Here is a 115343-nt window from a genome sequence, read left to right as displayed (position 1 = left end):
TAGTCGTTGCCGGTGAAACGGCGGATGTGCCGGCTGTCGACGAGCCGCTGCACCCGGTCCATCGCCCGGTGCGCGTCGTCGGCCCCGAAGGCGGCGATGTCCGCGCCGTCGGCGAGCATCAGCAGGCCGATCGCCTCGTCCAGCCCGGCGAAGAGGGTGACCCGGCCCTTGAGGTCGGGGGCCCAGAGGTCCGCGGTGGTCCTGATCTCCCGGCCGAGTTCCTTGCGGTTGTACGCGATGCCGGTGATCCCGGACTGCCAGGGCACGCTGTGCGCCCGCCCGGGGTCGAAGCCGGGGTGGGCCAGCTGCGGGTCGAGGTGCTCGGCGACGTTCGGCATCGCCGTCCGGTCCAGGGCCTGCACCCAGCCGAGCGAGACGTAGCGCCCGGCCATCCAGTCGCTGACCACCATCAGGTCCCGGCCGGGATCGCTGCCCTGGGTGAGCACCGGGCCCATCTTGCCGAAGAACTCGTCGTTGTCGTTGATGTCCTCGGTGTACGTCACCGAGATGCCGGTCTCCTCGCTGAACGCGTCGAGGGTGGGCCGGCCGCCGGTGTCCTCGTCGACGTCGATGTACTGCGTCCAGTTGGAGAAGGCGAGCGCCTGGTCCTGCGTGGAGCGGTCGTCGCCGGCGCGTCGTGCCTCGGGCACGTACGCGGCGGGGATTCCGCAGCCGGCCAGGGCGCCGGCGCCGAGCAGTCCGGCACTGCCCAGGACGGCGCGGCGGGTGAGCGTGGAGCGCATGTGAGGGTCTCCCGGACATGAGTCGGCCCCGGGCAGGGCGTTGCCCGGGGCCGTACCGATGGGTCCTGATGGTTGCTTGCGGCGTTCCTGGTGCGAGGTGGGTCGGTGCGCGGGTCGGTCAGACGGTGTGCGCGTCGGTCAGCGACAGCACCTCGTCGAGGACGGCGAGGCCGCTCTTGGCCTCCTCCTCGGTGACGGTGCACGGCGGGACCACGTGGAAGCGGTTCATGTTGACGAAGGGCCACAGGCCGCGCTGCTTGCAGGCGGCGGCCAGCTCGGCCATCGGCGCGTTGGCGGCGCCGGCCGCGTTGTAGGGCACCAGCGGCTCGCGGGTCTCGCGGTTCTTCACCAGGTCGAGCGCCCAGAACACGCCGAGGCCGCGGACCTCGCCGATCGAGGGGTGGCGCTCGGCCAGCTCGCGCAGGCCCGGGCCGAGCACGTCCTCGCCGATCCGCTTGGCGTTCTCCACGATGCCCTCCTCGGCCATCGCGTTGATGGTCGCCACGGCGGAGGCGCAGGCGAGCGGGTGGCCGGAGTAGGTGAGCCCGCCGGGGAACGGCCGCTCCGCGAAGGTGGCCGCGATGGCGGGGCTGATCGCCACGCCGCCCAGCGGCACGTAGCCGGAGTTGACGCCCTTGGCGAAGGTCAGCAGGTCGGGGACGACGTCCCAGTTGTCGGCGGCGAACCACTCCCCGGTGCGGCCGAACCCGGCCATCACCTCGTCCAGGATGAAGACGATCCCGTAGCGGTCGCAGATCTCGCGGACGCCCGCCAGGTAGCCGGCCGGCGGGACGAGGACGCCAGCGGTGCCGACCACCGTCTCCAGGATGACCGCCGCGACGGTGTGCGGGCCCTCGAAGGCGATGGTCTCCTCCAGGTGCGCCAGTGCGCGCTCGCACTCCTGCGCCTCGTTCTCGGAGTGGAACGGGGAGCGGTAGGCGTACGGGCCCCAGAAGTGCACGATGCCGGAGACGCCGGTCTCGTTGGCCCAGCGGCGCGGGTCGCCGGTGAGGGCGATCGCGTTGGCCGTGGCGCCGTGGTACGAGCGGTAGGTCGACATGACCTTCTGCCGGCCGGTGTGCAGCCGGGCCATCCGGATGGCGTTCTCCACGGCCTCGGCGCCGCCGTTGGTGAAGAAGATCTTGTCCAGGTCGCCGGGGGTGCGCTCGGCGATCAGCCGGGCGGCCTCGCTGCGCGACTCGACGGCGAAGCCCGGCGCGATGGTGCAGAGCTTGGCGGCCTGCTCCTGGATCGCGGCGACCACCTTGGGGTGCTGGTGCCCGATGTTGGTGTTCACCAGCTGGGAGGAGAAGTCGAGGTAGCGGTTGCCCTCGTAGTCCCAGAAGTACGAGCCCTCGGCCCCGGCCACCGCGAGGGGGTCGATCAGTGCCTGGGCGGACCACGAGTGGAAGACGTGCGCGCGGTCGGCGGCCTTGACTGCCTGCCCGGCGGCTGAGTCAGCGGTGGGGATGCTCATGCCGCAAGCCTAGGGAAACAGCCGCCTGACATGCAGGTGCATCTTGTCAGGCGGTCGGCGCGTCGGCCGACAGGCTGACAGGCCGGAGGCCCGGACCGTGCACGGTCCGGGCCTCCGGGTGGAACTCGGGCGGCCTGGGGAGGCCTGCGAGACCGGGTGGGGTCGGATCGCGGTCGTTCCGCGTCCGACGGTCCCGACCCGCTGGATCGCGGTCATTCTGCGTCCGACGGTCCCGACCCGCTAGATCGCGGTCATGACGTGCTTGACGCGGGTGTAGTCCTCGAAGCCGTAGGAGGAGAGGTCCTTGCCGTAACCGGACTTCTTGAAGCCGCCGTGCGGCATCTCGGCGACCAGCGGGATGTGGGTGTTGATCCACACGCAGCCGAAGTCCAGCCGGCGCGACATCCGCATGGCGCGGGCGTGGTCCTTCGTCCAGACCGAGGAGGCCAGCGCGAACTCCACCCCGTTGGCGTAGTCGACGGCCTGGTCCTCGTCGGAGAACTTCTGCACGGTGATGACCGGGCCGAAGACCTCGTTCTGGATGATCTCGTCGTCCTGGTTCAGGCCGGAGACCACGGTCGGGGCGTAGAAGTAGCCGGCCTCGCCGACCCGGTGGCCGCCGGACTCGACCTTGGCGTGGGCGGGCAGCCGCTCGATGAAGCCGGACACCTGCTTCAGCTGGTTGGCGTTGTTCAGCGGGCCGTAGAGCACGTCCTCGTCGTCGACGCCGCCGGTCTTGGTCTCGGCGGCGGCCTTGGCGAGGGCCTCCACGAAGGCGTCGTGGATGGACTCGTGCACCAGCACGCGGGTGGCGGCGGTGCAGTCCTGGCCGGCGTTGAAGAAGCCCGCGACCGAGATGCCCTCGACGGCCTCCGGGATGTCGGCGTCCTCGAAGACCACGACCGGGGCCTTGCCGCCCAGCTCCAGGTGGACGCGCTTGACGTCCTTGGAGGCCGACTCGGCGACCTGGATGCCGGCGCGGACGGAGCCGGTGATGGAGGCCATCGCCGGGGTGCGGTGCTCGACCATCAGACGGCCGGACTCGCGGTCGCCGCAGATCACGTTGAAGATCCCGGCGGGGAGCTCCAGGTCCTTCAGGATGCCGCCGATGATCTCGGCGAGCAGCACGGTGGAGGCCGGCGTGGTGTCGGAGGGCTTCAGCACCACGGTGTTGCCCGCGGCGATGGCCGGCGCGAACTTCCACACGGCCATCATCATCGGGTAGTTCCACGGCGCGACCTGGGCGCAGACGCCGACCGGCTCGCGGCGCACGATCGAGGTCATGCCGTCCATGTACTCGCCCGCGGCCTTGCCCTCCAGCAGGCGGGCGGCACCGGCGAAGAAGCGGATCTGGTCGGCCATCGGGCCGATCTCCTCGGACCTGGTCAGCCCGCGGGGCTTGCCGGTGTTGCGACACTCGGCGTCCACCAGCTCGTCGGCGCGCTCCTCGACCGCGTCGGCGATCTTCAGCAGCAGCTTCTGCCGGGTGCTCGGGGTGGCGTCGCGCCAGATCGGGAAGGCCGCGGCGGCGGAGGCCATCGCGGCGTCCACGTCGGCCGCACCGGACAGCGGGGAGGTGGCGTAGACCTCGCCCGTGGTGGGGTCGACGATCTCCAGCGTGCGGCCGTCCGCCGCATCGACGAACTCACCGTTGATGTAGTTGCGCAGCGTACGAAGGTCGCTCACGGGTCTCTCCTCGGTCTGGGCCTGCGGCGTTGCAGAATCCGGCGCAATGGTACGTCGGCGCCGAGTGGCCGGGTCGGGTTCGGCGCGGTCCACTCGAAGGATGCGCCCGGCTCCGCGGAGGGGCGCGTGTACAGGCACCAGGCTAACCGCTGGACTGTCGTTCTCGACAGGCTCACACGAAAACAGCGATGAAATCCGTATGCGTTTTCCAGGACTGCAACGAAATCAGCAGCTCACTCGCTTGCGATCGCGCAGCCGATCAGGCACAGTGGCGACGTGGCCAACCGCGACCGGAACGCCAGCGTTCCACTCGACTCCGCCTCCAAGGCGATCATCGAGCAGCTGCAGGAGGACGGGCGGCGCCCGTACGCCGCCATCGGCAAGGCCGTGGGCCTGTCGGAGGCGGCCGTGCGCCAGCGCGTCCAGAAGCTGCTCGACCAAGGCGTGATGCAGATCGTCGCCGTCACCGACCCCCTCACTGTCGGCTTCACCCGGCAGGCCATGGTCGGGATCAACGTCGAGGGGGACATCGAAGCCGTCGCGGACGCGCTGGCCGCCCTCGACGAGGTCGACTACGTGGTCTGCACCGCCGGCTCGTTCGACCTGCTGGCCGAACTGGTCTGCGAGGACGACGAGCACCTGCTCGAACTGATCAACAAGCGCATCCGCTCGCTTCCCGGCGTGCGGAGCACCGAGAGCTTCGTTTATCTGAAGCTCCGGAAACAGACCTACACCTGGGGCACCCGATGAGCGCCGACCCGGCACAGAAGGACCTTTCGAAGACCGCCTACGACCACCTGTGGATGCACTTCACCCGCATGTCGTCGTACGAGAACTCCCCCGTGCCGACGATCGTCAAGGGCGAGGGCACCTACGTCTGGGACGACAAGGGCAAGAAGTACCTGGACGGGCTCGCCGGCCTGTTCGTCGTCCAGGCCGGCCACGGCCGCGAGGAGCTGGCCGAGGCCGCCGCCAAGCAGGCCAAGGAGCTGGCCTTCTTCCCGGTGTGGAGCTACGCCCACCCGAAGGCCGTGGAACTCGCCGAGCGCCTGGCCAACTACGCCCCGGGCGACCTCAACAAGGTCTTCTTCTCCACCGGTGGCGGCGAGGCCGTCGAGACCGCCTGGAAGCTGGCCAAGCAGTACTTCAAGCTGACCGGCAAGCCGACCAAGTACAAGGTCATCTCGCGCGCCGTCGCGTACCACGGGACCCCGCAGGGCGCCCTGTCCATCACCGGCCTGCCGGGCCTGAAGGCGCCGTTCGAGCCGCTGGTGCCGGGCACCCACAAGGCCCCGAACACCAACATCTACCGCGCCCCCGCCTTCCTGGAGCGCGACGGCGTGGTCGACCCCGAGGCCTACGGCCGCTGGTGCGCCGACGAGATCGAGGTCGCGATCCTCAACGAGGGTGCCGACACCGTCGCCGCCGTCTTCGTCGAGCCGGTGCAGAACGCCGGCGGCTGCTTCCCGCCGCCGCCCGGGTACTTCGCCCGCCTGCGCGAGATCTGCGACCGCCACGACGTGCTGCTCGTCTCGGACGAGGTCATCTGCGCCTTCGGCCGCCTGGGCACCATGTTCGGCGCCGACAAGTTCGGCTACCAGCCCGACATGATCACCTGTGCCAAGGGCATGACCTCGGGCTACTCCCCGATCGGCGCCACGATCATCTCGGACCGCCTCGCCGAGCCGTTCTACAAGGGTGACAACACCTTCCTGCACGGCTACACCTTCGGCGGCCACCCGGTCTCCTCCGCGGTGGCGCTGGCCAACCTCGACATCTTCGAGCGCGAGGGCCTGAACCAGCACGTCCTGGACAACGAGGCGAACTTCCTCGGCACCCTGGACAAGCTGCGCGACCTCCCGATCGTCGGCGACGTGCGCGGCAACGGGTACTTCTACGGCATCGAGCTGGTCAAGGACAAGGTCACCAAGGAGTCGTTCAACGACGACGAGGTCGAGCGCGTGCTCTACGGCTTCCTCTCGAAGGCGCTCTTCGACAACGGCCTGTACTGCCGTGCCGACGACCGTGGCGACCCGGTCATCCAGCTGGCCCCGCCGCTGATCTCCGACCAGTCGACCTTCGACGAGATCGAGCAGATCCTGCGGGTCAGCCTCACCGACGCGTGGGCCAAGATCTAGTACCTCCTTCCCCACCCTCCGCCGCAGGGCGGCCCGGCAGCTCGCCGGGCCGCCCTGCGGCGTTTCCCTGAGGGCGGACACGCCGTGTTCGTCCGCATTTCGACCCGTTCGGACCCGTGTGCCGCAACCTCTTCGTGTCCTTGTCGTTCTAATCTGACGACTGTCATATCGCGATGAATCACGTTCTGGACCGGCGGAGGAGTTTCATGTCAGCGGCCCCGCCTGACAACGACGTGCTGTGGGCCCGAGGGATCGTCAAGTCCCACCACGGCACTCCCGCGCTGCGCGGCGTCTCACTGGGCGTCCAGGTCGGCGAGGTGCTAGCCGTCACCGGCCCCCGGGGATCCGGCAAGAGCACCCTGCTCGGCTGCCTCTCCGCCCTCCTGCCGGTCGACGAGGGGGAGGTCTGGTTCAACAGCTCCCCCGTGCACACCCTCGGCCGCACCGGCCGTGCCCGGCTGCGCCGCGACCGCTTCGGCTTCGTCGGCTCGCAGCCGCACCTGGTACCGGAACTGACGGCCCGGGAGAACGTCGCGCTGCCCCTGCTGCTGGCCGGCGCCGGCAACAAGGCCGCCTACACGGCCGCCGACGAATGGCTGGAGCGGCTCGACATCGCCGACACCCGCCGGCTGCGGCCCGAACGCCTCGTGCAGAGCCAGCGGCAGCGGATCGCGGTCGCCCGCGCCCTCGCCCCGCTGCCGTCCGTCGTCTTCGCCGACGACCCCACAGCGCCGCTGCACCGCGAGGCCGCCGACCAGGTCCTACGGATACTGTCCAGCGCCGCCCGCTCGCACCAGCTCACCCTCGTCCTGGCCACCCACGACCCCGAACTCGCCCGGTACGCGGACCGCTCCGTCGCGCTGGCCGACGGGCGTCTGACCCCGTCCGCCGCGCCCGTGCCCGGCACCGGGCCCGTCGCGATCGCCGCCGGCACCGGCTCGTCGGCCGTCCCGGCCACCCCCCGGTAGCGCTGAAAGAGTCCTCGTGTTCTATCTCCGCCTCGCCCGGGGCTACCGGGCACCGGACCTCGGCCGCTGGCTGCTCACCGCCGTCGCCGGCGCCATGGTCGCGGCCTTCCTGCTGCGTGCCCTCGGGCGGGCCATGAGCGACCCGCTGGGCAGCGGCGGAGCCGTCACCCGGCTGCTCTGGTGCCTGCCGCCGCTCGCCGCGGTCGCCTGGTTCGCAGCCGTCGCCGCCCGCGCCGTACCCGGCCAGCGCCCCGAACGGATCACCGGCCTGATCGCCGCCGGCGCCGGCCCCGCCAGGATCCGCGCCCTGATCGCCGGCGAGACCGCCCTGGCCGGCGCCATCGGCAGCGCGCTGACCCTGCTGCTCTTCCTGATCCTGCGCAACGACATCGCCGGCGCCGCACTGGCCCCCGAACTCGGCATGGGCGTGGAACTGCCGCCCGCCGCCCCCGTCACCCTGCTCGTCCTGGTCCCGCTGGTCGCCGGCCTGGCCGCCGCGGCCGCCGTCCCGGTGCCGGACACCCTGCCCGGCAGCAGCCCCCGGCCGGGCCCCCACGGCTTCCACCCGCTGCGCCTCGCCCTGCCCACCGGCCTGACCGTCACCGGCATCGCCCTGGAGCTGTACGGACTGCGCCCCGGCGCCGCCGAGGACGGCCGCCCCGTCCGGCTGCCGGCCGGGCTCGGCACCAGCAGCCTCGCCGCGCTCGGCGGCTGGGCCCTCACCGCACTCGGCCTGGCCCTGCTCACCGGGCCCCTGCTCTCCTGGGCCGGACGTCTGCTGGTCGTCGCCCGGCCGACCCCGCTGCGGCTGCTCGCCGGACGCGGCCTGACCGCCGAGGCCCGCCGGCTGGGCCCGCCGCTCGCGGTGCTCGCGCTGACCCTCGCGGTCGTGCTGACCGTGGTCCGGTACTGGGTGCAGGCACCGGGCACCGCCGACATCCTGCCCGCCGTCGAGGCCGGCCTGCTGGTCGGCTGCGCGGTCGCGGCGGTGCTCACCAGGCTCGCCGAGATCCGGTCCGCCCGCCGGGACATCACCGAGACCCTGCTCGGGCTCGGCACCCCGCCCCGGCTGCTGTACGGCGCCGTCGCCATACGCACCCTCACCGCGGGGACGGTCCTGCTGCTCACCGGCGGGCTCACCGCCCTGCTGGGCGCCGCCGTGCTGGCCTGAGCGGCGAGCGGGCCCCGGCGCCGGCTCGAAGGAGCCGACCGGGCAGGGCAGCACCGTCCCGACGCACGAACGCCCGGGCGGACCGTGAAGGTCCGCCCGGGCGTTTCGCCGTCGAGCGGGTCAGCCGGCCGCCGCCAGCTGGCCGCAGGCGCCGTCGATCTCCTGGCCGCGGGTGTCCCGGACCGTGGTCGGCACCCCGTGCGACTGCAGGACCCGGACGAACTCGCGCTCGTCCTCCGGGCGGGAGGCCGTCCACTTCGAACCCGGCGTCGGGTTCAGCGGGATCAGGTTGACGTGCACCCGGTGCTTCTTGATCAGCCGGCCCAGCAGGTCGGCGCGCCACGCCTGGTCGTTGATGTCCTTGATCAGCGCGTACTCGATGGAGATCCGGCGGCCCGACTTCTCGGCGTAGTTCCACGCTGCGTCCAGCACCTCGGCGACCTTCCAGCGGGTGTTCACCGGGACGAGCTCGTCACGCAGCTCGTCGTCCGGGGCGTGCAGGGAGAGCGCCAGACGCACGCTCAGCTCCTCGTCCGCCAGCCGGTTCATGGCGGGGACCAGACCGACCGTCGAGACCGTGATGCCGCGCTGGGACATCCCGAAGCCGTCCGGCGCGGGGTCGGTGAGGCGGCGGATCGACTTCAGGACCCGGTTGAAGTTGGCGAGCGGCTCGCCCATGCCCATGAACACCACGTTGGACAGTCGCGCCTCGCCGCCCGGGATCTCCCCGGCCTTCAGCGCGCGCATGCCGGCGGCGATCTGCTCGACGATCTCGGCGGTCGACAGGTTGCGGGTCAGGCCGGCCTGGCCGGTCGCGCAGAACGGGCAGTTCATGCCGCAGCCGGCCTGCGAGCTGATGCACATGGTGACCCGGTCCGGGTAGCGCATCAGCACCGACTCGACGAGCGTGCCGTCGAACAGCTTCCACAACGTCTTGCGCGTGGTGTCGTCGTCGCACGAGACGTGGCGCACGACCGACATCAGCTCGGGCAGCAGCGCCTCGGTCAGCTTCTCGCGGCTGGCCGCGGGGATGTCCGTCCACTCGCCCGGGTCGTTGGACATCCGGCCGAAGTAGTGGTTGGACAGCTGCTTGGCGCGGAACGGCTGCTCGCCCAGCTCGGCGACGGCCTCCTTGCGCTCGGCGGGGCTGAGATCGGCGAGGTGTCGCGGGGGCTTGGCGCCACGCGGCGCGACAAAGGTCAGTTCTCCGGGTGCAGGCATGGTTGTTCAAGTGTCGCAGATGGCGGCGAGTGCCCTCCGCCGACAGCCGGTGCCCTTCCCGCACGGGCCTCCGGGGCCCCCTCCGGACACGTCGCGAGCCCGACTCGGCCCGGGCACCGGACATGCCGCGGGCCCCGGGCGGCCGACGCCCGAGGCCCATGACAGGAGGTGTACGCCGGTCAGCTGCCGACGAAGGCCGCCAGCAGCAGCCAGACCACCGGAGCGGTCGGCAGGAGCGAGTCCAACCGGTCCATGATGCCGCCGTGGCCCGGCAGCAGCGTGCCCATGTCCTTGATGCCCAGATCACGCTTGATCATCGACTCGCCGAGGTCCCCGAGGGTCGCGGTGACAGCCGCGCAGCCGCCCAGGATCAGGCCCTGCCACCAGCTGCCGTCGTCGATGATCAGCTGCATCAGCAGCGCGCCCGCCAGCATCGACAGCGCGACGCCGCCGGCCAGGCCCTCGCGGGTCTTGCCGGGGCTGATCGTCGGCGCGAGCTTGGTCCGGCCGAACTTGTACCCCACCGCGTAGGCGCCGGTGTCGCTGCAGACGGTGACGATCAGGAAGAGCACGATCCGCTGCGGGCCGTCGTCCGCCGCCAGCATCATCGCGACGAAGGTCGCCAGGAAGGGCACGTAGAAGGCGGTGAAGATGCCGGCCGTGACGTCGCGGAGGTAGTTCTCCGGCGGCGCGGCCATCCGCCACACCATCACCGCGAGACCGGTGAGCGCGAGCGACGCGGCCGCCCACTCCACCCCCGCCCAGTAGCCCGTGGAGAGCATCGCGACGCTGCCCGCGACCAGCGGGACGAGCGGCGCCTTGATCTCCTTGCGCTCGGTCAGCCGGCTGGACAGCTCCCACACGCCGACCACGACGGCCGCCATCACGACGAACAGGAAGAGCGCCTTCACGACGAACAGCGAGGCGATGATCACCGCGCCGAGGCCGACCCCGACGCCTATCGCGGCCTGCAGGTTACGGCCGCCGCGCTGCTTGCGAGGCTGTGGGTCGGGCTGGGCCACTGGTGTCTCCTGCCCTGGGTAGGACGGCACGGGGTGGTGCTGCGCGGAATGGTGCTGCGCCGGGTGGTGCTGTGCGGTGTGCTCCTGCCCCGGGTGCTGCTGCGGCGAGGGCTGACCCTGCTGCGGGTGCTGCGGGTGCTGCGGGTACGGCTGGTACGGCGACGGGTCACCCTGCGGCGGGTGCTGGGGGTGCGGCGGCTGCTGCTGCAGATGCGGCTGCGGCTGCGGCTGCGGCTGCCCGGCGTACGGGCCGCTCGCGCCCGACCCGCCGTCGGACGGCTGGGCGGGCTCCGGCCTTCGGTGCGCCGCCCGCTGCGGCTCGGAGTGCCGCGGCCCGGACGGCTGCTGCGCCGGGCCGTCGAGCAGGCCGGTTATCGGTGGCAGGACCACCGTCTCCTCGACCGAGGGCAGCCCGGACACCGGCTGCTCGTCGCGGAACAGCGGGCCGCTGAGGCGGCCCGGCACGCGCGTCTGCTGCTGCTCCTGGTGCTGACCGTGCCCCTGGACGGGACCGTCGGCGACGCCCGCCGGCCGGTACGGCTCGGGCGGAGTCACCCGGGGGTTCTCCTGGCCGGAGCCGTCCTGGACTGGGGGCATGAACTGAGTCTGCGCCGCATCGTCGCCCCAGTACACCGGGGACTGCTGCGAGTGACCCATTTGGTGCTGGTCACCCGCAGCAGACGACGGCGCGGCGGGGTACGGCGGCAGGTACTGCTGGTCGGATGAGCCCCAGTAGCCAGGGGCGTCAGGGGCGTCGTTCATCAGACTTCGAGCAGCTCGGCTTCCTTGTGCTTCAGCAGCTCGTCGACCTGCGCGACGAAACGCGCGGTGAGGTCGTCCAGCTCCTTCTCGGCGCGGCGGCCCTCGTCCTCGCCGTGCTCGCCGTCCTTCACCAGCTTGTCGATGGTGTCCTTGGCCTTGCGGCGCACGGAACGGATGGAGACCTTGGCGTCCTCGCCCTTGCCGCGCGCGACCTTGATGTACTCCTTGCGGCGCTCCTCCGTCAGCTGCGGGAACGACACCCGGATGATGGAGCCGTCGTTCGACGGGTTGACGCCCAGGTCCGAGTCGCGGATCGCGGTCTCGATGTTGCGCAGGGCGGTCTTGTCGAACGGCGTGATGATCGCCATCCGCGGCTCCGGCACGGCGAACGAGGCGAGCTGGTTGATCGGCGTCAGGGCGCCGTAGTAGTCCGCCACGATCTTGGCGAACATCGCCGGGTGGGCCCGGCCGGTGCGGATGGCGCCGAAGTCGTCCTTGGCGACGGCGACGGCCTTCTCCATCTTCTCCTCAGCTTCGAGGAGGGTCTCTTCGATCACGGTCTGCTCCCTGTCCGGTGTGCCTTGATGCCGTACTGATGTCCCGCCGGGCCCGTCACGCTCCGGGCCGGCGGCTTGCTGCTGCGGCCGACGTGCAGGCTGCTCAGGCCCGGACGGAATCCTGGCTGATGAGCGTGCCGATCTTCTCACTCTTCACCGCGCGAGCGATATTGCCCTCGGCCAGCAGCTCGAAGACCAGCATCGGCAGGTTGTTGTCCTTGCACAGCGTGATCGCGGTGAGGTCCGCGACCTTGAGGTCGCGCGCGATGACCTCGGAGTACTCCAGGGCGTCGAACTTGACCGCCTCCGGGTTGGTCCGCGGGTCGGCGTCGTAGACGCCGTCCACACCGTTCTTGCCCATCAGCAGCACCTCGGCGTGGATCTCCAGCGCGCGCTGGACCGCCGTGGTGTCGGTCGAGAAGTACGGCATGCCCATGCCTGCACCGAAGATCACCACGCGGCCCTTCTCCAGGTGCCGGACGGCGCGCAGCGGCAGGTACGGCTCGGCGACCTGGCCCATCGTGATGGCGGTCTGGACCCGGGTCTCGATGCCTTCCTTGATCAGGAAGTCCTGGAGGGCGAGGCAGTTCATCACGGTGCCGAGCATGCCCATGTAGTCGGAACGGGCCCGGTCCATGCCGCGGACCTGGAGTTCGGCGCCGCGGAAGAAGTTGCCACCACCGATCACCACCGCGACCTCGGTACCGGCGCGGACCACCGTGGCGATCTCACGGGCGATCGCGTGCACGACGTCCGGGTCGACGCCGAGGCCGCCGCCACCGGCGAACGCCTCACCGGACAGCTTGAGCAGAACCCGGCGGCGCCGGACTTCCTGCGCGGTCTCCTGCGTCTCCTGCATGGACTTCTCCTTCTACACCTGCTGATTCACAGGCCCGGGCGTGCGGGTTCCCGACCTGCGCGTACACGCGAGGAGGCCACTGCCGCGGGAACCGGTACGGTGTCCTGCACGGCAATGGCCTCCTCGTCGTTCATGGTGCCGACGTGCCCCCTGGGGGTGCGGAGAGCCCGATCGGCGCGTTCCTTCCCGTCCCGGTCAGTGGACGGGGGTGGTTCCTACCCTATGCGGGCCGGAACCTCCGTGGAACGTGGCTCAGGCGCCGACGCGGAAGCGCGCGAAACGCTTGAGGGCGACGCCGTTCTCCTCGAGAACCTTGGCGACGGACTTCTTGTTGTCCTTCGCGAAGGCCTGCTCCAGGACGGAGTTCTCCTTGACGAAGCCGGTGACGCGACCCTCGACGATCTTCGGCAGGGCGGCCTCGGGCTTGCCCTCCTCGCGAGCGGTGGCCTCGGCGACGCGGCGCTCGTTCTCGATGTCCTCGGCCGGGATGTCCTCGCGGGAGAGGTACTTCGGCGCGAAGGCGGCGATGTGCTGCGCGACGTCCTTGGCGACGACCGCGTTCTCCTTGTCGAGCTCGACGAGGACGCCGACGGCCGGCGGGAGGTCGGGGCTGGTCTTGTGCAGGTAGACCGCGACGTAGCCGTCACCGTCGAACTGCGCGAAGCGACGGAAGACGATCTTCTCGCCCAGGCTCGCGTTGGCCTCGTCCACGAACTGCTGGACGGTCTTGCCGGCCTCGATCTCGGAAGCCAGGGCGGCCTCCAGGTCGGCCGGGGCGGTGGCGGCGACGTGGGCGGCGATCGCGTCGGCGACCTCGACGAACTTGTCACCCTTGGCGACGAAGTCGGTCTCGCAGTTCAGCTCGACCAGCACGCCGGACTTGTTGCCCTCGGCGATGACGGCGGCGACGGCGCCGTTGGAAGCGTCACGGCCCTCGCGCTTGGCAACGCCCTTCTGGCCCTTGATGCGGAGCTGCTCGACGGCCTTCTGGACGTCGCCGTCGGCCTCGACGAGAGCGTTCTTGCAGTCCAGCATGCCGGCGCCGGTGAGCTCACGGAGCTTCTTGACGTCCGCGGCGGTGTAGTTCGCCATGGTGTGAATCTCTTCTCGCGTCTCGCGTGTCTGCGTGGGGTTGTACCGGGGCTGATGGTTCAGCCCCGGCACGGGAGAGAGGGGCACCTACCGGTGTCGTACCGGCGGGTGCCCCTCGCCCTTAGGTACGTCAGGCCTGCTCGGCCTCGGCGGCCGGAGCCTCGGTGGCCGCAGCCTCGGTGACCTCGGCGGCGGGAGCCTCAGCCTCGACGGCGACCTCGGCGGCCTCGGCGACCGGGGCCTCCTCGGCCTTCTTCTCGCCCTCGATGAGGTCCTTCTCCCAGTCGGCCAGCGGCTGGTCGGCGCCCGGCTCGGCCTTGACGTCGCCCTTCGCAACACCGGCGCGGGCCTTGAGGCCCTCGGCGACGGCGTCGGCGATCACGCGGGTCAGCAGCGTGACGGAGCGGATCGCGTCGTCGTTGCCCGGGATCTTGTAGTCGACCTCGTCGGGGTCGCAGTTGGTGTCGAGGATGGCGACGACCGGGATGTTGAGCTTCCGGGCCTCGCCGACCGCGATGTGCTCCTTCTTGGTGTCGACGATCCAGACAGCGCTGGGAACGCGCTGCATGTCACGGATACCGCCAAGGGTCTTCTCGAGCTTGGTGTGCTCGCGCTCGAGGACCAGGAGCTCCTTCTTGGTGAGACCGGAGCCGGCCACGTCCGAGAAGTCGATCTCGCCGAGCTCCTTCATCCGCTGAAGGCGCTTGTAGACCGTCTGGAAGTTGGTCAGCATGCCGCCGAGCCAGCGCTGGTTCACGTAGGGCATGCCCACGCGGGTGGCCTGCTCGGCGATGGCCTCCTGGGCCTGCTTCTTGGTGCCGACGAAGAGGACGCTGCCGCCGTGGGCAACCGTCTCCTTGACGAACTCGAAGGCGCGGTCGATGTAGTTCAGCGACTGCAGCAGGTCGATGATGTAGATGCCGTTGCGCTCCGTGAAGATGAAGCGCTTCATCTTCGGGTTCCAACGACGGGTCTGGTGACCGAAGTGGACGCCGCTCTCCAGCAGCTCCCGCATCGTGACGACGGCCATGGCCGTGCTCCTCGGTGTTACGCCCGGCGCTGGCGTTTCCGCGGTTGCCGGGTCGGGCTCGGTTTTGTCCGCGACGGCCAGGTGACCGCCACGCCTGACGCCCCGAACGTGCCGAGCCGCTGCGGCCTGGGCGGTCGGAACCGCGTCAGGCTCGGCGGACCGAGCGGCACTCGCACCTGGCGACGGCGGCGGTGAACCGCTGCTTTCGACCGGTGGCGGGGCGTGCGAAGTCGACCCGGCAGACCGGGTCGCGTGTGAAGTGTACGGGAAGCGCCGAGCGGGCGGCGACTCGAAGCGTCGTCCCGGGCCCGGGACACCACGGATCCCGCACTGTCGGAGCACCCTCGGGGGCGCCGGCCCGGCGCCGCCTCACCCGTTCGGGCGGCCGTTCGGCCGGCGGGATGGATCGGACACGACGGGTCGGCGGGCGGGGTGACGGGCGGGGTGACGGGCGGGACCTGACGGCCATGACCCCTGACGGCCATGACCTGAGGGGTGCGGCCGGAGGGTGCGGGGCGGACGAGCGGGGCGGACGAGCGGGTGGGACGACCGAGGGGTCGCAGCCAAGGGGGGACGAGCAGGGGGTGGCGGCCGGTGCCCCCGGTTGTCCACAGGGGCCGGTTTTCCACAGGTTCACGACCGGGGCTGGTTGCCGCGGCCGGTCCCCGCGAACCTCGTCCGCATGGCACCTCACCTGACGCTCGTCCCTCCCGTCTCCTGCTGCGCCGGCGCGACCCTGCCGCCGCCGAGGCCGGATCGCCCCCGGCACGCCCTGCTGCTCGCGCTCCTGCTCACGGCGGTCTTCCTGCTGACGCTCCCCGGACCTCCGGCGCACGCGCTGCCCGCCCCGCCGACCCACGCGCGGGCAGGCCCTGGTGAAGCGGATGCAGGCCCTGGTGAGGCCGAAGCAGGCCCCGGTGAGGCGCAAGCAGGCCCTGGCGAAGTGGTCTCACCGCCCGCCGCCCCCGGGCGGGCCTGGCCGGTGGGCGGGCCCGCCGCCCTGATCAGGCGGTTCGAACCACCGGCCAGCAGGTGGGCGGCCGGCCATCGCGGGGTCGACCTGGCCGCCGCGACGGGCAGCGAAGTACGGTCCGCGGCGCCCGGAGTGGTGAGCTTCTCGGGTGTGGTCGCGGGACGTCCCGTGGTCACCGTGAGCCACCCCGGTTCAGGAACGCCACCGCTTCGCACGACCTATCTGCCCGTCGCCGGGACCCTGCCGGTGGGAACGCCGGTGAGCGCCGGCACGACCCTCGGCCGGCTCGTCCCGGGGCTCGGGCACTGCGCCGACGGCTGCCTGCACTGGGGCCTGCTGCGCGGCGACCGCTACCTCGATCCGCTCGCACTCCTCGGCGCCGGTACGGCCCGCCTGCTCCCGCTCCACGGCTGAGCCCCTTCGGGAGCTTCCCGAGGGCCGGGCCGGGCCACGAGTTGTCCGAGGCCGGGCTTCGCTGCCTAGGCGTGCGTCGCAGGGCTGTCAGGCGCAGGGCCGTCAGGGGTCGGGCCGTCAGGTGCTGAGCTGTCAGGGGTCGGGCTGTCGGACGGACGTCCGTCCGCGTCCGGGGCACTGGCTCGGGCCCGGCCCGTCGTGGCGGTGCCCGACCCCAGCCCGTGAAGGGCCAGGGCCACGGCGGCGTCCGCGATCTCCTGCGGGTCCTCGCCCAGACCCGAGGCGGCGCTGCGCTCGCAGCGCTTCACCGCGGCTTCCACGACGCCCTGGAGCAGGGCTGCGGCCAGCCGGGGCTGATCGTGTCCGAGATCGTCGAGCGCCCGCACCACCAGCCCGACGAGCCTGCCGTGCGCAGCCCGGATCCGCTCTCGCGCGGCCTCGTCCAGTTCCAGTGCCGAGATCGCCACGACCGCCCGGTGCCGGGGATCCCCGGCCAGCGCGAGCTGACCGCGGACGTAGGCCTCGATGCGGTCGACCGCACGGTCGCAGCCGTCCATTCCGGCCTCGATCTCGGCCGCCCACAGCGGGAAGTCCACCTCGCACAACGCCTCCACAACGGCGGCGCGGGAGCGGAAGTACTCGTAGACCGAACTACGGGCCAGCCCGGTGCGCGCGGCGAGTGCGGGAAACGTCAGGGCGTCCATCCCACCCTCGGTGAGCAGACTGCGGGCAGCATCGAGCAGGGCTGCCCGCTGCAACTGGCGATGCTCGGCCAAGGTGGCTGCTCGGATCTTCGGCACGGCTCCACTGTACGGAGCCCGCAGCCCGGCCGGAACGGTGCCGCGCTACCGACGCCCTCCACCGCACCGTCCGCACGCCGTCCACCGCGCCGTCCATGGCGCCGGCCACCGAGCCGTCCCCGGGCGAGGTCTGCCGGCGGAAGACCGTCGTGGCCCACCGGACGGGTGTGACCGGCCTCAGCGGATGTCGGACAGCTTCGCCCGCAGCTGCAGGACCGACTTGGTGTGGATCTGGCTGACCCTGCTCTCGGTCACGCCCAGCACCTGGCCGATCTCCGCGAGGGTGAGGCCCTCGTAGTAGTACAGCGTCACCACGGTCTTCTCCCGCTCCGGGAGCGTGTTGATCGCGTTGGCCAGCAGCCGGCGCATCTCGCGGTCCTCGGCGACCGCGACCGGGTTGTCGGCGCCACGGTCTTCCAGGACGTCCACCAGGCTCAACCGGTCACCGCCCTCCCCCGCCGGGTGGAGCAGTTCGTCCAGGGCGACGACGTTGGCGAGCGAGAGCTGGCTGAAAATGGCGTGCAGATCCTCGATGGCGATGCCCATCTCGGCCGCCACCTCGGGCTCATGAGGCGTCCGGCGGAGTCTCGCCTCCAACGTGGCGTACGTCCGCTCCACGGCTTTGGCCTTCTGCCGCACGGACCGGGGGATCCAGTCCAGCGCCCGCAGCTCGTCGATGATGGCGCCGCGGATACGGCTGATGGCGTACGTCTCGAACTTGATCGCGCGGTCGATGTCGAACTTCTCGATGGCATCGATCAGTCCGAAGACACCGGAGGAGACGAAGTCGGCCTGCTCGACGTTGGCGGGCAGGCCCACGCCCACCCGCCCCGCGACGTACTTGACCAGCGGCGAGTAGTGCAGGATCAGCTGCTCGCGGAGGCGTGGGTCACCGCTCTCCTTGTAGGAGCGCCAGAGAGCCTCCAGCGCGGTGCGGTCCGGTCCGCCCGTCTCCCGACGGGCCGCCGGAGCCCGGCCGGTGGTGGCAGCGGTGCGCGGCGAGGTCGCGGCCCTGGCCGCCGTCCGGCCCGAACGTGGCGACTCCGCACGGCGGGCGGTACGCACCCCGCCTTCGGGATGGGCGGGGGCAGCAGGCGGGGTGCCCCTGTCCACGGTCTCCGTGTCCGTGGTGTCGGCGACACCCGTGGCGCCGGTCGCGCCTGCCGTACCCGCCGCGCCGCCGGCCGTCCCGGTGGTGCCGGTGGTGCCGGTGGAGTCAGCCGTGGCCACCGCGCCGGGGGCAGCGGGCAGGGCCGGTGCCGCCGCCGCGGAGGGTGCTGTGACCGGCAGGGTCGCCGGTGCGGCCGGCCCCGCCTCGGTCGACGTGCCGCCGGCGGTGGCCCGCCCGGCCTGCCGGGCCAACCCCATCGCGCCCAGCGTCTTCGGCTGGAGGTCGGCCCCGGAACGTGTCTCGGTCCTCGGCCCTCCCGAGGACCGACCGCTGCCGGTCACCCTGTGTCCGGGAATGTGTGTGGGCATACGTTGGTCTGCGCCATTCTGCCGAGTCGTGTGCTGATAGGGAAGCCAATGGCGAGCGTAGCGTGACCGACTCGCTGCAATGCGCTACCGCCACTCGGTCGTCCCCCGATCCGGTGGCGTCCCGACGGCGCCCCCGGCCACTGCGTCCCGACGCCGGCGACGGCCCGGAGAACCCCGCCGGATCACCTCCTGCGGACCAGCCTCCAGTGCGCCCCGCAGCGCTCGACGAATCCCAACGAGCCCAGCTCGTAGAGGCGTTGCAGCACCTCGTCGGGCGGCAGCCCGGACTCCCTCGCCACCCGCTCGACCGGTGCTCCCTCCGCGGTCGCCGGCACTGCTTCGAGGACCCTGGCGACAGCCGGCTCCAGAAGATCCCGAGGCAGAACCGGCCCGGCGCGGCGCGGCGCCAGGTCGTCCCCGATGGCCCCGATCAGCTCACCGATCTCGGCCGCGTCGGTGACCAGGGTGGCGCCGCCGCTCCGGATGAGCGCGTGCACACCGGCCGAAAGCTCGGAGGTGACGGGCCCGGCGACACCCATGGTGTGCCGGTTGAGATCACGGGCGCGCCGCGCCGTGCTGAGCGCCCCGCTGCGCAGGGCCGCCTCGACCACCACCGTGCCCCGGGTCAGTGCGGCGATGACCCGGTTGCGCAGGACGAAGCGGAAGCGGTTCGGGTGCTCCCCCGGCGGGAGTTCGCTCAGCAGGAGTCCCTGCTCGGCGATGCGGCGGATCAGCTCCGCGTGCCCCTGCGGATAGGACATGTCGACCCCGCAGGCGAGCACACCGATGGTGAGTCCCCCGACCGCCAACGCGCCCCGGTGTGCCGCGGCATCGATCCCGTAGGCCGCGCCGGACACGACCACCCACCCTCGCTCGGCGAGCTGCGCGCCCAACTCCCCTGCCACATGGGCGCCGTAGCTGGTGCAGGCGCGAGCGCCGACCACCGAGACAGAGCGCAGGGCCAGCAGGCGGAGCGATCCGGTGCCGATCACCCAGAGTCCGATCGGTCTCCCGGCGCCGAGATCGTCGAGCTGGCTGGGCCATTCCGTGTCCCCCGGAATGATGAAGCGGCCACCACGGGTTCGTACCCGTTCCAGGTCCGCCGACGGATCGACCCCGGCCAGTCGCGCACGGTAGGAGGCGAGCCGCCCCGCGTCGAGGTCAGGTTCGTCGGGCGCCCGGTTGTCGCGGATGCAGGCCACCACCCTTGCTGCCCCGGCTCGCGCCAGCCATCGGCCGAGAACGGCGTCGCCGGGCTCGCTGAGCCTGCTGAGCGCCGCTCTGGCCAGCCGCTCCCGTTGGGTGGGCGGGGGCGCCCCTGACCCCGAGCCGGCCCCGGCCGCTGCCCCGGGCCCGGCCGGTGTCGGCCCCGCCCTCGACGCCCGACCGGGCCCCGGCTGATCCGTCACCGGTCGGGCGGCTCCGGGCCGGGCAGCTCCGCGCCGGGCAGCTCCGGTCCGGGCAACTCCGGCCTTGGCCGACCGGGTTCGCGCGGCTTCGGGCCGAACATCGGCAGACCGGGCCGGCGGCGCCTCGGCAGGCGCCTCCTGACGGATGGTTCGTGTGGTGCGGTTCACCGTCGCCTCCATGGTTGACCTTCGGTCAGTGCTGAGTGAGGGGTACTGGGTGAGGGGTGCAGGGTGAGGGGTGCTGGGTGGTTGCCCTTCGTCCCGGACGAAGCCGCGCGCGGATGGCGGTCGGGTCAGGACCGCCCGGGCCCGGCCGATCGATGTGAGCCGGCCGATCGCCCGATCGGTGGGAACCCCTGGTCCCCGGTGCGCAGGACGAGTGCGGTGCGGAGGTCGCGTTGGTCGGGCCGCTGCCGCCCGGCGAGGTCGGCCACCGTCCAGGCCACCCGGAGCACCCGGTCCAGCCCCCGGGCGGTCAGCAGGCCGCGTTCCAGTTGGCTCGCTGCCTCGGTCAAGGCGCCGGGCGCCAGCTCCCACCGGGTACGCAGATGGTGCCCGGGCACCTCCGCGTTCGTCCGCCACGGGGTACCGGCCAGTCGGGCGGCCGCCCGGTTCCGGGCCTCCTGAACCCGGGCCGCGACGGTCGCGGTGGTCTCCGCCGTACTGTCGTGCTCCATCAGTTCGGCCCGGGTCACCGGCGCCACCTGGACCTGGAGGTCGACCCGGTCCAGCAGCGGGCCCGACAGCCTGCCCTGGTAGCGGTTCACCATGACCGACGTGCACTCGCATCCGCCGCCGCGCAACGAGTGCCGGCCGCACGGGCAGGGATTGGCGGCCAGGCAGAGCAGGAATCGGGCAGGCAGTCGCAGCGACCCCGCCGATCTGGCGATCACCACCTCCCCGGACTCCAGCGGTTGGCGCAGCGCGTCCAGCACCCGGACCGGGAATTCCGGCGCCTCGTCCAGGAAGAGCACACCGCGATGAGCCAGTGAGACCGCACCCGGTCTGGGCAGCCCGCTGCCGCCCCCGACGATGGCGGGCATGGTGGTGGAATGGTGCGGGGCGCAGTACGGCGGGCCGGCGATCAGCGGACGCCCGGGTGGCAGCAGGCCCGCGACGGAATGGACCGCCGTGACCTCCAGTGCCTCGGACTGCGTGAGCGGCGGCAGCAGGGCCGGCAGCCGCTCCGCGAGCATCGTCTTGCCCGCCCCTGGTGGGCCTTTGAGATAGAGGTGGTGGCCTCCCGCGGCGGCGATCTCCAGTGCGCGGCGGGCCTCGTACTGGCCGGCGACGTCGGCGAGGTCGACCGGCGCACTCGCCTGCCCCGAACGGCCTCGCATCCCCGAACCGGGCAGCATCAGCCCGGCCAGCATCGGATCGGGACGGCCGGTGACGGTGTCGTCCTCCTCCTCGGGCACCGGCGCGTCGGTGAGCACGGCGATCAGCTGGCGGAGGCTGCGGACCCCGATGACGGAGACCCCGGGAACGAGCGCGGCCTCGGCGGCGGTCTGCTCCGCGACCACGATCTGCCGGTAGCCGGCCTCGGCCGCGGCGAGGACGGACGGCAGCACCCCGCGGACGGGTCGCACCCGGCCGTCCAGGCCCAGCTCGCCGATGATCAGGAGTTCCGCGATGGTGGCCGGATCGAGCCGTTCGGCGGCCGCCAACACCGCACACGCCACGGCGAGGTCGAATCCGCTGCCGCTCTTGGGGACGGAGGCGGGGCTGAGCCCTACGGTCAGCTTGCGTTGCGGCCAAGGCTCACCGCTGTTGACGACAGCGGCCCGGACACGATCACGGGCCTCCGACAACGCCTTGTCCGGGAGTCCGACCAGGCTGAACGCCGCGACCCCGGGTTCGAGGTCGGCCTGGACCTCGACCACCACACCGTCCACGCCGACCAGGGCGACCGAGCAGGTGCGGGCGAAGGCCATCTCAGACCACCCCGCGGAGGTGTTCGACCGTGGCAGCGCCCTTGATCCGGTTGATCACGGCCACCAGGTCGATCCGTACGCCGCCGGGCGGTGGCGGGGTCGGCCACGACGTGCCGGCGTCCCGTTCTGTTGCTCGCCCCACCGCATCACTGCCCGCCCGGGGCTCCTCCTGGCCCGGCGATCCCGTACCGGAAGCACCGACGCCGAACGGGCGCGTACCGGCCCCGGACGCTCCGGCGGCCGTGGTGCACGAGGGGCCTTGGCCGGGAGCATTCACGCCCTCGGCCAGGGCGGCGAAGTGGACGGGCCAACGCTCGGCCAGCCACCGTTCAGCCAGCCTCCGCAATCGGTCGGCCTTGACCGCGTCGATGGCTTCGGTGGGCTGCTGGAAGCTCCGCTCGGAGCGGGTCTTCACCTCGCAGACGGCCAGGGTCTCGCCGTCCAGCGCGACGATGTCCAGCTCGCCCTCGGCGCAGCGCCAGTTCCGTTCGAGGATGCGCAGCCCGTCCGCGACCAGCCGGCGGGCCGCGACCTGCTCACCGTAGCGGCCCAGCCCGTTGTTGGTGCTACGGCCGGTGCCTGCGCCGTGCTCGGCCGGCCGGCGGGCGGTGACCGACCCGCGGGCATCGCGCGCCGCGCCCTGCTCCTCGTTCTGCGACGGTGGCCCGGCCCTGCCGGTGCCGGGCTTTCGTGCGCCGGCCGCGGTCGCCCGACGCGGCCGGCCGCCCTCGCTCCGTGTCGTGCTCTTCCGTGCGGGCGGCTTGGTCCGCTGTGTGCGCTCGGTCGTGCTCTGCTGGGTGTCCTGCACGATGACCACCTCCGACCACGGAGGCTGCCGGGCCCGGCGGAGGTCGTCCAGGGGGTGCGGGTTTCCTGTGGAAAACCAGGGGTTGTGGATAACTCTTGTCACCCACAGGAGTGAGGAATCGGATCACCCCTGGACATCGGCCCGCGGGCGGTCCACCGTCAGTTGCCGAAGCCCGATTCGTCGGAGGGCAGCTCCAGATCGCTCTTCGCCAGCTCCTCGATGTTGACGTCCTTGAACGTCAGCACCCTGACCTTGCGGACGAACCGGGCAGGCCGGTACATGTCCCAGACCCAGGCATCGGCCATCGACACCTCGAAGAAGACCTCGCCCTGGAGCGAGTGGACCTGCAGCTCGTAGTCGTTCGTGAGATAGAAACGCCGCTCGGTCTCGATCACGTACTTGAACAGGCCGACAACGTCCCGGTACTCCCGGTAGAGCTTGAGCTCCATCTCGGTCTCGTACTTTTCGAGATCCTCGGCACTCATTCAGGCGTCCCCTCAACTCGTCAGTCCACCCATTGTGGACCACCACACCCGCCATCAGAGCCGTACTGGAGTGACTGGCGGCCCATCCGCCAGCAGGCGCTCCAGGAACCCCGCCAGTCCGACCGGGTAGACGGTCTCCGCCGTGTCCCGCAGCTCGGTCACCGTCCACCAGCGTGACTCCAGCAAGAGGGCGTGCTCCTCCGCCCCGGAGCCCGAGGAGTCGACCGCCGTGCAGGAGGTACGGGCCAGAAAGAAGCACTGGTCCTGCTCGAAACGCTGTCCTCGGAAGGAGAAAGCCACCGTGCCGTGCGCCACCAGCGGGCCCAGTGCGACATCGCGCAGCCCCGTCTCCTCGGCCAGTTCCCGCAGAGCGGCCTCACGCGGCCCCTCTCCCGGTTCCAGCCCGCCGCCCGGGGTGACCCACCAGGTCACCTCGGGGACGGCCGGGTCGAACCCGCGGAAGAGGAGCGCCCGGCCCTGGTCGTCGAGCAACAGGACGCGCGCAGCCCTGCGCCGTTCCGTCGCCATGCCTGTCCCTCCTCCCACCCCGTCGGCCTGCCGGCCGGGTCCGCGCTCAGGCCGCAGCCCTCCGCCGGATCCTGCGCACCAGGCCGACCAGCGCGCCGGCGGCCGAGGTCACCACGATCAGCGCGGCGCCGGCCACGGTGGCGTAGGCCGCCGGTTCCAGCGGACCCGGCCCGCTCGTTCCCGGCCCACCGACCACGTCGAAGGCCACCGTACGCCCGAGCATCCCCGCCCTGCCCAGAGGCAGGACGGTCGCCTCGACCCTGGCGACCACATCGGCCGCGGGGACGGTACCGCCGGCCACGTCCAGGTGCGTCCGGGAGTCGAGCGAACCGAGGCGGTTGTCCCCCATCAGGAAGAGCCTCCCCGCCGGTACCTCGACGCTGAAGGCCGCTCCCTGCAGCTGCTGCTCGTCGACGTACGGTTCGTCGACCGCCTTGCCGTTCACCGTCAGCCGGTTGCCGCTGTCGCAGCAGGCCACCGTGTCCCCACCGACCGCGACCACCCGCTTGACCATGACCGCACCGCCCCAGAGCGTGTCACGGAACACCACGACATCACCACGGCCGACCGCACCACCACCCTTGCGGGCCAGGACGGTGTCACCGATCTGCAGCGTCGGCGACATCGAGGCGGTGGGGATCCGGTACGGGGTGTAGTCCACGGCTATCAGCCCGAATCCTCCGAGCATCAGGACGAGCCCCAGGGCGATGGCCACCCCCTGGACGATCGATCCCGCCCGGCGCCGCAGCCGCCGTGTGCCCGCCGGACGATCGACAGCCTTCTCAGCAACACTGCTCATCGAAACCGTCCAACCTGACCGACCGGGGAACCTGCGGGCACGCCCTCACCCGTGGCGCGAACGCCGACGGGCCGTGGCACGTCCGAGCAGATTACTCGTCGGTACCACGGCCCGCGCAAGACCCGTATCGCCCCGGACCACCCGGATCCACCGACCCACCGGCGACTGCCGGGAAGGAGCTGATCAGGATGTTCAGAGCCTCGCAGGGTGTGAAACCCCTTGTCAGGAGTCGAACCGGCGCCTCACCCTGCGGACCAGCGGCAGGAGGCCCACCGCGCCGAGCGTTCCGGCCGCCGGCGGGACGAACGGCTCGGCCGCCGCCAGGCCCTTCTGGTCGAAGGTCGCCGGCACCGGGAGCGTCGCCCAGCGGTCGAGCGGCCAGGCGACAACGAAGGCACGGCCGACCACGTCACCCACGGGCACGGTGCCGCCGCCGGGCTGGTCCATGTGGTACCGGGAGTCCAGCGAGTCGGCCCGGTGGTCGCCCATCACCCAGATCCGACCCTCGGGCACGTGGACGGGACCGAACTGCTTGGTGCCGCACGGCGTGTTCCCCGGGAAGATGTAGGGCTCGTCGAGCGCGATCCCGTTGACCTTGACCGGCCCCTCGCCCTCGCACTCGACGGTGTCACCACCGACCGCGATGACCCGCTTGATGAGGTCCTTCTCATTCGCCGACGGCATCAGGCCGACGAAGCTCAGGACATCCTGGAGACCCCTCACGAAGGAGTTGTTGCTCTGCTGGGCGGGCTCGTCGTTCAGCCAGCCGCCCGGGTCGTGGAAGACCACGACCTCGCCGCGCTCGGGTTCGGCCCCGAACCACGGCGTCAGCTTGTCGACCAGCACGCGGTCACCGACCTGCAGAGTGTTCTGCATCGACTCGGACGGGATGGAGAACGCCTGGACGAAGAACGTCTTGATCACAAGCGCCAGGATCAGCGCGATCCCGATCAGGATCGGCAGTTCCTTCCAGAAGGATCGCGGCCTGCGCTCCCCGCTCGGCGTCTCCGCCGAACCCTCCTCGTCCTCGGCGGCGGCCGGAACGTCGTCCGTGCCTCCGCTCTGGTTCTCCGCCGACTGTGCCGCGGTGTCCTCGACAGAGCCCGAAGGCTCTGCGGACTCGGCCGACCGGGCCGTCCGGCCGCCGGCGCCCTCGGGCTCTCCGGCGCCTGAACGGGCGCCGATCACCAAATCCCCCACGACATCTCCTCCCTGCTGTGCGGACGCTCGTGCGCCCGCTATCACCAGTGCCGCACAGCGGGCACCACGCTCACCACGATCCGGCCTTCCACCGACCTCAGACCTGCCCGTCACGAGCACACCTGACGCCGGTCCGGCCGCCGGGAACCGGCACTTCGTACCGGGTGACCCAGCACTTCTCTATCACTCCAAGGCATCCTGCCCGTGATCCCACGCGCCATGGCTCGGCGGCCGCCCCGGAGCTGGACCTAACCCGATGTCACCGGGCGGCGACGGACGATGAGCGGAAGGAAGCCCAACACACCCATAACGAGCGGAGGTTCCGACGGAAGCGGCCTCGAACCCACCGAGTACGGGACATCCCCGGGCGCCGCCGTGGCCCGCGGCAACGAGGAGAGTGAAGCGGGCTCCTCCAGTTGATGAAAGCGCTGCAGCGGCCAGGCGATCACGAAGGCCCTGCCCACCACTCCCGACAACGGGATGGTGCCCTGACCCGGGTTGCCCATGTGGAAGCGCGAGTCGGCGGAGACGTCCCGGTGGTCCCCCATCACCCACAACCGCCCCTGCGGCACCTCCACCTTGAAGGGCTGCCGGGACGGCGGATTGTCCGCCGCGAGGTACGGCTCGTCGATCGGCGTGCCGTTGACGCTGACCCGTCCCTGGTCGTCACAACACTCGACGGTGTCACCGCCGACCCCGATCACCCGCTTGATCAGGTCCTGCTCGTTCTCCGAGGGCAGCAGGCCGACATAGGTGAAGACCGACTTGACCCCCCGCATGACCGGCCCGTCCGTGGAAGGCTTGTGATCGCCTTCCAGCCACCCGCCGGGATCCTTGAAGACAACCACATCGCCACGTGCCGGCTCGCTGCCGAACCACGGCGTGAGCTTGTCCACCAGCACTCGGTCGCCGATCTGGATGGTCTGCTCCATCGAGCCGGACGGAATCACGAAGACCTGGACCAGGAAGGTCTTCATGACCAGCGCCACCAGCAGCGCCACGATCACGATCAGCGGGAACTCACGCAGGACGGACCGCCTGCGCCGACGGGCGGCCCGCCGCGCGCTGCGCCGCCGCTCCGCCCGCCCGCGGCCCGGCACGGTCGCGAAGTCGTCGGGAGCGCCCGGGGCGGCCCTTCGCCGATCCCCCGCTGTGGCCGCCCCACGTATGCCGTCAGCCGGGCCGGACGTGCCCGGCCGCGGCGCACCGGCGGCGCCACCATTACCCCTGCGGCCCGCCGTTTGGCTCGGCGAGCGGTCCGCGACCTTGCCCTTACCCCTGGTCCCCATGGCCACCTGTCCCCCCTAGCGCGGCGAACGGCGCCGGCCGGTCCAGGCTGGTCCAGTGTCCGACCGGGAAGACGACCCAGTCGGCCCTTCCGATCACCTTGTCCTCGGGCACGAAGCCGCCACCGGGTTCGCCGAGGTGGTCGCGGGAATCACGGGAGGCGTTGCGGTGGTCACCCATCACCCACAGTTTCCCGGCCGGCACCACGATGTCGAAGGCCACCCTCGACGGGGCGTCGCCGAGGCGGAGGTAGGACGACTCGTCGAGCGGCACACCGTTGACCGTCAGCGGGCCGTCCGGTCCAGGGCTGGTGATCCTGTCACCCCCGACACCGATCACGCGCTTGACGTAGACGGTGTCACCGGCGGGTGCGAGGCCCAAGTCCTGACCGAGGGCGCGCAGGGCACCGCCGACTCCGCCCGGGGCGGCGGATTCGGGAAGAAAGGAGCCCGTGCCGTCGAACACCACGACGTCTCCGCGGCGGACGTGCCCGCCGAAGGCATAGGCGAGTTTGTTGGCCACCAGCCGGTCGCCCGGCATCAGGGTGTTCTCCATCGACCCCGAGGGGACGGCGAACGGCCGCGCCACGAAGGCGTTCACGAGCAGCAGCGTCAACAGGCAGATGCCTGCCAGGAGGAGGAGGTCCCGGGCCCATCGGCCGCCGTCCTCGGCCTCTTCATCGGCCTCGTCGTCAGGGGCTCCGGCCGAGGCCGGGCCCGCCCCAGGCTCCAGGTCCGCCACCACCGCGCCGGCACCGGTACCAGTACCGCCCGGGATCCCCGGGGTGGTACTCACCCGCGGATCCGGCGCAGGCTCCGACACCGGATCGGGCTCCGACTCCGGCGCGCGTTCGGCCTCGGCCTCCGCCTCGGACTCGGCCTCGATGACGGACCCGGCGGGCGCGTCCCCGGAGGCCCCCGGAGCAAGCCCTGCAGCCGCCGGCCCGGCGACGACCGGCCTGGGGCGCGCCGGAGCAGAAACAGCCGCGGACCGCGACGGCGTGTCCACACCCGTAGGTGCGGGACTGCCGTCGCGGTCCGCGATTGGTTCGTGCGTGCTCATCGGGGGCTGAGCTTACCTTGCGGCAAGCAAGCCCCGTCGAGCGTCCTGGTCCCCTCCGCCTGGGCGGGGGGACCGGAGGATCAGCGGTCGCGCTTCTCCTTGATCTTCGCGGCCTTGCCACGGAGGTCACGCAGGTAGTACAGCTTGGCGCGGCGAACCGCACCGCGGGTGACGACCTCGATCTTCTCGACGACCGGGGTGTGCACCGGGAAGGTGCGCTCCACGCCGACGTTGAAGCTCACCTTGCGGACGGTGAAGGTCTCACCGATGCCGGAGCCGTGACGACGGATGACGACGCCCTGGAAGATCTGGACACGAGAGCGGTTGCCCTCGATGACCCGGACGTGAACCTTCAGGGTGTCACCGGCGCGGAACGCGGGGATGTCGGTACGCAGCGATGCCGCGTCGACAGCAGCGAGCTTGTTGCTCATGTTGCTCTCCATCGCAGGCGCCACGGGCCGCCCACGGAAGTTCGTCACAATGGGGTGCGTTGCGGGCCGCACGGCTGGCGGTGATCCCCCCGTGGCGGGGGCACCGGTCCACATGACTCCTACGGGAGGAGCCCAGCGACAGACAACAGCCGCCTATTCTTCCACATCTTCGACCAGGGACCGAAATCGGCCGAGCCGCTCGTCCCAGGCCAGCCCCAGGATGCTGAGAGCCTCCCGGTCCTTCTTGTCGAAGGCCCCGTTCTGCCAGCGGGCGACCAGGTCGGGCCGGTTCGCCAGGGTCCGGGCGAAGGCCTGCTCACGCCGCCATCGGGCGATCTTGCCGTGGTTGCCGCTGAGCAGCACGTCCGGCACGACCCGGCCCCGCCACTCGGCCGGCTTGGTGTAGACGGGGCCCTCCAGGAGGTCCGCCATCGCACCGGGGGCGAAGGAGTCGTCCCGGTGGGACTCGGCATTGCCGAGGACTCCGGGGAGCAGCCGGGCGACGGCTTCCACCATCACCAGCACGGCCACCTCGCCGCCGGCGAGCACGTAGTCACCGATCGAGGCCTCCACGACCGGCATCCGGGTGGCCGCTTCCTCGATCACCCGGCGGTCGATGCCCTCGTAGCGCGCAGGGGCGAAGGCCAGCCAGGGCCGGGCCGCGAGTTCCTGGGCCAACTCCTGGGTGAAGGGGCGCCCGCTGGGCGTGGGGACGACCAGGGTCGGCACCGCACCCTCCGGTCCCTGGCCCACCACGGCGTCCAGGGCGGCCGCCCAGGGCTCGGGCTTCATCACCATGCCGGGACCGCCGCCGTACGGGGTGTCGTCCACGGTGCGATGCACATCGGTGGTCCAGCCGCGCAGGTCGTGCACGTGCACGTCCAGCTGACCGCGGGCGCGCGCCTTGCCGACCAGCGAGACGTTCAGCGGTTCGAGGTACTCGGGGAAGATCGTGACGACGTCGATCCGCATCCCGTGCTGGACCGGCCCGGCGGAGCCGAGCGGCTCGGGGGCACCGGCCGGCTCACTCATGCGTCGCCCTCGTCGCCCTGGTCACCGGCACCGGTCCCGTCGTCGGTCCCGTCCTCGGCGCCGTCGGACTCGCCACGCACGACCTCGGCCTCCGCCGTGTCGATCAGACCGGGCGGCGGGTCGATGACGGCCCGCTGGTTCTCCAGGTCGATGGTCGGCACGATCCTGGTGACGAAGGGCACCAGCACTTCCGTGCCGTCGGCCTTGGTGACGGTGAGCAGGTCCTGGTAGGGCAGGTGGACGACCTCGGTGAGCTCGCCGACCGGCGTGCCGTCCAGCAGGACGACGTCCAGGCCGATCAGCTGATGGTCGTAGAACTCCTCCGGGTCGTCCGGACGCTCCTCCGGGTCGACCTCGGAGATCAGGACCGTCCCGCGCAGGGCCTCGGCCGCGTTGCGGTCGTTGACGCCCGCGAAGCGCAGCAGCAGCCGGCCACTGTGCACCTTGCCGGATTCGACGGTCAGCGGGCCCGCCGACGCCGGGTCGGTCAGCACCACGGCCCCCGGGCCGAGCCGGAGCTCCGGCTCGTCGGTACGGACCTCGACGCTGACGTCCCCCTTGATGCCGTGGGCGCGGCCGATCTTGCCGACGACGAGCTGCACGGTGATCGCTCTCCTGAGTTCGGTACGGGCCGGGCACCGGGACTCGACCCGGCCGGCGAAAAAGACGAAGGCCGGTCGGGACGACAAGCGTCCCGACCGGCCTCAAGCAGACTGCCTACTCCGCAGACCTGCGGAGTCAGCGAATGCTGTCCACGTCGACCAGGTCGACCCGGACGTTGCGACCGCCGAGCGCGCCGACCACGGTGCGCAGAGCGCGCGCGGTCCGGCCGCCACGGCCGATCACCTTGCCGAGGTCATCAGGGTGCACCCGCACCTCGATGGTGTTGCCCCGACGCAGGTTGCGCGAACGCACCTGTACCTCGTCGGGGTGCTCGACGATGCCCTTCACCAGGTGATCGAGGGCGTCCTCGATCACGATCAGGCCTCGGTGGAAGCGGCGTCGGCCTCAGCCTCGGCCTTGTCCGACTTCTTGGCCTTCGGGGTGATGGCAACACCGGTGGTGCTGTCCTCGAAGCCGGCGACGGCCTTCGCGAAGAGGTGCGAGAAGTCCTCGACCTTGGGCTCGGCGACCTTGAGCGGCGCCGGGGCCGGCAGGCCCTTGAACTTCTGCCAGTCGCCGGTCAGCTTGAGGATGGCGAGCACGGGCTCGGTCGGCTGGGCGCCGACGGACAGCCAGTACTGGGCGCGGTCGCTGTCGACCTCGATCTTCGAGGGGTCGTAGGTCGGCTGGTAGATGCCGATCTCCTCGATCGCGCGACCGTCACGCTTGGTGCGGGCGTCGGCGACGACGATGCGGTAGTGCGGGGCGCGAATCTTGCCGAGACGCTTGAGCTTGATCTTGACTGCCACGGGAGTGGATTCTCCTGGAGTTGACGTGGGTGAGCGGCCGCGTACTCCGCGTGGGGTTGCGGGGGTCGGCCGTTCAAGGGACACGCCAGCCGTAGGAGAGAGGGGTCCTGCTCGGCTGCCGAGTACTCAGCTGTCAATTGTGCCATACCGCCGCAGGTCGGCCTGCCAGAGGGCGGATCGATCAAGGCCACGGCCCGACGGGGGCAATCCGGGCACAGGCCCGGATCGCTGCCGGGCGAGGGCCGAGCAGGGCGGGCCCGGGCGGGCGCCATCACGCGTCAGGGCCGCGACCGGCCCTCGCGACAGCGGGCGGGCAGCCCGCGGTCCGGCCGGATGCTGAGCGACCCGGCACGGACGAAGCCCTGGCCGACCGGAAGCGGCTCCGGCCGACCAGGACCCTGACTACGCAATCTTGAACGGCTGCTGGCAGGCGCCGCAGACGATCGACGCCTGCGCGAGCACCGACGGCACGACCCGGACGTTACGGCCGCAGCCGCAGATCGCCTTGACCCTGACGCCGCCCCCCGAGGAACCGTGCCGTGCGGCCGGCCCGCGGAAGGCACGGTTGGCGCCGTCGCCGGCCACGGCCTCCTGATGTGCGCCGAGCGCGCGGTCGAGCCGCTCGATGGTGTCGGCGTACCGCTCCTGGGTCTCCTTGAGCATGGTCACCTGGGAGAAGCCGCTGCTCGCGTGCGGCTCCACCGGGTGCGCCAGGCCGAGTTCGGAGGCCAGCAGCAGGAAACGGCGGTTGTGGTAGCGGCCGGCCCGCGAGGTGTCCCGGATGTCCCGGGCGGCGGCCAGGCCGTGGGCAGCCTCGTGGAGCAGCCGCTCGAAACCGAGCCGGGTGCCACAGGCCGAGGAGGACTCGCCGATCAGCGCCTCGGGAGAGGCCAGGTCGGGGAGATCCTGGTGGTGGGCCTGGATGTCACTCCAGGCGGCGGCCAGTTCGGCCGCGAGGACGAGGGGCTGTGTCGTGCTCACGCTAGACCAACGATGCAGTGCGAGCCGATGTTCCGCATGTTCCCGTTCCCCGGGAATTCCCAGGAAACTCTCAGGAATGCGTGGCAGCGCGCGAATTGCGCGCTCTGGATCTGACGCAAGACCAACCCCCTGCAAGTATGTGCCCGTCGGAGTTCGCCGGGCTCGTCACATTCGCCTGGGGGCGGGCTGTCGCCCCAAGACGTGCGGCCCGCGGCCCTCGTCGAGTTGACAGGGCCACGGGCCGTACACCGTACCGCTATTCCGTTAATACCGGCAGTTGACCGGTCAGTAGGCATGTCAACAGGCGAGACGGATGCCCCCACCGTGGCCTTCCGAGCCCTCTTGGGCGGAAGTAAACCGTCCGGTAACTACGGCGAAATCGAATCAGTAGGCTCGCGCGACGATCGCGATATTGCCTTCCTGGTCGTCCGCCAACGGCACCGAACCGTCGGCCGCGACGATGCAGCGAACCGAGACGCCCTGCTCGGCCAGCTTGGCCTCGCCCTCCGGGCCCAGCTCGGCCCAGGAGATCCGGCCCCAGCCGGTGGCGGCGGCCTCGACGGCCTCGTCGATGGTCGAGACGTCGACCGTACGGGCCTCACGGCGCTCGCGGGACTGGCGCAGCAGCAGCGCCTGGTCCTCCTCCAGGATGCCCGGCAGCAGCGACGCCAGGGCGTCGATGGCGACCGGCTCCTTGCCGCCGGGGATCCGGCGGGCCAGCATCGCGGTGCCGCCCTCCAGGTCGCGCGGGCCGACCTCGATGCGCACCGGTACGCCCTTGAGCTCCCAGTCCACGGCGCGTCGGCCGAACGGGGTGTCGGTGCGGTCGTCGACCAGGACCCGGATGCCGGCGGCCCCCAGCTGGGCGCCGATCTCGCGGACCTTGGCCAACACGGCGTCGTCGCCCTTGATCGCCAGCACGACGACCTGGGTGGCCGCCAGACGCGGCGGGACGCGCAGGCCGTTGTCGTCGCCGTGCGACATGATCAGGCCGCCGACCATGCGGGTCGAGACGCCCCACGAGGTCTGCCAGACGTGCTCGCGCTCGGCGCCCTGGAGCTGGTACGTGGTGTTGAACGCCTTGGCGAAGTTCTGGCCCAGCTCGTGGCTGGTGCCCATCTGCAGCGCCTTGCCGTCGCCCATCATCCCCTCGAGGGTGAGGGTGTTGATGGCGCCGGCGAACCGCTCACGCGCGGTCTTGCGACCGAGCACCACGTCGATGCCGAGCACGTTGATCATGAAGTCGGCGTAGACCTCGGTGTGGATGCGCGAGGCGTACGCGCGGGCGTCCTCGTAGGTCGCGTGGGCCGTGTGGCCCTCCTGCCAGAGGAACTCGGTGGTGCGCAGGAAGACGCGCGGACGCAGCTCCCAGCGGACCACGTTGGCCCACTGGTTGATCAGCAGGGGCAGGTCGCGGTGGCTCTGCACCCACTTGGAGAAGTACTCGTTGATGATGGTCTCGGAGGTGGGCCGGACGACGACCGGCTCCTCCAGTTCCTTGCCGCCGCCGTGGGTGACCACCGCGAGCTCGGGTGCGAAGCCCTCGACGTGCTCGGCTTCCTTGGTCAGGTAGGACTGCGGGATGAACATCGGGAAGTAGGCGTTCTGGGCGCCTGCCTTCTTGATGCGGGCGTCCATCTCCTGCTGCATCCGCTCCCACAGGCCGTAGCCGTACGGTCGGATGACCATGGTGCCGCGCACCGGACCGTTGTCGGCCAGCTCGGCCTTGTTGATGAGGTCCTGGTACCAGCGCGGGAAGTCGTCCGCCTGGGGGGTGAGAACGGGTGCCTTTGCCATGGGGCGAATCGTACGGGGAGTGCGGCCCCACTTCCGAATCCGTCCGCACCGTGACGGCGGAGGGGCGCACGCCCTCGGCGCGCGGATACCACCCCGTACCCCTCTGGACGGCGCGCCCGAGCCGCTGTTGGCTTGAGGCGGGGCGGGACTTTGGGGGAGCCACGGACAGGACACCGAAGGACCGGATGGGAGGCCGCGATGGCTTCAGCGCAGGCGACCGGCACGACCGCACAGCACCCGCGGGCAGCGGACCGGACAGCGGCCCACGGGCCGGGGCCCGGGCGGGCCCGTGACTGGGCGGAGATCCAGGAACGAATGCTGGTACCGCTCTACGAGGCGGTCTACGACCGGCTGGAGGTCGGGCCGGCGACCAGCGTCCTCGGCCTCGGATGCCGGTCGGGGCTGGCGCTTCTGCTCGCCTCCGGGCGGGGTGCGCAGGTGGCCGGCCAGGAGCCGCACGCCGAGCTGCGGCAGCTCGCCCAGGACCGTCGGCTCCGGGTCGGCGCGGCCGGCCGGACGGGTCCGGCGAGCGGCGACGTCCCCCGCACGGCCTACTCGCTGGTCACGGTTTTCGAGCAGCTCCCCGGGGCCGCCGAACCGGGCCGGCTGGTCGCCGAGGCGGCCGGTCTGACGCTCGCCGGCGGCCATGTGGTGCTGGCGGCCTGGGGGCCGCCGGAGCGCTGCGAGAGCGCTGCCGTCCTGGACGTGGCGCGCCGCCGGGCCGGGCGCACCACCGCGCGGGACCCGTTCGCGCTCAGCTCCCCCGGCGGCCTGGAGGACCTCCTCACCGGGGCCGGACTGCGGCCGGCCGGCAGCGGCCGGGTGAGCTGCCCGTTCGCGTACGCGGACCTGGACAGCGCCGTCCGCGGGCTGCTCTCCACCGGCCTGTACGACGCGGCGGTGGAGTTCTCCGGCGGCTCGCTGGTGGCGAAGGAGCTGGAGGAGGCGCTGCACCCGTACCTGCTGCCCGGCGGCGCGGTGCGGATGGCCAACGTCTTCCGGTACGTGGTCGCGGAGCGGATCCGCTGATTCCCGGCACGGTCACCCGTTCGGGGGCGCACGCTGAACGGCGAGCGCCCCCTCGGGGCCCGGCGAGGCCGGGCCGCAGGCAAGCCGCGCTCGGGCGAGCCCTGGGCGGGGCCGACCGGGCGGACCGCCCAGGGCTCGCCCGAAGAAAGGGCGCCGCGGCTCGGCGCCGGGCCTCCGGCCCCGGCCCGCTCAGCGGGTCAGCCCCGGCCACTCCTCGGCCGTCATGGCGAACCGCTCGTGGTCCCGCCAGGAACCGCCGAGGTAGAGCATCCGGGGGGTGAAGCCCTCGTGCCGGAAGCCCAGCCGACGGGCCATCGCGATGGAGCGCTCGTTCTCCGGCTGCACGTTGATCTCCAGCCGGTGCAGGCCCAGGCCGCCGGTGGACTGGTCGGCGAAGCAGCGGTCCACCACCAGCCGCATGCCCTCGGTCATCCGTCCGGTGCCGGCGAAGGGCCGGTACGAGTCGTAGCCGAGGGCGCCGTTGCAGAAGCGGCCCATCACGATGTTCGCGACGTTGCACTTGCCGACCAGCCCGCCGGTCTCCTCGTCCACGATCAGGAAGGTCCGCAGGCCGGAGCCCTGGCGCCCGAGCAGCTCGGGCAGTCCGTCCGGTTCCACCGGGTTCCACCGGCCGATGTGCTCGGCGGACCGCCTGACGGCCTCGGCGTACTGCTCCACGTCTGCGGGCCTCGGCGCCCGGATCGTCACTCGCACCCCACCATCATCGGGCACGGCCTCGGTCATGCGTGCGGCCCGCCACCCGGGTGGTACCGGGTGGCGGGCCGCAGCCGGGGCTCAGTGCCCGGGGACGCTCAGAGGAGGTCCTTGAACTCCTTGGGCAGCTCGAAGTCGGCCGGGCCCTTGCCCGCGCCGAGCCCGAAGGCCCCGCCCTGGGCCGGTGCCTGCTGGCCGGCGCCGGGGCCGAGCGCGCGGCGCTCGGCGGCCGCCTGCTCCTCCTGCGCACGCTTGAGCGGGTTGCCGGACTTCTTGCGGCCCTTGGCGGGCTGCGCCTTCTTGCCGGACTTCTTCGCCCCGCCGCCCATGCCCGGGATGCCGGGCATGCCGGGCATGCCCTTGCCGGAGGCCATCGCGGACATCATCTTGCGGGCCTCGAAGAAGCGCTCGACCAGGTTGTTGACCTCGCCGACGCCGACGCCCGAACCCTTGGCGATGCGCAGCCGGCGCGAGCCGTTGATGAGCTTGGGGTCGGTCCGCTCGGCCGGGGTCATCGACTTGATGATCGCGCCGACGCGGTTGACGTCCTTGTCGTCGATGTTGTTGATCTGCTCGCGGATCTGGCCCATGCCCGGCAGCATGCCGAGCAGCTTGGAGATCGAGCCCATCTTCTGGACCTGCTCCAGCTGCGACAGGAAGTCGTCGAGCGTGAAGTCCTTGCCGCCGCCCTGGAGCTTGGAGGCGATCTTCTCGGCCTCGGCCTGGGAGAAGGTCTGCTCGGCCTTCTCGATCAGGCTGAGCATGTCGCCCATGCCGAGGATGCGCGAGGCCATCCGGTCCGGGTGGAAGGCGTCGAAGTCGTCGACCTTCTCGCCGTTCGAGGCGAACATGATCTGGCGGCCGGTGACGTGGGCCACCGAGAGCGCGGCGCCACCGCGGGCGTCACCGTCGAGCTTGGAGAGCACCACGCCGGTGAAGTCGACGCCGTCGAGGAAGGCCTGGGCGGTGGTGACCGCGTCCTGGCCGATCATCGCGTCGACGACGAAGAGGACCTCGTCCGGGTTGACCGCGGCCCGGATGTCGGCGGCCTGCTGCATCAGCTCGGCGTCGATGCCGAGCCGGCCGGCGGTGTCGACGATGACGACGTCGTACTGCTTCTGCTTGGCGTACTCGATCGAGTCGCGGGCGACCTTGACCGGGTCGCCGACGCCGTTGCCCGGCTCGGGGGCGTAGATCGCCACCCCCGCGCGCTCGGCGACGACGGTCAGCTGGTTCACGGCGTTGGGACGCTGGAGGTCGCAGGCGACCAGCAGCGGGGTGTGCTTCTGCGACTTCAGCCAGTGGCCGAGCTTGCCGGCGAGGGTGGTCTTACCGGCACCCTGCAGACCCGCGAGCATGATCACCGTCGGGCCGGTCTTGGCGTACCGGACCCTTCGGGTCTCGCCGCCGAGGATGTTGATGAGCTCCTCGTTGACGATCTTGATGATCTGCTGGGCGGGGTTCAGCGCGCCGGAGACCTCGGCGCCGAGCGCCCGGTCCTTGACCTGCTTGATGAAGGCCCGCACCACGGGGAGCGCGACATCCGCTTCGAGCAGCGCGATCCGGATCTCGCGGGCGGTGGCGTCGATGTCCGCCTCACTGAGGCGGCCCTTGCCCCGGAGGTTCTTGAACGTCGCTGCGAGGCGATCGGAAAGAGTGTCGAACACGTCGGTCGCGGGTCCCTTGCGGCATCGGTACGGGTACGGTCGTCGCCCCCAGGGTATCCGGCCGCCCCGGGTACGGTCTCCACCCCGGTGGCGGAGCGGCCCGACGGGCTGCCCGGGCGGGCGGTTTCTTTACCCGAGCGAGGTTCCGCGACCGCCCGCGCTTGGCTACGGTCGGTGCCGTCATGCCTGCGTCACAGGGGGAGCATTCATGAGCGCCGGGCCATCGGGCGGCGGGGATTCGAGCGGCGGTCCGTCGACGGGCGGACCCTCCGGGAGCGCCGGCCCGGACGAGGGACCGGCTCCGGCGGCCAATCCGGCGGCCACGGGGAGCAGGGCGCCGCGCAACGCGGCGCTGGCGGCCAGGGCCGCCGAGCTGGGCACGACCGAGTACGACCCGGCGGCGTTGATCGGGGAATTCCGGCGCAGCGCCGTGCTGGTCCCGGTCACCGCGGACGGCGGCTGGTGGGCGGCCGAGAGCGGCGGGATCCGCTGGCTCCACGCCTTCACCGGTGAGGCGGCGCTGGCCCGCTTCGCACAGCGACGGGACGCGAGCGCCGGCCGGGAGTGGCCCTACGTCACCGTCTACGGCGCGCGCCTGCTGGACGTCGCCGTCCCGGCCGCCCCCGTGCCCACCGGCGTGGTGCTGGACGTGGCGGGCCCGGCCCCCGCGTTCCTCCCGCCGATGGCGGGGATCGTGCCGGACGCGGCCGCGCTGGACCTCGCCGGGGAGGACGGCCGTGGCTGACAGTTACGCGGTGGACCCGCAGGCCCTCAAGATGGCCGCCGACGGCATCAACGGCGCGATCGCGGAGCTGAAGACGCTCGGCATCGACGAGAGCGCCGAGGTGGGCCGCGGCTTCTCCAACATCGAGCTCTCCGGGATGCAGATCGGGCACGCGGGCCTGCACGGCTCCTTCGCCGCCTTCGCCGAGCGCTGGGCCTGGGGCGTGCGCACCGTCGTCCAGGACGGCAACGAGATCGCGCTGCGCCTGGGCCTGTCGGCCGGGCTGTACCACGACCAGGAGCAGTACGTGTCGGGCACGTTCAAGGACGTGGTCAACGCCGCGATGGGCAACCCGGACCTCACCCAGGAGCAGGTCGAGGCGCAGTCCTGGGGCAAGACCCTCTCCGACAATCCGTACACCCAGGTCCGCGACGCCGACTACTCGGCGGAGTCCGCCGCGAAGGCCGGCGAGCACATGAAGGAGACCTGGCAGGCCGAGGGCCGGGACATGATGGACGGCCCGATGGGCATCCGGCGCGAGGCCGCCGGCCTGGCGGGTCTCGGGGACGAGTACGAGCAGGCGCAGACGGACCTGTTCGGCACGAAGGTGGTGCCGCAGCAGCGGCCGGACAGCGGGGGCTGAGATGGGCTTCGGGGATTTCGTCGACGGCGTCGGGGACGCCTTCGAGGACGGCATCGACTCGGTGAAGAGCACGGTCGGCTCGGCCGTCGACGGCGGGGCGCACCTGCTCGGCGACGGGCTGGACGCGGTCGGGCTGCACGACGCCGCCCACGCGGTCGACTCCTTCGGCGACTCGGTGGCCGACTCGCTGGGCGCCCAGGTCGGGGAGTACCAGCTGGGCGAGTCCGACGACCCCAAGGACCTGGTGCACGGGGACGTCAAAGGACTGGGCGAGTCGGTCAAGCACCTGCGCAAGTTCCAGGCGGCCTTCGAGCAGACCGGCCAGGGCCTGTCCCGGCTGGACGCCGACCACTGGAAGGGCGCGGCCGGTGACGCCTTCCGGGCGAAGTTCGCCCCGCAGCCGAAGCTCTGGCTGACCGCCGCGGACGCCTGCCGGGCGGCGGCCGACGCGATGGACGGCTTCGCGCACACCGTCAGCTGGGCGCAGGACGAGGCCCAGCAGGCCATCGACCTGTACAAGGCCGCCAAGAAGGCCTCCGAACAGGCCCGCGACTCGTACAACAAGAACGTCGACCGCTACAACCAGGCCGCCCGGGACTGGAACAAGGCCTCCCAGGACGGCAAGGACCCGGGCCCGCGGCCAGCGGATCCGGGCGAGTTCCAGGACCCGGGCGTGGCGGGGCTCAAGCAGGCCCAGGAGAAGCTGCGCGCCGCGCGCGGTCAGCGGGACACCGCCGCCGGCACCGCCCAGGCGGCCGTCGACGCCGCCACGGCCACCGCGCCGGCCGAGCCGAGCTTCACGTCCAGGATGGGCGACGACCTCTCCGACACCTTCCAGGGCGCGATGGTCGGACAGCTCCACCTGGCCGGCGGCCTGGTGAAGGGCGCGGCGGACATCGTCAAGTTCGGGCGCGGGCTGAACCCGATGGACCCGTACAACCTGACCCACCCCGCCCAGTACGCCGATCACGTCTCCACCACGGCCGCCGGACTGCTGCACGCCTCCAACCATCCGATGGAGCTGCTCTCGGCCGTGGTCGGGTCCGGCTGGAGCTCCGACCCCTTCGAGGCCTTCGGGAAGCTCACCACCAACGTCGCCTTCGGCGTGGCCACCGGCGGCGCCGGCGAGGCGGGCGCGGTCGCGGAGGACGTCGCGCTGAACGCCTCCAAGAACGTCGCCGAGAACGCGGCCAAGGACGTCGGCGAGAACGCCACGAAGAACGCGGCCAAGGACGCGGCCGAGAACGCCGCCCGCAAGGACGCCGGCCAGGCGGCCAGGGACGCGGCGGAGAACCCGTCGAAGGAGGCCAGGAAGCCGAACGAGGTCGAGGGCTGCGGCGACCCGGTCGACGTGGCGACCGGGCAGATGTTCCTGCGGCAGACCGACCTGCGGCTGCCCGGCTCGCTCCCCCTGTTCTTCGAGCGCTCGCACACCTCCGCCTACCGGTCCGGCCTGTGGATGGGCCCGACCTGGGCCTGCACGGCCGACGAGCGCCTGGTCGTCGACGCCGAGGGCGTGCTGCTGCTCCGCCCCGACGGCGGCATGCTGGTCTACCCGCACCCCGTACCGGGTGTCGCCACCCTGCCGGTCTCCGGCAGCTCCCGCTGGCCGCTCGTCCTGGACACCGAGGGCGGCTACCGCGCCACCGACCCGCTGTCCGGGCTGACCCGTACCTACCTCCCGGAGCCGGACGACCCGGGCACGGCGCTGCTCAGCGAGATACGCGACCGGGCCGGCCGGTGGATCGCCCTCGACCACGACGACGCCGGGGCTCCGGTGTCGATCCGCCACCACGGCGGGTACCACGTGAAGCTCACCGTGGAGGGCGGCCGGATCACCGCCCTGCACCTCGCCGGGGCCGGGCCCGACGGCGGCGACACCGAGATCGTCCGGTACGGCTACACCGACGGCCGTCTGACCCGTGTCACCAACTCCTCCGGGCTCCCGCAGCGCTTCGACTACGACGCCGCGGGCCGGATGACCGCCTGGACCGACCGCAACGGCTCCCGCTACGCCTACGCGTACGACCACCTCGACCGCTGCGTCGACCAGGGCGGCGCCGAGGGGCACCTGCGGTACCACTACGACTACGACCAGCGCGATCCCGGCAGCGGGCACCGGATCACGGCCGCCACCGACTCGCTCGGCCACACCCGGCGTTACCTGATCGACGGCGGGAGCCGGATCGTCGCCGAGACCGACCCGCTGGGCGCCACCACCCAGTACACCTACGACCGGCACGGCCGCCGGCTGTCGGTCACCGACCCGCTGGGCGCGACCGTGACGCTCACCTACGACGAGTCGGGCAACCCCGCGACCGCCACCCGCCCGGACGGGACGCAGTCCCTGGTCAGCTACGGCGACCTGAACCTCCCGCTGGCCGTCATGGAGCCGGACGGAACCACCTGGCGCCAGTCGTACGACGCCGCCGGCAACCGCACGACGCTCACCGACCCGACCGGCGCCACCACCCGCTTCGGGTTCGACGCGAGCGGGAACCCCTCGCGGATCACCGACGCGCTCGGCCACGTCTCGACGCTCCGGTGCAACGCCGCCGGCCTCCTGACCGAGAGCGTGGACCCGCTCGGCGGCCGGACCGCGTACCTGCACGACGGCTTCGGCCGGCCCACCGCGATCACCGACGCCCTCGGCAACACCACCCGGTACACCTGGTCCGTCGAGGGCCTGCTCACCTCCAGGACGACCCCGGACGGCTCGGTCGAGCGCTGGACGTACGACGGCGAGGGCAACACCCTCACCCACACCGACCACGGCGGCGCCGTGACGACGATGGAGTACTCCCACTTCGACCTGCTGGCCGCCAGGACCGGCCCGGACGGCGCCCGCCACACCTTCACGCACGACAGCGAGCTGCGGCTGGTCCGGGTGACCGGCCCGCAGGGCCTGTCCTGGAGCTACGAGCACGACGCGGCCGGCCGGGTCACGGCCGAGACCGACTTCAACGGGCGGACCATCAGGTACACCCACGACCCGGCCGGCCGGGTCACCGGCCGGACCAACAGCCTGGGCGAGACGATCGGCTACCGCTACGACCTGGTCGGGAACCTCTCGGTCAAGGACGCCGCCGGACGGCGGACCACCTACGGCTACGACCGGGCGGGCCGGCTGACGAGCGCGAACAGCCCCGGGGTCGCCCTGGTCCGGCGCTACGACCTGCTGGGGCAGGTGGTCGCGGAGAGCGTCAACGGCCGCACCCTGAGCACCGAGTACGACGTGCTCGGCCGGCGCTCCCGTCGCCGGACACCGTCCGGCGCCGAGAGCGGCTGGAGCTACGACGCCGCGGGCAGCCCGGCCTCGCTGACCGCCTCCGGCCACGTCCTCGGCTTCGAGCACGACGCACTCGGCCGCGAGACCGGCCGCCGGCTGGGCCCCGGCCTGACCCTCAGCCACACCTGGGACAGCGTCCACCGGCTGACCTCGCAGACCGTCACCTCGTCCGCCCGCGCCCTGCAGCACCGCGCCTACACCTACCGCGCCGACGGCAACCTGACCGGCGTCTCCGACCTGCACGACGGGGCCCGCAGCTTCGACCTGGACGACGCCGGCCGGGTGACCGCCGTCCACGCCGCGAACTGGACCGAGCGGTACGCCTACGACGCGGCCGGGAACATCACCGACGCCCAGTGGCCCGACGGCCGCCACGACAGCGGTCGCGGCCCGCGCACCTACCGGGGCACCCTGATCAGCACGGCCGGCCGGATCCGGTACGACCACGACAGCCAGGGCCGGATCACCGTCCGCCGCCAGGTGACCCTCTCCGGCCGGACGAACACCTGGCACTACATCTGGGACGCCGAGGACCGCCTCACGGAGGTCACCACCCCCGACGGCACCCGCTGGCAGTACCTCTACGACGCCTTCGGCCGGCGGATCGCCAAGCGGCGCCTGGCCGAGGACGGCGTCACCGTCGCCGAGTGGACGGACTTCACCTGGGACGGCAGCACGCTCGCCGAGCAGACCGCGCACGGCCCCGCGCTGCCCGGGCCGTACACCCTGACCTGGGACCACGACGGACTCCGCCCGCTGGCCCAGACCGAGCACATCCTGCTGCCCGACGCGCCCCAGGAAGAGGTCGACCGCCGCTTCTTCGCCGTCGTCACCGACCTGATCGGCACCCCCACCCACCTGCTCAACCCCGACGGCACCCCGGCGTGGCAGGCCCGAACCACGCTCTGGGGTGCCACCGAGCGCAGTGACAGCCCCGGCACCACGACACCGCTGCGGTTCCCGGGCCAGTACTACGACCCCGAGACCCGCCTCCACTACAACCTCCACCGCTACTACGACCCGATCACGGCCCGCTACGCGACCCTCGATCCGCTCGGGCTTGCGGCCGCCCCCAACCCCCAGGCCTACATCCAGAATCCGCACACCTGGGCCGACCCCCTGGGTCTCGCCCCCTGCAAGCTCTCGGACCGCGCCAAGGACGCCATCGAGAAGTTCCACAATCTGATGAAGGACCCGATCGGCGAGATCAACGGGACCCCCAACCACAACCACTACAATGCCGCCAGGCGCGAGGCGGCCGGCGAGGTGGTCGCCCGCAAGCCGGACGGCACGCCCTTCTCCCACATCAGCGACCTCCAGCAGGCACGCGACGGCCTGCTGAACGTCAAGAAGGCGCTCCACGACGAGTTCCGCTTCAACAAGGAACTCACCGACCGGGACGTCCAGATCCTCAAGAAGTACCAGGCCGCCACCGAGGGGCAGTTGGGCAGGCTCAACCGGTTCCTGTACGGCATCGGGCACGGAACGACGCCTCCGTACCACGCCTGGCCCCCGGGATCCTGACCGAAAGGCACAGACCGTGAGCAGCTCCGACTTCCCCGATCTGTTCGGCGTGTTCGGGCCCACCTCGTCGTCCGGGCAGCGGCGGGCCCGGTGGCAGACCCCGGAGGGCCGCCAAGCCCTCCGGGAGGCGGTGGAGATCGCCCGGACCGGCGGCCCCTGGCAGGACGCCCTCGCCACCCTCCCCCACGCCGAGGAGACCTTCGACCCGGCACTCGGCCAGCGCGACCTGCGCAACGCCCCCCTCGACGGCCTCGACCTCCACGGCGCCGACCTGCACGGCGCCATCCTCCACGAAGCATCCGCCCGCGGCACCGACCTCACCGGCGCCGACCTGCGCGGAACCGGTTTCGACGACGCGGACTTCACCGGCGCCGACCTGTCGGGGGCCGACCTAGGCGAGGCGTCCGGTCAGGCGACCTTCCGCGACGCGCAGTTGGACGGGGCCCGGCTCGTCGACGCCGTGCTGGTCGGCGGCGACCTGCGGGGGGCGTCGCTGGTGCGCGCCGACCTGACCGGTGCCAATCTGCACGGCGCCGACCTGGCCGGCGCCGACCTGACCGGCGCGATCACCGTGGGCGCCTCGTTCGGCGCCTTCGCCGGGGACGAGGACGAGAACAAGGCCGAGGACGAGGACGAGAAGCCCGGGCACGAGAGGTCCGGGGACGAGAAGCCCCGGGCGGACGGCGGGAGGCCACTGCTGCCCCCGCTCCACGGCAGCATCGGCACCACCTCGTCGTCCGGGCAGCGGCGGGCCCGGTGGCAGACCCCGGAGGGCCGCCAAGCCCTCCGGGAGGCGGTGGAGATCGCCCGGACCGGCGGCCCCTGGCAGGACGCCCTCGCCACCCTCCCCCACGCCGAGGAGACCTTCGACCCGGCACTCGGCCGGCGCGACCTGCGCAACGCCCCCCTCGACGGCCTCGACCTCCACGGCGCCGACCTGCACGGCGCCATCCTCCACGAAGCATCCGCCCGCGGCACCGACCTCACCGGCGCCGACCTGCGCAGGGCCAAGGTCATCGACGCGGACTTCACCGGCGCCGACCTCACCGACGCCGATCTGAGCGGGGTGCGGGGCAGGATCGACCTGCGCGACGCCCGGCTCGACCGGGCCCGGCTCGTCGGCGCAGCCCTCCAGGGCTGCGACTTCCGGGACGCGTCGCTCACCGGCACCGACTTCACCGGGGCGAGCCTGCTGGACTGCCGCTTCCCGCCGGGCGCCCTCGCCGGCGCGGTCACCGTCGACACCTTCTTCGGCTTCGGCCGGGCGGAGCCGATCGGCCGGGCGGAGCGGGAGGATCCGGCCTGACCCGGCCTGACCCGGTCGGAGCGGAATCCCGGCCGGAGCGCACGCCGCGGCGCCCGGCCCGGGCGGCGTCCGCGCACGACGGCGGGCCGGGAACCCGCGCGGAGAGCGCAGGCGGCGGATCGTCGATCCGCCGCCGTCACCCCAGCGCCGCCTGGATCCCCGTCGCCACCTCCGCCGCGCGCTGCGCCGACAGCGGCCGGCCGGCCGGGTCGGTGACGTAGAAGGCGTCGACGGCGTCGGCGCCGAGGGTGGAGATGTGGGCGGTGCGCACCCGCACCCCGGCGTCGTCCAGGGCGCGGCCGATCCGGTGCAGCAGGCCGGGGGCGTCGTGCGCGCGGACCTCCAGGACGGTGGCGGTGGCCGAGGCGGCGCCGGGGGCGACCGAGACCACCGGCGGCGGGGTGCTGATGCCTCGCCGGCGCGGGGCCGCGGCATCGCGCTCGGCGAGCTTGCGGGCGACGTCCAGCGAACCCTCCAGGGCGCGCCGCAGGTCGGCCCGGAGCCGGGCGGCCTCGGGCAGCTCGCCGTACTCGGCGGTGACCGTCCAGGAGATCAGCAGGACGGCCCCGATCCCGATCGGGTCGAGTTCGCGCAGGCTGGCGGCCCGGACGGTCAGCCGGTGCAGGGCCAGGACGCCGGCCACCGTGCCCAGCAGGCCGGGGCGGTCCGGGATGGCCAGGGTGAGGTCCACGCCCATCGGCTCGGTGGCGAAGGAGTCCTGGCTGCTCTGGGCGTGGAGGGACAACGCCGGCCCGCCGGTGCGGGCCGCCTCCACCGCGAGGCGTTCCTCCTCGGCGGTCGGCTCGACGTCGGCCGGGAAGGGATAGCCGCCGGTGAGCTGGGCGGCCGCGCGACCGACCAGGTCGTCGACCAGCGAGGCCCGCCAGCTGCTCCAGGCGGCCGGGCCGGTCGCGGTGGCGTCGGCCTCGGTCAGCGCGTGCAGCAGTTCCAGGTGCGACAGGGTGCCGACCACCTTGGTGATCAGGTCGACGGTGGCCGGGTCGTCCGGATCGCGCCGGGTCGCGGTGTCGACCAGCGTGAGGTGGTGGCGCACCAGCACCGCGAGGGTCTCGGTGTCGGCCGCGTCGAAGCCCATCCGGACGGCGACGTCCCGGACGATCACCTCGCCCGCCTCCGAGTGGTCGCCGGGCCAGCCCTTGCCGAGGTCGTGCAGCAGCGCCGCGACCAGCAGCAGGTCGGGGCGGGCCACCCGGCGGGTCATCGCGGCGGCCTTCACCGCCGTCTCGACCAGGTGCCGGTCGACCGTCCAGCGGTGCACGGCGTTGCGTTGCGGGCGGCAGCGGACCCGCTCCCAGTCCGGCAGCAGCCGGGTGATCAGGCCCTCGGCCTCCAGGGCCTCCCAGACCGGGATGCAGGCCTCGCCGGCGCCCAGCAGGGTGACGAGCTGCTCGCGGGCCTCGTCCGGCCAGGGCACCGGCAGCGGCCTGGTCTCGGCGGCCAGCCGCCGCACGGTCGCGTAGGAGATGGTCAGGCCGGCCTGGGCGGCCGCGGCGGCGGCGCGCAGCGGCAGCACCGGGTCGGTGGCGGGGCGGGCGCCCTGGGCGAGAACGGCCTCGCCGTCCTGCTCGACCACGCCCTCCGCGAGCGGTCGGCGCTCCACCGCGCCGCGGGCGACCGCACCGGAGCCGCGGCCGGTCCCGGTGAACGGGAAGGACAGGCGGGAGGAGCGCCGGCCCCGGGTGGAGCGGGCGGCGAGCACCCGCTCGACGGCCCGCCAGGTGACGTCGCCGGCGTAGGTGATGGTGCGGGCGGCTTCGTAGACCTGGCGCAGCAGGGTGTCCGCGTCGAGCACGCCGAGGGTAGCGGCGACCTGGTCCTGGTCCTGCAGGCTGAGCCGTTCGGTGGCCCGGCCGGTGGTCAGGTGCAGGGCGTCCCGGACGTCGCTGAGGCGGCGGGCGGCGGCCTCCAGACCGTCGCGGGGGGCGTCGGCCAGCCAGGAGGCGGCGATCGCGTTGAGCGCGACGACGTCGCGCAGGCCGCCCCTGGCCTCCTTCAGGTCGGGTTCCAGCAGGAAGGAGAGCTCGCCGTGCCGCTCGGCCCGCTCGGCGCCCAGTTCCTGCAGCTCCGGGAGGCGGGTGGAGGCGGTGGCGCGCCAGTCGGAGAGGACGGCGGAGCGCAGCGAGGCGGTGAGGGCGGCGTCGCCGGCGATGTGCCGGGCGTCCAGCAGGCCGAGCTGGGCCTTGAGGTCCTCGGCGGCGACGGTGCGGGCCTCGGCGAGGGTGCGGACGGAGTGGTCCAGGGAGGCGCCGGCGTCCCAGACGGGGTACCAGATGCGCTCGGGCAGGGCGCTGTCGACCGGGCCTTCGTGCAGCAGCAGGACGTCGAGGTCGCTGCGCGGCGAGAGTTCGCCGCGCCCGTAGCCGCCGACCGCGACCAGTGCGACGCCCGCCGGGGCGCCGGCCCCGGCGAACAGGCCGGCCAGCCAGCGGTCGGTGAGCCCGGCGAGGGCGGCCCGGCGACCGCTGCCCGAGGCGGCGGGGTCGGCGAGCAGCCGGGCCCGGGCGTCCGCGTAGGCGACGGGCCCGTCCGGTCCGGCGGCGGGCGAGGAGGGAGGGCTGGCTTCGCTGGTCATTTCGGGATCCCCATCCGTCGTCCGGCGGTGCTCGGTCCTGATATGCCGTCAGCGGACCTGCGGCCGGTGGCCGGCCGCAGGTCCGCGTGAGTGATCGATGTGAATGTTAGAGGGCGTCGGGCCCGCGCTCCCCGGTACGGACCCGGACGGCGGTCTCCACGGGGACGCTCCAGACCTTGCCGTCACCGATCTTGCCGGTCCTGGCGGCCTTCACCAGGACGTCGATGAGCTGCTCGGCGTCGTCGTCCTCGACGAGGACCTCGATGCGGACCTTCGGCACCAGGTCGACGGTGTACTCCGCGCCCCGGTAGACCTCGGTGTGGCCGCGCTGACGGCCGTAGCCGCTCGCCTCGGTGACGGTCAGACCGTGCACCCCGAAGGCCTGCAGTGCGGCCTTCACGTCGTCCAGCCGGTGCGGCTTGATGATCGCGGTGATGAGCTTCATCAGGCGCCAACCTCGGTCTTCTCGGCGGTCTTCTCGGTCTTCCCGGCGGGAGCCGGGGTGGCGCGGGACAGGCTGGCGCCCATCGCGCTGAAGTCGTACGCGGACTCGGCGTGCTCGGCCTGGTCGATACCGGCCACCTCGACGTCCTCGGTGACCCGGAAGCCGATGGTCTTGTGGATCGCCTGGCCGAGCAGCCAGGAGACCACGAAGGAGTAGACGGCGACCGCTGCCACGCCCATCGCCTGCTTGCCGAGCTGGTCGAAACCGCCGCCGTAGAACAGGCCCTTGGCGGTCTGGCCGACGGTGCCGGTGGCGAACAGGCCGACCAGGAGGGAGCCGATGGCGCCACCGATGGCGTGCACGCCGACCACGTCGAGCGAGTCGTCGAAGCCGAAGCGGTACTTGAGACTGATCGCGGCGGCGCAGGCGGCGCCGGCGATCAGGCCGATGGCGATCGAGCCGAGCGGGCTGACCGAGCCACAGGCCGGGGTGATGGCGACCAGGCCGGCGACCGCGCCGGAGGCCGCACCGAGGGTGGTGAAGGCGCCGTGCTTGAGCTTCTCGTAGACCAGCCAGCCGAGCACCGCGGCGGCGGTGGCGATCTGGGTGTTGATCAGGGCCATCGAGGCGACGCCGTTGGCGGCCAGCGCGGAGCCGGCGTTGAAGCCGAACCAGCCGAACCACAGCAGGCCGGAGCCGAGCATCACCAGCGGCAGGCTGTGCGGACGCATCGGGTCACGCTTGAAGCCGACCCGCTTGCCGAGCACCAGGCAGAGCGCCAGGCCCGCGACACCGGCGTTGATGTGCACCGCGGTGCCACCGGCGAAGTCGATCACGCCGTTGCGGTCGCCGAGCCAGCCGCCGTTGCCCTTGTCGAAGAAGAAGACCCAGTGCGCGACGGGGAAGTAGACCAGCGTCACCCAGAGGGCGATGAACAGGGCCCAGGCGCCGAACTTGGCCCGGTCCGCGATCGCGCCGCTGATCAGCGCGGGGGTGATGATCGCGAACATGAGCTGGAAGACCGCGAAGGTGGTGACCGGGATGGTGCCGGTCAGGTCGTTCAGGCCGATGCCCTGCATCCCCAGGAAGTCGAGGTTGCCGATCAGGCCGGCCCCCGCGTCGGGGCCGAAGCTCAGGCTGTAGCCGTAGAGCACCCAGAGCACGGTGACGATGGCCAGCGAGATGAAGCTCATGACCAGCATGTTGAGCGTGCTCTTGACCCTGACCATGCCCCCGTAGAAGAAGGCCAGGCCCGGGGTCATCAACATGACCAGGGCCGCACTGATGAGCACAAAGGCGGTATCGCCTGCGCTGAAGCCGTCCGGCATCGGCGTCTCCTCGTAAATGAATGCCGCTCCACCCGCGGGATACCTGTCCCGTGCCACCCGGGGTGTCGGCGATGAAGAGGAGAGTGTCGAAGTCCGGTTTCGGCCGATGCGGCTCGGTGTTTCGCACCCGTGACGACGTGAACGTGTGGGTTACGCCGACGTGAACTACGGCCGTGCCATGACAGAAGATGGGTTACCGTACGGCCGCACAGCACCCGGAGTGCTCAAACGATCACCGACGTGGATATTCGGGCCTCCACGGGCCCCGGGGCGGACGTACGGGCGGGTCCCGGTGGCCGGAACTCTACGGTCCCGCACCTGACGGGCCAGGCGGCGGCCCCGCCCGACGGGGCGCGGCGGCCCGGCCGGACGGAGGCGGGCAGCCGGCCCGGAACGGGCGGGGCGGGGCGGACGGGCCAGGACGGAAGGGCCCGGGCGGGGGCGGGAGCCCGCCCCCCGGGCACCGGAGGACCACGGGGAACGGGGGGAGAACGGGGGACGACCGGGGACGCGGGAGCGGCGGACCCGGCCGGTCAGACGGCCGAGGCGAACTCCGGGATCTCCTGCACCACGCGGTCGGCCAGCCGGCTGACCCCGGGCACGCCCTTGAAGTTCCGGTTGGCCGCCTCCGAGGTCTTGCGGACCCGGGTGTTGAGCCGCTCCGAGCGCACCTTGGTGGCGATGTCCACCGCCTGCTCCGCCATCACGGCGGCCTGCTCCGGCTCGTTCTGCAGCAGGTGGACGCTGGCCATGCCGACCAGGTTGAAGGCGTAGGAGCGGACGTGGTCGTCGTCCTGGCGGAACAGGTCCACGGCGCGCTCCATCACCGGTGCGGCCATCGAGGCGTACAGGTCGCTGCGGCTGGAGTGGTAGGCGAGGTCGCGGTAGGAGTGCGCGTTCTCGGCGTTGAGCTCGGCGGCCGAGAAGAACTTCAGCCAGTCCGGGTCGTTGTCGCCCTCGCGGATGTCGGTGAAGGTGTCCTCCGCCAGCCGGACGGCCCGGGCGCAGCGGTTGACCTCGCCGATCGTCGAGTAGGCGCGCGCCTCCATCGCGTACAGCAGGGACTGCTGCTTGGGGGTGGCGGTGTCGCGGCTGCCGTACTGGGCGAGGTGGATCAGCTCCAGGGCGTCCTCGCCGCGGTTCAGGTGGATCATCTGCCGGCTCATGTCGGTGAGGATGAGCGCGCCGAACGGGCGGTCGCCGGCCTCCTTGGCGGCGTGCAGCGCGAGCACGTAGTACTTCTGCGCGCTGGGGTGCATGCCGACGTCGTAGGACATCCAGCCGGCGAGGTGGGCGAGTTCGGCGGTGAGCCGGAACAGCCTCCGGGTGGTCTGCTCCGGGTAGCTCTCCTGCAGCAGGTCGGTGACCTCGTGCAGCTGGCCGACCACCGCCTTGCGGCGCAGGCCGCCGCCGTTCTGGGCGTCCCACTGGCGGAACATCACCGTGGTCTGCTCCAGCAGTTCCAGTTCGGGCTCGGACAGCCGGCCGCTGAACGGCTCGCCGCCGTTGGCGGCGGCCAGGATCGGGGTGGGGGCGCCGCCCGGGCCGGGGGTCAGCCAGCGCTGCATCGGCTCGATCAGCGCGGCACCGGCCGTCAGGGCGAGCGAAGTGCCCAGGAATCCGCGCCGGTTGAGCATCAGGTCGCTGCGCGAGTACTCGCTGATCAGCTGGACGGTCTGCGGGGCGCTCCAGGGCAGGTCGACGCCGCCGCCCACGGTGGAGACCGGGACGATCGCGCGCAGCCCCAGGTCCTCGATCGAGACCACCGAGCCGAAGCGCTCGGAGAAGAGTTCGGACATGATCTTCGGAATGGGCTCGCGGGGTTGTTCACCGTCGAGCCAGCGACGCACCCGTGAGGTGTCGGTGGAGACGTGGTGCGCGCCGATCTGGCGCGCCCGACGGTTGACCTGCCGGGCCAACTCGCCCTTGGACCAGCCGCTTCGGCCGAACCACGAGGCCAGCTTCTCGTTGGGTTGCTTCTCTGCCATGGGAACGTCCCCATCCCGCCCGGCCCCGCCCACGGGGCCCCGCTCGTGATGCCCGACGGTCGCGGGCGATTCCTAGACGTGCCGTACCTGTTCGTACCGCCGAGGTGCTCGCTCGTACCGCTGTCCGCGCACCGGGTGCTGTCTCACCCGGGTGCGGTCGTCCTGGTGTACCGCCGTGCTCGTCCGGTTGTCCTGCTCGTGCGCTGTCGTACTGGTGTTCAAGCACCTCGCACCGGCCGCCGGACTCCCAACTCCCGCCCCCGGAAGGGCCGGAAGCGGACACTCCGTCGTGCTCGGCGAGCTGAACGTAACGCTCTTTCGACCATCCGGGGGAGCATCGCCGGGGAAACGCCACCTTTCGCCACCCCCACGAGTGAACTGTGCGCAGTCCGCACACGCTTCACTGGTACTCCGGCCCGCCCGGCATATGCGGACCGCCAAGTCACCCGTGATATCCCGATGCGCACGGCAATCACCAGCAGCCCCAGGCGAGTTTGCCACCCCGGTCGCACCGGGGGCACGCTCGCCCCCGACGATCCGGCATCCGCACCGGCCGCCGCAAGGCGACCCGGGGATCGCGCCGCACGAACGGGCGCACGCCGAAAGCCGCGCGCCGTCCCCGCACCACGCGCACCACATCGGACGATCCACACGACGTCACGATCCCGTAACCACCGACAACGAGAACCTGTTGGGGGAGGCATGGACAACCTGTTCGGCGATCTTCGACTGGGACACCTGCGGCTCGCACCACGCGGCACCCGGCGCCGCACCCGCGCCACCGCGTTCCAGGCGGCGGCGTTCCGGGCGGCGGCGGAGTACACCGGTCGCTGGGGCTGGGCGGTCGCCGTCGACGCCCTCGCCGGCCCGGGCGGGCCGCGCCCGGACGGGCCGCCCGCCGACGGACGCCCCGCGAGCGCCGTCCTGCTCCGCACCGGGCGGGCCTTCGACGTACTGGACGTGCCCGAGCAGGCCGGCCTGCAGGCCTTGGTCCGGCTGGAGCGGATGGGCACCCAGGTCGGCCCGGTCCTGGCCCCGCCGACCGGCCGCCTGCAGTTCCTGGTCGCGGCCGGTGCCGCCCGTCGGCTCCCCGAACTGCTCTACCGGATGGGCTGGGACGACGCCGCGCTCGACCTGACCTGCCACGGCGAGGGCAGTCACGTCGCCGCTCCGCCGACCGTCCTCGACGGCTTCGGCCCGGTCCGCTGGCTGCGCCGCCCCACCCGGGACAACGCGGGCTGTCCGCCGGAGGCCCGCCTGCTGCTCGGCACCCTCGCGTACGCCTGCCATCGCAGCCGCGAGCGCAGCTCCGAGCCCGCCTGGCTCGCCTCCTGACCCACCCCGGCCCTCCCACCGACGCCGCCCGGCCGCAACGCCCGGGCGGGTACGGCGCCCGGGTACGACACCCAGGTGCCACGCCCGGGTACCCCAGGTGCCACGCCCGGGTACGACGAAGGGCCGCTCCCCCGGTCTCCCGGGAAAGCGGCCCCTGCCGCGACGCTCCGGCCCGCTCGGCCGACCACGACATCGGTCGGGCGGTCATGGCGCCGGTCGGGTATCAGTCGCCGATCAGCGCGTCGACGAACGCGGCCGGCTCGAAGGGCGCCAGGTCGTCCGCGCCCTCGCCGAGCCCGATCAGCTTGACCGGGACGCCCAGCTCCCGCTGGACCGCGATCACGATGCCGCCCTTGGCGGTGCCGTCCAGCTTGGTCAGCACGATGCCGGTGATGTCGACCACCTCGGCGAAGACCCGGGCCTGCACCAGGCCGTTCTGGCCGGTGGTGGCGTCCAGGACGAGCAGCACCTCGTCGACCGGGCCGTGCTTCTCGACGACCCGCTTGACCTTGCCCAGCTCGTCCATCAGGCCGGTCTTGGTGTGCAGCCGCCCGGCGGTGTCCACCAGGACGGTGTCGGCGCCCTCGGCGATGCCCTCCTTGACGGCGTCGAACGCGACCGAGGCCGGGTCGCCGCCCTCGGGTCCGCGGACGGTCCGTGCGCCGACCCGCTCGCCCCAGGTCTGCAGCTGGTCGGCGGCCGCGGCGCGGAAGGTGTCGGCCGCGCCGAGCACCACCTTGCGGCCGTCGGCCACCAGGACCCGGCCGAGCTTGCCCGAGGTGGTGGTCTTGCCGACCCCGTTGACGCCGACCACCAGTACGACGGCCGGTCGGCCGTCCGCGTGCCGGGCGGTGTGCAGGGTGCGGTCGGTGTCCTCGCCGATCAGCTGGACCAGCTCCTCCTGGAGCAGGCCGCGCAGCTCGGCGGGCGTGCGGGTGCCGAGCACCTTGACCCGGGTGCGCAGCCGGTCGACCAGCTCCTGGGTGGGCTTCACGCCGACGTCGGCGACCAGCAGGGTCTCCTCGATCTCCTCCCAGGTGTCCTCGTCCAGCCGCTCCCGGGAGAGCAGCGTGAGCAGGCCCTTCCCGAGCGAGTTCTGCGAGCGGGAGAGCCGCGAGCGCAGCCGGACCAGGCGGCCGGCGGTCGGCTCGGGGACTTCGAGGGCCGGCAGCTCCTCGATCTCGGCGACCGGCGGGAGTTCGACCTCCTCGACGGTCTGCACCGGGACCTCGACCGGTGGCGCCGCCTCGTCCCCCACCTGGGGTTCGGGCGCGGGCTCGGCCGGTGCCTTCGGCGCCGTGATGACCGGTGCCGTCGCCTTCGGCGGCAGCTCCTTGCGTCGCCTCCCGCTGACGACGAGGCCCGCGATCGCGCCGATGACGGCCACCGCGATGACCACGGCAAGGATCACGAATTCCACATCTAACTCCTTCGCTGGGTGCCCGTCCGTGAGGCCGGGAGTGCTGGTGATCCTTCGCCCGGCGGGCCTGAGCGCCGCCGCTTCACTGCTTGACCACCACCCTTCGGCGGCGGTCGTGGCCGGCCGGCCCGACGTCGTCGGGCGGCTGAGTGCGCAGCCCCCCTCGCGGGCGAGGGGGAGGAGTCACAACCCTCCCAGTATCCGCGACGGGCCCGCGGAAGCGGCACACGCCCGGCCCCGGGGGCCGGGCCGGCCGGTGGATCACCCGGCGGGCTCAGTACGGGCGCGGTCGGTACGGGCGCGGTCGGTACGGGCGCGGTCGGTACGGGCCGGCTCGGTGCGGGCGGGCGCCCGGCCCCGGAGTGTCCGGCCCCCGCCCCGGGAGGGTGCGCCCCGGCGCGGTGCCCCGCGCGGCCTCAGGAGTCCCCGGCGGCCGCCGGCGCCGGCCGGCGTGGCGCGGCCGCCCCGCGCTCGGGCCGCCCGGCCTCCCGGCCGGGGGACGGGACCGCCCGCAGCCGCTGGCTGATCACCTGCGAGATGCCGTCGCCCTTCATGGTCACGCCGTAGAGCGCGTCGGCGGACTCCATGGTGAGCTTCTGGTGGGTGATCACGATGAGCTGGGAGCTCTCCCGCAGCTCCTCCATGATCGCGATCAGCCGCCGCAGGTTGGTCTCGTCGAGCGCCGCCTCGACCTCGTCCATCACGTAGAACGGGCTCGGTCGCGCCTTGAAGATCGAGACCAGCAGGGCCACCGCCGTCAGGGAGCGCTCGCCGCCCGAGAGCAGCGACAGCCGCTTGACCTTCTTGCCCGGCGGGCGGGCCTCCACCTCGACGCCGGTGGTCAGCATGTCGTCGGGGTCGGTCAGCACCAGCCGCCCCTCCCCGCCGGGGAAGAGCCGGGAGAACACGCCCTCGAACTGCGCCGCCGTGTCGTGGTACGCCGCGGTGAACAGCTGCTCGACCCTGGCGTCCACGTCCTTGACGATCTCCAGCAGGTCGCGCCGGCTCCGCTTGAGGTCGTCCAGCTGCTCGCCGAGGAACTGGTGGCGCTCCTCCAGGGCCGCGAACTCCTCCAGGGCGAGCGGGTTGACCTTGCCCAGCTGCTGGTACGCGCGCTCGGCGGCCCGCAGCCGCTTCTCCTGCTCGGCCCGGACGTAGGGCCGGGGCTCCCCCGGCTCCTGGCCCTCCTCGGGGACCCCGGGCGGCACCGGTACGCCCGGCCCGTAGCCGGCCAGCAGTTCCTCGGACTCGATGCCGAACTCGTCCAGGGCCTTGGCCTCCAGCTGCTCGATCCGCAGCCGCTTCTCGGCCCGGAGCACCTCGTCCCGGTGGCCGGCGTCGACCAGCTTGTCGAGTTCGGCCTTGAGCTCCCGGCCGTGCTCGCGGCCGGCGCGCAGCTCGCTCTCCCGGGCGGCGCGCGCCTGTTCGGCCTCGTCGCGTTCGGCGGCGGCCCTGGCCAGCGAGATCTCCAGGCAGGCGAGCAGCTGCCGGGTGCCGGCCGCGACCGCGCGGGCCACCGCGGACTCGTGCCGGGCCCGCTCCCGCCGGGCCGCGGCCCGGGCCCGGGCCTCCCGCTCGGCGCGGGCGGAGCGGTCCAGCTGGTCGGCCCGGCCGGCCAGGGCCCGGACCCGCTCCTCGTGGGTACGGACGGAGAGCCGGGTCTCCAGTTCGGCCTGCCGGGCCTGGGCGGCCGCCTCGGCGAGCCGGGCCTGCTCGGCGGCGTCGGGCTCCTGGTCCTCCGCGTCGGCGGACTCCTCGGCCGTCGCCAGCCGCCCGGCCAGCTCCTCGGCGGCGGCGGTGGCCTGCTCCAGGCCCTCCTCGGCGCGGGCGGCCGAGGCGGCCAGCCGTTCGGCCTCGCCGGCGGCGGCCCTGGCCTGTCCGCCCAGCCGGCCGAGGGCGCCGGCCACCTGGGCGCGTTCCTTCTGCGCCTGCCGTGCGCGCAGCGCCAGCTGTTCCGCCTCGGCCGCCGTGCCGGCCCGTCGGGTGGTCAGGTCGCCGAGCCGCTCGGCCAGCAGGGCGCACCGGACGGTGAGTTCCTCGATCGCCCGGTCGGCCTCGTCGACGGCCGCCTGGGTCTCCAGCAGGCTGGGCGCACCGGCCGAGCCGCCCTGGGCGAAGCCGGCGCCGAGCTGGTCGCCGTCGAGCGTGAAGGCCGTCAACTCCGGACGTTCCCGGACGAGTTCCCGGGCCTGGTCGAGGCCGGTGACCACCACGGCGGTCGCCAGCAACTGCCGGACGGCCGGCCGCAGGCCGGGCGGCGCCGCCACCAGGTCGGCGGCCCGGCGGGCGCCGGCCGGCAGCACGCCGGGCTGCTCCCCGGCCTCGCCGGACGGCTCGCCCGACGCGGGGAGGCCGGGCCGGCCGGCGATCAGCAGGGTGGCCCGGCCCGCGTCCTGGGCCCGCAGGAGGTGCAGGGCCCGGAGCGCCGCCTCGACGCCGTCCACGACGACGGCGTCCGCCGCGGCGCCGAGGGCGGCCGCGACTGCGACCTCGTACCCCGGTTCGGGCTTCAGCAGCGCCGCCGCCGGGCCGAGCACCCCGGCCGCCTCCCCGCCGGCGGCGAGCAGGGCGCCGCTGCCGTCCTTGCGCCGCAGGCCGAGGGCCAGCGCGTCCCGGCGGGCGGTCGTCGCGGCCCGCTCGCGGTCGGCGGCGCCCGCCGCGTCCCGGGCGTCGGCGAGTTCGCGGTCGACGGCGGCGAGCCTGCTGCCGGCCTCCCGCTGCGCCTCCTCCAGGTCCTCGTCGCCCCGGGCGAGTTCGTCGACCTGCTCCTGGAGTCCGCGGAACTCCTGGTCGGCGGCTTCGGCCCGGACCAGCGCCTCGTCCCTGGCCTGGACGAGCCGGCCGATCTCGGCCTCCGCGCCGGCCGCCCTGGAGCGGGCCGCGGCGGCCTGTCCCTGCAAGCGGGCGAGGCCCTCACGCCGGTCCGCGACGGCGCGCGCGGCCGCCTTCAGCCGGCGCTCCTCCTCGCCGAGTTCGCGTTCCACCTCGGTGCGGGTCTCGACCGCCTCGGCGAGGGCGTAGCGGGCCTCCTCCAGCGCCTCCGCGAGCGCGGCCTCCTCCTCCCGGACGCGCTCGGCCTCGCGCTCCAGCTCCTCGGGGTCGCGGCCGCGCCGCTCCTCGGCCTGTCCGCTCGCCTCGGCGTGCCGGGCCCTGGCCTCGGCCAGGTCGATGGTGCCCCGGGCCCGTTCGGTCAGCGCGGACAGCCGGTACCAGGTCTGCCGGGCGGCCTCCAGCCGTGGCCCCAGCTGTTCGACCTGGGCCTCCAGGACGGCCTCGCGCTGCTGGGCGCGGGCGAGTTCCTGCTCCACGGTGGAGCGCCGCAGCCGCAGCGCGAGTTCGTCCGCGATCTCGGCCTCGACGGCGTGCCGCAGGCCGGTGAGGTCGTCCGCGAGCAGCCGCAGCCGGGCGTCGCGCAGGTCGGCCTGGATGCCGGCGGCCCGGCGGGCGATCTTCGCCTGGCGTCCCAGCGGGCCCAGCTGGCGGCGCAGCTCGCCGACCAGGTCCTGGACGCGGTTCAGGTTGACCTGCATCGCGTCCAGTTTGCGCAGCGCCTTCTCCTTGCGCTTGCGGTGCTTGAGGACTCCGGCGGCCTCCTCGATGAAGGCCCGGCGGCCCGTCGGGTCGGCCTGCAGGACGGAGTCCAGCCGGCCCTGACCGACGATGACGTGCATCTCGCGGCCGATGCCGGAGTCGGAGAGCAGTTCCTGGATGTCGAGCAGCCGGCAGGTGTCGCCGTTGAGCGCGTACTCGCTGCCGCCGTTGCGGAACATCGTCCGGGTGATGGTCACCTCGGCGTAGTCGATGGGCAGGGCGCCGTCGGTGTTGTCGATGGTGAGGCTGACCTCTGCCCGGCCGAGCGGGCTGCGCCCGCTCGTCCCGGCGAAGATGACGTCCTCCATCTTCCCGCCGCGCAGGGACTTGGCGCCCTGCTCGCCCATCACCCAGGACAGCGCGTCCACCACGTTGGACTTGCCCGAGCCGTTGGGCCCGACCACGCAGGTGATGCCGGGCTCGAAGCGGAGGGTGGTGGCGGAGGCGAAGGACTTGAAGCCGCGCAGGGTCAGACTCTTCAGGTGCACGCGCCGGATCTCCTCCACACTCGCCCGACCCCCCGGCCTGCGACTGTATCCGGCCGTGCTGCGGGGAGGGTTTCAGGCATGCGGAGGAGGGCAAGATGGTCGGCAAAGGGTGTCGAGGACGACGAAGGGACGCCGGTCAGGGCGTCCCTTGCAAGCTGCGTCCCTTACGGGAGCTCAGTGCACAACAGCGTCGATCGACGAGGGTACGGCGATGATCAGGTGAGTGCCGGCTCGCGCTGATCCAGATCGATGCTGCTGAGCAGCGAGTGCTCGTCCGCGACAGCGATGAGAGCGTCGTTCTCGGCCTGCATCCGAATGAGCTCGGACTCCAGGTCCTGGACGCGCTGCTGAAGCCGTCGCATCTCGGAGAGCATTCGCGGGTCGGGGCCGCCGACGTACCCGAGAAGCGCCTTTGCCATGATGAGTGGTCCTCCACGCTGAGTGACCGAACCTGTGCGGTATGGGTCTAGGGGGAAGGGAAGACGCACGCGCGTCGCGCCACCGGCAGTGCTGGCTGGGCACTACGGAACAACCACCGTGAGCTGGGCTCACAGGGGCATGCGCCTACCGGGAAAACGCGGTCGTGTGCGCGGGCTTCCAGCGTCTCACCAAAGACGGAACGGGTCAACACGATCACCGCAAGCGACGACGGCCCTGTCACCTGCACGGCGGAACTGTCACGCCGGGCGGCCCTGCGGGCGGTCTCGGGCGGACCCACCGACCTCCGGTGGATCACTGCTCGATGCGGAGTCAACCACGAGTCTGCCCAGATGGCAACCGCACGACACCGGCAGTTGCCGAAGCCCCCGCGACTTCGGCCTCCGGCCTGGTGGGAGCGTGCTCCGGACGGGTGACCGGAGTGATCGTCCAGCGCTGACGACCGGTGCGATCAGCGGATCGCGAAGCCCTCGTAGCCCTCGCCGGTGGCGGTCCAGATCTCCGTGACCCCGGTGACCGTGCCGGGCGTGTCCGGGCCGCGGAGCAGCGCGAGGAGCTGCTCGCAGTCGGCCGGCAGCCCCTCGGCCACCACCTGCACCCGGCCGTCGCCGAGATTGCTCGCGTAGCCGGTCAGGCCGATCTCCAGCGCCCGGGCGCGGGTCCACCAGCGGAAGCCGACCTGCTGCACCCTGCCCCGGACCCAGACGGTGGCCCGGACGGGCTCGTTGCTGTCACGACCATGCATGACGGCGAGCCTAGCCGTAGCGCCGGGTGACCGCCCCGGGCGGTTTCACCCCTCCCACACCTCTCCTTCTCCGCCCTTCCTCTCCCGTCACAGCCGCCATGCCCTAGAGTCCTCGACGATCGCTCACAGTTTCGGGAGGGGTTCAGCGCGATGGCACGACACGCACGCGGCGCGCGACCGGCCGAGGACGAGCAGCCGGGCGGACGCGCCGGCCGGCGGCAGGCCCGGGCGGCCGCGCAGCAGAAGCGCCGCCGTCGTACCGGCGGACTGCTGGCGATCTGCGCCACGGCCCTGGCCGCCGGCGCGGGCGGTGTGGTCAGCGGTGTCCTGCCCGCCCCGGACGCCGCGGTGGTGGCCGGCGACGCGCCCCTGGAGGCCCTCTCCCCCGACGGCACCGTTACGCCCGGCGCCTCCCCGAACGGTGCCACGGCCGCCGGGACGCCGTCCCCGAGCGCCGGCGTGACCCGGGCCGACGCCTCCCCGGCGGCCGACCGCGGCGAGGCCCGCTCACCGCTCGCCTCACCCACCGCGACCGCCCCCGGCGCGACCGCGGCGCCGAGCGCCCCGGCCAGCACCGCGCCCGCGCCCAGGCCGAGCCCCACCGCCACCGCCAGGCCGACCGCCACCGCGAGCCCGAGCACCAAGGCGGCCAGCCCGGCCGCCGCCGTGCTCGCCCTGGTGAACGACGAGCGCAAGGCGGCCGGCTGCGCACCGGTCACCGCCGACTCGCGCCTGGACGCGCTCGCCACGGCCTTCAGCGACGACATGGCCGCGCGCGGGTTCTTCGACCACACCGACCCGGACGGCCACACCCCCTGGGACCGCGCCAAGGCCGCCGGCATCAGCAACCTCGGGGGCGAGAACATCGCCCGCGGCCAGGCCACCCCCGAGGCCGTGATGACCGCCTGGATGAACAGCCCCGGCCACCGTGCCAACATCCTGAACTGCGAGTTCACCAAGCTCGGCGTGGGGGTCCACACCGGCTCCGGCGGCCCCTGGTGGACCCAGGACTTCGGCTTCTGAGCCGCCGGGTCCCGCCGGTCCCGGGAACGACCCGACCGCGCGGCCCCCTGCCCCACCTACCGCCCGGCCGCCGCCCCCGTACGCCCCCCCGAGGAAGCGCCGGGTCAGAAACCGCCTCCGAAGTCCCCGCCACCGCCGAAGTCCCCGCCACCGCCGCCGTCGAACCCGCCGAAGTCACCCGGGTCGAAGTCGGCGCCGGAGGAGTCGCCGCCCTGGTAGCCGCCGTCCCCGCCGTAGCCCGGCGCGGCCCAGGCCTGCCCGCCGCCCATCGCCGAGCCGAGCATGGTGCCGACCAGCAGGCCCGGCAGCAGCCCGCCGCCGTACCCGCCGAAGTAACCGCCCGCCCAGGGGCCGTAGGCCGGCCCGGCGTTCCAGTAGGGCTGCGGCCCCTGCGCGGTCGGCACCGTCCGGATGTCCGGGTCCAGGCCGTCCGCGAGCCGGGCCGCGTCCGCCGCGCAGACCGGGACGGTCCGGTTGGTCCCGCCGCCCGGCGCCCAGTCGGCGTCCTGCACCGACGGGCCGTGGCGGGGGTCGAAGAAGCACGGCGGCCGGCGCTCGGGCAGCGGCAGCTTCCCGCGCCGGGCCGCCAGCGTGGCCAGCGCGAAGCGGCCGTCCTCCAGGGCCTCGGTGACCGGCCGCACGTCGGCCGGGCCGGCCGCCGCGTCCATGGTCCGCTTGGCCCGGTCGTAGGAGTCCAGCGCGTGCGCGTAGTCGGTGCGCTGCTCGTCGTCCGCGTCGGGCGCGCCGGGGCTGAAGTCGAGCCGGTCGAGCTCCTCGCCGAAGGCGGTGATGTCCTCGTCCACGACCAGCCGCAACTGCTCCAGCTCGGCCCGGCGCTGCTCCTCCCGGCGCTTCTTCGAGCGTCGCAGCAGAAGGAGGACCCCGCCGCCGGCCAGCGCCAGCAGCGCCAGTGGGACGACCACCGCGGCGACCGACAGGCCACTGTCGCCGGCGGCCACCCCGTGCCCCTTGACCTGCGAGGAGGCCTGGTCGACGAAGTCGGTGACGGTGCCGTTGACGTCGCCCGGGTGGGAGCGGAAGGCCGCGCCGGCGATCCGCCCGGCGGCCGCGCCGGAGAGGGCGGCCGGGTCGGAGCGGGCGAGGAACTGGTCACCGCGCCAGATCGCGTAGGTGCCGACGACGCCGACCTTGGTCCGCAGGTCCGTGAAGACGGTCGTCGGCGCGAACTCGTCGGTGGCGGGGAGCACCGCGACGAAGATCGGCTTGTCGGCCGCCTTGATCTTCGCGGCCAGCGCGTCGGCCTGGCCCTGGCTGAACCTGCCGGTCATCGCCGGGTCGACGTACACCTGGTGCTGCTTCAGGGCCGACGCGGCCGCGTCCAGGCCGCCGGCGGCGGAGGCGGCCGGGGCCAGCAGGAGCAGCAGCCCGAGCAGCACCGCCAGCAGGGCGGCGGGCGGCGTCACCCGGGAGCGTCGAACGGAAGTCCTCATGCCTTCGACGCTACCGCTCCGGGCGGCCCCCCGGGGTCTGCCGGCCGGCCGGGCGCCCCTGCCTTTCGTCGGGGTCGGCGCCATCCTCGGGGATGATCCTCGGGCTCCCGGCCGGCTCGGCCCGCCGATCGGGAACCCCCGCCGCACGCTGCACGTCTGTCGCGCTGGGCGGTCGCATCCGGACCGTCCCGAGCAGGCATAGTGGTGCCTGCCGCCACCCCTCGCGCTCACGCGCCCTTCCCCACCGATCGGAGCATGTGGTGATCCTCGGCCTCGTGACCGCCGTCGGAGCCTCGGTCTGCTACGGCACCGGCTCCGTTCTCCAGGCCGTCGGTTCCCGCCGCTCCGCACGGGAGGAGGCCGCCGCCAAGGGCCGGTCGGCCGGGGTCACCGAGCACGGCGGCCCGAACCTGACCTCCACCGCCAAGGCCGCCGTGACCTGGGAGTTCATCCTCGGCACGGTGCTCGACCTGATCGGCTTCGGGCTGGGCGCGCTGGCCGCGCGGCTGCTCCCGCTGTTCCTCTCCCAGACGATCATCAGTGCCAACCTGGTGATCACGGCGCTGCTGAGCATCAAACTGCTGGGGATCCGGCTCCGGCGCCCGGAGTGGGCCTCGATCGCGGTGCTCTGCGCGGCGCTGATCATGCTGGCGGTGGCGGCCGGACCGGAGGGCGGCCACCATGTCGCGATGTCCGTGCACTGGTGGCTGCTGGGTGCTTCGGTGGTGCTGATCGCCGGCGGCAGCCTGGTGGTGCGCAGGCTGGGCGCGGGCGGCGCGATCGTGGCCGGCCTGCTCTCGGGCCTCGGCTTCGGCGCGCTCGGGGTGGGGGTGCGGATCCTCGACGGTCTCGACCCGTTCGCCCTCGGCACGCTGCTCAGCGATCCCGCCCTGTACGCGATCCTGATCGGCGGCCTCGGCGGGATGTACCTGCACACCATCGCCCTGCAGATCGGCTCGGTGAACGGTGCGACCGCCGCCCTGGTGGTCGGCGAGACGGTGGTGCCGGGCGTGGTGGGCGTGATCTGGCTCGGCGACTCCTCGCGCGACGGCCTCGGCTGGATGGCCGCCTTCGGCTTCGTCCTGGCGGTGACCTCCGCCGTCGGCGTCGCCTACTTCGGCCAGGGCGAGCAGGACCTCAGCGAGGAACCGCTGCCCGCCGAGCTGACCAAGAAGTGAGCCGCGCCGGGCCGGCGGGTGCCGGCCCGGCCGCACCGGCCGGGCGGCGTCGCTCAGCGCGGGCGCGGGATCCGCTGGCAGCGCGGGCAGAAGTAGCTGGAGCGGTTCATCCAGGCCGCCCGGCGGATCGGGGTGCCGCAGCGGCCGCAGGGCTCGCCCTCGCGGCCGTAGGCGTCCAGGTCGCGGGAGAAGTAGCCGCTCTCGCCGTTCACGTTGACGTAGAGGCTGTCGAAGCTGGTGCCGCCGACCGCCAGGGCCGCGTTCATCACCTCGCGGGCGTGCCCGAGCAGCAGCGCGCCCTGCGGGCGGGTCAGGCCGGCGGTGGGGCGGTCGTAGTGCAGCCTGGCGCGCCAGAGCGCCTCGTCGGCGTAGATGTTGCCGACCCCGCTGATCAGCGTCTGGTCGAGCAGGGCGCGCTTGACCGTGGTGCGCTTGGCGCGCAGCGCGGTGACGAAGGCCTCGTCGTCGAAGCGGGGGTCCAGCGGGTCGCGGGCGATGTGCGCGATGGACAGCGGGGTGCCCTCGGGGTCGCCGTCCTCGGCCTCCTCGACCGCGAGGCCGCCGAAGGTGCGCTGGTCGACGAAGCGCAGTTCGCGCCCGCCGTCGGTGAACCGCAGCCGGACCCGCAGGTGGGTCTCGTCCGGCACCGAAGGGTCCTGGACGAGGAGCTGGCCGCTCATCCCGAGGTGGCCGATCAGCGAGAAGCCGGTGCCGGAGTCGCCCTGCAGCGGCACCCAGAGGTACTTGCCGCGGCGCTGCGCGGAGCCGAGGGTCGTCCCGGTCAGCCGGGCGGCGAAGTCCGCGGCGCCGGCCGGCTGGCGGCGGACGGCGCGCGGGTGCAGCACCTGGACGTCCTCGACGGTGCGTCCGGCCACCCAGTTGGCCAGTCCGCGCCGGACGACCTCGACCTCGGGAAGTTCGGGCACTTCGACGCCTCCGCTGTTCCACGACCTGGAGCAGGCGGGCTGCTCCGGGCCGGCCTCAGGCCTTGTCGCCGGGGAGGCTGTCCGCGTACTTGGCCTTGATCGCGCGCCAGGCGCTCTCGGCGGCCTTCTGTTCGGCTTCCTTCTTCGAGCGTCCGACGCCGCTGCCGAAGTCCTGGCCAGCCACCCGGGCGGCGGCGGTGAAGGTCTTCTCGTGGTCCGGGCCGGATTCCTCGATGACGTACTCGGGCACGCCGATGCCGGCCGCCGCGGTGAGTTCCTGGAGGCTGGTCTTCCAGTCGAGTCCGGCCCCGAGCTGAGAGGACTCCTCGATCAGCGGGTCGAACAGGCGGTGGACGAACGCGGTCGCCGCGTCCAGGCCCTGGTCCAGGTAGACGGCGCCGATCACGGCCTCGACGGTGTCGGCGAGGATCGACGACTTGTCGCGTCCGCCGGTCCCTTCCTCGCCCTTGCCGAGACGGATGAAGGTGCCGAGTTCGAGGCCGCGGCCGACCTCGGCGAGCGCGCGGGAGTTGACCACCGCGGCGCGCAGCTTGGCGAGCGTCCCCTCGGGCACGTCCGGGTGGACGCGGTAGAGGGTGTCCGTCACCACCAGGCCCAGCACCGAGTCGCCGAGGAACTCCAGGCGCTCGTTGGTGGGCAGCCCGCCGTTCTCGTACGCGTAGCTGCGGTGGGTCAGGGCACGCACCAGAAGGGCGCGCTCGAGCGTGTACCCGAGGCGCCCTTCCAGGACGTCGTATTCGGTCGAAGCCGGCCCGCCGCCCTTGCTTCCGTTGGCAGAAGCCTGCTTGCGGGTTGAGTTGCTATCCGACATCGATCCGTGCACCCCGCCGATCAGACCGAGAGGACCTGGCGACGGTTGTACGTGCCGCAGCTCGGGCACGCGATGTGACCCAGCTTCGGCTCGTGGCAGCGGTCGCACGCCACGAGGGCGGGGACAACGGCCTTCCAGTTGGACCGGCGGTGGCGCGTGTTGCTGCGCGACATCTTCCGCTTCGGAACAGCCACGGCTACTTCTCCTGGTTCTCGGCTCCACCCTCACGGGTGTCGCTGGTCTTGATTCCGTCACCCTCGTCGCCGTGGGCGGCGGAGAGTCCCTGCAGAGCCGCCCACCGGGGGTCGGCGGCCTCGTGGTGGTGGTCCGGGTCGTCGCTCAGGCGCGCTCCGCATTCGGAGCACAGGCCCAGGCAGTCTTCCTGGCACACCGGCTGCAGCGGCAGTGCGAGCACCACCGCGTCACGCAGCACCGGCTGGAGGTCGAAGTAATCGCCCTCCAAGCGGTAAGTCTCTTCTTCGTCGTCCTCGTCGAGCTCGTCGGCGGCGGCGGTGGACCGGCCGCGCCCCTTCTCGTCGGACTCCGGGTAGTAGAACAGCTCCTGGAACTCGACGTCGATCCCGTCCTCGACCGGCTCCAGGCAGCGCACGCACTCGCCCTCGACCTTGGCCTCGGCGGTGCCCGTGACGAGGACGCCCTCGACCACGGACTCCAGTCGGAGCTCCAGCGCGATCTCGCTCTTCTCGGGCACACCGATCACGTCGATGATGCCCAGCCCCTCGGGGGCCTCCAGGGTGCGGGTCACCTTGCGCAGCGATCCTGGGCGACGGCCGAGCTCGTGCGTGTCGAACACGAGGGGGTCGCGGTGGTCGAGGCGGTTCAAGGTGTCCTGACTTCCTGAGGCGGCACGCGTGGTGCGTGGCGCGGGTGGTTCGTACGGCGTGCGGCGCTGCGCGTCTCAACGATGCGCGGGCAGCCGGACTACCCCGGCACGAGCAGGCCGGAGTGGTCAGACTACCGGACACGGGGGCCAGGCCCAACTTCGCCCGGTTTCGGGCCGGCCCGGGCGGGGCCGGCCCGGGGGCCTCAGCGGCCGCCGAGCTCCCGCAGCCTGGTCATGTCGATCATGCTGGTGTCGAAGAAGCTGGTCTCGTCGAGACCGGGCTGCTGGCCCGAGGCCTGCTGCGGCAGCTGGGGCTGGGCGCCCTGCGGGTAGCCGCCCGCGGCCGGCACCGGGTTGCCCCAGGCGTCGTACTGCGGGCCCTGACCCTGGCCCTGGCCCTGGCCCTGGTAACCGCCCTGCTGCTGGTAGCCGCCGGCCTCGGGCACCGGGTTGCCCCAGGCGTCCTGCTGGGGCTGCTGCTGGCCCTGGTAGCCGGGCTGCTGGTAGCCGTACTGGTTGCCGTACGGGTCCTGCCGGCCCTGGTCCGAGGGGTCGAAGCCGCCCCCGTAGACCTCGGCGTACTGGGTGCCCTCGGGGGCGCCGTACTGGGCGGCGGCCGCGTACTGGCCCTCGCCGGGGGCCTGCCAGCCGGCCGCGGCCGGGGTCTGCTCGGGCCAGCTCTGCTGCTGCGGGACGTCGGCCCGGTACCAGGGCTCCTGGTCCGCGTCGGTGCCGTCGCCGTAGTTGTCGGCGAAGCCGGCGGCGACGGCCTCGGCGCGGTCCTTCAGCTGCTGCGCCTGGTCGGCGGCGGCCAGGTACGCGCCGAGGTCGTCGATCGGGGCCTTGCCGAGCAGCTTGTCGCGGCCCTTGCCGACGGCCGACAGCGTCTTGCTGAGGACGGTCTCCAGGGTGGCGAGCTTCACATCGACGTACTCGTCGACCTCGGGGCTGGGGCTGACCCGCGGCTGGAACTCCTCGCCGTCGGCCTCACCCTCGGCGTCCGTCTCGAAGACGCCGGAGTCGCCGCGCAGCTTGGTGCGGCCGCGGCCGACGGCGCCGAGCGTCTTGGTGAGCACCACCTCGAAGTTGGCCAGCTTGCTGTCGACGTAGTCGTCGGCCTCGGCGCGCTTGGTCTCCACCTCGGCGCGGGCCTCGGCGAGGATGCGGTCCGCCTCGGCCTGGGCCCGGCGGACCACCTCGGTGTCCGAGATGAGCGACCCCCGCTCGGCGTGCGCCCCCTGGATGATCCGCTCGGCCTCGGCCTCGGCGTCGGCCACCACCTGCTCGTGGTCGGCCATCACCGACTGGGCGTGCGCCAGTTCGGCGGGCAGGGCCGCGCGGAGGTCCTGGAGCAGCCCGACCAGCTCGGCGCGGTTCACCACACAGGAGGCCGACATCGGCATCGCACGGGCGTTCTCGACGGCCGCGACGATCTGGTCGACCTTGTTCTGCACGTCCACGGGGCTTCGTCTTTCCGTGTGCCGCCGACGTCCGGCGGAGGCAGGCCCGGCGCGGTGCACCTCACCGCAGGGCAGGAATAAAGACTGTACGGCCACTGCGGCGGGACCTCACAACGCCTGCGCCCGGCCGGCCGCCGCGGAGGGGGACAGCTGGTGACGAACCGGCAGAAACGGACCATCCGGGCCTACTGCGCGGCGCGCTCCGCGATCCGCTCGACGAGCCGGCCGTGCACCACCGGCGGCAGCAGGTGGGAGACGTCGCCGCCGTACGAGGCGACCTCCTTGACCAGGCTGGAGGAGAGGAAGCTGTAGGTCGGCGAGGTCGGCACGAAGAGCGTCTCGACGCCGGTCAGGCCGTGGTTCATCTGCGCCATCTGCAGCTCGTAGTCGAAGTCGCTGACCGCGCGCAGCCCCTTGATGATGGCCGGGATGCCGCGGTCGCGGCAGAAGTCCACCAGCAGGCCGCTGTGCGACTCCACCTCGATGTTGCCGTAGTGCCCGCAGGTCTCCTCGATGAGCGCGATCCGCTCCTCGACGGTGAACAGCCCCTGCTTGTTCCGGTTGATCAGCACCGCGACATGCACCACGTCGTACAGCTTGGAGGCCCGCTCGATGATGTCGAGGTGACCGTTGGTGATGGGGTCGAACGATCCGGGACAGACGGCGCGACGCATGGCGTGAGCTCCCTCGTGGGATTCGGTGCTGCGGGTGGTGGCCCGGCTACGGGTGTTGCCGGGTCTCGGCGGCGGCGCGACCGTACCAGAGGGTGCCTTCGCCGTACCGCCGTGAGCGCAGCGCGTCGAAGCCCTCGGGCCAGCCGAACTCACCGCCCCTGGTGCTGCGCTCCACGGTGACGAGTGCGTCCTCCGCGAGCCAGCCCCCGGCGCTCATTGTGATCAGCATCTCGCGCAGCTCCTCGTCGGTGACGGCGTACGGCGGGTCGAGGAAGACCAGGTCGTAGCCGTGCTCCGGGGCCCGTCCGGCGAGCACCCGCTCGGCCCGGTCGGCCCGCACCTCCGCGCCGGGCAGGTTGACGGTCCGTACGTTCTCCCGGATCACCTTCGCCGCTTGGGCGTCCGCCTCGACCAGCAGGACGTGCTCGGCGCCGCGGGAGAGGGCCTCCAGGCCGACCGCGCCCGAACCGCCGAACAGGTCGAGCATCCGGGCCCCGTGCAGGGTGCCGCGGAGCGCCTCCAGGGTGGAGAACATGGCCTCGCGGGCCTTGTCGGAGGTCGGGCGGGTGCTCCGGCCTGGCGGCACGGCCAGGCGGCGGCCGCCGGCCGTCCCGGCGATCACGCGGGTCATGGTGCGGGGGTTCCTTTCGTGGCGGAGCCCCGTCGGCCGGCCGGCGGGGCTCCCCCATTCAAGCGCGGTTCCGCCGCGGATGCGTCACCCGGCGGCCGCGGCCGCCGGGTGACGCATCCGCTCAGCCCTTCTCCAGGTACTCCGCGCGGTCCTCGTCCAGCAGGCCGGCCAGTGCCGCGCGCAGGTCCGGGTGGTCCTCCAGCCGGGGGTCGACGGCGACCAGGGCGGCCGCCTCGGCCCGGGCGGTGGTGATGACCTCCTCGTCCTCCAGCACCGAGAGCACCTTGAGCGAGGACTTCACCCCGGACTGGGCCTGGCCCAGGACGTCGCCCTCCCGGCGCTGTTCGAGGTCGATCCGGGAGAGCTCGAAGCCGTCCAGGGTGCCGGCCACCGCGTCCAGCCGGGCCCGGGCCGGGCTGGCCCCGGGCATGTCGCTGACCAGCAGGCACAGCCCCGGCGCGCTGCCCCGGCCGACCCGGCCGCGCAGCTGGTGGAGCTGGGAGACGCCGAACCGGTCGGCGTCCATGATGACCATCGCGGTGGAGTTGGGGACGTTGACGCCGACCTCGATGACCGTGGTGGCGACCAGCACGTCGACCCGGCCGGCCGCGAAGCGGCGCATCACGTCGTCCTTGGCGTCGGGCTGCAGGCGCCCGTGCAGGATCTCGATCCGCAGGCCGGCCAGCGGGCCCTTGGCGAGCATCTCGGCGGTCTCCACCACGGCCAGCGGCGGCCGGCGGTCGTCGCTGCCGGCGCCGAGGTCCTCCGGGTCGTCGGGCATCGCCTTGCGCTTCTTCTTCGGGTCGCTCTGGTCCTCGTCGCCGATCCGGGGGCAGACCACGTACGCCTGGTGGCCCTTGCCGACCTCCTCGCGCACCCGCTCCCAGGCGCGGGCCAGGAAGTTGGGCTTCTCCAGGGCCGGCACCACGTGGGTGGAGATCGGCGAGCGGCCGGCCGGGAGCTGGTCCAGCACCGAGGTCTCCAGGTCGCCGAAGACCGTCATGGCGACCGTGCGCGGGATCGGGGTGGCCGTCATCACCAGCAGGTGCGGGGGCTGTTCGCCCTTGGCGCGCAGGGCGTCGCGCTGCTCGACGCCGAAGCGGTGCTGCTCGTCCACCACGACCAGGCCGAGGTCCTGGAACTGGACCTTGTCCTCGATCAGCGCGTGGGTGCCGATCGCGATGCCGGCGTCGCCGCAGGCCATGTCGAGCAGCGTCTGGCGGCGGGCCGGGGTGCCCATGGAGCCGGTCAGCAGCACCACCTTGGTGGCGGCGTCGGCGCCGCCGAGCATGCCGCCCTCGGCCAGGTCGCCCATCATCTCGACGATCGAGCGGTGGTGCTGCTGGGCGAGCACCTCGGTGGGGGCGAGCAGGACGGCCTGGCCGCCGGCGTCGACCACGGTGAGCATGGCGCGCAGCGCGACCAGGGTCTTGCCGGAGCCGACCTCGCCCTGGAGCAGCCGGTGCATCGGGTGCGAGGTGGCCAGGTCGGCGAAGATCTCGGCGCTGACCTGGCGCTGGCCGTCGGTGAGGGTGAAGGGCAGCCGGGCGTCGAAGGCCTCCAGCAGCCCGCCGGCCCGTTCCGGGCGGGGCACCGCGGGCAGGGCGGAGTCGGCCGCCCGGCGCTGGGCCAGCGCTACCTGGAGCACGAAGGCCTCGTCCCAGCGCAGCCGGCTCTGGGCGCGCTCGCGGTCGGCGTGGCTGCGCGGGCGGTGGATGAGTTCGAGCGCCTCGGGCAGCGGGATCAGCCCGTGCTTCTCGCGCAGTTCGGCGGGCAGCGGCTCGCCGACGCCCTGCCAGCCGTCGTCGGCGAGGGTGTCGAGGACCGTCCGCACGCAGAGGCCGACCGTCCAGGTCTGGGCCTTGGCGCTGGCCGGGTAGACCGGGATGAGCCGGCCGGCGAACTCGGCGGCGGCCGAGCTGTCCGCCTCCTCGTCCATCAACTGATAATCAGGGGAAACCAGTTGGCGGGTGCGATTGAACTGTCCGACCTTGCCGGCGAACAGGCCCTGGGCGCCCGGCCGCAGGTCCTTCTGCCGCCAGCCCTGGTTGAAGAACACCAGGCTGAGCCGCCCGCGCCCGTCGGTGACGACCACCTCCAGCCGGTCGCCCTTGCGCCCCTTGAACGGGATCAGGGTGACCTTCTCGATCCTGGCGAGCACCGTGACGTGCTCGTCGATCTCCAGGTCGTCGAGGCTGGTGAGCTGGCCGCGTTCGGCGTACCGGCGCGGGTAGTGGTGCAGCAGGTCGCCGACCGTGCGCAGCTTGAGGCTGTCGGCGAGCACCTTCGCGGTGCGGTCGCCGACCACGGCGGTCAGGGGCGTGTCGAGAGTGAGATCGGCCATCACGCCCTATTGGACACCACACCACCGACAGCACGTCGCATTCACCCGGTGCTCAGGCCGCCGCGGGCGGTTCACTCCACCCCGATCAGCAGCGGCGCCCACTCCTGGCCCCCCTCGAAGACCACCGCGTCGACCTCCGGACGCTGGCGGCGGGCGTGCGCCACCAACTGCTCGGCGAGGCCCGGGGGCGCGCCCTCGCCGAGCACCAGGGTGACCAGTTCGCCGCCGGCCGCGAGCATCCGGGCGAGCACGGTCTCCCCGGTGCCGGCCAGGTCGGCGCCGATCACGGCGACGTCCCCGTCGATCAGGCCGAGCACGTCGCCGGCCTGGCAGACCCCGGCCATCGTCCAGGACTCCCCCTCGGCGACGGCGAGTTCGGCGTACCGGGTGGCGCCGGCCGCCGAGGTCATGGCCACCACGTCCTCGTCGAAGCGCCGGGAGGCCTCGTGCACCGCCAGGGCGGCCAGGCCCTGCACCGGGGAGCGGGTCGGCAGGACGGCGATCCGCACGCCCTCCTCGCGCAGCTGGTCGGCGGCGGCGCCGGCGGCGGCCCGCAGCTCCGGGTCGTTGAGCAGCAGGATCACCTCGCGGGCGCCGGCCCGGCGGACCGCCTCGGCGAGTTCGGCGCTGGCCGGCGGCCGGTCCGGGTCGGCGTGCAGGACGGCGGCGCCGGCCTGTTCGCAGAGCTCGGCCAGGCCCTCCCCGCTGACCACGCTGAGCACCGTCCGGGCGCGCCGCTCCCGCTCGCCGCGGGAGTCGGCGGCGCCGGCCCGGGCGGCGGCCTCGGCGAAGTGCGTGATCCGGATCTGGTACGGCCGGCCGGCCCGGACGCCGGCCTCCACGGCGGCGCCGGCGTCGTCCACGTGCACGTGGACGTTCCACAGGCCGTCGCCGCCGCCGACCACCAGGGAGTCGCCGAGTTCGGCGAGCCGGGCGCGCAGCACCGGCAGCTCGGCGTCGGGGGCGTCGAGCAGGTAGATCACCTCGAACGCGGGGTGGCCGGGGCCGGGCGGGCGGACATGGCCCTCGCAGTCGCCCGCGGCTCCGACCGGCGGCAGCGGTTGGCTGAGCGCCACCGGGCCCATCGGGTGGTGGCCGGCGACGGCGTCGGCGAGCGCGCCGAGGACGGCGACCAGGCCGCGGCCGCCGGCGTCGACCACCCCGGCGTCGGCGAGCACGGCGAGCTGCTGCGGGGTGCGAAGCAGGGCCTGCCGGGCGGACCGGTAGGCGGTGTCGGCGACCTGGGCGAGGCTGCCGCCGACCTTGTCGGCCTCCCGCGCGGCCGCGGCGGCCACGGTGAGCAGCGTCCCCTCCACCGGTTCGGCGACCGCCTGGTAGGCGGATTCGGCGGCTTTCAGCAGGGCCGCGCGCAGCTGGTCGGCGCCGCCGCCGGCGACCGCGAGGGTCTCGGCCGTGCCGCGCAGCCACTGGGCGAGGATCACGCCGGAGTTGCCGCGGGCCCCCAGCAGGGCGCCCCTGGCCATCGCCCGCACGCTGTCGCCGAGCTCCGGGACGGCGTCGGGGGCGCCGTCCCGGCCGGCGGCGGCGAAGCTGTCCTCGACCGCGGCGGCGGCCGATTCGACGGTCAGGTAGAGGTTGGTGCCGGTGTCGCCGTCCGGTACGGGGTAGACGTTGAGTGCGTCGATCTCCTCGCGGGCCTGGCCGAGCGAGCGCAGGGCCAGCCGGCACCAGGTCCGCACGGCCGGGGCGTCGAGCGTGTGCAGCACCAGGTCTCCTCCGGGTGTACGCCGCGCATGGCTGTGGGTGGTGAACGGCGGGCGGCGCGGGGCGATGCTGGCAGGTTATCCGGGCCCGCCCCGGATCGTGGCTGGCAGGAGCCCTGCCGGACGGGCCTGCGGCGGCCTCGCCGCCCGGGTCGGCGGGAGGACCGGACGGCGCCCGGGGTGGGGTAAACCCTCCGGACGTGGTAGTTTCGTTGAACGGGAGCAAGCGTTGTATGCTCTTCCGGTTGCCTGGAACAGTCCAGGCTCACCCTTTGAATCGGTCCGGTCCACGTGAGTGGCCCGTTGATTCAGCCGGGGTTTTCGAACGTAAATGATCTGAAGTCTTGGAGTGACTCCTGTGGCTGCCAACTGCGACGTCTGCGGCAAGGGGCCGGGCTTCGGCAACAACATCTCCCACTCGCACCGCCGTACCCGTCGTCGTTGGAACCCCAACATTCAGACGGTGCGCGCTGTGATCGGGCGGACGCCGAAGCGGCTCAACGTCTGCACCTCGTGCATCAAGGCCGGTAAGGTCTCGCGCTGACGCGCAGACCGGTAAGCCGGTCCTCCAGTAAGTCGGTCCGTCCTCGGATGGATCGGCTTTCTGTTTTTCCGGCCCTCGCCGGGTGACCGCCCATGAACGCCGCCTGCCCCGGGCCCTGTGCCCGGGCGGGCGGCGTTCGTGCGTCCGGCCCCGGCCCCGGCCCCGCGCGGCCGGTCCCCGCCGCCGGCAACGGGGCGGGTGGCGGATGCGGCGGGTGGCGGGGGCCGGGCCGGTCAGGCCCCGCGCAGCCGCCAGCCGTGGTCCACCGGCCCGATGCCCGCACCGAGCGCGAAGCCGGCCGCGATCGCCCCGGTGACGTACTCCTTGGCCGCGGCCACCGCCCCGGGCACCTCCTGCCCCTTGGCCAGCTCGGCGGCGATGGCGCTGGCCAGCGTGCAGCCGGTGCCGTGGGTGTGCCGGTTGTCGTAGCGCTCGGCCCGGTACCAGTGCTCCTCCCCCGGGCCGCCGTACAGCAGGTCGGCCGCCTCGCCCTCCAGGTGGCCGCCCTTGACCAGCACCCAGCGCGGGCCGAGGTCCAGCAGCGCCCGGGCGGCGTCCGCCATGTCCTCCTGGCCCCGCACGGTGATCCCGGTGAGCTGCGCCACCTCGTGCAGGTTGGGCGTGGCCACGGTGGCCACCGGCAGCAGCCGCTCCCGGACGGTGGCCACCGCCTCGGCGGCGAGCAGCGCGTCCCCGTGCTTGGAGACGCCGACCGGGTCGACCACGACCGGCGCGTCCAGCCCGGTGAGCAGTTCGGAGACGGTCTCGACCAGCTCGATCGAGGCCAGCATGCCGGTCTTGACCGCCTGGACGCCGATGTCGTCGACGACGCTGCGGAACTGGGCCCGGACGGCCTCGGCGGGCAGCTCCCAGTAGCCCTGGACGCCGAGCGAGTTCTGCGCGGTGACGGCGGTGATCACGCTCATGCCGTGCACGCCGAGGGCGAGCATGGCCTTGAGGTCGGCCTGGATTCCGGCGCCGCCGCCGGAGTCGGAGCCGGCGACGGTGAGCACACGCGGAGGGGCGGCGACGGGGCCGCGCGACGGGAGAGCCATGGCCACAACCTACCCGGGACGGCCCGCGGCGCGGCGGGCCCGTCCGGCAGGCGGCGGGCGCCGGGGCAGCTCCCGGCGGGAGGGCGGCCCGGGCCGCGGGGCGGCTCGGGCCAGGGAGCGGCTTCGGTCAGAGGATGGCTTCGGACTCGGCCCAGCGGTCCACCGGCACCGTCTTCAGCCGGGTGACGGCCTCGGCGATCGGCACCAGCTCGATCTCGTTGCGGCGCAGCGCGGTGAAGTGGCCGAAGGCGCCCTTGTGGACGGCCTCGACGGCGTGCCAGCCGAAGCGGGTGGCGAGCACCCGGTCCCGCGAGGTGGGGGTGCCGCCGCGCTGGGTGTGGCCCAGGATGACCGGGCGGGCCTCCTTGCCGAGCAGGTCCTCCAGCTCGTGGGCGAGCCGGGTGCCGATGCCGCCGAAGGTCTGGTGCCCGTACTGGTCGACCGCGCCGTGGTCGAAGCGCATGGTGCCCTCGGCCGGCGCGGCCCCCTCGGCGACGGCGATGATGGCGAACTTCTTGCCCCGCTCGAAGCGGTCCTCGACCATCCGGGCGACGGCCTCGATGTCGAAGGGCTTCTCGGGGATCAGGATGCCGTGGGCGCCGCCGGCCATGCCCGCGGTGAGGGTGATCCAGCCGGTGTGCCTGCCCATCAGCTCCACCACCATCACCCGCTGGTGCGACTCGGCGGTGGTCTTCAGCCGGTCGATGGCCTCGGTGGCGACGTGCACGGCGGTGTCGAAGCCGAAGGTGACGTCGGTGGCGTCGATGTCGTTGTCGATGGTCTTGGGGACCCCGACCACCGGCAGGCCGGCCTCGCTGAACATCTTGGCGGCGGTGAGCGTGCCCTCGCCCCCGATCGCGATCAGGGCGTCGATGCCCAGGTTGCGGGCGAGCGTCGGGGCGTTCTCGACGGCCCACTCGATCCGCTCCCGCTTGACCCGGGCGGAGCCGAGGATGGTGCCGCCGAGGGTGAGCAGGCCGGTGACGTCGTCGTGCGAGACGGGCCGGCTGCGCCCCTCGATGAGGCCGAGGAACCCGTCCTCGATGCCGATGATCTCGTCACCGTGGACGTCGGTGCCGCGGTGCACCACGGACCGGATCACCGCATTGAGGCCGGGGCAGTCGCCGCCGCTGGTCAGGACGCCGATTCGCATGGTGGCTGAGCTCTCCCGCTCCATGGGCGCGTACGCCCCCGAGTAGTTGGATGCCGATCGTCGGCCGGCCCCGCCACCTGGTCCTCATGTACCGGACAAAGTGGGCAGGGCCCGACATTTGACGGCCAGCCTACGCGCTCCGCCCTGCCCCGGGTGCCTTCCCCGGCGGGCGCGGCTCACTCGTCGGACCGCCAGGCGGTTCGCCCGGCCGGTCAGCCCCGGCCCGCTCGGCTCACTCGGCGAAGTGGTCCCAGCCGCCGACCCGGTCCCAGGGGGCGCCGTCCACCGTGACCCGGCCGCCGCGCGAGGGCCCGGCCACCCGGACCACCTCGCCGATCACCCGCCAGCGGGCGGGCAGTTGGGCGGCGGCGGGGAAGGTCGCCACGATCGCGTGGTCCTCCCCGCCGGAGAGCACCCAGACCAGCGGGTCCACACCGACCGCCTGGCCGATGTCCGCCATCTGGGCCGGGATGTCGAAGTCCGCCGCCCGCAGGTCGATGTCGACCCCGCTGGCCTTCGCGACGTGGCCGAGGTCGGCGACCAGGCCGTCGCTGACGTCGATCATGGCGGTGGCGCCCAACTCGGCCGCGGCCGGGCCGGCGTGGTACGGCGGCTCGGGCCGGCGGTGGGCCTCGACGAAGGCCCGCGGGGAGCGGAACCCGCGCTGAAGGACGGTCAGTCCGGCCGCGGACCAGCCGAGCCACCCGGTCACCGCGACCACGTCCCCGGCCTGTGCGCCGGAGCGGACCACGGGCGCGCGCCCCTGGAGATCCCCGAGCGCCGTGATCGCCAGGGTGATGGTGTCACCGCGCACCACGTCGCCGCCGACCACCGCCGCCCCGGCCACCTGGCACTCGTCCCGCAGCCCGTCCATCAGCTCGGTGGCCCAGGTGGTGGGGAGGTCCGCGGGCGCGACCAGGCCCAGCAGTATCGCGGTCGGCACGGCGCCCATCGCGGCGATGTCGGCGAGGTTCTGCGCGGCCGACTTGCGGCCCACGTCGTACGCGGTGGACCAGTCCCGGCGGAAGTGCCGCCCCTCGACCAGCACGTCGGTGGTGGCCACCACCCGCCCGTCGGGCGCCCGGACCACGGCGGCGTCGTCGCCCGGACCGAGGTCGACCGCCGGGGTGGGCTGCAGCCTGGCGGTCAGCTCCTTGATGAGTCCGAACTCGCCGAGCTCGCCCACGGTCCCCTGCATGTGCCGTCCTCTCACGTCGTCCTGGATCACGCCGGCATCCGTCCGGCCGTACGCCCCCTCCGCGGCCTGCGGCCGGGGCGCGCCCCCAGCGCGCAGCGTACGCCCTCGGGCGGTGCAGAGGTCTCCCCTCCCCGGCCCGCAGCGCGGTAGCGTGGTGATCAGACTGCCGGTGAACCCACCCCCCACCACGCTCCACGGGCGATCACGGCGGCGATCTCCGTACCCAGCCGCCCTGGAGGTCCCCGTGGTACACGCGTACATCCTGGTCCAGACCGAGGTGGGCAAGGCCACCTCGGTGGCCGAGTCCATCGCCAAGATCCCGGGCGTCCTGCAGGCCGAGGACGTCACCGGCCCGTACGACGTGATCGTCCGGGCCGAGGCGGAAACCGTCGACGACCTGGGGCGGATGGTCGTCGCCCAGGTCCAGCAGGTCGAGGGGATCACCCGGACGCTGACCTGTCCGGTGGTCCACCTGTAGGCCGCGCCCCCTCCGGCGGCCCGCCCGCGGGCCGCACTACCATCGTCGGGTGACCCGAGCCGCCCGCGCGACCCACGCCCTCCAGGCCCTCCCGGCCCCCGTCCGGTGGCTGGCCGCACCGGTGGCGCTGCTCGGTTGCGTGATCCTGCTGGTCGGCAACTGGGGAACGCCGCCGGCCCCCGTCACGCCCACGCCCAGGGCGAAGGAAGTGCCGTACTGCGAGGCGCTCGCGCGCGCCCTGCCGCAGCAGCTGACCGGCCACGGCCGTGAGCACTCCGACTCGCCGTACGTGGTGATCTGGAGCAGCTCGCCACGGACGGTGCTGCGCTGCGGGGTGCCCCGCCCGGACGCGCTGAACGGCCCGCAGGCGCTGAAGAGCGCTCCCGAGGTGAACGGCGTCCAGTGGTTCGACGAGCCCGACGGCGAGGGCGGCTACCGGTTCACCACCACCCTGCGCGAGGCCAACGTCGAGGTGAGCGTCCCCGCCGGGGCCTACCCCAACTACGCGGACCCGCTGCCCGCCCTCTCCGACGCCGTGAAGGCCAGCGTGCCGGTCTGGAACGAGCCGCTGCCGGGAGCCGCGAGCACCTCGCCCACCCCGTGACGCCGCCGGGCCGGGCCCCGGTGCGGGGCCCGGACCGGACGGCCGCGGCGGGTGCCGCCCGGCGCTAGCGCAGGCCGGTGGAGCGGCGCAGCGCCGCCCGCAGCAGCCGGTCGACCAGTTCGGGGTAGGGCAGGCCGGAGGCCTCCCACATCTTCGGGTAGGCCGAGATGGGGGTGAAGCCGGGCATGGTGTTGATCTCGTTGACCATCCAGCTGCCGTCCTCCAGCAGGAAGAAGTCGACCCGGGCCAGGCCCTCGCAGCCGAGCGCCTCGAAGGCGGCGACCGCCTGGCGGCGGATCTCGGCGGTCTCGGCCTCGCTCAGCCGGGCCGGGATCTGCACCTCGGAGGAGTCGATGTACTTGGCCTCGAAGTCGTAGAACTCGTAGCCGCCGCCGACCACGATCTCGGCCGGCACGCTGGCTCGCGGCCCGTCCTCGAACTCCAGCACGGCGCACTCGATCTCGCGGCCCGAGACACCGGCCTCGACGATCACCTTGGGGTCGTGCCGGCGGGCCTCGTCGATCGCGGCGTCGAGGTCGGCGAGGTCCTTGACCTTGGTGATGCCCATGCTGGAGCCGGCCCGGCAGGGCTTGACGAACAGCGGCAGGCCCAGCGCCCCGACCCGCTCGCGCGCGGCGGCGCGGCCGGCCTCGGTCTCCCACTCGCGCGGGCGGATCACCGTGTAGGTGCCCACGCCGATGCCGTGCGAGGCCAGGATCCGCTTGGTGAACTCCTTGTCCATGCCGACCGCGCTGGCCAGCACGCCGTTGCCGACGTACGGCACGCCGGAGAGCTCCAGCAGGCCCTGCAGGGTGCCGTCCTCGCCCCAGGGGCCGTGCAGCAGCGGCAGGACGACGTCGACCTCGCCGAGGGCCTTGGGAACGGCGCCCGGCTCGTTCCAGACCACCTCGCGGCTGCCCGGGCCGATCGGCAGGGCCACCTGGCCCTCGCCGGACTCGGCCACCTGGGCGACGTCCGGCAGCTTGCCGTCGGTGATGGCCATCCGGGCGGGGTCGTCACTCACCAGGGCCCAGCGGCCGTCGTGGGTGATGCCGATCGGCAGCACCTCGTACTTGTCGCGGTCGATGGCCCTGAGCACACTGCCCGCGGTGGAGACCGAGATGGCGTGCTCGGAGCTTCGCCCGCCGAAGACGATCGCCACCCGCGGCTTCGTGGCGGCGGCGGACTGGTTCGGGGGGGTCTGTTCGATGCTCATATCGGCCATGAGACTACCGTGCGACTCTTTGCGCCCGTGTTACCCGCCGGGCCGTGTCCTCCGCCCCCGCCGGGGGGCCGCCCGCGCCGGGCGGCGGCCCCTTCCGCGCTACCGGCGCTCCGGCTTCGCCGAGCGGGCCATCAGCGCCGCCAGCACCTCCTGGGTGGGGCGTCCGTTGTGCACCACGTCCACCACCGCCTCGACGATCGGCATGTCGACCCCGGTGCGCCGGGCCAGGTCCAGGACGGACTCGCAGGACTTGACGCCCTCGGCGGTCTGGCTGGTCGCCGCCACCGCCTGGGCCAGCGTCATGCCGCGCCCCAGGTTGGTGCCGAAGGTGTGGTTGCGCGAGAGCGGCGAGGAACAGGTCGCGACCAGGTCGCCCATCCCGGCGAGCCCGGCGAAGGTGTACGGGTCGGCGCCGAGCGCCGCCCCCAGCCGGGTGGTCTCGGCCAGGCCGCGGGTGATCAGGGTCGCCTTGGTGTTGTCGCCCAGGCCCATCCCGTCCGCCATGCCGACCGCCAGGCCGATCACGTTCTTGACCGCGCCACCCAGCTCGCAGCCGACCACGTCGGTGTTGGTGTACGGGCGGAAGTACGGCGTGTGGCAGGCCGTCTGGAGCCGCTTGGCGACCACCTCGTCGCTGCACGCCACCACCGTTGCGGCGGGCTGCCGGTTGGCGATCTCACGGGCCAGGTTGGGGCCGCTGACGACCGCCACCCGCTCCGGGCCCACCCCCGCGACCTCGGCGATGACCTCGCTCATCCGCTTCGCGGTGCCGAGTTCGATGCCCTTCATCAGGCTGACCAGCACCGTGCCGGGCTCCAGCAGCGGCGCCCAGGCGCCCAGGTTCTGCCGCAGCGTCTGGGAGGGCACCGCGAGCACGGCGAACTCCGCGCCGGCCAGCGCGACGGCCGGGTCGGTGGTCGCCGTGATCGCGTCGGACAGCCGGACACCCGGAAGGTAGTCCGGGTTCTCGTGCGTCGTGTTGACCGCGTCGACCAGCTCCTGCCGGCGGCCCCACAGGGACACCTCGCAGCCCGCGTCGGCGAGGATCATCGCGAAGGCGGTGCCCCACGATCCGGTACCGAACACCGCGCAACGGGTCACTTGCTGTTCTCCTCGGTGGTGCTGTCGTCGGTACCCGGGCCGGTGCCCGCGGACGCGGTGCCCGCCGGGGCCTGGGGCCGGCCGTCGGCGGCCCGGTGGCGCTCGGCGGTGGCCTTGACCGCGCGGGCCCGCGCGGCGGTGCGCATGTCGTAGCGCTCGGCGGGCGGCTGCTCGCCGCGGATGCCGGCCAGCACCTCGGTGATCGCGGCCATGATGTCCTCGGTGGCGTCGCGCAGCACCTGGGGGGTCAGTTCGAGCCCCTGGTAGCGGCTGAGGTCCACCGGCGGGCCGGCCGCCACCACCACGGTGTGCCGGGGGAAGAGGTTGAACTTCCCCCGCCCCGCGGTGCCCCGGCCGTACGGCGGGATGATCTCGTGGGCGCCCCAGTGCGCCACCGGGACGACCGGCGCCCCGGTCATCAGCGCCACCCGGGCGACCCCGCTCTTGCCGGTCATCGGCCAGAGGTCCGGGTCCCGGGTGAGGGTGCCCTCCGGGTAGAACTGCACGCACTGGCCGTTGTTGACGGCGTCGATGGCCGCCCGGAACGCCTGCGCGGCGTCGGTGGAGTCCCGGAACACCGGGATCTGGCCGGTCTTGCGCAGCATGAACCCGATGAACGGCACCGAGAACAGCGTGGACTTGCCCAGTATCCGGGGCGGCCGCCCGCTGTTGTACTGCCAGTGCGCGTAGACGACCGGGTCGATGATCGAGTTGTGGTTGACCGCGGCGAGGAAGCCGCCCTCCTTCGGGAGGTGCTCCCAACCCCGCCAGTCCGGCTTCACCAGGGCGGTCGTCACCGGTTTCACCAGCACGGCCGCGAAGCGGTACCAGATGCCGTAGTCGGCGTTGCCGAAAGCGGCGTACGAGCGGCGGGCCACCCCAGGTCCTCCTCATCCGGTGCGACACGTGGGGTGCCGCAGGTCAGTCGCCTCCCGGTGTCCCCGGCCGGGGGTCCGGCGCTCGGGGCCGAGCGCGGAACAGTCTCGCCCGACCGCTCACCGGCTGTCGAGCAACCTCTCCGGGCCGGACCGGCTCACGTGACCAATCGCACGTCAGCCCGGACGAGGCGGCCTGGCGGGGGTTCCGGGACCGGCGCCACAATGGCGCCGATGACCCAGGACACGGTACGCCCCGACGGCACCCTCCCGCCCCCCGCACCCACCGACGGGTGGTCGCTGGTGCTCCCGCTCAAGCCGCTCGGGCTCGCCAAGAGCCGGCTCGCCCCCTTCGCCGGGCCGCACCGCGCCGACCTGGCCCTGTCGTTCGCCCTGGACACCGTGACCGCGGCGCTGGCCTGTCCGGGCGTGTCCCGGGTGCTGGTGGTGACCGGCGATCCGCTGGCCGGGGAGCGCCTCGCCGCGCTCGGGGCGGTGGTGGTCGCGGACGAGCCCGGCGGCGGGCTCAACGCCGCGCTGACGCACGGCGCCGCGTACGCGCGCCGGATCGTGCCCCACGCTCCGCTGGCCGCCCTCTCCGCCGACCTGCCCGCCCTGCGCCCGGCCGAACTCGCCCGGGTGCTGGGCGCCGTGCCCACCGGCGGGCCGGGCGGCCGGGCCTTCCTCGCCGACTCCCCCGGCCTCGGCACCACCCTGCTGGCGTGCGCCCCCGGCGTGCGGCTCGCCCCGGCCTTCGGCGAGGGCTCCCGAGCCCGGCACGCGGCCGGCGGGGCGCACGAGATCACGCTGCCCGACGTGCCGTCGGTGCGCCGCGACGTGGACACCGGCGAGGACCTCGTCCAGGCCCTCGCCCTCGGGGTGGGCCCGTACACCGCGGCGGCCGCGGCGGCCCTGGTCTGACCCGTCGCGCCGGCCGGCCGCACCCCAGCTCCTACGGCTCCGCGCACCCCACCGCCCGCGGCTCCGCGCACCCCACCGCCCGCGGCTCCGCGCACCCCACCGCCCGCGGCTCCGCGCTCGATATGCTGCTCGCATGCAGGCCACCGCGTTCACCTTCGACCCCGACACCCGGGCGGGCTCCGTGCTGCTCGACGACGGCACCCCGGTGCCGTTCGACACCGCCGCGTTCGACGCCGGCGGCCTGCGGCTGCTGCGGCCCGGCCAGCGGGTGCGGATCCGCACCGAGGGCGACGGGCAGGCCCGCCGGGTGGTCTTCGTGACCCTGCAGACCTTTCCCGACCCAGGGCTCTGACCCGGTCGGGGCCCCGCCCGCGCGCCGCAACGCCCGCCCGGCCGCCGGCCTCCCGTCACGTCGACCGCTCACGGCCCCCCGCGGGCCCGGCCCGGTGCGCCGGGGCGATCCGGACCAGGTGCAGCCGCCCGGCCAGCCGGAAGCTCAGACTCAACTCCCCGTCCCGCTCGATGGATTCCTCCACCCGCCGGACCGCGCCGGGGCCGAGGAAGTGCCGGTACGCCTCGTACTGCGTCCAGCCCAGCGGCAGCACCCGCAGCGCCTCCCAGAGCGCCGCCACCGCGTCCGGCAACCTGCTGAAGGTCGCCGGCTCGGCGATGTCCTCGATCTCCACCGTCACCGCGCCACCGGCCCGGCCGGTCCCGTCGCTCTTCACTGCGGCTGCTCCCGTTCGTCGTCGAGTTCGGCCCAGACGGCCTGGGCCGTGTCGGTGTACCGGTGCCCGTAGCGGTCGGCGCCGGCCAGTACGGCCAGCACCGCGCGGTGCGCCTCGTCCCCCAGGTCTCCGGGTACCGCCGCCTCCACCAGGAAGCCGCCCTCCCGCCGGCACCGGACGCGGGCCCGGGTGCCCGCCGCCACTGCGAGACGAACCGCCAGGTCAAACGCCTTGGTGTGGGCACGCACCGACTCTCCCCGAGAGCAGACAGTCACAGACTGTGAATCTAAAGCATTAGATTCCACCTGATGCATTAGATTGTCAACGCTGAAATACCCGCCCTGCCGCAACCGGCAGCGGTGGAGCCTGCCGCCGGGAGAGCCAGATGCCCTCAGAGGTGCCCCCGTACCTGCAGATCTCGGACGACCTGCGCCGTCGCATCGCCGAGGGCGAATGGCCGCCCGGCGAGCGCCTGCCCTCCCGCGCGCAGCTCGCGCTGGCCTACGGAGTGGGCGCCAACGTCCTGCAGCGGGCCCAGGAACGGCTGATCGCCGAAGGCCTGCTGGAAGGGCGGGCGGGATCCGGCACCTACGTCAGAACCCCCACCGAGCGCTCCCGGATGGTCCGCGCCCGGCTGAGCGACCGGCACGCCGATTCACCCTTCCGGACCCGGCTGCGCGAGCAGGGCCGAACGGGCAGCTGGGAGTCGAACAGTCATGTCCGCACGCCGGCGCCCGAACACGTCGCCCGGCGGCTGAACATCGCCCCGGGTGACCTCACCGTGCGGACCTGCTACGAATTCCTCGCCGACGGGCGGCCCGCACAGCTCGCGGAGAGCTGGGAGCCGATGGCCGTCACCGACGGGACGCCGGTGCTGATGCCCGAGTTCGGGCCGCTGGCGGGCCGGGGCGTGGTGGAGCGGATGGCCTCGATCGGCGTGGTGGTCGATTTCGCGGTCGAACTCCCCCGCCCCGGCCGGGCCACCACCGAACAGGCCCACCTGCTGGGCATCTCGGCCGGCGACCTGGTCACCCTGGTCGAGCGGACCTATTTCGACCTGGACGGCCGCGCGGTGGAAACCGCCGACATCGTCATTCCCGACGCCCTGTGGGAAATCGCGTACGAGTTCCCGGTCGAACGCCGCTGACCGCCTGGGCGCTCCGGGTCCGGCCCGCCGGCGCCGGGCCCGGATCGCGGGTCACGGGCCGGTCCACCACCCCGGGAACCGCCGCCGGCGAGGGCGTCCGGAACGGGCCGGGAAAGCGCGCCGCACGCAAAAGAGCCGTGGCGGCCCCCCACCCGGAGTTCCGAGTGGGCGGGCCGCCACGGCTCACGACCCCGTACGGGGTCGTCGCCCGGGGACCGTGCGAAAGGACTACTTCGCGGTGGTCTTGCGCGCGGTGGTCTTGCGCGTGGTGGTCTTCTTGGCCGGGGCGGTCTTCTTGACCGTGGTGGCCTTCTTGGCCGTCGTGGTCTTCTTGGCCACGGGGGCGGGGGTGGCCGCGGTCTTCTTGACGGCGGCGGCCTTCTTGGCGGTGGTGGCCGTGGTCTTCTTCGCGGCGGCGGTGGTGGTGGTCTTCTTGACCGCGGCCGCCTTCTTGGCGGTGGTGGCCGTGGTCTTCTTCGCGGCGGCGGTGGTGGCCGTCTTCTTCGCGGCCGTCTTCTTGGTCGCGGCCGGGGCGGCGGCGGCGGCGGTCGCGGCGCGCTTGGTGGCGGCACGCTTGACGGCGGCGGTCGTACCGGACTTGCCCGGGGTGAGCGAACCCTTGGGGGCCTTCTTGACCGACGGGCCCTCCTTCGGCAGCTTCTTGCTGCCGCTCACCAGGTCCTTGAAGCCCTGGCCGGGGCGGAAGCGAGGCACCGAGGTCTTCTTGACCTTGACCTTCTCGCCGGTCTGCGGGTTGCGGGCGAAGCGCGCCGAGCGCTCCACCTTCTCGAAGGTGCCGAAGCCGGTGACCGAGACCCGGTCACCCGCGACAACGGCACGCACCATGGTGTCGAGCACTGCGTCGACGGCCTCTGCGGCAGCCTTGCGACCGCCCAGCTGCTCGGCCACCGCTTCGACAAGCTGAGCCTTGTTCACGTCTTCCCCTTCAGAAACGGGCGCCGGATGATTCCATCCGTTCAATTCGCACGTTAGGTATGTATCTGCGGACTTTCAATTACCAAACGCGCGAATCACCCTAGTGTCGCAATGGATTTGCGCGTCTGCGACCTCAGCGGACGGGCGGGGGCCCCTCGTCGAGGTCTTGGACAAAGCGACTCAACCGCCGTGCCGCCTCCGGAAGATCGCGCTTGGCGGCCTCGGTGACGATCAGCAGTTGACGGGTGAGAGCGGTCTTTGCATCGGCAGACACGTTCAGCGCATGCACGCGGGCGTGAGCTTGCTTCAACCGCTCGGCCACAAGCGCGAAGAGCGCTGCGACTTCCGGGTCGTCCGGCACCTCGTCCGGCGAGGTGCCGTCGTCGTCCGGCCGATCGTCAATTCGGCGTTCGGCTCCCCGGCCCGTGGTCTCCGACGACGCGGGTTCGCGCCCCGCGTACGGAGGTTCATGGTGCCGGTGCATGTACTGATTGTGCCATCTGCGCGGAGTTGTGCTGCGCGCGGGTTTATCGGGAGCCCACGTCAGGCCCTAAGTCGGCCCCCCGACGCCGCGATGGCCCGCCCCCCCGAGGGGGGACGGGCCATCGCGGAAGGACACCGAAAGCGCGGTCTCAGAGGACCGGCAGGGTACGCGGTTTGAAGGCCGGACGGGTGGTCTCGAAGGCCGCGATGTCACCCTCGTTCTGCAGGGTGATGCTGATGTCGTCGAGGCCGTTCAGCAGCCGCCAGCGGACATTGTCGTCCAGCTCGAATGCCGCCGTGACGCCCTCGGCGCGCACCTCGCGGGCCTCCAGGTCCACCGTGATCTCGGCGGTCGGGTCGGCCTCGGTGAGGGCCCACAGGCGCTCCACGGTCTCCTGCGGCAGCAGCACCGTGAGCAGGCCGTTCTTCAGCGAGTTGCCGCGGAAGATGTCGGCGAAGCGCGAGGAGATGACGGCGTGGAAACCGTAGTTCTGCAGCGCCCAGACGGCGTGCTCGCGCGAGGAGCCGGTGCCGAACTCGGGGCCGGCCACCAGCACCGTGGCGCCGTCGCGCTCGGGCTGGTTGAGGATGAACGACTCGTCCTTGCGCCAGGCTTCGAAGAGGCCGTCCTCGAACCCGGTGCGGGTGACCTTCTTCAGCCAGTGGGCCGGGATGATCTGGTCGGTGTCGACGTTGCTGCGGCGCAGCGGAACGGCCCGGCCGGTGTGGGTGGTGAACTTCTCCATGCGGCTCAGGCCTCCACGGTGATGTCGGACGTGAGGTCGGCGGGTGCGGCCAGCCGGCCCAGCAGTGCGGTGGCGGCGGCGACCTGCGGCGAGACCAGGTGGGTGCGTCCGCCCTTGCCCTGCCGGCCCTCGAAGTTGCGGTTGGAGGTGGAGGCGCAGCGCTCGCCCGGGGCCAGCTGGTCCGGGTTCATGCCGAGGCACATCGAGCAGCCCGCGTGCCGCCATTCGGCGCCGGCGGCGGTGAAGACCTTGTCCAGACCCTCCTCGATGGCCTGCAGGGCCACCCGGACGGAGCCGGGCACGACCAGCATCCGCACGCCGTCGGCGATCCGGTTGCCGTCCAGGATGGCGGCGGCGGCGCGCAGGTCCTCGATCCGGCCGTTGGTGCAGGAGCCGACGAACACGGCGTCGACCTTGACCTCGCGCAGCGGCGTACCGGCCTCCAGGCCCATGTACTTGAGCGCGTTCTCGGCCGCGACCCGCTCCTGCGGGTCGGCGAACGAGGCCGGGTCCGGCACGTTGGCGCCGAGCGGGGCGCCCTGGCCCGGGTTGGTGCCCCAGGTGACGAACGGGGTCAGCTCGGTGGCGTCGATGAAGATCTCGTGGTCGAAGACCGCGTCCTCGTCGGTGCCGAGCGTCTTCCAGTACGCGACCGCGTCGTCCCAGTCCTCGCCCTTGGGAGCGTGCGGACGCCCCTCCAGGTAGTCGAAGGTGGTCTGGTCGGGGGCGATCATGCCGGCCCGCGCGCCCGCCTCGATGGACATGTTGCAGATGGTCATCCGGGCCTCCATGGAGAGGCTGCGGATGGCGGAGCCGCGGTACTCCAGGACGTAGCCCTGGCCGCCGCCGGTGCCGATCCTGGTGATGATGGCCAGGATCAGGTCCTTGGCGGTGACGCCCTCGGGCAGCTCGCCCTCGACGGTGATCGCCATGGTCTTGAACGGGGCCAGCGGCAGCGTCTGGGTGGCCAGCACGTGCTCGACCTGGCTGGTGCCGATGCCGAACGCCAGCGCGCCGAAGGCGCCGTGGGTGGAGGTGTGGGAGTCGCCGCAGACGACGGTGGTACCGGGCTGGGTCAGTCCCAGCTGGGGGCCCACCACGTGGACCACGCCCTGCTCGACGTCGCCCAGGGAGTGGATCCGGACACCGAACTCGGCCGCGTTGCGACGCAGCGTCTCCAGCTGCACCTTGGAGACCGGGTCCGCGATGGGCTTGTCGATGTCGAGCGTGGGGGTGTTGTGGTCCTCGGTCGCGATCGTGAGATCGGTCCGGCGGACCTTGCGGCCGGCCAGCCGGAGGCCGTCGAAGGCCTGCGGGCTGGTCACCTCGTGCAGCAGGTGCAGATCGATGAAGAGCAGGTCGGGCTCGCCCTCGGCGCGCCGGACGACGTGGTCGTCCCAGACCTTCTCTGCGAGTGTCCGTCCCATCGGGTTCCCTCCAGCCGGCCGCTCTGCCGGCCTTCTCGTGTGGTCGAGGTCACTGCCATTGCCGCCCTGGTGAGGCTCGCGCCGGGCAACCTGCACGCCGGTTCTTCTCCCCCTGCGCGCCGCTGTTGTCGGCGCCGGCGGGGGTTTCCTCCGGGCTGCTTCCTCAAGAGTGGCGCTTTTCCTGGAAGATTGAACTTGCGTCTCGCGGAATGAGACTGCAGTATCAGGGCATGGACAACTCTAGCGGCGTCGGCGTTCTCGACAAGGCCGCTCTGGTGCTGAGCGCACTGGAGTCGGGCCCCGCCACGTTGGCGGGGCTGGTCGCCGCCACCGGTTTGGCGCGGCCCACCGCCCACCGACTCGCCGTCGCACTCGAACACCACCGCCTGGTCACCAGGGACATGCAGGGCCGGTTCATCCTCGGCCCCCGACTCTCCGAACTCTCCGCCGCGGCGGGCGAGGACCGGCTGCTCGCCACCGCGGGCCCGGTCCTGACCCATCTGCGCGACGTCACCGGCGAGAGCGCACAGCTCTACCGCCGGCAGGGCGAGATGCGGATCTGCGTAGCCGCCGCCGAGCGGCTCTCCGGTCTGCGGGACACCGTCCCGGTCGGCAGCACCCTGCCGATGAAGGCCGGTTCGGCCGCCCAGGTCCTGCTGGCCTGGGAGGAGCCCGAGCGCCTGCACCGCGGTCTGCAGGGCGCCCGGTTCACCGCCACCGCGCTGAGCGGGGTCCGGCGCCGCGGCTGGGCCCAGTCGATCGGCGAGCGCGAGCCGGGCGTGGCGTCCGTCTCCGCGCCCGTCCGCGGCCCCTCCAACCGCGTGGTGGCCGCCGTCTCGGTCTCCGGCCCCATCGAGCGCCTCACCCGGCACCCGGGCCGCCTGCACGCCCAGGCCATCATCGAGGCCGCCAACCGGCTCACCGAGGCCCTGCGGCGCAGCTGAGCACGCGCCGCGGCGGGGCGGGGCGACCGCGGCCGGCCACGACAGGAAACGGGTCCGCCCCCGGGAATTCCCGGGGGCGGACCCGTTTCCTGTACCGGCCCCGATTCCGTCCCGGCGGTTTCCGCGCCAGGGGATTTCCGGGTTCTCGGCACCGCCCGTCCGCCGCGCGGGCCGGGTTCCCCGACCTGTTCGGGCCCGGCCGGTCGGGCGCGGACCGGTTCGAGGACCGGACGGGCCCCCGCCCACCGATGTCGGCGGCGCCCCGCGCCGGGCTCCCGGCGGAAGCCCGCAGGGTCCGTCCGGCCAGGTCGGGAGCGGTGCCGCCGGACGGCGGACGGGCGGCCGCCGGGGCCTGCGCGGGCCGGCGCCGAACAACCGCCGGAATACCCCGCCGCGGGAATTGCCGGACATACGAAAAAGGCCCCGGTGACCGGGGCCTGCGACCTGCTGAACAACTGGCTGGGGTACCAGGACTCGAACCTAGACTAAATGAACCAGAATCACTCGTGCTGCCAATTACACCATACCCCAACAAAGCATTCAGCCGATGGGCGAGCCCATCGGCCTTCCTGCTCTGGTACCCCCGACCGGATTCGAACCGGCGCTACTGCCGTGAGAGGGCAGCGTGCTAGGCCGCTACACAACGGGGGCAAACTTAGTGATCCCGACTTCGCCGCCTCCGGGGTTTCTCATCATCCGGATGGTGACAGTGGTAAGGATCTGGTACCCCCGACCGGATTCGAACCGGCGCTACTGCCGTGAGAGGGCAGCGTGCTAGGCCGCTACACAACGGGGGCTTGTACTGCTCGATACTACTGGGTACTGCTCTGGTTCCTGCTCGACCCCTTGCGGGACCAGTACCCCCGACCGGATTCGAACCGGCGCTACTGCCGTGAGAGGGCAGCGTGCTAGGCCGCTACACAACGGGGGCTTGTACTGCTGTGGTGCTCGTACTGCGCTGGGGTACCAGGACTCGAACCTAGACTAAATGAACCAGAATCACTCGTGCTGCCAATTACACCATACCCCACCTGAGTTCAACCCCTGCGGGGCCTTGCTCGGTGTTGCGCCTGAGGTTCGGTGCTGACGAGGTTTCTGGTCCCTCGCCGTTCCCTCCCGGGCGGCGCAGAAAGAACATTACCCGATGCCGGGCGCGGCTCCAAAATCGATAACCGCGAGGGGGTACCCGCCGACCCCCGCCAGCTGCGGGAACGCCCCGTGGGCGGGTGCCCGGCCGGCCGGCCGGGCACCCGCCCACGGGAGGCGGACCGAGAGGTGCTCAGGCGGCCGGGACGGCGTCCAGGGCCGCCGCCAGCCGGCGCAGCGTCTCGGCACGGCCGAGCAACTCCATCGACTCGAAGAGCGGCGGCGAGACCCGGCGGCCGGTGACGGCCACCCGCAGCGGCGTGAAGGCGAACTTGGGCTTGATGCCCAGCCCGTCCACCAGGGCCTCGCGCAGGGCCGCCTGGATCGGCTCGGGGGTGAAGTCCCCGAGCGCCTCCAGCGCCTTGATGCTGGCCTCCAGCACCGGGCGGGCGTCCTGGGTCAGGACCTTGGCGGCGTCCTCCGGATCCAGCGCGAAGTCGGCCGGGGCGACGAAGAGGAAGCCCGCCATGTTGACGATCTCGCTGAGGACGACCATCCGCTCCTGGGTGAGCGGAGCCACCTTCGCCAGCAGGTCGAGCTGCTCGGCGCTCGGCTCGGCCGGCAGCAGGCCGGGCGCCTGCAGGTACGGGACCAGCCGGCGGACGAACTCGTCCGGGGCCAGCTCGCGCAGGTGCCGGGCGTTGATCGCCTCGCACTTCTTCAGGTCGAAGCGGGCCGGGTTGGCGTTCACCTTCGCGATGTCGAAGGCGGCCACCAGCTCGTCCGTCGAGAAGTGGTCGTCCTCGGCGGAGAGCGACCAGCCCAGCAGGGCCAGGTAGTTGAGCAGACCCTCGGGCAGGAAGCCGCGCTCGCGGTAGAGGTTGAGCGAGGCCTGCGGGTCGCGCTTGGAGAGCTTCTTGTTGCCCTCGCCCATCACGTACGGCAGGTGGCCGAAGCGCGGGGTGGCGCCGCTGCCGACACCGATCTCGGCGAGCGCCGCGTACAGCGCGATCTGGCGCGGGGTGGAGGACAGCAGGTCCTCGCCGCGGAGCACGTGGGTGATGCCCATCAGGGCGTCGTCCACCGGGTTGACCAGGGTGTAGAGCGGCGCGCCGTTGGCACGGACGATGCCGTAGTCCGGGACGTTCTCGGGCTCGAAGCTGAGCGTGCCGCGGACCAGGTCGTCGAAGGTGATGGTGCCGTCGGGCATCCGGAAGCGCAGGATCGGCTGCCGGCCCTCCAGCTTGTAGACCGCCACCTGGTCGTCCGTCAGGTTCCGGCAGTGGCCGTCGTAGCCGGAGGGCTTGCCGGCGGCGCGGGCGGCCTCGCGGCGGGCGTCCAGCTCCTCGGTGTTGCAGTAGCACTCGTACGCGTGGCCGGCCTCGCGCAGGCGGCGGGCGACGTCCGCGTAGATGTCCATCCGCTGGGACTGCCGGTACGGCTCGTGCGGGCCGCCGACCTCCGGGCCCTCGTCCCAGTCGAACCCGAGCCAGCGCATGGCGTCGAGCAGCTGGTTGTAGGAGTCCTCGGAGTCGCGGGCCGCGTCGGTGTCCTCGATCCGGAAGACCAGCGTGCCGCCGTGGTGGCGGGCGAAGGCCCAGTTGAAGAGGGCGGTGCGGACCAGGCCGACGTGCGGGTTGCCGGTCGGGGACGGACAGAAGCGGACCCGGACCGTCGGGTCCAGGTCTGCGGATGCGTTAGCCACGCTTGATCACCTTATTGGTGAGAGTGCCGATGCCTTCGATGGAGACGGCGACCTCGTCGCCGACGTTGATGGGGCCGACCCCCGCGGGGGTGCCGGTGAGGATGACGTCGCCCGGGAGCAGGGTCATCGCCTCGGAGATGTGGACGACCAGTTCGGCGATCGAGCGGACCATCAGTGAGGTCCGGCCGGTCTGCCGCAGGTCGCCGTTGACGGTGCAGGTGATCGCGAGGTCCGCCGGGTCCAGCTCGGTCTCGATCCACGGCCCGAGCGGGCAGGAGGTGTCGAAGCCCTTGGCGCGGGCCCACTGGCCCTCGCGCTGCTGCACGTCGCGGGCGGTCACGTCGTTGGCGCAGGTGTAGCCGAAGATCACCTCGGGGACCCGCTCCAGCGGCACCTCGCGGCACATCCGCCCGATGACCACCGCGAGTTCGGCCTCGTGCTGGACGTCCGAGGAGAACGGCGGGTACGCGATGGACTCGGTCGGGCCGATCACCGCGGTGGAGGGCTTGAAGAACGTCAGCGGGACGTCGGGGACGGCGTTGCCCAGCTCGGCGGCGTGCGCCGCGTAGTTGCGGCCGACCGCGACGATCTTGTTGGGGAGCATCGGGGTGAGCAGACGCACGTCCTGCATCCGGTAGCTCTCGCCGGTCAGCTGCGGCTGGCCGAAGGGGTGGCCGGCCATGGCGTGCAGGACCAGGGAGTCCGGCTGGGAGGCATCACCCTCGACCACACCGAAGGAGACGCTGCCGGCAGCGGGTCCACCCTCCACGGCACGGCCTTCTCGGACGGAAAACCTGGCAATGCGCACGGCTGGGCTACCCCTCGCTTCGTCGGACACCCGGGGCGCGCCCGGGCGCTGGCGGGCCGCTCGGCCTGACGCGGCCCCGCTCAATCGCCTCCCAGGCTATCGCGTGAGCCCTCGGCTGCCCGCTTTGCCCCTTAGCTCCCGCCGGGGCGCCGCCGCCCGGGCCCGTCCGGACCGGCGCCGGACCCGCACGGAAGGGGGCCGCACGCGCCGGAGGGCGCCGCGGCCGCGGTGGAGCGGGACGCGGCGCCCTCCGGGAAAGGGGCGACCGGGGCCCGGCGCGCGGGCCGGACGCCGGGGCCGGGGCGAAGCTCAGGCCTGGGGCACGGCGACGGCCGGGGCGACCTGGAGGATCGTGCGGCGCGGGTTGGCGGTGCTGGTCGGGAGGTCGGTGGAGTACGTGACGACGTCCTCGGGCCGGCGGGCGCCGGGCAGCTGGGCGAAGTCCGCGACCGAGGCCAGCGTCGTCCGGCGCGGGTTCGCCGTCGAACGGCTGACGAGCGGGGACTGGTTGGCGTTGTTGGCCGGCTGGGACATCGCGTCACACCTTGGGTTCGGGAGGGGCCGGCCAGGAGGCGGCGGCCGCACGTTTCGGACGAGCACTGTTCGGGGCAGCACTCTTCGGGGCAGGCGGTGCCGGGCGGGATTTCGGCCAGGCCGACCGGCCCCGCGTCCGACTGAGCCAGATTAAGGATCTCTTTCCACAGCCGCCGTGACCAAAGCTACACATTGGGCTGTGATTTTGCTCACAAATTGAAGATTTATTCCGCCATAGCGGGCAAATCGCCGCAACAGGATATTCCGACATTCCGCCCATTTCGGAGCGAAGCGGAAGCCTTGCGACTCTTTTTGATCAGTGGTCAGGTTGACATGTATCGGGCGAGTGTCCGAAAAAGGCGGTATTCCGGTCCAGTTACCGCACAGTCTGTGAAATGGCGCGCGCACTGGGTAGTACCCGGAGATGCTCCACAGCGCCCCTTGTTGGACTCTCCCCGCTGTGCTGGAATGCCACGGACCGTGGGAAAGGACCCGTCCACCCCGGTAGACCCGCTCTCCCGGACCGGCCGGGGTGCGGATGGAAACTCGACACCGTCCCGGCCGCGGCAACGCGGCGGGACGCCCGGTCCAGAGGTTGCGACGCCAGTGCAGGGACGTTTCAAGAGGGGTAGCGGCGCCGCGGGCGACCCCGAGTCGCGAGAGCCCGCAGCAGCCCCCCACCAGGCAGTGCCCAAGGGCGGCCCGGGTGACCGGGCAGCCGGGAACCAGGCCGAACCGGGCAACGCAGACACCATCGAGAACGACGACCAGAAGTCCAAGCGGGCGAAGCTCCGCAGCACCCTGACCAGGCGCCGGGCCACCGGTCTGAGCCGGCTCGCCATGCGCAACTGGCGCATCCGGACCCGCCTGATCGCCCTGCTCGCGCTCCCCGTCATGGTCGCGCTGGTCCTCGGTGGCCTGCGCATCCAGACCTCGATGGAGGCTTCGCAGCAACTCGCGCAGATGGCCAACCTGAGCGACCTGGCCAAGAAGGCGACCAACCTCGCCGACGCCCTGCAGACCGAGCGCGACATCAGCGCCGGCCCGCGGACCCGCGGCGGCCAGGAGGCGGACGACGAGGTCGAGGCCTCGCAGAAGAACACCGACGACCTCAGCCGCACCTTCACCGCCTCCGCCGACAAGTTCGAGAACCTCGAACTGTCCGGTGGAAAGGCCCTGCTGCTGCAGGTCCGCAAGGACCTCAACTCGGTCTCCGACGCACGTCGCGACGCCTACCTGAACGACCAGAACATCCAGGCGACCATCACGTCCTACGACGTGATCATCAAGGACCTGCTGTCCATCACCCAGGACATCGCGCTCGCGTCCAACAACAGCGACCTGGTCCGCGCCACCCGTGCCCTGCAGCAGTTCTCGCTGGCCAAGGACGTCACCTCGCAGCAGCGGGCGCTGATCAGCGCCGCGCTCGCCAACAAGAAGGGCCCCGACCTCAGTCTGAGCGACGAGTCCTTCGGCATCCGGCTGCGCGGCGCGTACGACAACGCCATCGGCAACTTCAACAGCATCTACACCAGCCACGAGCTGGACAGCCTGCGCGAGCAGCTCAGCTACAACTCGCTGATCGCCGACGCGGACCGGTACTCGCGCTCGATCCTCCAGCAGAGCGGCATCAAGCAGACCGAGAGCCGCAGCTACAAGGACTGGTACGACCAGTCCAGCGCGAAGATCACGCAGGAGCGCCGGATCGAGAGCCGGCTGATCGAGGAGCTGGACGGCAAGGCCCAGGCCCTGCAGTCCACCGCCGACACCGAGGCCCTGATCACCGGTGCCCTGGTCGCCCTCGTGCTGCTCGTCGCCATCGCCGGCGCCGCGCTCATCGCCCGCGCCATGGTGCGCTCGCTGACCCGGCTGCAGACCGCGGCCGAGGACGTCGCCGAGCGGCGCCTGCCCGAGCTGGTCAAGACCCTCTCCGAGAGCGACCCGCACGACGTCGACGTCACCGTCGAACCCGTCGGCGTCGACTCCACGGACGAGATCGGGCACGTGGCCCACGCGTTCGACATGGTGCACAGCGAGGCCGTCCGCCTCGCGGCCGAGCAGGCCCTCCTGCGAGGCAACATCAACGCGATGTTCACCAACCTCTCGCGCCGCAGCCAGGGCCTCATCCAGCGCCAGCTGTCGCTCATCTCCGAGCTGGAGAGCCGCGAGGCGGACCCGGACCAGCTCGCCAGCCTCTTCAAGCTGGACCACCTCGCGACCCGTATGCGCCGCAACGGCGAAAACCTCCTCGTCCTCGCGGGCGAGGACCCGGGCCGCCGCTGGACCAGGCCCGTCCCGCTGGTCGACGTGCTCCGCGCCGCCGCCTCCGAGGTCGAGCAGTACGAGCGCATCGAACTCGCCTCCGTGCCGTCGGCCGAGGTCGCCGGCCGGGTCGTCAACGACCTCGTCCACCTGCTCGCCGAGCTGCTGGAGAACGCCACCTCGTTCTCCAGCCCGCAGACCCGGGTCCGGGTCACCGGTCACGCCCTGCCCGACGGCCGGGTGCTGATCGAGATCCACGACACCGGCATCGGCCTCAGCCCCGACGACCTCGCGGACATCAACGAGCGCCTCGCCAACCCCCCGGTGGTGGACGTCTCCGTCTCCCGCCGGATGGGTCTGTTCGTGGTCGGCCGCCTGTCCCTGCGACACGGCATCCGGATCCAGCTCCGTCCCAGCGACTCGGGCGGCACCACCGCGCTCGTCATGCTCCCGGTGGACGTCACCAACTCCGCCGACCGCCGCGGCGCCGGCCGCCCCGGCGGCCCCAGCAAGCAGCCGCGCGGCGTCGGACCGACCCCCCGCCAGCGCCAGATGCCCGGCCAGGGCCCGGCCGCCGCGCTCCCGCAGGGGCCGGCCGGCGGCGCCCCCGGGCGGCGCCCCCGGCAGCCGTCCGCAGCTCGGCCAGGGCGGCCCCGGCGGCCGTCCCGGCGGTGCCCCCGGCGGCCTGCCGACCCGCCAGGCCGGCCAGTCGCTGCGCGAGAACCCGCCGACCGGCCCCCAGCAGCAGGGCGGCCCCGGCCGCGCTGCCCAGCAGGGGAACCAGCAGCAGGGGCTCCAGCAGCAGGGCAACCCCCAGGGCGGTCCGCAGCAGGGCGGCCCCGGCGGCCGTCCCGGTGCGCCGCTGCCCCGCCGCGGCCAGCAGCCCGAGCAGGGCCAGGGCCAGCAGCCCGGCGCCCGGCGCCCGGCCCAGGAGCGTCCGCGCCCCGGCGCCGAGCTCCCGGACCCGAACGGCCCCCGCCAGGCCGAGCAGCCGCAGCACGGCTGGGCCGACCAGCCCACCCGCGGCGGTCGCCCGGACGCCCGGCAGGACGGGCCCCCGGCCCGTCGCCTGCCGCAGCAGGGCGGCCCGCAGGGCCCCGAGGCGGGCCGCCGGCCCGGCCAGGGCCTGCCGCAGCGCCCGCTGCCGCAGGGCGCCCAGGGCCAGCAGGCCCCCGCGCCGCACGCGCAGGCCGAGCCCGCGCCCGAGGAGACGACGGCGCAGTTCGCCCGCCCGCGGTTCGAGGCCAGCGAGATAGACCCGCGTGACCCGCTCGGCCTCGGGCTGGTCGAGCCGGTGCTGCCGGCCGTGCCGAACCCGGCCCGTCCGGAGCCCGTCCGCCAGGAGCAGGCCGCCCCCCAGCAGGCCCAGCAGCAGTTCCGGCCGGAGCCGATGGCCCTGCCGACCGCGCCCGCCGGCGCCGTCGGCCAGGGTCAGGAGCAGGCCGACTCCCGCTGGTTCCGCGAGGACGGGCGCCCCGCCGGCGACCAGCAGACCAGGGCCCGGCAGTACCAGCCGCAGCGTCCGGGTACCAGCGCGCCCGGCTTCGACGGCCCGCCCGGACCGAGCCAGTCGCCCTACCAGGCCCAGCCCCAGCAGGGCCAGCACCAGCCCCGGCAGCAGCAGGCCCCCCAGGGTCAGCAGGCCACCCAGCAGCAGGCCCAGCAGCAGCAGGGTCAGCAGCCCGGCCAGGGCGACGCGCCGTGGCGCCCGTCGGCCAACGACGAGCGCTGGCGCCGGGCCGAGCAGGTCCGTGAGCCGTCCACCAACGGCATCACGCTCTCCGGCCTCCCCCGGCGGACCCCGCAGGCCAACCTGGTCTCCGGTACCGCCGAGCAGGCCCCGCTGACCGGTCCGCAGGTCTCCCGCGCTCCCGAGGAGGTGCGCGGCCGGCTCACCAACCTGCGGCGCGGCATCCAGCAGGGCCGGCGCGCCGGGGCCGAGCAGACCGGTGGCCAGGGCAATCCCGCGGGTCCCGGCCATGGTGCTCAGCAGGCGGGATTCGATAGTTTCGGGTCCCGCGGGGACGGCAACGAGGCCGGCCGCAACGTGAGCTTCGGCAACGGCGCAGATCATCAGGAGCGTTGAGTTGAGTCAGATGAGCCAGGCCGCACAGAACCTGAACTGGCTGATCACCAATTTCGTGGACAACACCCCCGGGGTGTCCCACACAGTGGTGGTCTCCGCCGACGGGCTTCTGCTCGCCATGTCCGAAGGCTTCCCCCGTGACCGCGCCGACCAGCTCGCCGCCGTCGCATCCGGCCTCACCTCCCTCACCTCCGGCGCCTCCCGCATCTTCGAGGGCGGCGAGGTCAACCAGACCGTCGTCGAGATGGAACGGGGCTTCCTCTTCCTGATGGCCGTCAGCGACGGGTCCTCCCTCGCCGTCCTCGCCTCCCCCGACTCCGACATCGGCCTCGTCGGATACGAGATGGCACTCCTCGTCGACCGCGCCGGCACCGTCCTGACCCCCGCACTGCGCGCCGAACTCCAGGGCAGTCTCCTGCACTGAGCAGAAGTCACCATCCACCTCCACGCCGGGCCCGGCCCGACCGGGCCCGGCGTCCCCACCCTCAGTCAGCGGCCCCCGGGCCCCTGGCACCGCCTCAGCTGAGCATCGTCCCAGCTGGAACCGGCTGCGGACGGCTGCAGCGCAAGGAGGACCCAGATGACCCCGCCCCCGACACCCGCCGGCTCGTACGGCTCCGGGTACGGCAGCGGCTACGGTGGCCAGTCCGACGGCTACGAGCAGCAGCCACTGGTCCGTCCGTACGCGATGACCGGCGGCCGCACCCGGCCCCGGTACCAGCTGGCGATCGAGGCGCTGATCTCGACCACGCCGTCCGCCGAGCGCACCGGAGGGCTGCTCCCCGAGCACGCCCGGATCGTCGGCCTGTGCCGCGAGGTCAAGTCCGTCGCGGAGATCTCCGCACTTGCCGGCGTGCCGCTGGGGGTGGCCCGTATCCTCGTGGCCGACCTCGCCGAGGCCGGTCTTGTCGCCATCCACCAGCCCGCCGCCGCGGGCGAGTCGGGCGGAACGCCCGACGTCACGCTGCTCGAAAGGGTCCTCAGTGGACTTCGCAAGCTCTAACGCGGCCGCCGCGACCCGCGCCACCACCTCCGCGAAGATCGTCGTCGCCGGCGGCTTCGGCGTCGGCAAGACCACCCTCGTCGGCGCCGTCTCCGAGATCAACCCCCTGCGCACCGAAGCCGTCATGACCAGCGCCAGCGCCGGCATCGACGACCTCACCCACACCGCGGGCAAGACGACCACCACCGTCGCCATGGACTTCGGCCGAATCACCCTCGACGAAGACCTCATCCTCTACCTCTTCGGCACCCCCGGCCAGGACCGCTTCTGGTTCATGTGGGACGACCTCGTCCGCGGCGCCATCGGCGCCGTCGTCCTCGTCGACACCCGCCGCCTCGCCGACTGCTTCCCCGCACTCGACTACTTCGAGAACAGCGGCCTGCCCTTCGTCGTCGCACTCAACGGCTTCGAAGGACACCAGCCCCACACCCCCGACGAAGTCCGCGAAGCACTCCAACTCGGCCCCGACACCCCCGTCATCGCCCTCGACGCCCGCCGACGCGACAGCGCCAAAAGCGCCCTCATCACCCTCGTCGAACACGCCCTCCTCGCCCGGCTCCGCTGAGCCGGACGACGTCCCGGATGCCCGCCCACCTGCCCCGGAGGCAGCGGGCGGGCATTTCGGCATCCGGACATGAGCGATGGATAACAGTTCGGTAGGCATTTGGTGATCGACAGTGACCTGCAGTAGCCGGGCAGCGGCACTCAGCGCCAGCATCGCTCCGTTTCGTCCGAGGCTGTCATCAAATGTCCGATTCCAGCGGCGCCGAACCGTCACCAACAGCTGTTTGTCCCGAATCCCTACACGTGCTGAAATTCCAGCTACCCCGAAGACTGTTACGGCAGTTCCGCCCAGCCCCCGGGCCGCTGCCAGGGGTAGCGGTGAATTGATCCATGGCCGCCAGTCGGCCGAGAGGTTGTTGTCGAGTGAGGCGTAAGCAGCCAGTCACCCCGCAGCGGCGCTCCGAGCCCCGCCAGAGCGAGCCGAACGGTGGAGCGACCGAGCCCACCGGGTTCTCCGCGTTCACCCCGACCGAGGACCGGCCGAACGCCGGCCCCGTCGGGCCCGCGGCCGTGCCGGGCGCTTCCGAGCGCAAGCCGGGTGCCAAGCCTGAGCCCGAACCGGAGAGTGCCAAGGAGTCCGGCGGGAGGTACGAGTTCCTCGCCCCGCGCAACTGGCGGGTGCCCACCCGCCTGGTCGCGATCCTGCTGATCCCCGTCGTCATCGGCCTCGTCTTCGGCGGCCTGCGCGTCAACTCGTCCTTCGACGACTACGTCAAGGCCGACCGCGCGGTGAAGACCGCCGAGCTCGCCCGGGCCGCCACCAAGCTGGCCGACGCTCTGGAGAACGAGCGCGACCAGTCGCTGGCACCGCTCCTGCTGAACCAGGACGCCGAGGGCAAGGTCCCCGCCCTGCGGGCGAAGACCGACGCGGCGCTCAAGGGTTACAAGGACGCGTACGCCAAGATCTCCGACGACGCCCTGCTGGCGCACCGCGACGCGGCGTTCCAGGGCCTCCTCGTCTCGCTGCCCCACCTGCGCGACAACGCCTACAAGCCCGAGCTCTTCGCCACCGCGACGCAGGCCGCCTACTCGACCCTGATCGCGCCGCTGATGGCGTACGACAACTCGGTCGGCTTCGGCAGCTCCAGCGTCACCAGCAAGGGCCGGGCGATCTACGCCATCTCGCTGGCCAAGGCCTCCGCCTCGACCCAGCGCGCGCTGATGCTGCACCTGCTGGTCGGCATCCAGGCCGGCTCCACCACCCGCTACGAGAACACCGAGCTCATCCAGCAGCTCCTGGTCTCGGCGAAGCTGGAGCAGGTCTCGATCGCCGAGTTCAACACCGGCAGCGCCCCCGAGGACGCCCGGGTCTACGCCGACGCGCTGGTCACCCAGGCCAACGCCGACGAGCGGGCCGCGCTGCGGATGCCCAACGGCAGCGCGCCGACCGTCCCCGGCCTGCTCGCCATCGGCATGGCCTACAGCCAGAACGCCGCCGAGGGCCAGAGCAAGGGCAAGGCCGCCGCCGACGCGGCCATCGCCGAGGCCGTCGCCGCGGGCCTGGAGCCCAAGCGCTGGGAGCAGGCCACCAGCACCCACATGGCCAGCCTGCAGGCCACCGAGAACCAGCTGCTCGACCAGGTCGTCGCCGACGCCGCGAACCTCAAGTCGCGCGCCCAGACCGACGCCCTGCTCAACTCGGTCATCGTGATCGCCGCACTGGCCCTGGCCGGTCTGCTCACCGGGTTCATCGCCCGCTCGATGATCCTCGGCATGCGCACCCTGAACAGCGCCGCGCTGGAGATCGCCAACCACCGCCTGCCGGACCTGGTCGAGAGGCTCTCCAAGACCGACCCGGACCGGGTGGACACCTCGGTGTCGCCGATCCCGCTGCACGGCAAGGACGAGATCGGCGAGGTCGCCCGCGCCTTCGACCAGGTGCACCGGCAGGCGGTCTCGCTGGCCGCCGAGCAGGCCCTGCTCCGAGGGAACGTCAACGCGATCTTCACCAACCTGTCGCGCCGCAGCCAGGGCCTCATCCAGCGCCAGCTGGCGCTGATCACCGACCTGGAGAACAACGAGGCCGACCCGGACCAGCTGGAGAACCTCTTCAAGCTGGACCACCTCGCGACCCGTATGCGCCGCAACGGTGAGAACCTGCTCGTCCTCGCGGGCGAGGAGGCCGGCCGCCGCTGGAACACCCCGGTGCCGCTGGTCGACGTGCTCCGCGCCGCCTCCTCCGAGGTGGAGCAGTACGAGCGTGTCGAGCTGGCCGGCATCCCGGAGGCCGAGGTCATCGGCGCCGCGGTGACCGACCTCGTCCACCTGCTCGCCGAGCTGCTGGAGAACGCCACCTCGTTCTCCAGCCCGCAGACCCGGGTGCTGGTCAACGCCACCCGCCTGCCGGACGGCCGGGTGCTGGTCGAGATCCACGACAAGGGCATCGGCCTCACCGCCGAGGACTTCGCCGAGATCAACGAGAAGCTGGCCGAGCCGCCCACCGTCGACGCCACCATCTCCCGCCGCATGGGCCTGTTCGTGGTCGGCCGCCTCTCGCAGCGCCACGACATCCGGGTCCAGCTGCGTCCGTCCGGCGAGTCCGCGGGCACCACCTCGCTGGTGATGCTCCCGCAGCACCTGACCGAGATGAACGCACCGGCGGAGCCCGAGGAGCAGTTCACCGTCTCGCGGATCTTCGCCGACCAGGAGCCCGGCCAGGAGGCGTGGTCCGCGGAACTCCAGAGCACCCGCAGCGCCGCCGAACTCGGCTTCGACGACCACCTGACCGGCCGGGGCGGCGCCAGCGGCTTCAGCCCGGCCCTGGAGGCCGTGCAGCGCTCGCAGCGGCTCGACCAGGCCCGCCGCGCGGCCCTGGAGGCCGGCCCGAGCGCCGCCGAGCCGGTGGAGGCCGAGATCGAGGAGGCGCCCTACGGGACGTCCTCCGAGGACTACCAGCAGCAGGAGTACGCCGCCCCGTACGCCGAGGAGCCCTTCCAGGGCGGCCAGGCGTACGACCAGGACCCGTACGGCCGCCCGGTGCAGACCGGCCAGGCCTACGGCGACGGGGGCTACGACGGGTACCAGGGCGACGGCTACCAGGGCGACCAGTACGGCCAGCAGCAGTACGGCCAGCAGTACGCCGAGGCCGGCTACGACGGCGGCTACCAGGGCGACGGCTACGGCCAGCAGTACGGCGGCCAGGACGACCAGTACGGCCAGCAGGAGTTCGACGGCTACCGCGGCGACTCCTACCTGGACGACGTCCGGCAGGCGCGCGAGGAGGCCGCCGGCCACCCGTACGCGCCGGAGCCCGCCGCCCTGCCGCCGGCCGCCCCGGCCGCACCGGCCCCGACACTCGCCTCCGGGCTGCCGCAGCGCCGCCCGGGCCAGCAGCTGGCCGGCGGCGGCGCGGGCCTCGGTGCCCGCGCGATCGGCGACCAGGACGCCGGCGACAAGCCGAACTGGTTCACCGGTGCCAAGGAGGCCACGGTGGACCCCGAGCCGCGCGGCCACGAGGTGTCGGCGCTCGGCGGGTACGGCCCCACCGGCCCCACCGGCCAGCCGAACCCGTCCTGGCAGTCCGCCAACGACGGTGACTGGCAGCGCGCCGAACAGCTGCGCGAGCCGGCCGCCGGCGGGGTGACGCCCTCCGGGCTGCCGCGCCGGGTGCCCAAGCAGAACCTGGTGGCCGGCAATGCCAAGCCGACCCCGCAGGACGGCCCGCAGGTCTCCCGTACGCCGGAGGAGGTTCGTGGCCGGCTGACGAACCTGCGCCGCGGCGTGGAGCAGGGCCGCAGCGCGACGAGTGGCTCCGGTAACACCGGCAGCTTCCGGATCGACCCCGACCAGACCGACCGGTCCGGCAACGGACAGCAGAACCGCAGCACCGATCTCTTCGGCGGCTCGAACCACCAGGAGCGTTGAGTTGAGTCAGATGAGCCAGGCCGCACAGAACCTGAACTGGCTGATCACCAATTTCGTGGACAACACCCCCGGGGTGTCCCACACAGTGGTGGTCTCCGCCGACGGGCTTCTGCTCGCCATGTCCGAAGGCTTCCCCCGTGACCGCGCCGACCAGCTCGCCGCCGTCGCATCCGGCCTCACCTCCCTTACCTCCGGCGCCTCCCGCATCTTCGAGGGCGGCGAGGTCAACCAGACCGTCGTCGAGATGGAACGGGGCTTCCTCTTCCTGATGGCCGTCAGCGACGGGTCCTCCCTCGCCGTCCTCGCCTCCCCCGACTCCGACATCGGCCTCGTCGGATACGAGATGGCACTCCTCGTCGACCGCGCCGGCGCCGTCCTGACCCCCGCGCTGCGCGCCGAACTCCAGGGCAGTCTCCTGCACTGACGGATCGTCGGATACCGTCCTGGTATTCGAAGCACCTCTGCGCCCGTCCCGGGCCCGCGTCAGCGGGCTCGGGTTCGGACGTTGTACGGCCTTCGCACCACCGGCCCCGGACTCGTCCGGGGCTCGCAACGCACCGCCGCACCTTGTGAGGAGAGGATCCGTGAACCCGCCCGACGACCATAGCGGCCAGTACGGCGTTCCGTACCCAGGCACCGGCCACGACGCCTTCGGAGCCCCTGGCGTCGGCCACGGCCAGCAGTACGGCCGGCACCAGCAGCCCGGCCAGGAGTACGGTCAGCAGCCTTACCAGCAGGACCAGTTCGGCCAGAGCTACGGTCAGCAGCCGTACCAGCAGGACCAGTTCGGCCGCCCGCAGGAAGAACGCCAGTACGACCAGCGGCAGTACGGGCAGGAGTACGGCCAGCAGCCGTACGAGCGCCGGCCCGGCGCCTACCCCGCGCCCGAAAGCCCCGGTCACGTCGAGGAGTTCGAGGACGAAGAGGACTCCGGTCCGCTGATCCGTCCGTTCGCGATGACCGGCGGACGCACCCGGCCCCGGTACGAACTCGCCCTGGAGGCACTGGTCTCCGCGAGTGTCGACCCGCAGCGCCTGGCCACCCTGCTCCCCGAGCACCAGCGGATCTGCTCCCTGTGCACGGAGGTCAAGTCCGTCGCCGAGGTGTCGGCGCTGCTCTCCCTGCCCCTGGGAGTGGCCCGCATCCTGGTCGCCGACCTCGCCGAGGCCGGCCTCGTGGCCATCCACCAGCCCGCTTCCGGCGGCGAATCCGGAAACCAGCCCGACGTCACGCTGCTCGAAAGGGTCCTCAGTGGACTTCGCAAGCTCTAACGCGGCCGCCGCGACCCGCGCCACCACCTCCGCGAAGATCGTCGTCGCCGGCGGCTTCGGCGTCGGCAAGACCACCCTCGTCGGCGCCGTCTCCGAGATCAACCCCCTGCGCACCGAAGCCGTCATGACCAGCGCCAGCGCCGGCATCGACGACCTCACCCACACCGCGGGCAAGACGACCACCACCGTCGCCATGGACTTCGGCCGAATCACCCTCGACGAAGACCTCATCCTCTACCTCTTCGGCACCCCCGGCCAGGACCGCTTCTGGTTCATGTGGGACGACCTCGTCCGCGGCGCCATCGGCGCCGTCGTCCTCGTCGACACCCGCCGCCTCGCCGACTGCTTCCCCGCACTCGACTACTTCGAGAACAGCGGCCTGCCCTTCGTCGTCGCACTCAACGGCTTCGAAGGACACCAGCCCCACACCCCCGACGAAGTCCGCGAAGCACTCCAACTCGGCCCCGACACCCCCGTCATCGCCCTCGACGCCCGCCGACGCGACAGCGCCAAAAGCGCCCTCATCACCCTCGTCGAACACGCCCTCCTCGCCCGGCTCCGCTGAGCACCGGGCAGGGCCTGGACGCGACGTGGCCCACGGACCTACCCGGTCCGTGGGCCACTTTCCGATCGTCCGCGGGCCCGGCCGGGCGCGGGCCGCGGCCCGGTCCTCCGGGCGGCGCTCACCCCTGCGGGTCGAGCCCCGCCCGGATCAGACCGTAGGTGTAGGCGTCCTCCAGTGCCCGCCAGGAGGCGGCGATCACGTTGTCCGCGACCCCCACCGTGGACCAGGTCGTGGTGCCGTCGGTGGACTCGATCAGCACCCGGGTCTTGGAGCCGGTACCGTGCTGGCCCTCCAGGATCCGCACCTTGTAGTCCACCAGCTCCATCTTGGCGAGCTGCGGGTAGATCCCTTCGAGCGCCGCGCGCAGGGCCCGGTCCAGGGCGTCGACCGGGCCGTTGCCCTCGCCGGTCGCGATCCGGCGCTCGCCCTTCGCCCAGAGCTTCACGGTGGCCTCGTTGCCGGCGCTCTCGCCCCCGCCGTTGCCGTTGCCGGACTGCTGCTCGCTGATCGTCCGCCAGGACTCCAGGGTGAAGAAGCGCTCCCGGCCGCCGCGCGCCTCGTCGCGCAGCAGCAGCTCGAAGGAGGCGTCCGCGGCCTCGTAGGTGTAGCCGAGGTTCTCCTGCTCCTTGACCTTGGCCACCACCCGGCCGACCAGGTCGCGGTCGGCGGAGAGGTCGTAGCCCAGCTCCTTGCCCTTCAGCTCGACCGAGGCCCGCCCGGCCATGTCGGAGACCAGCATCCGCATGGTGTTGCCGACCCGCTCGGGGTCGATGTGCTGGTAGAGGTCCGGGTCCACCTTGATGGCGGAGGCGTGCAGACCGGCCTTGTGCGCGAAGGCCGAGACGCCGACGTACGGCTGGTGGGTCGAGGGCGCCAGGTTGACCACCTCGGCGATGGCGTGCGAGATCCGGGTCATCTCGGCGAGCCGGCCCTCCGGCAGCACCTTCATGCCGTACTTGATCTCCAGCGCGCCGACCACCGGGAAGAGGTTGGCGTTGCCGACCCGCTCGCCGTAGCCGTTGGCGGTGCACTGCACGTGGGTGGCGCCGGCGTCCACCGCGGCCAGCGAGTTGGCGACCGCGCAGCCGGTGTCGTCCTGGGCGTGGATGCCGAGCCGCGCCCCGGTGCTGGCCAGCACGTCGGCGACGATCTCGTGCACCCCGGCCGGCAGCATCCCGCCGTTGGTGTCGCAGAGCACCACCACGTCGGCGCCGGCGTCGTGCGCGGCGCGCACCACGGCGAGCGCGTAGTCGCGGTTGGCCTTGTAGCCGTCGAAGAAGTGCTCGCAGTCGATGAACACCCGGCGGCCCTGCGAGCGCAGGTAGGACACGCTGTCCCGGACCATCGCCAGGTTCTCGTCCAGCGTGGTGCGCAGGGCCAGCTCGACGTGCCGGTCGTGCGACTTGGCGACCAGGGTGACGACCGGCGCGCCCGAGTTGACCAGGGCGGCCAGCTGCGGGTCGTCGGCGGCGCTGCCGCCGGCCCGGCGGGTGGCGCCGAAGGCGACCAGCTGCGCGTGCTGGAGGTCCAGCTCGGCGGCGGCGCGGGCGAAGAACTCGGTGTCCCGGGGGTTGGCACCGGGCCAGCCGCCCTCGATGAACCCGACGCCGAACTCGTCCAGGTACCGGGCGATGTTCAGCTTGTCGGCCACCGTGAGGTTGATGCCCTCGCGCTGCGCGCCGTCGCGCAGGGTGGTGTCGAAGACGTGGAAGCTGTCGTGGGAATCGCTGCTGGCCTCGGTCATGGCCCTGGTCTCTCCGTTCGGGCTGGGCCCCTCCCGCCCGGAGCCGGGCGGGAGGGGAACTGCTGTTGCCGGATGTCTGGCTCCACTGTCCACCATGCCCGCGCACCACCCGGAGGACCGGACGGCCCCTGGTGGGGGCCCCGGGAGCTCCGGATCCTGTCCCGCGGGCCGGGGGTGGGGCCTGCGGGGCAAAACAAAAGACCCCTCGCGGGTGCGAGAGGTCTGCGCGCGGGTCTGACACCAGGTCGCTCCGCGAAGGGGTACTGCGGAGCGGTCACTGTGGACCGGCGCGCCTGCTGCTAATAATGAGCGCGAGCGAGGACACGTTCGCAGTCTGGCACAGCATCCAGGATGCGGCTGCGGTGTCTCGCCATCCGGGACGGACTCTTCGCCGGCTCAGTGCAGCCGGTCGGTCCGCAGAGCGAATCCGAAGGGTTCCGGCGGCTCCAGCGGCTCAGCGGACGGAACGCTTCGAGGGTACCCAGCCGGGCGCCCCGCCGTGGCGGGGCGCCCGGCACGAGGATCAGACGATCCTGTGCAGCCAGCCGTGGGTGTCCGGCGCCTGGCCGCCCTGGACGGCGAGCAGCGCCTTGCGCAGCTCCAGGGTGATCGGGCCGGGCTCGCCGGCGCCGACCGTCCAGTCGGCGCGGGCCGACTTGACCGAACCGACCGGGGTGATGACCGCGGCGGTGCCGCAGGCGAAGACCTCGGTCAGGGTGCCGTCGGCGTTGCCCTGCTTCCACTCGTCGGTGGAGATCCGGCGCTCCTCGACGGCGTAGCCGAGGTCGGCGGCCATCGCGAGCAGCGAGTCACGGGTGATGCCGGGGAGCAGCGCGCCGGACAGCTCGGGGGTGACGATCTTCGCGTCCTTGCCCTCGCCGAAGACGAAGTACAGGTTCATCCCGCCCATCTCCTCGATCCACCGGTGCTCGGCGGCGTCGAGCCAGACGACCTGGTCGCAGCCCTTCTCGGCGGCCTGGGCCTGGGCGATCAGCGAGGCGGCGTAGTTGCCGGCGCACTTGGCGGTGCCGGTGCCGCCGGGGGCCGCCCGGACGTACTCCTCGGAGAGCCAGACGGAGACGGGCTTGACGCCGCCGGGGAAGTAGGCGCCGGCCGGCGAGGCGATGATCATGAAGAGGTACTCGTTCGCGGGCCGGACACCCAGGCCGACCTCGGTGGCGAACATGAACGGCCGCAGGTACAGGCTCTGCTCGGGCTCGTTCGGGACCCACGCCTGGTCCTGCTGGACGAGCAGCTCGACGGCCTCGACGAAGGCCTCGACCGGCAGCTCGGGCATCGCGAGCCGGCGGGCGGAGGCCTGGAAGCGCTCGGCGTTGGCGGTCGGCCGGAAGGTGGCGATGGAGCCGTCGGCCTGGCGGTACGCCTTGAGGCCCTCGAAGATCGCCTGCCCGTAGTGCAGCGTCATGTTCGCCGGGTCGATCTCCAGCGGCGCGTACGGCGTCAGCTGGGCGTCGTGCCAGCCCCGGCCCTCGGTCCAGCGGATGGTGACCATGTGGTCGGTGAAGACCCGGCCGAAACCGGGGTTGGCCAGCCGGGCCGCTCGCTCCGCGTCGTCCAGCGGGTGGGCGGAGGGCTTGAGGTCGAACGTGATGGGCGCCTGGGTGGGCGTGCTCATGGCTGTCTGTCCTTCACCGTGGGGTTGGTCAGGGCCCTGCCCGCCGGTGTTCGAACACACCACGGCACGGCCCACTGTTGATAGTCGCATCTAGAGGGCCGTGCCGAACAGCTGGCAAACCAGCTGTGAAGGTGTCGCCGGCCCGTCAGCCGGATACTCGGGCGACGAGCGCGTCGCCGACCTGCGAGGTGGAGCGGACGCCGGTGCGCTCGGCCAGGTCGGCGGCCACGGCGGCCTCGACCTTGGCCGCCTCGGCGGTGAAGCCGAGGTGCTCCAGCAGCATGGCGACGGACAGCACGGTGGCGGTCGGGTCGGCCTTGCCCTGGCCGGCGATGTCCGGCGCCGAGCCGTGCACGGGCTCGAACATCGACGGGAAGTCGCCGGACGGGTTGATGTTGCCGCTCGCCGCCAGGCCGATGCCGCCGGTGACGGCGGCGGCCAGGTCGGTGAGGATGTCGCCGAACAGGTTGTCGGTGACGATCACGTCGAAGCGCTCGGGCTGGGTGACGAAGAAGATCGTCGCGGCGTCGACGTGCAGGTAGTCGGTGGTGACCTCGGGGAACTCCTGGCCGACCTGCTGGAAGATCCGGGTCCACAGGTGGCCGGCGTGCACCAGCACGTTGTTCTTGTGGACCAGGGTCAGCTTCTTGCGCGGGCGGGCGTCGGCGCGGCGGTAGGCGTCGCGCACCACGCGCTCGATGCCGTACGCGGTGTTGAGGCTGACCTCGGTGGCCACCTCGTGCTCGGTGCCGGTGCGCAGGGTGCCGCCGTTGCCGACGTACGGGCCCTCGGTGCCCTCGCGGACGACGACGAAGTCGATCTCCGGCTCGCCGGCCAGCGGCGACTTCACACCGGGGAAGAGCTTGCCCGGGCGGAGGTTGATGTGGTGGTCGAAGGCGAAGCGCAGCTTCAGCAGCAGCCCGCGCTCCAGGACGCCGGACGGGACGCTCGGGTCGCCGATGGCGCCGAGCAGGATCGCGTCGTGGCCCTTGAGCTCCTCCAGCACGCTGTCCGGGAGGGTCTCCCCGGTGCGGTGGTAGCGGCGGGCGCCGAGGTCGTACTCGGTCGCCTCCACCTTGACGTCCGCGGGGAGGGCGGCACCCAGGACCTTGAGGCCTTCGGCCACCACTTCCTGGCCGATGCCGTCACCGGGGATCACTGCGAGACGAAGGCTGCGAGACATGTAGGGGACCCTACTCCGGCGTCCACGGGCTGACACCTGATGTCCACTATCCGGACGCGCCGTGTCGCCCGCACAGGTGGGCGGCCCGTCAGCCGAGTTCGACGTCCACCGGGAACGGGCGGTCCAGCTTCAGCACCTTGTGGTGGATCCCCGCCACGCCGTACCCGCCGGTGGCCGGGTCCAGCTCGTACACGTAGACCACGGGGCGGCCCTCGTCGCTCTCCACCCGCCAGAAGTGCGGGATGCCGGCGGCGGCGTACTTGCGGGGCTTGGTGTCGCGGTCCCGCTCCATGGACTCCTCCGAGACCACCTCGACGGCCAGCAGGACATCGGCGGCGAGACAGAAGGTCTGCCTCGGCCCGGTGTCCGAGCGCGCGTCCACCACGAGGAGATCGGGCTCGGGCCGGTTCCGCGCATTCAGTTTCACCGTCATCTCCCGCCACACCTCCCACTCCTCGGGGGCCGCCGCCACCAGTGCGCGCTCCAGGGCGCGGATCGTCCTCATGTGGAACTTCGTCTGAGGACTCACGAACACCAGGCTCCCGTCGATCAGCTGCGTGTGCGGCGGGAGGTCCGGCAGCCGGTCGAGGTCGTCGGCGGTCCAGCCGCCGGCCGGCGGGCGGATCCAGTCGGGGTACGGTTCGGCGCTCATGATTGCTCCCACGCGGCGAGTCTGGCGGGTGTTCTCAGGCTACTGGGCAGGTGCCCGGAAGAAGCCACTCCGACGAGGGAGCGCATGGCCCGGCCGCGCGCGCCCGCCGCCTATGCTCGATCCGATCAGGCCTGGACATTCCTCGCAGAACGGACCACGGCGCGTTGAGCGAGACCTTCACCCCTCGCCGCCGGGAGGCCGCCGCGGCCGGGGTCGCCGCCGTGCTGGCCGCGGGCGCGTACTGCCTGGCGACGGCCGCCCGCGGGACCTACCCGCTCGGTCCGCACGCCCCCGCCCGCGCCGCCCTGGGAGACATCGCCGTCCCGTTCCACGCCCACCTGTGGGACCTGCTGCACGGCAACACCACCGGCGACCTGCTGTTCAACTGGGGCAGCGGCTACGGCACGCCGTTCCTGCCCGACCTCGCCGCCTACCTGCTCAACCCCTTCTCCTGGCTGGTCGGGCTCTTCCCGCGCGCGGACGTCGGCGCGGCCGTGTTCCTGGTCACCGTGCTGAGCATCGCCGCCGCCGCCGCGCTGATGACCCACGCCCTGGGCCGGCTGCACCACGGACCGCCCTGGCTGCGGGCCCTGCTCGCGGTCGGGTACGCGCTCTGCGCCTGGGTGCTGGACGACGGCGCCGCGAACCCGGGGTGGATGTGGGGGCCGGTGGCGCTGCCGCTGCTGCTGCTGGCGGCCGACTGGTGCCTGCACGAACGGCGCTGGGCGGCCGGGGCCGTCTGCGTGGCGGCGGCCTGGGCCGGCAGCCTGCACACCGCCGTGGCGGCCACCCTCACCGCCGGACTGGTGCTGCTGGTCCGCCTGGTGGCCAGCGCCCCGCTGCTGCCGGGGTCCACGCCGCGGGCCTGGGTCCGGGTGACCGGGCGGGCGGTGACCATGACGGCGGCCGGGGCGCTGGTCTCCTCGCCGGTGCTGTTCGTCGCCGTCACCGCCGCGCAGGACGCCCGGCCCGGGCCGCTCACCTCGACCGACGCCTCCCCCGGCCTGCTCGCCCAGCTCTCCCAGCTGCTGCCCGGCGGGCAGGCCGCTCCGCCACTGCCGGACGTCGCGGTCGGGATGCTCGGGCTGCTGCTGGCGGCGAGCCTGCCGTTCAACCCCCGGGTGCGGGCCAGGGAGCGGATCGCCTGGTGCGTGCTGCCCGCGCTGGCGGCGCTGATCCTGCTCCGGCGGCCCGAGGTGCTGCGCTGGCACGGCCTGGCCCTGCCGGTGGCCGGCCCGTACCGGGCGGCCTTCGTGGTCAGCGGACTGCTCGTGCTGGCCGCCTGGGTCTCCCTCTCGCACCGGCCCGGGCCGCTCCCGCTGCTCGGCGGGGCCGGGCTGGTGCTGCTGCTCGCGGTGCTCGCCCACGGCCAGGACGCGCTGCGCACCCCGGACTGGCTGCGGGCGGCGGCCGGCGGCGCGGCCGCGCTGGCCGCGCTGTGGGCGCTGGAGCTGCTGCACGACCGGCCCCGGGCGAGCGGGCTGATCACCCTGGCGCTGGCCGCCGGGGTGCTGGGCGGCGCCGTCTGGTCCGCGTACGCGGCGGGCGGAGCGGCCGGGCGCGAGGTGGCGACGGCGCCGGCCGAGGCCGCCTACCGGGCACTGCGGGCGGCCGGCGACTGGCCGGACGGCCGCGCCGATCCCGGTCCGCACGCGTTCACCGCCAACGACCCGCTGCTGCTGGGCGGTCAGGGCGGCGGGTACGCCTCCGACCAGTTGCCCGCCGCCCTCGCGCAGACCCTGCACGACCTGGGGGCGGGCTGGACCGACTCGGGCCGGCACACCCTGAGCCCGGACGACCCGGTCGGCCGGGCGCTGTTCGGCGTCCGGACGTACCTCGTGGACGGCCCGGCCCCGGACGGTTTCACGGTGGCCCACGCGCCGGCCCCGCCACTGGTCACGGTGCGCCCGCCCGGCCCGGGCGACACCGGCTCGGTCTGGACCCGGCGGGAGACCGTGCTGGGCGGGCCGCTCTACGAGGTACCCGTCCCGGTGCCGGCCGGCGGGCCGCCCGCCGTACCGCACGGCAGCAGCGGCTGGTCGGTGCCGGCCACCCCGCCGGGCCAGGCCGGCACCGTCCTGGCGGCGAGCTGCCCGCCGGGCAGTACGGCGTACTTCCACGCCCTCTGGTTCCACGGCACGGTGTCGGGGCTCGGCAGCACCTTCACCAGTGACGGCGAACAGCCGTACACGGCCGTGGGGGTACGGGTGCTCGGCCCGGTGCCGGCCGACGGCCGGGTGGAGGTGCTGCTGCGCACGTCCACCGCCGGCCAGGTCCCGGCCAGGCCGCTGGGCTGCCTGCGGGCCGGCGCGCTGGACGGGACGCTGGCACGACTGGCGGCGGGTGGCGGCGCGGTGGTGACGGCGGGCGGGCACAGTGTCAGCGCGGTGCTCCCGGCCGGTCCGGCCGGCACCGCGGTGCTGTCGGTGCCGGCCGTCCGGGGCTGGACCTGCTCGGCGGGCGGCGGGCCGTACACCGCGCCGCGGTCCGTGGTCGGTCTGGTCGGCGTGCCGCTGAAGGCCGGGGACTCCCGGCTCACCTGCTCGTTCAGGCAGCCGGGGCTGGCGCCCGGGCTGGTGGTGGGGCTGGCCTCGGCCGGGGTGATCGCACTGGTGGCGGCGACCCACGTACCGCGCCGCCGGCCGGCCAGGTCGGCCCGGGCGACCCGCCGGGCCGGGGCCGCGGCGGCCGGCGGCGCGGCCGGTTCGCCGCCGGCCTGAGGCACCGCCGTCCGCCGGTCCCGGGCCTGGGGCCGCGGGCACCGGCGGACGGCGGGGGCTCAGCCGAGGCCGATGATCTGCGCCCGCTGCCCGTCCGTGTTGAGGTGGTGGACCAGCAGCAGCCTGGTCCGGTCACCGGCGGCCCGGCGGACCTCCAGCACCGCGCCGGGCCGTTCGGGCGCGAGCGCGGCGGCCGGGCCGCCGATCCCGCTGCGGACGTCCAGCGCCGGGTGCAGCACGTCGAGGACGGCGGTCGGCCGGTCGCCGTCCAGCCCGATCGAGGAGTACGCCTGCGCCGGGTCGGGCAGTCCGGGCGCGGCGAGGCCGGTCCAGAGCCCGTAGCGGATCTGCGAGGCGCCCTCGCGGAGTCCGGGCAGCACCGACAGCCGGACCGGCAGCACGACGGTGTCGCTGTCCAGCAGGTCGGTGTCGGTGTCGCCCCAGCGGGCGTTCAGCGGTTGGACGTCCAGCTCCTTGCCGGTCCGCGCGTCGAGCGCCCGGGCCACCAGGACGTCGCTGCCGCGCAGCCGGTCCGCGGAGACCAGGACGTCGGTGGTGCCGTCCCCGTCGGTGTCGATCGAGGCCCGGACGGCGTGCACGCCGACCGGGGTGACGGCGGGCGCCCAGAAGTTCGCGGCCAGGTAGAGCATGCCCCGGCCGAGCTGCTCGGCCGGGCCGGCCGCCACGGCCGGCGCGTCGGTGGCGGCGCCGGCCGCCCGCAGGTCGGCCGACCGGTCGCCCGGGCGGTCGACGCAGATCCCGTCGGCCGGGCAGTCCGGCCAGCGCTCGCCCTCGCCGGCCAGGGCGAAGGCGCTGACCAGGCCGTCGGTGGCGGCGGGTGCGGCGGTGCCGCCCAGGGTCAGCAGGGTGCCGGTCCGCGGCAGCCGGGCCTGGACCTCGGCGCTGAGGCCGGAGGCGGCCCGGGGCGCGGCGAACAGCGGCACCCGCAGCTCCGGCGGGCCGTCCGGGCCGGCCCCGGGCGCGTCGTCGGGGGTGAGCAGCAGCAGGCCGGAGAGTTCGCCCCGGTAGCTCCGGGCGTGCCCGGCCTGGGCGGTGTCGACGGTCGGGTCCGGGACCCGACCCAGCTGCCCGGGGACGCGGAGGGTGACGGTGACCCGGGCGGTGCCGCCCGCCGGGACGGTGATCCGCCCGGGCGCCAGGCCGAAGGAGGCACCGGGCAGTTCGGTGGCGGCCCGGTAGCCGGTCCGGTAGGCCAGCGGCGCGCCGGAGACGTTGCGGACCTCGACCTCACGGGTCAGCTCCAGCGGGCCGCCGACCGGAACCGGGCCGAAGGAGACCCCGACCGCGCCCTCGACGGCGCCCTCCCCCGCCGCGTACGCGACGGCGGGCGTGCGGACGGCGAGGTCGACCCGGGCCCGCCCGGCGCCGGTCCGCTCCGGCCCGTACACCGGGCCGCTGTGATCGTCGCCGGACCAGGTGTCGGTGGCGGTGTTCATCAGCGCGGCCTTGACCTGCTCGACGGTCAGGCCGGGGTGCGCGGAGCGGACCAGCGCGGCGAGGCCCGCCACGTGCGGGGCCGCCATCGAGGTGCCGCCCTCGCGCATGCCGCCGGAGCCGCTTCCGGCCTTCGCCGACCAGATGGTCTCGCCGGGCGCCGCCAGGTCGGGCTTCACCACCCCGGGGACGCCGATGCCGCGCGAGGTGAAGTCGGTGAGGGTGTCGGTGCGCTGCGGCTGCTCCTGGCCGACCACGCCGTGCAGGGTGTTGCCGGGGGTGGCGAGCTGGACGGTGACGGGGCCCTCGGCGGTGGCGGCGCGCAGCCGCTCGCCGTCGGCGCGGGCGAGCAGCACGGCCGGGATCCGGTCGTTGCCGGCGATCTCGGCGAGGTGGTCGTCGACGGCGGCGAACAGCGTGCCGATGGCGCCCGCGTCGGCCGCGTGGTCGGCCCGCGGGCCGGAGCCGCAGGCCCGCTCGGAGTCCTTGGTCTGCCAGCTGAGCACCGCGATCCGCCCGGCCAGCCGGGCCCGGTCGCTCTCGTCGAAGGCCGTGCAGCCGTCCGACTGGTCGACGGGCAGGGCGAGTTCGCCGGTGACCTCCTTGGCCGCCCAGTCCTGGTAGCGGGAGCTCCAGTGCGCCGGGACGACGCCGGCCAGGCGGTCGGGGGCGAGCACCCGCAGGCCGTCCGCGTCGCTGTGCGGGTCGACCGAGGCGGCCACCGTGAGCGCGCGCGGGGCGGTACCGGGGCTGCCGCCGATGCCGTAGACGTCGCCCTCGTTGCCGGCCGAGGCGACCACCACGGTGCCGAGCGCGGAGAGGCGGTCGGCGGCGATCGAGTCGGCGTCGTCGGTGTTGCCGAAGCGGCTGCCCAGCGAGAGGTTGACCACGTCCAGGCGGTCGGTGAGGTCGCCGTCGCCGTCCGGGTCGGCGGCCAGGTCGAGGGCCTGGGTGAGCTGGTCGGTGGAGCCGTCGCAGCCGAACACCCGGATCGCGTACAGCTCGGCGCCGGGGGCGGCGCCGGGGCCGACCCGGAAGCCGGCCGGGTCCAGTCCCGGCCGGTAGGGGCCGGTGTAGGTGCGGCCGTCGGTGCTCACGCCGAGGCCGGCCGCGGTGCCGGCCACATGGGTGCCGTGGCCGTTCAGGGCGCAGTCGATCGGGTTGTCGTCCGGGTGCGGCTGCGGCTGGAACGTCGGGGAGGAGGGGTCGGGGTCGTAGTCGTCGCCGACCAGGTCCTTGCCGCCGGTGACCTTGTGGTTGGGGAAGAGTCCGGCGGGGGCCGGCGCGGCGCCGTCCACGGCCCGGAAGGCCTCCTCGGTGCCGGGGCCGCCGAAGTCGGCGTGGGTGTAGTCGATGCCGCTGTCGATGATGCCGATCCGCACGCCCTGGCCGGTGTCGGGGCGGTCGGCGTCGCCGGAGCCGCCGGGCACGCCGGCCCAGACCGACGGCGCGCCGGTGAGCGGGACGGAGTGGGCGTTGACGCGCTCCTTGCGGGCGACGGGGTGGGCGGCCCGGACGCCGGGCAGCGCGCGCAGGGCGGGCAGCCGGCCGGCCGGCGCGGTGACGGCCAGGCCGGTGAGCAGGGCCTCGGTCCGGTAGAGCTCGTGGGCCTCGGGGACGGCGGCGCGGACGTCGGCGGCCAGCCGGTCCAGGGCGCGGACGGCCTCCCGGCGCTGGCCGGCACCGGCGCGGGCGGCCTCCTGGCGGACCGCCTCGGGGGAGCGCAGGGCGCGCCTGGCCACGGCGGCGGCGCGCTGCCAGGCGGGGGCGGCGGCTTCGGTGCCGAGTTCCAGCAGGACGGTGACCTGCCCGGCGGACAGCTGCCCGGCGGCCCGGGCCGGCGCGCTGCCGGTTGGTGCGCCGACGGGCGCGCCGCCGGCGGACACGGTGCCGGCCAGGGCCGCCGGGTGGGCGCCGAGGGCGGCCACCGGCCCCGCCATCAGGGCCAGGGCGACGCCCAGTCTGCTGAGCGGGCGGCGGACGGATTGCTTGAGCACTGGGCCCTCTCCCCCGGTGGGGGTCTGATCCGCACGCGTGCCGCTGACGTCCGCCCCGTGCGGACGTCGATCTCCCCTCCGGAGGCCTCAAATTACGATCATCGCGCCGGGAGGGCGAGCAACCTCCCTCGTACGGGGGTCACTTGCACTCTCCGGAGTGACAACGCGTCAGGCCATCCGGGTGAGCGGGGCCGGCCGGGACTACCCGAGGTGGCCGGTCTCGCCGCCGTTGTCACGGCGGTCGAGCGCCCGCTGCAGGGCGGCGGAGACCTGGGGGTCGGGCTCGGCCCGGCGCCGGCGACGGGTGGCCGGGCGGGTGGGCGCCTGGGCGGCGCGGTGGTCACGGTGGGTGAGCAGGTCTGCGGTGGGGGGCATACCGGGCTCCTCGGTTCAGTGCACGTGGAAGTGCTGAGGGTGGGGAGGGTTGGTACGCCGAGCAGGGGTCGCCTGCCGTAGCGCGTACGGCACACACGGGCCCACGCGCCCTGACCGGAAGGTAGGAGCCAGGGGTGGCTGACCGTATGGCTCTTTCACGGTACGACGCCCCACCCGTCGCTGTCTGCACAACTACTTGGATTTCCTACTATCTGAGACGGCACCCGCCCGGGCCGGGGGTACGGCTCCGGGCCGGCCCGGCCGGGAACGGCCCCGAACGGCCCTTGAACGGCCGTGGCCCTCCCGTCACGAGGACGGGAGGGCCACGGCGGGCCGCCGGCCGGAGGGCCGGCGCCG

At 73.0% G+C, this 115343-nt stretch carries 97 protein-coding genes, 5 tRNA genes and 1 pseudogene (1 of these 103 running past the window's edge); 30 read left to right on the top strand and 73 right to left on the bottom strand.

The window, feature by feature from the left end:
- From J2S46_RS26990 to J2S46_RS26980, 3 genes are all read right to left on the bottom strand, one after another.
- Positions 1-743, bottom strand: partial view of a polyamine ABC transporter substrate-binding protein gene (locus J2S46_RS26990; RefSeq protein WP_191292663.1) — the 5' portion only. The gene continues 427 nt to the left of window position 1, outside the view; the window shows 743 of its 1170 coding nt (coding positions 1-743); its start codon is at positions 741-743; the stop codon falls past the left edge of the window.
- A gap of 118 nt (positions 744-861) precedes the next feature.
- Positions 862-2220 (bottom strand): aspartate aminotransferase family protein, encoded by a 1359-nt coding sequence (locus J2S46_RS26985; RefSeq protein WP_191292662.1) that lies wholly within the window; start codon positions 2218-2220, stop codon positions 862-864.
- Between the two features lie 240 nt (positions 2221-2460).
- A complete protein-coding gene (locus tag J2S46_RS26980) occupies positions 2461-3906 on the bottom strand; it encodes a gamma-aminobutyraldehyde dehydrogenase (RefSeq protein WP_190212990.1) in 1446 nt (481 codons plus the stop codon).
- 276 nt (positions 3907-4182) lie between these two features.
- On the opposite strand from J2S46_RS26980, the gene J2S46_RS26975 reads away from it, so the two are divergent.
- The 4 genes from J2S46_RS26975 to J2S46_RS26960 all read left to right on the top strand — a co-directional run bounded on the left by J2S46_RS26975 (position 4183) and on the right by J2S46_RS26960 (position 8183).
- Positions 4183-4656: an Lrp/AsnC family transcriptional regulator gene (locus J2S46_RS26975; RefSeq protein WP_073925893.1), complete on the top strand. Its 474-nt coding sequence runs from the start codon at positions 4183-4185 to the stop codon at positions 4654-4656.
- On the top strand, positions 4653-6044 hold the full coding sequence (locus J2S46_RS26970) for an aspartate aminotransferase family protein (RefSeq protein ID WP_073925894.1): 1392 nt from the start codon (positions 4653-4655) through the stop codon (positions 6042-6044). The genes J2S46_RS26975 and J2S46_RS26970 overlap by 4 nt, the downstream gene beginning before the upstream one ends.
- 206 nt (positions 6045-6250) lie before the next feature.
- On the top strand, positions 6251-7012 hold the full coding sequence (locus tag J2S46_RS26965; RefSeq protein ID WP_191292661.1) for an ABC transporter ATP-binding protein: 762 nt from the start codon (positions 6251-6253) through the stop codon (positions 7010-7012).
- Between the two features lie 16 nt (positions 7013-7028).
- The gene (locus tag J2S46_RS26960) at positions 7029-8183 is read left to right on the top strand and encodes a hypothetical protein (RefSeq protein ID WP_191292660.1); all 1155 of its coding nucleotides are present in this window, start codon (positions 7029-7031) and stop codon (positions 8181-8183) included.
- Positions 8184-8303: 120 nt separating this feature from the next.
- Here J2S46_RS26960 and rlmN read toward each other — a convergent pair whose 3' ends face one another.
- The 6 genes from rlmN to rpsB form a co-directional block, all read right to left on the bottom strand.
- A complete protein-coding gene (gene rlmN, locus J2S46_RS26955) occupies positions 8304-9404 on the bottom strand; it encodes a dual-specificity RNA methyltransferase RlmN (protein WP_191292659.1) in 1101 nt (366 codons plus the stop codon).
- A gap of 179 nt (positions 9405-9583) precedes the next feature.
- The gene (locus J2S46_RS26950) at positions 9584-10801 is read right to left on the bottom strand and encodes a phosphatidate cytidylyltransferase (RefSeq protein ID WP_370882333.1); all 1218 of its coding nucleotides are present in this window, start codon (positions 10799-10801) and stop codon (positions 9584-9586) included.
- Positions 10802-11187: 386 nt separating this feature from the next.
- The gene (gene frr / locus J2S46_RS26945) at positions 11188-11745 is read right to left on the bottom strand and encodes a ribosome recycling factor (protein WP_073925896.1); all 558 of its coding nucleotides are present in this window, start codon (positions 11743-11745) and stop codon (positions 11188-11190) included.
- Between the two features lie 103 nt (positions 11746-11848).
- A complete protein-coding gene (pyrH, locus tag J2S46_RS26940) occupies positions 11849-12604 on the bottom strand; it encodes a UMP kinase (RefSeq protein WP_073925897.1) in 756 nt (251 codons plus the stop codon).
- Positions 12605-12856: 252 nt separating this feature from the next.
- A complete protein-coding gene (gene tsf, locus J2S46_RS26935) occupies positions 12857-13696 on the bottom strand; it encodes a translation elongation factor Ts (protein WP_073925898.1) in 840 nt (279 codons plus the stop codon).
- Between the two features lie 130 nt (positions 13697-13826).
- Positions 13827-14726, bottom strand: coding sequence for a 30S ribosomal protein S2 (gene rpsB, locus J2S46_RS26930; RefSeq protein WP_191292656.1), 900 nt, complete (start codon positions 14724-14726; stop codon positions 13827-13829).
- A gap of 682 nt (positions 14727-15408) precedes the next feature.
- On the opposite strand from rpsB, the gene J2S46_RS26925 reads away from it, so the two are divergent.
- Positions 15409-16113: a M23 family metallopeptidase gene (locus tag J2S46_RS26925; protein WP_191292655.1), complete on the top strand. Its 705-nt coding sequence runs from the start codon at positions 15409-15411 to the stop codon at positions 16111-16113.
- A 215-nt stretch (positions 16114-16328) separates the two neighbouring features.
- Here the strand turns inward: J2S46_RS26925 and J2S46_RS26920 are convergent.
- The 18 genes and pseudogenes from J2S46_RS26920 to proS all read right to left on the bottom strand — a co-directional run.
- Positions 16329-16889: pseudogene (locus J2S46_RS26920) on the bottom strand (TetR/AcrR family transcriptional regulator); the annotation flags it as partial.
- A 201-nt stretch (positions 16890-17090) separates the two neighbouring features.
- Positions 17091-17978 carry an RNA polymerase sigma factor WhiG gene (gene whiG / locus J2S46_RS26915; protein ID WP_191292672.1) on the bottom strand — a complete coding sequence of 296 codons (888 nt, stop codon included), beginning with the start codon at positions 17976-17978 and terminating at the stop codon, positions 17091-17093.
- 596 nt (positions 17979-18574) lie between these two features.
- The gene (gene dprA, locus J2S46_RS26910; RefSeq protein ID WP_370882248.1) at positions 18575-19801 is read right to left on the bottom strand and encodes a DNA-processing protein DprA; all 1227 of its coding nucleotides are present in this window, start codon (positions 19799-19801) and stop codon (positions 18575-18577) included.
- A 293-nt stretch (positions 19802-20094) separates the two neighbouring features.
- On the bottom strand, positions 20095-21735 hold the full coding sequence (locus J2S46_RS26905; protein WP_191292653.1) for a YifB family Mg chelatase-like AAA ATPase: 1641 nt from the start codon (positions 21733-21735) through the stop codon (positions 20095-20097).
- A gap of 1 nt (position 21736) precedes the next feature.
- Positions 21737-22543, bottom strand: coding sequence for a YraN family protein (locus J2S46_RS41050; RefSeq protein WP_191292652.1), 807 nt, complete (start codon positions 22541-22543; stop codon positions 21737-21739).
- A 158-nt stretch (positions 22544-22701) separates the two neighbouring features.
- Positions 22702-23028 carry a DUF2469 domain-containing protein gene (locus J2S46_RS26895; protein ID WP_073925976.1) on the bottom strand — a complete coding sequence of 109 codons (327 nt, stop codon included), beginning with the start codon at positions 23026-23028 and terminating at the stop codon, positions 22702-22704.
- Between the two features lie 54 nt (positions 23029-23082).
- Positions 23083-23556 carry an NUDIX hydrolase gene (locus J2S46_RS26890; RefSeq protein WP_191292651.1) on the bottom strand — a complete coding sequence of 158 codons (474 nt, stop codon included), beginning with the start codon at positions 23554-23556 and terminating at the stop codon, positions 23083-23085.
- Positions 23557-23602: 46 nt separating this feature from the next.
- Positions 23603-24271: a signal peptidase I gene (gene lepB, locus J2S46_RS26885; protein ID WP_307351416.1), complete on the bottom strand. Its 669-nt coding sequence runs from the start codon at positions 24269-24271 to the stop codon at positions 23603-23605.
- 306 nt (positions 24272-24577) lie between these two features.
- Positions 24578-25555 (bottom strand): signal peptidase I, encoded by a 978-nt coding sequence (lepB, locus tag J2S46_RS26880; RefSeq protein ID WP_191292649.1) that lies wholly within the window; start codon positions 25553-25555, stop codon positions 24578-24580.
- 248 nt (positions 25556-25803) lie between these two features.
- A complete protein-coding gene (gene lepB, locus J2S46_RS26875) occupies positions 25804-26556 on the bottom strand; it encodes a signal peptidase I (RefSeq protein WP_370882247.1) in 753 nt (250 codons plus the stop codon).
- Positions 26557-26827: 271 nt separating this feature from the next.
- On the bottom strand, positions 26828-27637 hold the full coding sequence (lepB, locus tag J2S46_RS26870) for a signal peptidase I (RefSeq protein WP_229913129.1): 810 nt from the start codon (positions 27635-27637) through the stop codon (positions 26828-26830).
- A 347-nt stretch (positions 27638-27984) separates the two neighbouring features.
- A complete protein-coding gene (gene rplS / locus J2S46_RS26865) occupies positions 27985-28335 on the bottom strand; it encodes a 50S ribosomal protein L19 (RefSeq protein ID WP_190213005.1) in 351 nt (116 codons plus the stop codon).
- A 153-nt stretch (positions 28336-28488) separates the two neighbouring features.
- Positions 28489-29307: a tRNA (guanosine(37)-N1)-methyltransferase TrmD gene (gene trmD / locus J2S46_RS26860; protein ID WP_191292669.1), complete on the bottom strand. Its 819-nt coding sequence runs from the start codon at positions 29305-29307 to the stop codon at positions 28489-28491.
- Positions 29308-29363: 56 nt separating this feature from the next.
- Positions 29364-29969 (bottom strand): ribosome maturation factor RimM, encoded by a 606-nt coding sequence (gene rimM / locus J2S46_RS26855; protein WP_191292648.1) that lies wholly within the window; start codon positions 29967-29969, stop codon positions 29364-29366.
- Between the two features lie 136 nt (positions 29970-30105).
- Positions 30106-30345 (bottom strand): RNA-binding protein, encoded by a 240-nt coding sequence (locus tag J2S46_RS26850; protein ID WP_030306741.1) that lies wholly within the window; start codon positions 30343-30345, stop codon positions 30106-30108.
- 2 nt (positions 30346-30347) lie between these two features.
- Positions 30348-30779 (bottom strand): 30S ribosomal protein S16, encoded by a 432-nt coding sequence (gene rpsP, locus J2S46_RS26845; RefSeq protein WP_073925984.1) that lies wholly within the window; start codon positions 30777-30779, stop codon positions 30348-30350.
- A gap of 402 nt (positions 30780-31181) precedes the next feature.
- Complete coding sequence (locus J2S46_RS26840) at positions 31182-31760, bottom strand: hypothetical protein (RefSeq protein WP_073925985.1); 579 nt, start codon at positions 31758-31760, stop codon at positions 31182-31184.
- 384 nt (positions 31761-32144) lie between these two features.
- Positions 32145-33557 carry a proline--tRNA ligase gene (gene proS / locus J2S46_RS26835; protein WP_191292647.1) on the bottom strand — a complete coding sequence of 471 codons (1413 nt, stop codon included), beginning with the start codon at positions 33555-33557 and terminating at the stop codon, positions 32145-32147.
- A 315-nt stretch (positions 33558-33872) separates the two neighbouring features.
- Here proS and J2S46_RS26830 point away from each other — a divergent pair, with 315 nt between their 5' ends.
- Positions 33873-34586: a class I SAM-dependent methyltransferase gene (locus J2S46_RS26830; RefSeq protein WP_191292646.1), complete on the top strand. Its 714-nt coding sequence runs from the start codon at positions 33873-33875 to the stop codon at positions 34584-34586.
- Positions 34587-34775: 189 nt separating this feature from the next.
- On the opposite strand, the gene J2S46_RS26825 is transcribed toward J2S46_RS26830, so the two are convergent.
- Entirely contained in the window at positions 34776-35330 is a 555-nt protein-coding gene (locus J2S46_RS26825) for a GNAT family N-acetyltransferase (protein ID WP_191292645.1), read from the bottom strand.
- A 68-nt stretch (positions 35331-35398) separates the two neighbouring features.
- The gene (gene ffh, locus J2S46_RS26820; RefSeq protein WP_073925989.1) at positions 35399-36967 is read right to left on the bottom strand and encodes a signal recognition particle protein; all 1569 of its coding nucleotides are present in this window, start codon (positions 36965-36967) and stop codon (positions 35399-35401) included.
- 208 nt (positions 36968-37175) lie between these two features.
- Here ffh and J2S46_RS26815 point away from each other — a divergent pair, with 208 nt between their 5' ends.
- From J2S46_RS26815 to J2S46_RS26800, 4 genes are read left to right on the top strand one after another with little or no spacing between them, the layout of a single operon-like run.
- Positions 37176-37712, top strand: a complete 537-nt coding sequence (locus J2S46_RS26815) for an SseB family protein (RefSeq protein ID WP_191292644.1) — start codon at positions 37176-37178, stop codon at positions 37710-37712.
- Positions 37705-38334 carry a hypothetical protein gene (locus tag J2S46_RS26810; RefSeq protein WP_191292643.1) on the top strand — a complete coding sequence of 210 codons (630 nt, stop codon included), beginning with the start codon at positions 37705-37707 and terminating at the stop codon, positions 38332-38334. The genes J2S46_RS26815 and J2S46_RS26810 overlap by 8 nt, the downstream gene beginning before the upstream one ends.
- 1 nt (position 38335) lies before the next feature.
- Positions 38336-43147, top strand: a complete 4812-nt coding sequence (locus J2S46_RS26805; protein ID WP_191292642.1) for a putative T7SS-secreted protein — start codon at positions 38336-38338, stop codon at positions 43145-43147.
- Positions 43148-43163: 16 nt separating this feature from the next.
- Positions 43164-44453, top strand: a complete 1290-nt coding sequence (locus tag J2S46_RS26800) for a pentapeptide repeat-containing protein (RefSeq protein ID WP_307351408.1) — start codon at positions 43164-43166, stop codon at positions 44451-44453.
- A 136-nt stretch (positions 44454-44589) separates the two neighbouring features.
- Here the strand turns inward: J2S46_RS26800 and J2S46_RS26795 are convergent, their stop codons facing one another.
- From J2S46_RS26795 to nsdA, 4 genes are all read right to left on the bottom strand, one after another.
- Positions 44590-47046, bottom strand: coding sequence for a [protein-PII] uridylyltransferase (locus J2S46_RS26795; protein ID WP_191292640.1), 2457 nt, complete (start codon positions 47044-47046; stop codon positions 44590-44592).
- Positions 47047-47152: 106 nt separating this feature from the next.
- Positions 47153-47491, bottom strand: a complete 339-nt coding sequence (locus J2S46_RS26790) for a P-II family nitrogen regulator (RefSeq protein WP_073925993.1) — start codon at positions 47489-47491, stop codon at positions 47153-47155.
- Positions 47491-48819 carry an ammonium transporter gene (locus J2S46_RS26785; RefSeq protein WP_191292639.1) on the bottom strand — a complete coding sequence of 443 codons (1329 nt, stop codon included), beginning with the start codon at positions 48817-48819 and terminating at the stop codon, positions 47491-47493. Before J2S46_RS26785 ends, J2S46_RS26790 begins: the two co-directional genes overlap by 1 nt.
- Positions 48820-49352: 533 nt before the next feature.
- Complete coding sequence (gene nsdA / locus J2S46_RS26780; RefSeq protein ID WP_370882246.1) at positions 49353-50840, bottom strand: transcriptional repressor NsdA; 1488 nt, start codon at positions 50838-50840, stop codon at positions 49353-49355.
- A 669-nt stretch (positions 50841-51509) separates the two neighbouring features.
- Here nsdA and J2S46_RS26775 point away from each other — a divergent pair.
- On the top strand, positions 51510-52142 hold the full coding sequence (locus tag J2S46_RS26775; protein WP_191292637.1) for a bifunctional DNA primase/polymerase: 633 nt from the start codon (positions 51510-51512) through the stop codon (positions 52140-52142).
- 223 nt (positions 52143-52365) lie between these two features.
- Here the strand turns inward: J2S46_RS26775 and ftsY are convergent, their stop codons facing one another.
- The 4 genes from ftsY to J2S46_RS26755 form a co-directional block, all read right to left on the bottom strand.
- Positions 52366-53562: a signal recognition particle-docking protein FtsY gene (ftsY, locus tag J2S46_RS26770; protein ID WP_191292636.1), complete on the bottom strand. Its 1197-nt coding sequence runs from the start codon at positions 53560-53562 to the stop codon at positions 52366-52368.
- 416 nt (positions 53563-53978) lie between these two features.
- On the bottom strand, positions 53979-57641 hold the full coding sequence (smc, locus tag J2S46_RS26765) for a chromosome segregation protein SMC (RefSeq protein WP_191292635.1): 3663 nt from the start codon (positions 57639-57641) through the stop codon (positions 53979-53981).
- 215 nt (positions 57642-57856) lie between these two features.
- Entirely contained in the window at positions 57857-58060 is a 204-nt protein-coding gene (locus J2S46_RS26760; RefSeq protein WP_073925999.1) for a hypothetical protein, read from the bottom strand.
- A 470-nt stretch (positions 58061-58530) separates the two neighbouring features.
- Positions 58531-58824, bottom strand: a complete 294-nt coding sequence (locus tag J2S46_RS26755) for an acylphosphatase (RefSeq protein WP_190213022.1) — start codon at positions 58822-58824, stop codon at positions 58531-58533.
- 150 nt (positions 58825-58974) lie between these two features.
- Between J2S46_RS26755 and J2S46_RS26750 the strand changes: the two genes are divergently transcribed.
- Positions 58975-59847, top strand: coding sequence for a CAP domain-containing protein (locus tag J2S46_RS26750; protein ID WP_191292634.1), 873 nt, complete (start codon positions 58975-58977; stop codon positions 59845-59847).
- 104 nt (positions 59848-59951) lie between these two features.
- On the opposite strand, the gene J2S46_RS26745 is transcribed toward J2S46_RS26750, so the two are convergent.
- A complete protein-coding gene (locus tag J2S46_RS26745; protein WP_191292633.1) occupies positions 59952-61298 on the bottom strand; it encodes a hypothetical protein in 1347 nt (448 codons plus the stop codon).
- A 260-nt stretch (positions 61299-61558) separates the two neighbouring features.
- Between J2S46_RS26745 and J2S46_RS26740 the strand changes: the two genes are divergently transcribed.
- On the top strand, positions 61559-62476 hold the full coding sequence (locus J2S46_RS26740) for a DMT family protein (protein ID WP_191292632.1): 918 nt from the start codon (positions 61559-61561) through the stop codon (positions 62474-62476).
- A 53-nt stretch (positions 62477-62529) separates the two neighbouring features.
- On the opposite strand, the gene mutM is transcribed toward J2S46_RS26740, so the two are convergent.
- The 9 genes from mutM to J2S46_RS26695 all read right to left on the bottom strand — a co-directional run bounded on the left by mutM (position 62530) and on the right by J2S46_RS26695 (position 71914).
- The gene (gene mutM / locus J2S46_RS26735) at positions 62530-63402 is read right to left on the bottom strand and encodes a bifunctional DNA-formamidopyrimidine glycosylase/DNA-(apurinic or apyrimidinic site) lyase (protein ID WP_191292631.1); all 873 of its coding nucleotides are present in this window, start codon (positions 63400-63402) and stop codon (positions 62530-62532) included.
- 55 nt (positions 63403-63457) lie between these two features.
- Positions 63458-64234 (bottom strand): ribonuclease III, encoded by a 777-nt coding sequence (gene rnc, locus J2S46_RS26730; protein WP_073926005.1) that lies wholly within the window; start codon positions 64232-64234, stop codon positions 63458-63460.
- A 20-nt stretch (positions 64235-64254) separates the two neighbouring features.
- Entirely contained in the window at positions 64255-64428 is a 174-nt protein-coding gene (gene rpmF / locus J2S46_RS26725; RefSeq protein ID WP_030056747.1) for a 50S ribosomal protein L32, read from the bottom strand.
- Between the two features lie 2 nt (positions 64429-64430).
- The gene (locus tag J2S46_RS26720; RefSeq protein ID WP_191292630.1) at positions 64431-65078 is read right to left on the bottom strand and encodes a YceD family protein; all 648 of its coding nucleotides are present in this window, start codon (positions 65076-65078) and stop codon (positions 64431-64433) included.
- Positions 65079-65281: 203 nt separating this feature from the next.
- The gene (locus J2S46_RS26715) at positions 65282-66538 is read right to left on the bottom strand and encodes a F0F1 ATP synthase subunit B (RefSeq protein WP_191292629.1); all 1257 of its coding nucleotides are present in this window, start codon (positions 66536-66538) and stop codon (positions 65282-65284) included.
- 185 nt (positions 66539-66723) lie between these two features.
- Positions 66724-67212 (bottom strand): pantetheine-phosphate adenylyltransferase, encoded by a 489-nt coding sequence (coaD, locus tag J2S46_RS26710; RefSeq protein ID WP_191292628.1) that lies wholly within the window; start codon positions 67210-67212, stop codon positions 66724-66726.
- A gap of 46 nt (positions 67213-67258) precedes the next feature.
- Positions 67259-67843: a 16S rRNA (guanine(966)-N(2))-methyltransferase RsmD gene (rsmD, locus tag J2S46_RS26705; protein ID WP_191292627.1), complete on the bottom strand. Its 585-nt coding sequence runs from the start codon at positions 67841-67843 to the stop codon at positions 67259-67261.
- Between the two features lie 121 nt (positions 67844-67964).
- Positions 67965-70187 carry an ATP-dependent DNA helicase RecG gene (recG, locus tag J2S46_RS26700; protein WP_191292626.1) on the bottom strand — a complete coding sequence of 741 codons (2223 nt, stop codon included), beginning with the start codon at positions 70185-70187 and terminating at the stop codon, positions 67965-67967.
- A 71-nt stretch (positions 70188-70258) separates the two neighbouring features.
- Entirely contained in the window at positions 70259-71914 is a 1656-nt protein-coding gene (locus J2S46_RS26695) for a DAK2 domain-containing protein (RefSeq protein ID WP_191292625.1), read from the bottom strand.
- 355 nt (positions 71915-72269) lie between these two features.
- On the opposite strand from J2S46_RS26695, the gene rpmB reads away from it, so the two are divergent.
- Entirely contained in the window at positions 72270-72455 is a 186-nt protein-coding gene (gene rpmB, locus J2S46_RS26690; protein WP_035846000.1) for a 50S ribosomal protein L28, read from the top strand.
- Positions 72456-72688: 233 nt separating this feature from the next.
- On the opposite strand, the gene thiD is transcribed toward rpmB, so the two are convergent.
- The 3 genes from thiD to J2S46_RS26675 form a co-directional block, all read right to left on the bottom strand.
- The gene (gene thiD / locus J2S46_RS26685) at positions 72689-73510 is read right to left on the bottom strand and encodes a bifunctional hydroxymethylpyrimidine kinase/phosphomethylpyrimidine kinase (protein ID WP_073926012.1); all 822 of its coding nucleotides are present in this window, start codon (positions 73508-73510) and stop codon (positions 72689-72691) included.
- 127 nt (positions 73511-73637) lie between these two features.
- On the bottom strand, positions 73638-74663 hold the full coding sequence (locus J2S46_RS26680; protein ID WP_190213034.1) for a 6-phosphofructokinase: 1026 nt from the start codon (positions 74661-74663) through the stop codon (positions 73638-73640).
- A gap of 232 nt (positions 74664-74895) precedes the next feature.
- Positions 74896-75861: a thiamine-phosphate kinase gene (locus tag J2S46_RS26675; RefSeq protein WP_073926014.1), complete on the bottom strand. Its 966-nt coding sequence runs from the start codon at positions 75859-75861 to the stop codon at positions 74896-74898.
- Positions 75862-76105: 244 nt separating this feature from the next.
- Between J2S46_RS26675 and J2S46_RS26670 the strand changes: the two genes are divergently transcribed.
- On the top strand, positions 76106-76339 hold the full coding sequence (locus tag J2S46_RS26670) for an Lrp/AsnC family transcriptional regulator (protein ID WP_073926015.1): 234 nt from the start codon (positions 76106-76108) through the stop codon (positions 76337-76339).
- 49 nt (positions 76340-76388) lie between these two features.
- Positions 76389-76943 (top strand): DUF3515 domain-containing protein, encoded by a 555-nt coding sequence (locus J2S46_RS26665; protein ID WP_191292624.1) that lies wholly within the window; start codon positions 76389-76391, stop codon positions 76941-76943.
- A gap of 64 nt (positions 76944-77007) precedes the next feature.
- Here J2S46_RS26665 and J2S46_RS26660 read toward each other — a convergent pair whose 3' ends face one another.
- The 3 genes from J2S46_RS26660 to J2S46_RS26650 all read right to left on the bottom strand — a co-directional run bounded on the left by J2S46_RS26660 (position 77008) and on the right by J2S46_RS26650 (position 80147).
- Complete coding sequence (locus tag J2S46_RS26660; RefSeq protein WP_191292623.1) at positions 77008-78159, bottom strand: D-alanine--D-alanine ligase family protein; 1152 nt, start codon at positions 78157-78159, stop codon at positions 77008-77010.
- Positions 78160-78267: 108 nt separating this feature from the next.
- Positions 78268-79269, bottom strand: a complete 1002-nt coding sequence (locus J2S46_RS26655; RefSeq protein WP_191292622.1) for an NAD(P)H-dependent glycerol-3-phosphate dehydrogenase — start codon at positions 79267-79269, stop codon at positions 78268-78270.
- Positions 79266-80147 (bottom strand): lysophospholipid acyltransferase family protein, encoded by an 882-nt coding sequence (locus J2S46_RS26650; RefSeq protein ID WP_191292621.1) that lies wholly within the window; start codon positions 80145-80147, stop codon positions 79266-79268. The genes J2S46_RS26655 and J2S46_RS26650 overlap by 4 nt, the downstream gene beginning before the upstream one ends.
- A gap of 231 nt (positions 80148-80378) precedes the next feature.
- Between J2S46_RS26650 and cofC the strand changes: the two genes are divergently transcribed.
- The gene (cofC, locus tag J2S46_RS26645) at positions 80379-81065 is read left to right on the top strand and encodes a 2-phospho-L-lactate guanylyltransferase (RefSeq protein WP_191292620.1); all 687 of its coding nucleotides are present in this window, start codon (positions 80379-80381) and stop codon (positions 81063-81065) included.
- A 133-nt stretch (positions 81066-81198) separates the two neighbouring features.
- On the top strand, positions 81199-81417 hold the full coding sequence (locus J2S46_RS26640) for a hypothetical protein (protein ID WP_191292619.1): 219 nt from the start codon (positions 81199-81201) through the stop codon (positions 81415-81417).
- Positions 81418-81472: 55 nt separating this feature from the next.
- Here the strand turns inward: J2S46_RS26640 and J2S46_RS26635 are convergent, their stop codons facing one another.
- Both J2S46_RS26635 and J2S46_RS26630 read right to left on the bottom strand, forming a co-directional pair.
- Entirely contained in the window at positions 81473-81793 is a 321-nt protein-coding gene (locus J2S46_RS26635; RefSeq protein WP_191292618.1) for a hypothetical protein, read from the bottom strand.
- Positions 81790-82041: a hypothetical protein gene (locus J2S46_RS26630; protein WP_191292617.1), complete on the bottom strand. Its 252-nt coding sequence runs from the start codon at positions 82039-82041 to the stop codon at positions 81790-81792. Before J2S46_RS26630 ends, J2S46_RS26635 begins: the two co-directional genes overlap by 4 nt.
- Positions 82042-82178: 137 nt before the next feature.
- On the opposite strand from J2S46_RS26630, the gene J2S46_RS26625 reads away from it, so the two are divergent.
- Positions 82179-82940 (top strand): GntR family transcriptional regulator, encoded by a 762-nt coding sequence (locus tag J2S46_RS26625; protein ID WP_191292616.1) that lies wholly within the window; start codon positions 82179-82181, stop codon positions 82938-82940.
- A gap of 228 nt (positions 82941-83168) precedes the next feature.
- On the opposite strand, the gene J2S46_RS26620 is transcribed toward J2S46_RS26625, so the two are convergent.
- The 4 genes from J2S46_RS26620 to leuC all read right to left on the bottom strand — a co-directional run bounded on the left by J2S46_RS26620 (position 83169) and on the right by leuC (position 86532).
- Complete coding sequence (locus J2S46_RS26620; RefSeq protein WP_191292615.1) at positions 83169-83876, bottom strand: HU family DNA-binding protein; 708 nt, start codon at positions 83874-83876, stop codon at positions 83169-83171.
- A gap of 133 nt (positions 83877-84009) precedes the next feature.
- A complete protein-coding gene (locus J2S46_RS41100; protein ID WP_073926024.1) occupies positions 84010-84237 on the bottom strand; it encodes an SCO5555 family protein in 228 nt (75 codons plus the stop codon).
- A 271-nt stretch (positions 84238-84508) separates the two neighbouring features.
- Positions 84509-85105: a 3-isopropylmalate dehydratase small subunit gene (gene leuD / locus J2S46_RS26610; protein ID WP_190213046.1), complete on the bottom strand. Its 597-nt coding sequence runs from the start codon at positions 85103-85105 to the stop codon at positions 84509-84511.
- A gap of 5 nt (positions 85106-85110) precedes the next feature.
- Positions 85111-86532, bottom strand: coding sequence for a 3-isopropylmalate dehydratase large subunit (gene leuC / locus J2S46_RS26605; RefSeq protein ID WP_073926026.1), 1422 nt, complete (start codon positions 86530-86532; stop codon positions 85111-85113).
- 230 nt (positions 86533-86762) lie between these two features.
- Here leuC and J2S46_RS26600 point away from each other — a divergent pair, with 230 nt between their 5' ends.
- The gene (locus J2S46_RS26600) at positions 86763-87476 is read left to right on the top strand and encodes an IclR family transcriptional regulator (protein ID WP_030306825.1); all 714 of its coding nucleotides are present in this window, start codon (positions 86763-86765) and stop codon (positions 87474-87476) included.
- Between the two features lie 456 nt (positions 87477-87932).
- On the opposite strand, the gene J2S46_RS26595 is transcribed toward J2S46_RS26600, so the two are convergent.
- The 8 genes from J2S46_RS26595 to J2S46_RS26560 all read right to left on the bottom strand — a co-directional run bounded on the left by J2S46_RS26595 (position 87933) and on the right by J2S46_RS26560 (position 91609).
- Positions 87933-88007: transfer RNA gene (locus J2S46_RS26595), tRNA-Gln, on the bottom strand.
- Between the two features lie 44 nt (positions 88008-88051).
- A tRNA-Glu gene (locus tag J2S46_RS26590) sits at positions 88052-88127 on the bottom strand.
- 70 nt (positions 88128-88197) lie between these two features.
- Positions 88198-88273: transfer RNA gene (locus tag J2S46_RS26585), tRNA-Glu, on the bottom strand.
- Positions 88274-88334: 61 nt separating this feature from the next.
- Positions 88335-88407: transfer RNA gene (locus tag J2S46_RS26580), tRNA-Glu, on the bottom strand.
- A gap of 27 nt (positions 88408-88434) precedes the next feature.
- Positions 88435-88506 (bottom strand) — tRNA-Gln (locus tag J2S46_RS26575).
- Between the two features lie 249 nt (positions 88507-88755).
- Positions 88756-90267 carry a glutamate--tRNA ligase gene (gene gltX / locus J2S46_RS26570; protein WP_191292614.1) on the bottom strand — a complete coding sequence of 504 codons (1512 nt, stop codon included), beginning with the start codon at positions 90265-90267 and terminating at the stop codon, positions 88756-88758.
- Positions 90260-91075 (bottom strand): fumarylacetoacetate hydrolase family protein, encoded by an 816-nt coding sequence (locus J2S46_RS26565; protein ID WP_191292613.1) that lies wholly within the window; start codon positions 91073-91075, stop codon positions 90260-90262. Before J2S46_RS26565 ends, gltX begins: the two co-directional genes overlap by 8 nt.
- A 309-nt stretch (positions 91076-91384) precedes the next feature.
- On the bottom strand, positions 91385-91609 hold the full coding sequence (locus J2S46_RS26560) for a hypothetical protein (RefSeq protein WP_073926029.1): 225 nt from the start codon (positions 91607-91609) through the stop codon (positions 91385-91387).
- 687 nt (positions 91610-92296) lie between these two features.
- On the opposite strand from J2S46_RS26560, the gene J2S46_RS26555 reads away from it, so the two are divergent.
- The 9 genes from J2S46_RS26555 (at position 92297) to J2S46_RS26515 (ending at position 103224) form a co-directional block, all read left to right on the top strand.
- On the top strand, positions 92297-95137 hold the full coding sequence (locus tag J2S46_RS26555; protein WP_307351372.1) for a sensor histidine kinase: 2841 nt from the start codon (positions 92297-92299) through the stop codon (positions 95135-95137).
- A 40-nt stretch (positions 95138-95177) separates the two neighbouring features.
- A complete protein-coding gene (locus J2S46_RS26550; RefSeq protein ID WP_307351369.1) occupies positions 95178-95957 on the top strand; it encodes a hypothetical protein in 780 nt (259 codons plus the stop codon).
- 10 nt (positions 95958-95967) lie between these two features.
- Positions 95968-96381, top strand: a complete 414-nt coding sequence (locus J2S46_RS26545) for a roadblock/LC7 domain-containing protein (RefSeq protein ID WP_073926031.1) — start codon at positions 95968-95970, stop codon at positions 96379-96381.
- Between the two features lie 156 nt (positions 96382-96537).
- On the top strand, positions 96538-96960 hold the full coding sequence (locus tag J2S46_RS26540; protein WP_073926032.1) for a DUF742 domain-containing protein: 423 nt from the start codon (positions 96538-96540) through the stop codon (positions 96958-96960).
- Entirely contained in the window at positions 96941-97525 is a 585-nt protein-coding gene (locus J2S46_RS26535; RefSeq protein ID WP_073926033.1) for a GTP-binding protein, read from the top strand. Before J2S46_RS26540 ends, J2S46_RS26535 begins: the two co-directional genes overlap by 20 nt.
- A 362-nt stretch (positions 97526-97887) precedes the next feature.
- Entirely contained in the window at positions 97888-101388 is a 3501-nt protein-coding gene (locus J2S46_RS26530) for a sensor histidine kinase (protein WP_229913459.1), read from the top strand.
- 10 nt (positions 101389-101398) lie between these two features.
- Positions 101399-101812, top strand: a complete 414-nt coding sequence (locus tag J2S46_RS26525; protein WP_073926035.1) for a roadblock/LC7 domain-containing protein — start codon at positions 101399-101401, stop codon at positions 101810-101812.
- A gap of 160 nt (positions 101813-101972) precedes the next feature.
- Positions 101973-102659 carry a DUF742 domain-containing protein gene (locus J2S46_RS26520; RefSeq protein ID WP_191294938.1) on the top strand — a complete coding sequence of 229 codons (687 nt, stop codon included), beginning with the start codon at positions 101973-101975 and terminating at the stop codon, positions 102657-102659.
- Positions 102640-103224 carry a GTP-binding protein gene (locus J2S46_RS26515; RefSeq protein WP_073926033.1) on the top strand — a complete coding sequence of 195 codons (585 nt, stop codon included), beginning with the start codon at positions 102640-102642 and terminating at the stop codon, positions 103222-103224. The genes J2S46_RS26520 and J2S46_RS26515 overlap by 20 nt, the downstream gene beginning before the upstream one ends.
- Positions 103225-103342: 118 nt before the next feature.
- On the opposite strand, the gene cimA is transcribed toward J2S46_RS26515, so the two are convergent.
- The 4 genes from cimA to J2S46_RS26495 form a co-directional block, all read right to left on the bottom strand.
- Positions 103343-104968, bottom strand: a complete 1626-nt coding sequence (cimA, locus tag J2S46_RS26510) for a citramalate synthase (protein WP_191289575.1) — start codon at positions 104966-104968, stop codon at positions 103343-103345.
- A 523-nt stretch (positions 104969-105491) separates the two neighbouring features.
- Positions 105492-106604 carry a branched-chain amino acid aminotransferase gene (locus tag J2S46_RS26505; protein WP_191289574.1) on the bottom strand — a complete coding sequence of 371 codons (1113 nt, stop codon included), beginning with the start codon at positions 106602-106604 and terminating at the stop codon, positions 105492-105494.
- Positions 106605-106749: 145 nt separating this feature from the next.
- Positions 106750-107787, bottom strand: a complete 1038-nt coding sequence (locus J2S46_RS26500) for a 3-isopropylmalate dehydrogenase (RefSeq protein WP_191289573.1) — start codon at positions 107785-107787, stop codon at positions 106750-106752.
- Positions 107788-107875: 88 nt separating this feature from the next.
- The gene (locus J2S46_RS26495) at positions 107876-108439 is read right to left on the bottom strand and encodes a Uma2 family endonuclease (RefSeq protein WP_190214692.1); all 564 of its coding nucleotides are present in this window, start codon (positions 108437-108439) and stop codon (positions 107876-107878) included.
- Positions 108440-108603: 164 nt separating this feature from the next.
- On the opposite strand from J2S46_RS26495, the gene J2S46_RS26490 reads away from it, so the two are divergent.
- Positions 108604-111159 (top strand): YfhO family protein, encoded by a 2556-nt coding sequence (locus tag J2S46_RS26490; protein ID WP_191289572.1) that lies wholly within the window; start codon positions 108604-108606, stop codon positions 111157-111159.
- A 59-nt stretch (positions 111160-111218) separates the two neighbouring features.
- Here the strand turns inward: J2S46_RS26490 and J2S46_RS26485 are convergent, their stop codons facing one another.
- Positions 111219-114611, bottom strand: a complete 3393-nt coding sequence (locus J2S46_RS26485) for a S8 family peptidase (RefSeq protein WP_191289571.1) — start codon at positions 114609-114611, stop codon at positions 111219-111221.
- A 201-nt stretch (positions 114612-114812) separates the two neighbouring features.
- Entirely contained in the window at positions 114813-114986 is a 174-nt protein-coding gene (locus J2S46_RS26480; protein WP_191289614.1) for a hypothetical protein, read from the bottom strand.
- Positions 114987-115343: the final 357 nt, after the last annotated feature.

It is taken from the genome of Kitasatospora herbaricolor (assembly GCF_030813695.1).
GTDB classification, from domain to species: domain Bacteria; phylum Actinomycetota; class Actinomycetes; order Streptomycetales; family Streptomycetaceae; genus Kitasatospora; species Kitasatospora herbaricolor.
This window is presented reverse-complemented; position numbering and strand designations above follow the sequence as displayed.

Coding starts and splice junctions, on each gene's coding strand:
- J2S46_RS26545 (WP_073926031.1), top strand. CDS start 95,968: ATGAGCCAGGCCGCACAGAACCTGAACTGGCTGATCACCAATTTCGTG.
- J2S46_RS26795 (WP_191292640.1), bottom strand. CDS start 47,046: ATGACCAGCGAAGCCAGCCCTCCCTCCTCGCCCGCCGCCGGACCGGAC.
- rplS (WP_190213005.1), bottom strand. CDS start 28,335: ATGAGCAACAAGCTCGCTGCTGTCGACGCGGCATCGCTGCGTACCGAC.
- rnc (WP_073926005.1), bottom strand. CDS start 64,234: ATGTCGGATAGCAACTCAACCCGCAAGCAGGCTTCTGCCAACGGAAGC.
- J2S46_RS26750 (WP_191292634.1), top strand. CDS start 58,975: ATGGCACGACACGCACGCGGCGCGCGACCGGCCGAGGACGAGCAGCCG.
- pyrH (WP_073925897.1), bottom strand. CDS start 12,604: ATGCAGGAGACGCAGGAGACCGCGCAGGAAGTCCGGCGCCGCCGGGTT.
- J2S46_RS26890 (WP_191292651.1), bottom strand. CDS start 23,556: ATGGCGACGGAACGGCGCAGGGCTGCGCGCGTCCTGTTGCTCGACGAC.
- trmD (WP_191292669.1), bottom strand. CDS start 29,307: ATGCGGATCGACGTCGTCACGATCTTCCCCGAGTACCTCGAACCGCTG.
- J2S46_RS26640 (WP_191292619.1), top strand. CDS start 81,199: ATGCAGGCCACCGCGTTCACCTTCGACCCCGACACCCGGGCGGGCTCC.
- J2S46_RS26755 (WP_190213022.1), bottom strand. CDS start 58,824: ATGCATGGTCGTGACAGCAACGAGCCCGTCCGGGCCACCGTCTGGGTC.
- leuD (WP_190213046.1), bottom strand. CDS start 85,105: ATGGAGAAGTTCACCACCCACACCGGCCGGGCCGTTCCGCTGCGCCGC.
- J2S46_RS26745 (WP_191292633.1), bottom strand. CDS start 61,298: ATGAGGACTTCCGTTCGACGCTCCCGGGTGACGCCGCCCGCCGCCCTG.
- J2S46_RS26785 (WP_191292639.1), bottom strand. CDS start 48,819: ATGCCGGACGGCTTCAGCGCAGGCGATACCGCCTTTGTGCTCATCAGT.
- J2S46_RS26660 (WP_191292623.1), bottom strand. CDS start 78,159: ATGAGCATCGAACAGACCCCCCCGAACCAGTCCGCCGCCGCCACGAAG.
- J2S46_RS26825 (WP_191292645.1), bottom strand. CDS start 35,330: ATGACCGAGGCCGTGCCCGATGATGGTGGGGTGCGAGTGACGATCCGG.
- rsmD (WP_191292627.1), bottom strand. CDS start 67,843: ATGACCCGCGTGATCGCCGGGACGGCCGGCGGCCGCCGCCTGGCCGTG.
- recG (WP_191292626.1), bottom strand. CDS start 70,187: ATGGCCGATCTCACTCTCGACACGCCCCTGACCGCCGTGGTCGGCGAC.
- J2S46_RS26815 (WP_191292644.1), top strand. CDS start 37,176: ATGAGCGCCGGGCCATCGGGCGGCGGGGATTCGAGCGGCGGTCCGTCG.
- J2S46_RS26805 (WP_191292642.1), top strand. CDS start 38,336: ATGGGCTTCGGGGATTTCGTCGACGGCGTCGGGGACGCCTTCGAGGAC.
- J2S46_RS26680 (WP_190213034.1), bottom strand. CDS start 74,663: ATGCGAATCGGCGTCCTGACCAGCGGCGGCGACTGCCCCGGCCTCAAT.
- proS (WP_191292647.1), bottom strand. CDS start 33,557: ATGGCAAAGGCACCCGTTCTCACCCCCCAGGCGGACGACTTCCCGCGC.
- rpsB (WP_191292656.1), bottom strand. CDS start 14,726: ATGGCCGTCGTCACGATGCGGGAGCTGCTGGAGAGCGGCGTCCACTTC.
- J2S46_RS26895 (WP_073925976.1), bottom strand. CDS start 23,028: ATGAGTGCCGAGGATCTCGAAAAGTACGAGACCGAGATGGAGCTCAAG.
- J2S46_RS26675 (WP_073926014.1), bottom strand. CDS start 75,861: ATGCAGGGGACCGTGGGCGAGCTCGGCGAGTTCGGACTCATCAAGGAG.
- J2S46_RS26925 (WP_191292655.1), top strand. CDS start 15,409: ATGGCACCTCACCTGACGCTCGTCCCTCCCGTCTCCTGCTGCGCCGGC.
- J2S46_RS26970 (WP_073925894.1), top strand. CDS start 4,653: ATGAGCGCCGACCCGGCACAGAAGGACCTTTCGAAGACCGCCTACGAC.
- rlmN (WP_191292659.1), bottom strand. CDS start 9,404: ATGCCTGCACCCGGAGAACTGACCTTTGTCGCGCCGCGTGGCGCCAAG.
- coaD (WP_191292628.1), bottom strand. CDS start 67,212: ATGCGTCGCGCCGTCTGTCCCGGATCGTTCGACCCCATCACCAACGGT.
- J2S46_RS26560 (WP_073926029.1), bottom strand. CDS start 91,609: ATGTCCCAGCCGGCCAACAACGCCAACCAGTCCCCGCTCGTCAGCCGT.
- J2S46_RS26505 (WP_191289574.1), bottom strand. CDS start 106,604: ATGAGCACGCCCACCCAGGCGCCCATCACGTTCGACCTCAAGCCCTCC.
- J2S46_RS26495 (WP_190214692.1), bottom strand. CDS start 108,439: ATGAGCGCCGAACCGTACCCCGACTGGATCCGCCCGCCGGCCGGCGGC.
- J2S46_RS26775 (WP_191292637.1), top strand. CDS start 51,510: ATGGACAACCTGTTCGGCGATCTTCGACTGGGACACCTGCGGCTCGCA.
- J2S46_RS26525 (WP_073926035.1), top strand. CDS start 101,399: ATGAGCCAGGCCGCACAGAACCTGAACTGGCTGATCACCAATTTCGTG.
- J2S46_RS26540 (WP_073926032.1), top strand. CDS start 96,538: ATGACCCCGCCCCCGACACCCGCCGGCTCGTACGGCTCCGGGTACGGC.
- J2S46_RS26600 (WP_030306825.1), top strand. CDS start 86,763: ATGGACAACTCTAGCGGCGTCGGCGTTCTCGACAAGGCCGCTCTGGTG.
- leuC (WP_073926026.1), bottom strand. CDS start 86,532: ATGGGACGGACACTCGCAGAGAAGGTCTGGGACGACCACGTCGTCCGG.
- J2S46_RS26965 (WP_191292661.1), top strand. CDS start 6,251: ATGTCAGCGGCCCCGCCTGACAACGACGTGCTGTGGGCCCGAGGGATC.
- J2S46_RS26625 (WP_191292616.1), top strand. CDS start 82,179: ATGCCCTCAGAGGTGCCCCCGTACCTGCAGATCTCGGACGACCTGCGC.
- J2S46_RS26500 (WP_191289573.1), bottom strand. CDS start 107,787: ATGTCTCGCAGCCTTCGTCTCGCAGTGATCCCCGGTGACGGCATCGGC.
- J2S46_RS26830 (WP_191292646.1), top strand. CDS start 33,873: ATGCTGGTACCGCTCTACGAGGCGGTCTACGACCGGCTGGAGGTCGGG.
- J2S46_RS26790 (WP_073925993.1), bottom strand. CDS start 47,491: ATGAAGCTCATCACCGCGATCATCAAGCCGCACCGGCTGGACGACGTG.
- tsf (WP_073925898.1), bottom strand. CDS start 13,696: ATGGCGAACTACACCGCCGCGGACGTCAAGAAGCTCCGTGAGCTCACC.
- thiD (WP_073926012.1), bottom strand. CDS start 73,510: ATGGCTCTCCCGTCGCGCGGCCCCGTCGCCGCCCCTCCGCGTGTGCTC.
- J2S46_RS26480 (WP_191289614.1), bottom strand. CDS start 114,986: ATGCCCCCCACCGCAGACCTGCTCACCCACCGTGACCACCGCGCCGCC.
- J2S46_RS26905 (WP_191292653.1), bottom strand. CDS start 21,735: ATGGCCTTCGCCCGCACCTGCTCGGTCGCCCTGGTCGGCGTGGACGGT.
- J2S46_RS26985 (WP_191292662.1), bottom strand. CDS start 2,220: ATGAGCATCCCCACCGCTGACTCAGCCGCCGGGCAGGCAGTCAAGGCC.
- cimA (WP_191289575.1), bottom strand. CDS start 104,968: ATGACCGAGGCCAGCAGCGATTCCCACGACAGCTTCCACGTCTTCGAC.
- J2S46_RS26760 (WP_073925999.1), bottom strand. CDS start 58,060: ATGGCAAAGGCGCTTCTCGGGTACGTCGGCGGCCCCGACCCGCGAATG.
- cofC (WP_191292620.1), top strand. CDS start 80,379: ATGACCCAGGACACGGTACGCCCCGACGGCACCCTCCCGCCCCCCGCA.